107 protein-coding genes and 1 tRNA gene are annotated in these 111902 nt (G+C 43.7%); 63 read left to right on the top strand and 45 right to left on the bottom strand.

The annotated features are described in order from the left end of the window. Positions 1-131: 131 nt before the first annotated feature. Complete coding sequence (locus tag ACFPIK_RS14710; RefSeq protein ID WP_377916599.1) at positions 132-2363, bottom strand: TonB-dependent receptor family protein; 2232 nt, start codon at positions 2361-2363, stop codon at positions 132-134. 251 nt (positions 2364-2614) lie between these two features. Between ACFPIK_RS14710 and ACFPIK_RS14705 the strand changes: the two genes are divergently transcribed. The 4 genes from ACFPIK_RS14705 to ACFPIK_RS14690 all read left to right on the top strand — a co-directional run bounded on the left by ACFPIK_RS14705 (position 2615) and on the right by ACFPIK_RS14690 (position 7853). Beyond that, positions 2615-4666: an alpha-L-fucosidase gene (locus ACFPIK_RS14705; protein ID WP_377916597.1), complete on the top strand. Its 2052-nt coding sequence runs from the start codon at positions 2615-2617 to the stop codon at positions 4664-4666. Between the two features lie 91 nt (positions 4667-4757). Further along, a complete protein-coding gene (locus ACFPIK_RS14700; RefSeq protein WP_377916595.1) occupies positions 4758-5330 on the top strand; it encodes a gluconate 2-dehydrogenase subunit 3 family protein in 573 nt (190 codons plus the stop codon). After that, on the top strand, positions 5323-7032 hold the full coding sequence (locus tag ACFPIK_RS14695; protein WP_377916593.1) for a GMC oxidoreductase: 1710 nt from the start codon (positions 5323-5325) through the stop codon (positions 7030-7032). The genes ACFPIK_RS14700 and ACFPIK_RS14695 overlap by 8 nt, the downstream gene beginning before the upstream one ends. 101 nt (positions 7033-7133) lie before the next feature. After that, complete coding sequence (locus ACFPIK_RS14690) at positions 7134-7853, top strand: hypothetical protein (protein ID WP_377916591.1); 720 nt, start codon at positions 7134-7136, stop codon at positions 7851-7853. Positions 7854-7862: 9 nt separating this feature from the next. Here the strand turns inward: ACFPIK_RS14690 and ACFPIK_RS14685 are convergent, their stop codons facing one another. Together ACFPIK_RS14685 and ACFPIK_RS14680 are read right to left on the bottom strand one after the other, a co-directional pair. Further along, the gene (locus ACFPIK_RS14685; protein ID WP_377916589.1) at positions 7863-8807 is read right to left on the bottom strand and encodes a pyridoxal-phosphate dependent enzyme; all 945 of its coding nucleotides are present in this window, start codon (positions 8805-8807) and stop codon (positions 7863-7865) included. A 249-nt stretch (positions 8808-9056) separates the two neighbouring features. Continuing rightward, positions 9057-9542, bottom strand: coding sequence for a peptide deformylase (locus tag ACFPIK_RS14680; RefSeq protein WP_377916587.1), 486 nt, complete (start codon positions 9540-9542; stop codon positions 9057-9059). A gap of 183 nt (positions 9543-9725) precedes the next feature. Between ACFPIK_RS14680 and ACFPIK_RS14675 the strand changes: the two genes are divergently transcribed. After that, positions 9726-11657, top strand: a complete 1932-nt coding sequence (locus ACFPIK_RS14675) for an ABC-F family ATP-binding cassette domain-containing protein (protein ID WP_377916585.1) — start codon at positions 9726-9728, stop codon at positions 11655-11657. Positions 11658-11802: 145 nt separating this feature from the next. On the opposite strand, the gene ACFPIK_RS14670 is transcribed toward ACFPIK_RS14675, so the two are convergent. From ACFPIK_RS14670 to ACFPIK_RS14650, 5 genes are all read right to left on the bottom strand, one after another. Beyond that, positions 11803-12519 (bottom strand): DNA alkylation repair protein, encoded by a 717-nt coding sequence (locus ACFPIK_RS14670; RefSeq protein ID WP_377916583.1) that lies wholly within the window; start codon positions 12517-12519, stop codon positions 11803-11805. After that, entirely contained in the window at positions 12516-13379 is an 864-nt protein-coding gene (locus tag ACFPIK_RS14665; protein WP_377916581.1) for a nucleoside phosphorylase, read from the bottom strand. The genes ACFPIK_RS14670 and ACFPIK_RS14665 overlap by 4 nt, the downstream gene beginning before the upstream one ends. Continuing rightward, positions 13351-14361: an oxygen-dependent tRNA uridine(34) hydroxylase TrhO gene (gene trhO / locus ACFPIK_RS14660; RefSeq protein WP_377916579.1), complete on the bottom strand. Its 1011-nt coding sequence runs from the start codon at positions 14359-14361 to the stop codon at positions 13351-13353. Before trhO ends, ACFPIK_RS14665 begins: the two co-directional genes overlap by 29 nt. Before the next feature lie 137 nt (positions 14362-14498). After that, the gene (locus ACFPIK_RS14655; RefSeq protein WP_377916577.1) at positions 14499-15134 is read right to left on the bottom strand and encodes an acetyltransferase; all 636 of its coding nucleotides are present in this window, start codon (positions 15132-15134) and stop codon (positions 14499-14501) included. A gap of 57 nt (positions 15135-15191) precedes the next feature. Continuing rightward, positions 15192-16487, bottom strand: a complete 1296-nt coding sequence (locus ACFPIK_RS14650; protein WP_377916575.1) for a DUF2851 family protein — start codon at positions 16485-16487, stop codon at positions 15192-15194. A 67-nt stretch (positions 16488-16554) separates the two neighbouring features. On the opposite strand from ACFPIK_RS14650, the gene ACFPIK_RS14645 reads away from it, so the two are divergent. Continuing rightward, positions 16555-16866 carry a hypothetical protein gene (locus ACFPIK_RS14645; RefSeq protein ID WP_377916573.1) on the top strand — a complete coding sequence of 104 codons (312 nt, stop codon included), beginning with the start codon at positions 16555-16557 and terminating at the stop codon, positions 16864-16866. Here the strand turns inward: ACFPIK_RS14645 and pyrF are convergent. From pyrF to ACFPIK_RS14625, 4 genes are all read right to left on the bottom strand, one after another. Then, entirely contained in the window at positions 16863-17678 is an 816-nt protein-coding gene (gene pyrF, locus ACFPIK_RS14640; protein ID WP_377916571.1) for an orotidine-5'-phosphate decarboxylase, read from the bottom strand. The genes ACFPIK_RS14645 and pyrF overlap by 4 nt on opposite strands. Positions 17679-17716: 38 nt before the next feature. Then, positions 17717-18901: an ATP-binding protein gene (locus ACFPIK_RS14635; protein WP_377916569.1), complete on the bottom strand. Its 1185-nt coding sequence runs from the start codon at positions 18899-18901 to the stop codon at positions 17717-17719. 67 nt (positions 18902-18968) lie between these two features. After that, a complete protein-coding gene (locus ACFPIK_RS14630; RefSeq protein ID WP_377916567.1) occupies positions 18969-19844 on the bottom strand; it encodes a lysylphosphatidylglycerol synthase transmembrane domain-containing protein in 876 nt (291 codons plus the stop codon). A gap of 93 nt (positions 19845-19937) precedes the next feature. Then, a complete protein-coding gene (locus ACFPIK_RS14625; RefSeq protein WP_377916565.1) occupies positions 19938-20903 on the bottom strand; it encodes a glycosyltransferase family 2 protein in 966 nt (321 codons plus the stop codon). A gap of 118 nt (positions 20904-21021) precedes the next feature. Here ACFPIK_RS14625 and ACFPIK_RS14620 point away from each other — a divergent pair, with 118 nt between their 5' ends. After that, positions 21022-22680 (top strand): ArnT family glycosyltransferase, encoded by a 1659-nt coding sequence (locus ACFPIK_RS14620; RefSeq protein ID WP_377916563.1) that lies wholly within the window; start codon positions 21022-21024, stop codon positions 22678-22680. A 41-nt stretch (positions 22681-22721) separates the two neighbouring features. Here the strand turns inward: ACFPIK_RS14620 and hpf are convergent, their stop codons facing one another. The 3 genes from hpf to rpsU form a co-directional block, all read right to left on the bottom strand. Next, complete coding sequence (hpf, locus tag ACFPIK_RS14615) at positions 22722-23027, bottom strand: ribosome hibernation-promoting factor, HPF/YfiA family (RefSeq protein WP_377916561.1); 306 nt, start codon at positions 23025-23027, stop codon at positions 22722-22724. A 36-nt stretch (positions 23028-23063) separates the two neighbouring features. After that, positions 23064-23948 carry a tyrosine-type recombinase/integrase gene (locus ACFPIK_RS14610; protein WP_377916559.1) on the bottom strand — a complete coding sequence of 295 codons (885 nt, stop codon included), beginning with the start codon at positions 23946-23948 and terminating at the stop codon, positions 23064-23066. Between the two features lie 337 nt (positions 23949-24285). Further along, positions 24286-24480, bottom strand: a complete 195-nt coding sequence (gene rpsU, locus ACFPIK_RS14605; protein ID WP_377916557.1) for a 30S ribosomal protein S21 — start codon at positions 24478-24480, stop codon at positions 24286-24288. Between the two features lie 514 nt (positions 24481-24994). Between rpsU and ACFPIK_RS14600 the strand changes: the two genes are divergently transcribed. Further along, positions 24995-26080 (top strand): hypothetical protein, encoded by a 1086-nt coding sequence (locus tag ACFPIK_RS14600; protein ID WP_377916555.1) that lies wholly within the window; start codon positions 24995-24997, stop codon positions 26078-26080. A 108-nt stretch (positions 26081-26188) separates the two neighbouring features. Here the strand turns inward: ACFPIK_RS14600 and atpC are convergent, their stop codons facing one another. Both atpC and atpD read right to left on the bottom strand, forming a co-directional pair. Continuing rightward, positions 26189-26434 (bottom strand): ATP synthase F1 subunit epsilon, encoded by a 246-nt coding sequence (gene atpC / locus ACFPIK_RS14595; RefSeq protein ID WP_377916553.1) that lies wholly within the window; start codon positions 26432-26434, stop codon positions 26189-26191. 87 nt (positions 26435-26521) lie between these two features. Next, a complete protein-coding gene (gene atpD / locus ACFPIK_RS14590; RefSeq protein WP_377916551.1) occupies positions 26522-28021 on the bottom strand; it encodes a F0F1 ATP synthase subunit beta in 1500 nt (499 codons plus the stop codon). Positions 28022-28314: 293 nt separating this feature from the next. On the opposite strand from atpD, the gene ACFPIK_RS14585 reads away from it, so the two are divergent. Genes ACFPIK_RS14585 through ACFPIK_RS14560 form a run of 6 tightly spaced genes read left to right on the top strand, consistent with a single transcriptional unit; the run spans position 28315 to position 35029 of the window. After that, a complete protein-coding gene (locus ACFPIK_RS14585) occupies positions 28315-29148 on the top strand; it encodes a heme/hemin ABC transporter substrate-binding protein (protein ID WP_377916549.1) in 834 nt (277 codons plus the stop codon). Between the two features lie 5 nt (positions 29149-29153). Beyond that, positions 29154-30215, top strand: a complete 1062-nt coding sequence (locus tag ACFPIK_RS14580) for a FecCD family ABC transporter permease (RefSeq protein WP_377916547.1) — start codon at positions 29154-29156, stop codon at positions 30213-30215. Then, positions 30215-31015: a heme ABC transporter ATP-binding protein gene (locus ACFPIK_RS14575; RefSeq protein ID WP_377916545.1), complete on the top strand. Its 801-nt coding sequence runs from the start codon at positions 30215-30217 to the stop codon at positions 31013-31015. Before ACFPIK_RS14580 ends, ACFPIK_RS14575 begins: the two co-directional genes overlap by 1 nt. 1 nt (position 31016) lies before the next feature. Next, positions 31017-32066 (top strand): hemin-degrading factor, encoded by a 1050-nt coding sequence (locus ACFPIK_RS14570; protein WP_377916543.1) that lies wholly within the window; start codon positions 31017-31019, stop codon positions 32064-32066. 41 nt (positions 32067-32107) lie between these two features. After that, positions 32108-34399 (top strand): TonB-dependent receptor, encoded by a 2292-nt coding sequence (locus ACFPIK_RS14565; RefSeq protein ID WP_377916541.1) that lies wholly within the window; start codon positions 32108-32110, stop codon positions 34397-34399. Positions 34400-34420: 21 nt separating this feature from the next. Next, positions 34421-35029: an HmuY family protein gene (locus ACFPIK_RS14560; protein WP_377916539.1), complete on the top strand. Its 609-nt coding sequence runs from the start codon at positions 34421-34423 to the stop codon at positions 35027-35029. A gap of 49 nt (positions 35030-35078) precedes the next feature. Here ACFPIK_RS14560 and ACFPIK_RS14555 read toward each other — a convergent pair whose 3' ends face one another. Then, positions 35079-35567 carry a C40 family peptidase gene (locus ACFPIK_RS14555; RefSeq protein WP_377916537.1) on the bottom strand — a complete coding sequence of 163 codons (489 nt, stop codon included), beginning with the start codon at positions 35565-35567 and terminating at the stop codon, positions 35079-35081. A gap of 159 nt (positions 35568-35726) precedes the next feature. Here ACFPIK_RS14555 and ACFPIK_RS14550 point away from each other — a divergent pair, with 159 nt between their 5' ends. From ACFPIK_RS14550 to ACFPIK_RS14535, 4 genes are all read left to right on the top strand, one after another. Beyond that, complete coding sequence (locus tag ACFPIK_RS14550; protein WP_377916535.1) at positions 35727-37073, top strand: MBL fold metallo-hydrolase; 1347 nt, start codon at positions 35727-35729, stop codon at positions 37071-37073. 130 nt (positions 37074-37203) lie between these two features. Beyond that, positions 37204-37440, top strand: a complete 237-nt coding sequence (locus tag ACFPIK_RS14545) for a hypothetical protein (RefSeq protein ID WP_377916533.1) — start codon at positions 37204-37206, stop codon at positions 37438-37440. A gap of 8 nt (positions 37441-37448) precedes the next feature. Then, a complete protein-coding gene (locus ACFPIK_RS14540; protein WP_377916531.1) occupies positions 37449-37646 on the top strand; it encodes a hypothetical protein in 198 nt (65 codons plus the stop codon). Then, a complete protein-coding gene (locus tag ACFPIK_RS14535) occupies positions 37646-38032 on the top strand; it encodes a type II toxin-antitoxin system VapC family toxin (RefSeq protein ID WP_377916529.1) in 387 nt (128 codons plus the stop codon). Before ACFPIK_RS14540 ends, ACFPIK_RS14535 begins: the two co-directional genes overlap by 1 nt. A 90-nt stretch (positions 38033-38122) precedes the next feature. Here the strand turns inward: ACFPIK_RS14535 and ACFPIK_RS14530 are convergent, their stop codons facing one another. After that, positions 38123-40267 (bottom strand): S9 family peptidase, encoded by a 2145-nt coding sequence (locus ACFPIK_RS14530; RefSeq protein ID WP_377916607.1) that lies wholly within the window; start codon positions 40265-40267, stop codon positions 38123-38125. Positions 40268-40436: 169 nt separating this feature from the next. Between ACFPIK_RS14530 and ACFPIK_RS14525 the strand changes: the two genes are divergently transcribed. Together ACFPIK_RS14525 and ACFPIK_RS14520 are read left to right on the top strand one after the other, a co-directional pair. Next, positions 40437-41423: a D-alanine--D-alanine ligase gene (locus ACFPIK_RS14525; RefSeq protein ID WP_377916527.1), complete on the top strand. Its 987-nt coding sequence runs from the start codon at positions 40437-40439 to the stop codon at positions 41421-41423. Positions 41424-41561: 138 nt separating this feature from the next. Beyond that, positions 41562-42065, top strand: coding sequence for a hypothetical protein (locus ACFPIK_RS14520; protein ID WP_377916605.1), 504 nt, complete (start codon positions 41562-41564; stop codon positions 42063-42065). Positions 42066-42104: 39 nt separating this feature from the next. On the opposite strand, the gene ACFPIK_RS14515 is transcribed toward ACFPIK_RS14520, so the two are convergent. Then, complete coding sequence (locus tag ACFPIK_RS14515; RefSeq protein WP_377916526.1) at positions 42105-42833, bottom strand: LOG family protein; 729 nt, start codon at positions 42831-42833, stop codon at positions 42105-42107. 166 nt (positions 42834-42999) lie between these two features. Here ACFPIK_RS14515 and ACFPIK_RS14510 point away from each other — a divergent pair, with 166 nt between their 5' ends. The 4 genes from ACFPIK_RS14510 (at position 43000) to ACFPIK_RS14495 (ending at position 45146) form a co-directional block, all read left to right on the top strand. Further along, positions 43000-43590: a YkgJ family cysteine cluster protein gene (locus tag ACFPIK_RS14510; protein WP_377916524.1), complete on the top strand. Its 591-nt coding sequence runs from the start codon at positions 43000-43002 to the stop codon at positions 43588-43590. An 87-nt stretch (positions 43591-43677) separates the two neighbouring features. Beyond that, positions 43678-44034: a phage holin family protein gene (locus ACFPIK_RS14505; protein ID WP_377916522.1), complete on the top strand. Its 357-nt coding sequence runs from the start codon at positions 43678-43680 to the stop codon at positions 44032-44034. Beyond that, complete coding sequence (locus ACFPIK_RS14500) at positions 44027-44407, top strand: hypothetical protein (protein ID WP_377916520.1); 381 nt, start codon at positions 44027-44029, stop codon at positions 44405-44407. The genes ACFPIK_RS14505 and ACFPIK_RS14500 overlap by 8 nt, the downstream gene beginning before the upstream one ends. Further along, a complete protein-coding gene (locus ACFPIK_RS14495; protein WP_377916518.1) occupies positions 44391-45146 on the top strand; it encodes a phosphoglycerol geranylgeranyltransferase in 756 nt (251 codons plus the stop codon). Before ACFPIK_RS14500 ends, ACFPIK_RS14495 begins: the two co-directional genes overlap by 17 nt. Here ACFPIK_RS14495 and ACFPIK_RS14490 read toward each other — a convergent pair. The 6 genes from ACFPIK_RS14490 to panC all read right to left on the bottom strand — a co-directional run bounded on the left by ACFPIK_RS14490 (position 45129) and on the right by panC (position 50388). After that, positions 45129-46058: an AraC family transcriptional regulator gene (locus tag ACFPIK_RS14490; protein WP_377916516.1), complete on the bottom strand. Its 930-nt coding sequence runs from the start codon at positions 46056-46058 to the stop codon at positions 45129-45131. The two genes, ACFPIK_RS14495 and ACFPIK_RS14490, sit on opposite strands and share 18 nt — an antisense overlap. A gap of 138 nt (positions 46059-46196) precedes the next feature. Beyond that, positions 46197-47336: an acyl-CoA dehydrogenase gene (locus tag ACFPIK_RS14485; RefSeq protein ID WP_377916514.1), complete on the bottom strand. Its 1140-nt coding sequence runs from the start codon at positions 47334-47336 to the stop codon at positions 46197-46199. Between the two features lie 103 nt (positions 47337-47439). Continuing rightward, positions 47440-48126, bottom strand: coding sequence for a zinc metallopeptidase (locus tag ACFPIK_RS14480; protein WP_377916512.1), 687 nt, complete (start codon positions 48124-48126; stop codon positions 47440-47442). Positions 48127-48160: 34 nt separating this feature from the next. Further along, positions 48161-49168 (bottom strand): lysylphosphatidylglycerol synthase transmembrane domain-containing protein, encoded by a 1008-nt coding sequence (locus ACFPIK_RS14475; RefSeq protein ID WP_377916510.1) that lies wholly within the window; start codon positions 49166-49168, stop codon positions 48161-48163. Next, positions 49168-49515, bottom strand: coding sequence for an aspartate 1-decarboxylase (gene panD, locus ACFPIK_RS14470; protein ID WP_377916508.1), 348 nt, complete (start codon positions 49513-49515; stop codon positions 49168-49170). Before panD ends, ACFPIK_RS14475 begins: the two co-directional genes overlap by 1 nt. 24 nt (positions 49516-49539) lie before the next feature. Beyond that, a complete protein-coding gene (panC, locus tag ACFPIK_RS14465; protein ID WP_377916506.1) occupies positions 49540-50388 on the bottom strand; it encodes a pantoate--beta-alanine ligase in 849 nt (282 codons plus the stop codon). 125 nt (positions 50389-50513) lie between these two features. Between panC and ACFPIK_RS14460 the strand changes: the two genes are divergently transcribed. The 3 genes from ACFPIK_RS14460 to glmS all read left to right on the top strand — a co-directional run bounded on the left by ACFPIK_RS14460 (position 50514) and on the right by glmS (position 54620). Beyond that, positions 50514-51326: a glycogen/starch synthase gene (locus ACFPIK_RS14460; RefSeq protein WP_377916504.1), complete on the top strand. Its 813-nt coding sequence runs from the start codon at positions 50514-50516 to the stop codon at positions 51324-51326. Continuing rightward, positions 51298-52656 carry a DUF4270 family protein gene (locus tag ACFPIK_RS14455; RefSeq protein ID WP_377916502.1) on the top strand — a complete coding sequence of 453 codons (1359 nt, stop codon included), beginning with the start codon at positions 51298-51300 and terminating at the stop codon, positions 52654-52656. Before ACFPIK_RS14460 ends, ACFPIK_RS14455 begins: the two co-directional genes overlap by 29 nt. A gap of 122 nt (positions 52657-52778) precedes the next feature. Then, entirely contained in the window at positions 52779-54620 is a 1842-nt protein-coding gene (gene glmS, locus ACFPIK_RS14450) for a glutamine--fructose-6-phosphate transaminase (isomerizing) (protein WP_377916500.1), read from the top strand. Positions 54621-54731: 111 nt separating this feature from the next. Here glmS and ACFPIK_RS14445 read toward each other — a convergent pair whose 3' ends face one another. After that, positions 54732-54968 (bottom strand): Kazal-type serine protease inhibitor domain-containing protein, encoded by a 237-nt coding sequence (locus ACFPIK_RS14445; protein ID WP_377916499.1) that lies wholly within the window; start codon positions 54966-54968, stop codon positions 54732-54734. A gap of 105 nt (positions 54969-55073) precedes the next feature. On the opposite strand from ACFPIK_RS14445, the gene prfA reads away from it, so the two are divergent. Together prfA and ACFPIK_RS14435 are read left to right on the top strand one after the other, a co-directional pair. Further along, the gene (prfA, locus tag ACFPIK_RS14440) at positions 55074-56147 is read left to right on the top strand and encodes a peptide chain release factor 1 (protein ID WP_377916497.1); all 1074 of its coding nucleotides are present in this window, start codon (positions 55074-55076) and stop codon (positions 56145-56147) included. Positions 56148-56228: 81 nt separating this feature from the next. Continuing rightward, on the top strand, positions 56229-56753 hold the full coding sequence (locus ACFPIK_RS14435) for a GNAT family N-acetyltransferase (protein WP_377916495.1): 525 nt from the start codon (positions 56229-56231) through the stop codon (positions 56751-56753). An 18-nt stretch (positions 56754-56771) separates the two neighbouring features. Here ACFPIK_RS14435 and ACFPIK_RS14430 read toward each other — a convergent pair whose 3' ends face one another. Together ACFPIK_RS14430 and ACFPIK_RS14425 are read right to left on the bottom strand one after the other, a co-directional pair. Beyond that, on the bottom strand, positions 56772-58013 hold the full coding sequence (locus ACFPIK_RS14430) for a cystathionine gamma-synthase family protein (protein WP_377916493.1): 1242 nt from the start codon (positions 58011-58013) through the stop codon (positions 56772-56774). 214 nt (positions 58014-58227) lie between these two features. Further along, the gene (locus ACFPIK_RS14425; protein ID WP_377916491.1) at positions 58228-61038 is read right to left on the bottom strand and encodes a YCF48-related protein; all 2811 of its coding nucleotides are present in this window, start codon (positions 61036-61038) and stop codon (positions 58228-58230) included. 239 nt (positions 61039-61277) lie between these two features. On the opposite strand from ACFPIK_RS14425, the gene ACFPIK_RS14420 reads away from it, so the two are divergent. From ACFPIK_RS14420 to ACFPIK_RS14380, 9 genes are all read left to right on the top strand, one after another. After that, on the top strand, positions 61278-61829 hold the full coding sequence (locus ACFPIK_RS14420; RefSeq protein ID WP_377916489.1) for a Tll0287-like domain-containing protein: 552 nt from the start codon (positions 61278-61280) through the stop codon (positions 61827-61829). 393 nt (positions 61830-62222) lie between these two features. Next, the gene (locus ACFPIK_RS14415; RefSeq protein WP_377916487.1) at positions 62223-65393 is read left to right on the top strand and encodes a SusC/RagA family TonB-linked outer membrane protein; all 3171 of its coding nucleotides are present in this window, start codon (positions 62223-62225) and stop codon (positions 65391-65393) included. 11 nt (positions 65394-65404) lie between these two features. Next, on the top strand, positions 65405-67258 hold the full coding sequence (locus tag ACFPIK_RS14410) for a RagB/SusD family nutrient uptake outer membrane protein (protein WP_377916485.1): 1854 nt from the start codon (positions 65405-65407) through the stop codon (positions 67256-67258). A gap of 56 nt (positions 67259-67314) precedes the next feature. Further along, entirely contained in the window at positions 67315-70659 is a 3345-nt protein-coding gene (locus ACFPIK_RS14405; protein ID WP_377916483.1) for a VCBS repeat-containing protein, read from the top strand. 54 nt (positions 70660-70713) lie between these two features. Continuing rightward, positions 70714-71670: a formylglycine-generating enzyme family protein gene (locus tag ACFPIK_RS14400; protein ID WP_377916481.1), complete on the top strand. Its 957-nt coding sequence runs from the start codon at positions 70714-70716 to the stop codon at positions 71668-71670. A 19-nt stretch (positions 71671-71689) separates the two neighbouring features. Beyond that, entirely contained in the window at positions 71690-73003 is a 1314-nt protein-coding gene (locus tag ACFPIK_RS14395) for a Gfo/Idh/MocA family oxidoreductase (protein WP_377916479.1), read from the top strand. 3 nt (positions 73004-73006) lie between these two features. Then, entirely contained in the window at positions 73007-73921 is a 915-nt protein-coding gene (locus ACFPIK_RS14390) for a hydroxypyruvate isomerase family protein (protein WP_377916477.1), read from the top strand. Further along, positions 73918-74922, top strand: a complete 1005-nt coding sequence (locus ACFPIK_RS14385; protein WP_377916475.1) for a WD40/YVTN/BNR-like repeat-containing protein — start codon at positions 73918-73920, stop codon at positions 74920-74922. The genes ACFPIK_RS14390 and ACFPIK_RS14385 overlap by 4 nt, the downstream gene beginning before the upstream one ends. 144 nt (positions 74923-75066) lie before the next feature. Further along, positions 75067-75801 (top strand): 1-(5-phosphoribosyl)-5-[(5-phosphoribosylamino)methylideneamino]imidazole-4-carboxamide isomerase, encoded by a 735-nt coding sequence (locus ACFPIK_RS14380; protein WP_377916473.1) that lies wholly within the window; start codon positions 75067-75069, stop codon positions 75799-75801. A 57-nt stretch (positions 75802-75858) separates the two neighbouring features. Here ACFPIK_RS14380 and ACFPIK_RS14375 read toward each other — a convergent pair whose 3' ends face one another. Beyond that, positions 75859-76206, bottom strand: a complete 348-nt coding sequence (locus tag ACFPIK_RS14375; protein WP_377916471.1) for a hypothetical protein — start codon at positions 76204-76206, stop codon at positions 75859-75861. Positions 76207-76279: 73 nt separating this feature from the next. Between ACFPIK_RS14375 and ACFPIK_RS14370 the strand changes: the two genes are divergently transcribed. Beyond that, on the top strand, positions 76280-76618 hold the full coding sequence (locus tag ACFPIK_RS14370; RefSeq protein ID WP_377916469.1) for a tRNA-binding protein: 339 nt from the start codon (positions 76280-76282) through the stop codon (positions 76616-76618). On the opposite strand, the gene ACFPIK_RS14365 is transcribed toward ACFPIK_RS14370, so the two are convergent. Beyond that, entirely contained in the window at positions 76615-76893 is a 279-nt protein-coding gene (locus ACFPIK_RS14365; RefSeq protein ID WP_377916603.1) for a Rieske (2Fe-2S) protein, read from the bottom strand. The genes ACFPIK_RS14370 and ACFPIK_RS14365 overlap by 4 nt on opposite strands. A gap of 153 nt (positions 76894-77046) precedes the next feature. Between ACFPIK_RS14365 and ACFPIK_RS14360 the strand changes: the two genes are divergently transcribed. Next, a complete protein-coding gene (locus ACFPIK_RS14360) occupies positions 77047-77790 on the top strand; it encodes a hypothetical protein (protein ID WP_377916467.1) in 744 nt (247 codons plus the stop codon). A gap of 53 nt (positions 77791-77843) precedes the next feature. Here the strand turns inward: ACFPIK_RS14360 and ACFPIK_RS14355 are convergent, their stop codons facing one another. From ACFPIK_RS14355 to ACFPIK_RS14345, 3 genes are read right to left on the bottom strand one after another with little or no spacing between them, the layout of a single operon-like run. Further along, entirely contained in the window at positions 77844-78989 is a 1146-nt protein-coding gene (locus tag ACFPIK_RS14355; RefSeq protein ID WP_377916465.1) for a cysteine desulfurase family protein, read from the bottom strand. A gap of 28 nt (positions 78990-79017) precedes the next feature. After that, positions 79018-80412 (bottom strand): phosphoglucosamine mutase, encoded by a 1395-nt coding sequence (gene glmM / locus ACFPIK_RS14350; protein WP_377916463.1) that lies wholly within the window; start codon positions 80410-80412, stop codon positions 79018-79020. Between the two features lie 58 nt (positions 80413-80470). Next, positions 80471-80701, bottom strand: coding sequence for a hypothetical protein (locus ACFPIK_RS14345; RefSeq protein WP_377916461.1), 231 nt, complete (start codon positions 80699-80701; stop codon positions 80471-80473). A 72-nt stretch (positions 80702-80773) separates the two neighbouring features. Between ACFPIK_RS14345 and mazG the strand changes: the two genes are divergently transcribed. The 4 genes from mazG (at position 80774) to fumC (ending at position 84059) form a co-directional block, all read left to right on the top strand. Then, complete coding sequence (gene mazG, locus ACFPIK_RS14340; RefSeq protein ID WP_377916459.1) at positions 80774-81574, top strand: nucleoside triphosphate pyrophosphohydrolase; 801 nt, start codon at positions 80774-80776, stop codon at positions 81572-81574. 128 nt (positions 81575-81702) lie between these two features. Further along, positions 81703-82083, top strand: a complete 381-nt coding sequence (locus tag ACFPIK_RS14335; RefSeq protein WP_377916457.1) for a RidA family protein — start codon at positions 81703-81705, stop codon at positions 82081-82083. A 6-nt stretch (positions 82084-82089) separates the two neighbouring features. Further along, entirely contained in the window at positions 82090-82581 is a 492-nt protein-coding gene (locus ACFPIK_RS14330) for a hypothetical protein (RefSeq protein WP_377916455.1), read from the top strand. Positions 82582-82658: 77 nt separating this feature from the next. Further along, positions 82659-84059: a class II fumarate hydratase gene (gene fumC, locus ACFPIK_RS14325; RefSeq protein WP_377916453.1), complete on the top strand. Its 1401-nt coding sequence runs from the start codon at positions 82659-82661 to the stop codon at positions 84057-84059. Between the two features lie 74 nt (positions 84060-84133). On the opposite strand, the gene ACFPIK_RS14320 is transcribed toward fumC, so the two are convergent. Both ACFPIK_RS14320 and ACFPIK_RS14315 read right to left on the bottom strand, forming a co-directional pair. Beyond that, the gene (locus ACFPIK_RS14320; protein ID WP_377916451.1) at positions 84134-86044 is read right to left on the bottom strand and encodes a glycoside hydrolase family 127 protein; all 1911 of its coding nucleotides are present in this window, start codon (positions 86042-86044) and stop codon (positions 84134-84136) included. 116 nt (positions 86045-86160) lie between these two features. Then, positions 86161-87018 carry an AraC family transcriptional regulator gene (locus tag ACFPIK_RS14315; protein ID WP_377916449.1) on the bottom strand — a complete coding sequence of 286 codons (858 nt, stop codon included), beginning with the start codon at positions 87016-87018 and terminating at the stop codon, positions 86161-86163. A gap of 146 nt (positions 87019-87164) precedes the next feature. Here ACFPIK_RS14315 and ACFPIK_RS14310 point away from each other — a divergent pair, with 146 nt between their 5' ends. Then, entirely contained in the window at positions 87165-87968 is an 804-nt protein-coding gene (locus tag ACFPIK_RS14310) for a phytanoyl-CoA dioxygenase family protein (protein WP_377916447.1), read from the top strand. Positions 87969-88127: 159 nt separating this feature from the next. Continuing rightward, positions 88128-88967, top strand: coding sequence for an SGNH/GDSL hydrolase family protein (locus ACFPIK_RS14305; RefSeq protein ID WP_377916445.1), 840 nt, complete (start codon positions 88128-88130; stop codon positions 88965-88967). 75 nt (positions 88968-89042) lie between these two features. Here the strand turns inward: ACFPIK_RS14305 and ACFPIK_RS14300 are convergent. Then, a tRNA-Arg gene (locus ACFPIK_RS14300) sits at positions 89043-89114 on the bottom strand. 144 nt (positions 89115-89258) lie between these two features. On the opposite strand from ACFPIK_RS14300, the gene ACFPIK_RS14295 reads away from it, so the two are divergent. The 5 genes from ACFPIK_RS14295 to ACFPIK_RS14275 all read left to right on the top strand — a co-directional run bounded on the left by ACFPIK_RS14295 (position 89259) and on the right by ACFPIK_RS14275 (position 92049). Then, entirely contained in the window at positions 89259-89807 is a 549-nt protein-coding gene (locus ACFPIK_RS14295; RefSeq protein WP_377916443.1) for a 30S ribosomal protein S16, read from the top strand. Positions 89808-89821: 14 nt separating this feature from the next. After that, the gene (gene rimM, locus ACFPIK_RS14290) at positions 89822-90352 is read left to right on the top strand and encodes a ribosome maturation factor RimM (RefSeq protein WP_377916441.1); all 531 of its coding nucleotides are present in this window, start codon (positions 89822-89824) and stop codon (positions 90350-90352) included. A gap of 3 nt (positions 90353-90355) precedes the next feature. Next, entirely contained in the window at positions 90356-91045 is a 690-nt protein-coding gene (gene trmD, locus ACFPIK_RS14285; protein WP_377916439.1) for a tRNA (guanosine(37)-N1)-methyltransferase TrmD, read from the top strand. Between the two features lie 78 nt (positions 91046-91123). Further along, positions 91124-91489: a 50S ribosomal protein L19 gene (gene rplS, locus ACFPIK_RS14280; RefSeq protein ID WP_377916437.1), complete on the top strand. Its 366-nt coding sequence runs from the start codon at positions 91124-91126 to the stop codon at positions 91487-91489. 275 nt (positions 91490-91764) lie between these two features. Further along, positions 91765-92049 carry a hypothetical protein gene (locus ACFPIK_RS14275; protein WP_377916435.1) on the top strand — a complete coding sequence of 95 codons (285 nt, stop codon included), beginning with the start codon at positions 91765-91767 and terminating at the stop codon, positions 92047-92049. A gap of 108 nt (positions 92050-92157) precedes the next feature. Here the strand turns inward: ACFPIK_RS14275 and ACFPIK_RS14270 are convergent, their stop codons facing one another. Genes ACFPIK_RS14270 through ACFPIK_RS14260 form a run of 3 tightly spaced genes read right to left on the bottom strand, consistent with a single transcriptional unit; the run spans position 92158 to position 94783 of the window. Further along, a complete protein-coding gene (locus ACFPIK_RS14270; protein ID WP_377916433.1) occupies positions 92158-92697 on the bottom strand; it encodes a hypothetical protein in 540 nt (179 codons plus the stop codon). Positions 92698-92703: 6 nt separating this feature from the next. Further along, positions 92704-93252: a hypothetical protein gene (locus ACFPIK_RS14265; RefSeq protein WP_377916431.1), complete on the bottom strand. Its 549-nt coding sequence runs from the start codon at positions 93250-93252 to the stop codon at positions 92704-92706. Beyond that, on the bottom strand, positions 93227-94783 hold the full coding sequence (locus tag ACFPIK_RS14260; RefSeq protein WP_377916429.1) for a hypothetical protein: 1557 nt from the start codon (positions 94781-94783) through the stop codon (positions 93227-93229). The genes ACFPIK_RS14265 and ACFPIK_RS14260 overlap by 26 nt, the downstream gene beginning before the upstream one ends. Positions 94784-95099: 316 nt before the next feature. Here ACFPIK_RS14260 and gltX point away from each other — a divergent pair, with 316 nt between their 5' ends. The 6 genes from gltX to ACFPIK_RS14230 all read left to right on the top strand — a co-directional run bounded on the left by gltX (position 95100) and on the right by ACFPIK_RS14230 (position 101887). Next, positions 95100-96638: a glutamate--tRNA ligase gene (gene gltX, locus ACFPIK_RS14255; RefSeq protein WP_377916427.1), complete on the top strand. Its 1539-nt coding sequence runs from the start codon at positions 95100-95102 to the stop codon at positions 96636-96638. 1 nt (position 96639) lies between these two features. Continuing rightward, complete coding sequence (locus ACFPIK_RS14250) at positions 96640-96825, top strand: hypothetical protein (RefSeq protein ID WP_377916425.1); 186 nt, start codon at positions 96640-96642, stop codon at positions 96823-96825. A gap of 80 nt (positions 96826-96905) precedes the next feature. Further along, positions 96906-99656: a carboxypeptidase-like regulatory domain-containing protein gene (locus ACFPIK_RS14245; RefSeq protein ID WP_377916423.1), complete on the top strand. Its 2751-nt coding sequence runs from the start codon at positions 96906-96908 to the stop codon at positions 99654-99656. A gap of 33 nt (positions 99657-99689) precedes the next feature. Further along, positions 99690-100340, top strand: a complete 651-nt coding sequence (locus tag ACFPIK_RS14240) for an outer membrane beta-barrel protein (protein ID WP_377916422.1) — start codon at positions 99690-99692, stop codon at positions 100338-100340. A gap of 66 nt (positions 100341-100406) precedes the next feature. Beyond that, the gene (gene aroQ, locus ACFPIK_RS14235; RefSeq protein ID WP_377916421.1) at positions 100407-100835 is read left to right on the top strand and encodes a type II 3-dehydroquinate dehydratase; all 429 of its coding nucleotides are present in this window, start codon (positions 100407-100409) and stop codon (positions 100833-100835) included. Further along, positions 100832-101887, top strand: coding sequence for an aminotransferase class V-fold PLP-dependent enzyme (locus ACFPIK_RS14230; RefSeq protein WP_377916420.1), 1056 nt, complete (start codon positions 100832-100834; stop codon positions 101885-101887). The genes aroQ and ACFPIK_RS14230 overlap by 4 nt, the downstream gene beginning before the upstream one ends. A gap of 49 nt (positions 101888-101936) precedes the next feature. Here ACFPIK_RS14230 and ACFPIK_RS14225 read toward each other — a convergent pair whose 3' ends face one another. The 3 genes from ACFPIK_RS14225 to ACFPIK_RS14215 are packed head-to-tail and all read right to left on the bottom strand — an operon-like array spanning position 101937 to position 105805. After that, positions 101937-103265, bottom strand: a complete 1329-nt coding sequence (locus ACFPIK_RS14225) for a dicarboxylate/amino acid:cation symporter (protein WP_377916601.1) — start codon at positions 103263-103265, stop codon at positions 101937-101939. A 9-nt stretch (positions 103266-103274) separates the two neighbouring features. After that, entirely contained in the window at positions 103275-104360 is a 1086-nt protein-coding gene (aroC, locus tag ACFPIK_RS14220; RefSeq protein ID WP_377916419.1) for a chorismate synthase, read from the bottom strand. After that, the gene (locus ACFPIK_RS14215; protein ID WP_377916418.1) at positions 104360-105805 is read right to left on the bottom strand and encodes a BatD family protein; all 1446 of its coding nucleotides are present in this window, start codon (positions 105803-105805) and stop codon (positions 104360-104362) included. The genes aroC and ACFPIK_RS14215 overlap by 1 nt, the downstream gene beginning before the upstream one ends. Before the next feature lie 114 nt (positions 105806-105919). Here ACFPIK_RS14215 and ACFPIK_RS14210 point away from each other — a divergent pair, with 114 nt between their 5' ends. Then, entirely contained in the window at positions 105920-106111 is a 192-nt protein-coding gene (locus ACFPIK_RS14210; protein ID WP_377916417.1) for a hypothetical protein, read from the top strand. 77 nt (positions 106112-106188) lie between these two features. Here the strand turns inward: ACFPIK_RS14210 and ACFPIK_RS14205 are convergent, their stop codons facing one another. After that, entirely contained in the window at positions 106189-107430 is a 1242-nt protein-coding gene (locus ACFPIK_RS14205) for an ammonium transporter (protein WP_377916416.1), read from the bottom strand. Between the two features lie 37 nt (positions 107431-107467). Next, on the bottom strand, positions 107468-107806 hold the full coding sequence (locus ACFPIK_RS14200) for a P-II family nitrogen regulator (RefSeq protein ID WP_377916415.1): 339 nt from the start codon (positions 107804-107806) through the stop codon (positions 107468-107470). A 272-nt stretch (positions 107807-108078) separates the two neighbouring features. Here ACFPIK_RS14200 and ACFPIK_RS14195 point away from each other — a divergent pair, with 272 nt between their 5' ends. The 5 genes from ACFPIK_RS14195 (at position 108079) to ACFPIK_RS14175 (ending at position 111743) form a co-directional block, all read left to right on the top strand. Further along, positions 108079-108984, top strand: coding sequence for a nucleotidyltransferase family protein (locus tag ACFPIK_RS14195; RefSeq protein ID WP_377916414.1), 906 nt, complete (start codon positions 108079-108081; stop codon positions 108982-108984). A 57-nt stretch (positions 108985-109041) separates the two neighbouring features. Then, a complete protein-coding gene (locus ACFPIK_RS14190) occupies positions 109042-109173 on the top strand; it encodes a hypothetical protein (RefSeq protein WP_377916412.1) in 132 nt (43 codons plus the stop codon). A gap of 115 nt (positions 109174-109288) precedes the next feature. Continuing rightward, a complete protein-coding gene (locus tag ACFPIK_RS14185; RefSeq protein WP_377916410.1) occupies positions 109289-110005 on the top strand; it encodes a hypothetical protein in 717 nt (238 codons plus the stop codon). A gap of 345 nt (positions 110006-110350) precedes the next feature. Further along, positions 110351-110569, top strand: coding sequence for a helix-turn-helix domain-containing protein (locus ACFPIK_RS14180; RefSeq protein WP_377916408.1), 219 nt, complete (start codon positions 110351-110353; stop codon positions 110567-110569). 451 nt (positions 110570-111020) lie between these two features. After that, positions 111021-111743: a hypothetical protein gene (locus ACFPIK_RS14175; RefSeq protein WP_377916406.1), complete on the top strand. Its 723-nt coding sequence runs from the start codon at positions 111021-111023 to the stop codon at positions 111741-111743. Positions 111744-111902: the final 159 nt, after the last annotated feature.

Genomic DNA, 111902 nt, shown 5'->3' with positions numbered 1-111902 from the left:
ATAATGTTCATGGTCAAAACCGTCTATTTTGACCTAATTTAAAGCAAGTTGAAACCCAACTAAAGCAATTGTCACTAACTGTCAGTAAGAACTTATTTGGCTACTGGTATCATTGCGGATATACATATTGTTTAATAATTCAACCCCACTTTGATTCCCCCATACCAATTCCTCATCGGTGCAGGCTGATAAAATCTACCCGCAAAGGCATTCAGGTCATTGCCCAGACTGTAGCTTTCATCCAACAGATTATCCACTCCGGCAAAAAGCTCCAAGTCGAAATTCCCCAAGCTTTTCACCCAGCCTGCTCTTAGATTGACCAAGTCGTAGGACTCCTGAAATACCGTATTGGCATCATTCAGAGGAATTTTTTCGGTAAACTGATGGGTGAAATTCAGGTAGATTCCTGGTCTGGTTCGGATATCCAATCTGCTGACTACATTGTGTGGAGGCACTCCGGTCAGGCCATTTCCGGAAAAGTCATTGGTCTGTTTTTTATAGTCGACAAAGGTGAAAAACTGCCCGGTGTAGGCTGTTCCGACCAAGAAGTCTTTGATGAACCCAGTGGCATTTCTCAAAATCGCGTAATCCAAAGAAGCTTCAATTCCCTTTTGATCTGTCGAACCGGCATTTCGGAAGAGTACCACGCCATTGGCATTGGTAAAGGTGGTAATCGTTTCGTCCAATTTGAGGTAGTAAGCAATGAGTTCCAGGTTAAATTTCTCTTTTCCCAGACGATAACCGATCTCGTAATTCACTCCTTTTTCCGCTTCCAGATCTAAGTTCAAGCTTCCCTCGTTGGTGCGTACTTCATCGATGGTCGGAGGAGAAAAGCCACTGCTGATCGAGCCGTAAACCGAGCTGAAAGGATTCAATCGATAATTAAGTGCCACTCTTGGCACCACAATCGGATCAAAGGTTCGGGTTTGAACTCCTGTTTTTCCTCCAGAAGCGTCGATTTGCCGGTCGATCTCGTAGCCGGAGAAGTTTTCACTTAGGCCCAACGTAACCAGTAGCTTTTCTGTCAGATTCAATTCGGCCTGCTGGAAGAAGAAGCCTTGGTAAGTCCGGAGCTTGTCGGCAAAGCGAACCGTATCGGCCTTTCCGGCGCGGTTTCCAAAGTTTTGCGCATCGGTGATGGCATTTTGAAACTCAGCTCCTGCAATCAGGCGAAGGGCTTTTCCACCCAATTTGGTTTCATGGGTAAACTTGGTCCTAGCCCCGTAGCCAAAGCCCAATTCCTTTTTGTAATCCAAAATGAATGGATTTTCAAAGTTGTTGGTGTTGAGGTAGATCGTGGTATTGTTGCTGGTTTTCTCCGAAAAGCGATACAAATGCCCCAAGGACATTAAAATCGCCTGTTGGGAAATCGAGCTGTTTTGGTTGACCGAACCTGGCCTCGCCTGTTTTGGATTGGCGGTTACCTGGGCTTGATTGAGCGCTCCAGGAATCTGATAATTCAGGTCTGAGATCAGCAATTGAGTTCGGATTTCCTGTTTTTCAGAAACAGGGAAATATCCTCCTAATTGAAACACTTGTCGATCAACAGCCGAGTGTTCGCGGTAGCCATCTGACTTTTGGCTGACATAGGAGGCCTCGATCCCGCCATTTCCTACTTGTTGGGATAGTCCCAAGCGGAATCTGGAGAGCCCGAAATCTCCCGCTAGATAGTCGGTGGAGATCCTGTTTTCGCTCAAATTAGGTTGACTGAAAAGCGAAATTGCGCCACCGTTACCAGCTCCATAAATGCTTCCCGAAGGACCTTTTACAATTTCGGAAGTACGGATATTTGCCAAGTCGAGCAGATTCAAAGCCGTAGTTCCATCAGGAGAGGTAAAAGGCACCTCATTCCAATATACTTTCACATTTCGTACTCCGAAAGGCGACCGAAGTGAACTCCCACGGATCGACACCCGATAGCTGGCAGGTGCCCGTTCCTCGATTCGAACACCGGCTTTTTGATTGAAGGCATTGACGGGAGAAATCTCATTGAATCGATTAAAATCGCGTTCGCTGACGACACTTATAGCGGCTGATTGCTCCAAAAGGGGGCGTTCGGATTCAAAAGTAGTTACGGTGACAGCTGAAAGATTAAGTACAGTTGGGATCAGCTGCACCTCAAATTCACCACTGGAAAAGGTTTTTTCCAAGGTTTCATAGCCTTCGAGGGCAAAAGAGATTTTCAGATTTTCTCCAGGGAAAGCAACAATCCCCGAAGCGTTGGTTCGAAGAATACTTTTATCAGCTTTGACCCGAACATTTTCCAAGGGAAGTCCGGTGATCTGATCGGTGATTTTGAGTTGGATCTGGGCGAAGAGCTCCAGTGAAAAAAGCAAAAAGAAGAGCGTAAATGCGTGTTTCATGGCTTGAAATTACGAGGGGATCTACGTTGTCAAAGCATTAATTTGATTAATGGTTTCAGAATTGAAGATAGTTTTCTAAAGTTTTTGAAATACTTCCTTTTGAACAGGTTCGTCAAATCAGCAAAGGAAAAGTATGCTCTAATTTCTCAGGGTGCCGAAGGTTTCCACTCAGGGCATTGTTTTTTTATTATTTTTAAAAACTCGTATTTCTTTCTTAAAAAAATTCAAAAGTCTGTTTCCAGATTCTTCCGATGAAAAAGATTCTTTTCCCACTGTTGCTGCTTACACTCAGTTTTTGTCAGGAAAAAGCCGCGCCACCAGAGCCAGTATTGCCCGTGCCTGATGCCCGTCAGATTGCCTGGCAGGATCTTCAGTATTATGGTTTTGTCCATTTCAATATGAATACCTTCTCTGACCGGGAATGGGGATTTGGAGATGAAAAGCCGGAGCAGTTTAATCCCACTGCACTCGATGCCAGACAATGGGCAAGAATCGCCAAGGAAGCCGGCATGAAAGGCCTGATCATCACGGCCAAGCACCACGATGGATTTGTCCTTTGGCCGTCAAAGTACACCGAGCATTCGGTGAAAAACAGTCCTTGGCGTGACGGAAAGGGCGATTTGATCCAAGAATTTGTGGACGCCTGTCGGGAATATGGACTCAAAGTTGGGATTTATTACTCCCCTTGGGACCGAAATCATCCCGACTATGGCAAGCCCGAATACATCACCTACATGCGCAACCAGCTGACGGAGTTGCTGACCAATTACGGAGAAATCTACGAGGTCTGGTTTGATGGGGCCAATGGTGGAACAGGCTGGTATGGAGGAGCTAATGAGGAGCGTAAGGTGGACAAATTCAGCTATTACGACTGGCCAACGACCCATGAACTGGTTCGCAAGCTTCAGCCCGGCGCCATGATGTTCAGCGATGCCGGACCTGATGTGCGCTGGGTGGGCAACGAAGATGGCTACGCGTATGAGACCACTTGGTCCAATCTGATGCGGGATTCGGTCTATGCCGGCATGCCTGATTTTGATAAATGGGCCACAGGTCAGGAAAATGGGACCCATTGGGTTCCCGCCGAATCCGATGTGAGCATTCGTCCGGGATGGTACTACCACACCTATGAGGACCACAAAGTGAAAACACTGCCGGACCTGATGGAGATCTACTACAACAGCATCGGGAGGAATAGCTCCCTGTTGATCAACTTCCCCGTGGATACCCGAGGCTTGATCCATAAAAAAGACGAAGAAGCCATTTTGAAAATGGCGGCCAAGGTCAAAGAAGATTTTGCTCTCAATCTCTCTAAAGATGCTTCCTTCGAAGCAAGCGCAGATCGAGGCAAAGGATATACGGCAGATTTCCTAAATGACGGGGATTTCAATACGTACTGGACTACACCCGATGGACAGTTACAGGCTTCCGTGGAGGTGGATTTTGGGAAAACAGTTTCCTTCAACCGTCTCCTGATTCAGGAATTTGTCAATCTTGGGCAACGCGTGAAAGCTTTTTCCCTGGAAAAAGAAGTAAACGGTAGCTGGGAAAAAATCGCAGAAGGGACCACGATCGGGTACAAGCGGATTTTGAGATTTCCAGATACGGAAGCCAAGAAAATCCGAATCAACTTCCTGGATGGAAAAGGCATTCCGGTGATTTCTGAAATTGGCGTCTACTCCGCTCCTGCCTTGCTTTTTCCTCCTAAAATCACCCGAACCCCCAAAGGAAAAGTAACCATCCAAGCCGCAGAATCTGAGTTGGAAGTCTTCTTTACCACGGATGGATCTGCTCCAAAAGTTGGGCAAAACGCCTATTCCGATGCCTTTGACCTTCTTCAGCCCGCTACTGTTCAGGCTATCGCGGTAGATTCCAAAACCGGAAAAACTTCCGATCCTGCCCGAGTGGACTTTGACCTAGCCAAAGGCAGCTGGAAAGTGATTTCATCCGACACGCTTGCCATTCGCTCCATTGATGAGCGGGCTAATTCTTATTGGATCTCAAAAACCAATGACTTGACCATTGATCTTGGTCAGGAAGTCGAATTGAAAGGGTTTACCTATCTACCCATGCAAGCCAGATACCCGAGTGGGTACATCGCAGATTATTCGCTGGAGATTAGCGGAGATGGGAAAAGCTGGAAGAGAGTAACTCAAGGCGAATTTTCCAATATCCAAAACAGTCCGATCGAGCAAATCATCAAAATCGATCCAACCAAAGCCCGATTTGTTAGGCTAAAGGCCCTTCGAACCGTAGATGGGAATGCTGCTACGTTTGGGGAGTTTGGGGTGATTACCCGATAATCTCAGCCTTGTAAAATTCGGGTAGGGATTTTTCGATAAAATCCCTACTTTCTGGCTTCAATTGCTTTAACCCAATCTATCGCCTTTACTTATGAACAGACGACATGCTTTGCGGCATATTGCGCTGATATCCGGAGGACTTGCCCTGATTCCTTCCTGTGACTTCAGCAAAGACGACATCCTCGCCGCCTACAAAAATCTGAAAGTTACCACTTCCCAAAAAGCGCTTCTTGCTGCCATTTCAGATACCATCATTCCAGCCGGAGAAATCAAAGGAGCGCTTGATCTAGAGGTGCCTGACTTTATCCTCGTGATGGTCAATGACTGCTTTATCAAGGAAAATCAGGAGAAATTCACCGCAGGATTAATTGCCTTCCCCGATTATGTCCAAAAGACCGCAGGAAAGAAATTCGACGCCCTTTCCACCAAAGAGAAAGAAGAATTGATCCTCAACGGAACCAAGCTCGAAGGCGATGACACACCGGAGGGAAAAGAGCGAGGAAACATCGCATACTTCCTCAATTCCACCAAGCGGTTCACCATCCAAGGATACATGGCCTCCGAATACATCCAAACTGAAATCATTCCTTATTCCCTTATACCTGGCGAATACAATGGCGCCGTTTTGATCACTGACCTTCAAAAACCACGCATCAATGGCTAATCTGAATATCCGCAGCAAACAGGAACGAACCTATCAAGCCATCGTCATAGGTTCGGGCATCAGTGGGGCGTGGGCTGCCAAAGAGTTTTGCGATTTGGGTGTAAAAACACTTATGCTGGAGCGCGGCCGTAATGTGGAGCACATCAAAGACTATCCGACGACCAATATGCTTCCTTACGAGTTTCCCCATCGGAACCAGATTCCTCAGGAGATTCAAGAAGCCAATCCGGTGATCAGCCGATGCTATGCCTTCCGTGAAGATGCGATGCACTTTTTTGTGAAAGACACCGACCATTCTTATGTTCAGGAGAAGCCTTTTGACTGGATTCGAGGCTATCAGGTAGGCGGTAAATCGCTTCTTTGGGCCAGACAGGTGCAGCGTTGGTCTGACTTTGATTTTGACGGGCCGGCTCGGGATGGATTTGCGGTAGATTGGCCGATTCGATACAAAGACATCGAAAAATGGTACAGCCATGTGGAGAAATTTGCAGGAGTTTCCGGTTTCAAAGATGGAATCGCCCAGCTTCCCGATGGAGAGTTTTTGCCAGGGTATGAGTTGAATGTGGTGGAGAAATACTTTGCGGAGCAGCTTAAAAAGCACTACGGCAATGACCGACACATGATCTCGGCCCGCTGTGCGCACATCCATGGCAATGCCGAATACTACGCCCAGCAGGGTCGGGCCATGTGCCAAAACCGTAACCTCTGTCAGCGTGGATGTCCGTTTGGGGGCTACTTCAGTTCCAACTCATCGACCATTCCTTGGGCTTTGAAAACAGGCAACTTGACCCTCCGACCTGATGCGGTGGTTCACTCCATCATCTATGATGAGGAAAAAGGAAAAGCGACCGGGGTACGCATCATCGACCGCCTGACCAAGGAAACTGAGGAATTTTACGCTGATGTGATCTTTGTGAATGCCGCAGCGCTAAATACCAATGCGATTTTGCTCAACTCGACTTCAAACCGGTTCCCGAATGGACTGGGTAATGACAATGGACTGCTTGGCAAATACGTTGCTTTCCATAATTACCGCGCCCGAGTATCGGGTGAATACGAAGGTCATTCCGAATTTACCACTTCCGGAGGTAGACCGACGAGTGGCTATTTTCCAAGATTCCGAAACGTGTACAAGCAGGAGACAGACTTCCTCCGTGGCTATGCAGCGGGATTCTCTGCTAGCCGTGGCTCAGGCCCGGATACCAGCGGTATCGGCATGGACTTGAAAAACAGTCTGCTCAATCCGGATAAGTATGGTCCTTGGCGAGTGGGTTCCCACATGATGGGCGAGACGATCCCAAAGGAAACCAACTTTGTCGCCCTCGATCCGAATCAAAAAGACGAATGGGGCATGCCTCAGCTTCGAATCAGTGTAGACTACGACGATAACGATGAGAAAATGGTCAAGGACTACATCGAGCAGATGACGGAGATGTTTACCAAAGCTGGATTTACCAATATCCAATCTGCCGACAGCAAGCAGGCGCCGGGCTTGGACATTCACGAAATGGGAGGGGTACGCATGGGCAAAGATCCTAAAACCTCCCTTCTCAATGCCAACCATCAGTTGCATGCCGTGCCGAATGTCTATGTGACTGACGGCGCTTCGATGACTTCTACATCTACCCAAAATCCATCCCTGACTTATATGGCATTTGCGGCAAGAGCGGCACATCATGCAGTGGCGGAAAGCAAAAAGTAAAGTTTGAAAGCTTGCCTGCCGCAGGAAGGCAGAAGTCAGAAATCAGAAAGCTGAAAAAAGGCCCAAGTCGAGAGATTTGGGCTTTTTTGTTAATTTAAACTATGATTTATAAATACAGAACTGTGGAAGTTGGGCTGAAAATTCTCAAGAATCAATCTATAAGATTTTCTTCTCCTAGCGAATTTTCAGATATAATGGATGTTGCACCTTCATTGATAGATTTTCAGTTCAGGTTGAATGATAAAATTGGGGATGAACAAAAAAGGGATCTGGAGATTCTTTTTGAAAAACGGCCCGATTTGAAAATAAAAACCATTCAAAATGAAAGATTAATTAGTGAAGCCTATCAAGACATGCTCATTAAAAAGAATAAAATCTTAAAGATTTGTTCTTTTTCAACAAACGGAAATTCCAGTCAATTATGGGAAAATTATGGTGATTCTGAAAAAGGGATTGTTTTAGGTTTTGAGCCAGATTTGCAAAAAAAATTTCTTTCAGAGTCCCCTGAGTTCTTTTTTGGAGGACTAGTGGAATATGTCGATGCGTATCCAACAATAAAATATCAGGTATCTCCTAAGGAAGAAATTTATTCTTCTTGGGTGAGAACTAAACTCAAAAATGAGTTTCATTGGGAAGAGGAATATCGAATCGGATTCTTTAAAAATGATTTGTCACTGTTAAACGTAAAGGTCATTGAAGTGAAATTTGATCCTGCTTCTCTTTTGGAGATTAGATTTGGAAAATTGACAAGCAAAAGTGACAAAGACCAGATTTTTTATCTGTTAGGAGAAAAGGGATGGAGCCATGTTAAGTTGATTTGATGATTATTTTCAAAAAGGCAACTTCCCCAAATCCACATTTCCTCCGGACAGGATAATTCCAACTTTTTTACCTGAAAATCTTTCTTTATTCGCCAATAAAGCCGCCAATGGTACAGCACACGAGGGCTCGATGATGATTTTCATCCGCTCATAGACCAGTCGCATGGCTTCGATGATCTGTGGGTCGGTAGCAATCAGAATGTCATCTACGTACTTTTGAATCAATTCAAAATTCAACTTGCCCAACGATGTCAAGAGCCCGTCGGCGATGGTATTCGGACCGGTTTGCGGGATAATATGTCCTGCATGGAAAGATCGGAAAGCATCATCCGCACCGGCAGGTTCTCCGGCAATGACTTCGATTTCAGGATTGATGTAGTGGGTTGTCAAAGCTGTCCCCCCCAAAAGTCCTCCTCCTCCTACAGGAGCCATGACGATATCAAGATTCGGTTGATCTTCCAAAAGTTCGAGCGCGCAAGTGGCCTGACCTTCGATCACGTCCATGAAATCATAAGGAGGAATAAAGGTTGCTCCCGTACGCTCCACGACCGCTTCAAGGGTAGTTTCCCTTGCTTTAAGGTTAGGTTCGCACTCGATGATTTCTCCTCCGTAGCCTTTGACCGCTTTCTTTTTGATCTCGGGAGCATTGGAAGGCATCACGATATAGGAAGGAATTCCCGCTACACTTGCTGCACGGGCGAGGGCGGCAGCATGATTTCCGGAGGAGTGCGTCGCAACTCCCTTGGCTCTTTCCTCTGGGGACAGTTTCATCACGGCATTGGCCGCACCTCGGGCTTTGAAAGCACCGACTTTCTGGAAGTTTTCGCATTTAAAATAGATCTCGCAACCTGCGATTTCATTGATCGCGGTGGAGGTCATGATTGGGGTGCGGTGGATAAACGACTGGATGCGGGCATGTGCCGCTCGGATATCGGAAAGGGTCGGAAAATTCATGGGTTAAAGATAGGGGAAGGGAAACAAAGTGGAAATACTGTTGAAATACAATCGAAATACTCTACGCTTCGCTTCGTGAAAAATTGAAAACCTGAGATTCAATCGGCTCAAAAACTTCAAAAAAGCGGTTAAATACGGCTCAATTTTATTAGGATTTGAGCCGTATTCCTTGCGAATATGAGCCGATCAAAACTATTTCACCCCGATTTATCGGGGTTTATTTCCATCCTATTTCAACTGTATTTCCTTTTATTCCTTCCACTTAAAGCTTTTCTCATCAATCGCCCGCATGGTACAGAGCACTCCGTCGAGGTGATCATATTCGTGCTGGATCAATTCAGAAATCGCTCCCTCCACAGTCCAGCTTTGTTTTTCCCAGTTTTCGTCTAAATATTCCAATGTCAGACTTTGGTGACGTTTCACTTTCACCAGCAGATTGGGAAAGCTCATGCAGTCATCCCACAGCTCAAAAAGCTCTTCACTAAGCCCCTTCAGTTCCGGATTGAGAATGATGAAAGGCCGATCTAGATTGAGGTAAAACATCCGCTTCATAATCCCCAGCTGCGGGGCGGCTATTCCCCTTCCAAATCCATACACGCGACGGATATCTTCCATGGCCTCGTGCAGTTGCTGAGTCCACTCGGGAACCATGGGAAGGTCGGATTTCAGGACCGGTTCGCAGACTTCATAGAGTCGGGGATCGCCGAGTTTGAGAATGTCGTGGATGGATTTCATGGTGCTAAAATATATATGCTTTGCGAAATACAGTAGAAATAAACCTCCCTACGGTCGTTGAAATAAGTTAGAATAGTTTTTTCTCCTAAAAGGTGTATTGCAAAATATTTCGTCCGACGAAGGAGGACCTAATTCAATTGTATTTCTACCGTGTTTCAGCAGTAATTCCCTTACTTTTGCCCCATGAATTACCTTTCAGTTGAGAATCTCAGTAAGGCTTTCGGGGAACGTAAGCTTTTTTCAAATATATCCTTCGGCATTTCCCAAGGTCAAAAAATCGCCCTTGTCGGTATCAACGGTGCTGGCAAGTCTACCCTGATGAAAATCATTATGGGTCAAGAAATCGCCGACACCGGTCAAGTGGCTATCAATAACGCTGTGAAGATTGCCTACGTGCATCAGAACCCGGTGTTCGATTCCAACCTGACGATCTATCAGACCATCTTCGACCAAAGTAATTCGGAAGTCCTTCGGGTGATCGAAGACTACCACAAGGCTATGCTCGATGCCGAGCGGGGCATTGACAACTCCGATCAGATGTCCAAGCTGTTTGAGAAAATGGACGCGCTTCAGGCTTGGGATTTTGAATATCAAGTGAAAGAAGTACTTGGAAAATTGGGTCTTCACGACACCGAACTCCCCGTGGGAAATCTCTCCGGTGGTCAGCGGAAGCGGGTGGCTTTGGCCAAAGCTATTCTCGAAAAGCCAGATTTACTTCTACTCGACGAACCAACCAACCACTTGGACTTGGAGACGATCGAATGGCTGGAAGATTACCTGGCCAAAGCCAATTTGTCCATTTTCATGGTTACGCACGACCGTTACTTTTTGGATAAGGTGACCAACGAAATCCTCGAACTCGATCAGGGGAAAATCCATCGGTACCAAGGTAATTACGGCTACTTTTTGGACAAGAAAGCCGAGCGACTTCAGATCGAAGACATTGAGATCGAAAAGGCCAAAAGTCTCTACAAAAAGGAGTTGGACTGGATTCGTCGTCAGCCTAAAGCCCGTGGAACCAAAGCGAAATACCGCGTGGATGCTTTCGAAGAAACCAAAGAAAAAGCCTTCACCAAGCGGGAGGAACGGGATATTGAACTTTCAGTATCTACCCAACGCCTAGGGAATAAGATTCTTGAAATCGAGAAAATTAGCAAGTCCTTTGATGAAAAGACGCTTGTCAAGGACTTTTCCTACATATTCAAAAAGAAAGACCGGATCGGTATCGTGGGACCAAATGGTGCCGGAAAGACGACTTTTCTCAAAATGATCACCGGACTGCTTGATCCGGATTCAGGAAAAATTTCAGTCGGTCAAACCACTGCTTTCGGCTATTACCGTCAGGAGGAAGACCGATTTGACGAAGAAAAGCGACTGATCGATGTGGTGAAGGAAGTGGCCGAAGTGGTGGTGTTGGACAAAGGACAGACGATCACGGTGAGTCAGTTTTTGACCCAGTTTGGCTTTCCGCCCAAGCAACAATTCACACCGATCGGAAAGATGAGTGGAGGTGAGCGACGTCGACTTCAGCTCCTGATGGTGTTGATCAAGAATCCGAACTTCCTGATCCTCGACGAACCGACAAACGATCTGGACTTGATGACCTTGAATATCCTGGAGGAATTTTTGGATACTTTCCCCGGCTGCCTGATCATCGTGTCACACGACCGGTACTTTATGGACCGATTGGTCGAGCACTTGTTTGTGTTTGAAGGAGAAGGGAAAATCAAGGATTTCCCGGGGAATTATACTGATTTCAGGGAATGGGAGAAAGAAAACAGTAATCAGTATCAAGACACAAGTATCAAGACTTTAGAGCCAAGAAACGAGATCCAAGACACAAAAATCGAGGAAAAGCAGGTCAAAGTAGAAAAGCCCATTTCTGCAACGAAGGTTAAGGCGAGCTTTAAGCAAAAGCAGGAATTCAAAAAGATCAACGAGACGATTGCCAAGTTGGAGGGAGAAAAGTCGACGATCACCGATCAGATCGCTGCCGGAACCTCCGATGTCAATCAGCTGATGACCTGGACCAATCGCCTGCAAGCCATTGACAGGGAATTGGAAGAATTGGAGCTGGCTTGGCTGGAATTGAGTGAATTGGATGGGATAGAATAAATGTGAAATACAGAGGAAATATTGTTGAAATAAGCCTTCCTTCGTCAGGCGAAATATAGCATTACTAGAATATGTCAATATATTTCAAAGCTTCTATTTCAATAGTATTTCACAAAGCGAAGCGGAGTTTATTTCAACTGTATTTCTAAATATTTCCCTTCAAAAAATCCTGCCTCAAGTCTTCCGGAAATTTCTCAATGGCGTACCGCAAGGCTGTTCTGGGTAGGGTTTGGTAGTGCTTTTTCAGAAACTCCAATTCTACTTCAAAATTCCGATTTCCGATTTCCCGTAGCATCCAGCCGACAGCTTTGTGCATGAGGTCATGGGAATGGTTTTTGAGCCTTCCCGCCAATGCCAAAGCATCAGCAAACTCCCCTTTTTTGATCCAAAAATAGCTGCTGATCATGGCCACCCGCTGCCGCCAAAGGTGCTCGGAATCTGCTAATTCATAGAATAAGGTCTTTTCCTTTTTCCAGTAAAAATGCCCCAAAATTTGATAGCAAGAACTGTCTACCAGATCCCAGTTGTTCACAAAGTCCAGTTGAGAAAGGTAAAAATTGACCAGAGCCATCTTGTCCGGTTCAGACTTGGTCTTTTCATAGCGATAGACCAAAGCCAACAATCCTGTCAACCGAATTTCATGAATGGGATGTTGAATCAATCGAGTAAGTTCTTCTAAACTTATTTCTTTAAAAAATTGCTTGGCAATCTGTCTTTGATCGGGAACTGTAACCCCCAAAAAAAGATCTCCTTCTCCGTACTCTCCGGGTCCGGTTTTGAAAAATTTGGGCAAAAAAGAAGCCTTTTCAGGAATTGCTTTTTCCCTCAGGGCTTCGATAATTTGTTCGGTCAAACCACTCATTGAGTAAAGATATCTAGTGCTTTTTGGATAAGGTTATCGACTGTTTTCTCTGCATCTGAATCAAATTTTTTCAATGGACGATTGGCGACGATGGCATTTAGACTTAGCATTTCATGGCCAAGTAACTTCCCTAACGCATAATATCCCGCGGTTTCCATTTCAAAATTGGTCAGTCGCTTTTCTCCGATATTTAATCCGCCAAGTCGCTCGATCATCCGGTCAAATCGTGGTTTGAGACGGACCTCCCGTCCTTGAGGAGCATAAAATCCCGGACAAGTCAGGGTTACCCCTTGTTTTATTTCGCTTGGGAGTTTTCCCAAAAGTTTTCTAGAGGCCTTGGCTTGATAGGGGTAGAAAGGCAAGTTTAGCTCCATTTGGATCGCCCGAGCAATACTTTGATCTTCTTGCAATGCTGGGTAATAGGCCATCAACGTATCCATTCCGATTCCGATTTCAGATGCCAGCATCGTGCCTACAGGAAGATCTGCCTGCATACTGCCTGATGTGCCGATTCGAATGATCTGAAGGCTGTTTTTTTCAGGTTTGATCAGTCGTGTTTCAAGATCTACATTGACCAATGCATCGAGTTCGGTCATGAGTATCTCGATGTTGTCCGTGCCCATTCCGGTACTGATGACCGTCACCCGCTTCCCGTTTTTCCAACCGGTGTGGGTGATAAATTCCCGCTTTTGAAGCTTGAAATCGATCTGATCAAAGTACTGGGAAACCAACGGAACACGGTCTGGATCACCCACGGTAAAAACAGTTGAAGCCAGGTGTTCTGGCTTCAAATGCAAATGATAAATACTCCCGTCAGAATTGATAATCAGTTCAGACGCAGGAATGGGTTGATTCTCCATGGAGTTTTTGGATTAGTTCTTTGGATGGCTTACGGTGCAGTCCTTTGTAAGGATTGTATCCGTTGGTATTTTTTTGGTAGTAGCCGGTTCCGTCGTAAGGTCGCTTTTCGGGATGTTCTTTGCATTCTGGAGAACAAGCCCCATCGAGTTCCCATCCGCAGGCTTCACAGATTGCCAAGTGCTCATTACAGCTTGGATTGGCGCAGTTAACCATTCGGTCACTGGCAGTCCCGCACACGTGGCATTTGGACACGATGGTTGGATTCACTTTGTTGACTTCCACTGCGATTCGGTTGTCAAAGACATAGCATTTGCCTTCGAAATCTTCACCTCCAGCCTCCATGCCGTACTTAATGATGCCGCCATGCAGCTGGTAAACATCTTCAAAGCCCTGCTCCAAGAGGAATGCAGAAGCTTTTTCACATTTGATACCTCCAGTGCAATAGGTAAGTACCTTTTTGTTTTTGAGGTGCTCGAGTTCCTTTACTTTATCCGGAAAATCGCGGAAGTTGTCGATATCCAACGTGATCGCATTTTTGAATCGACCCAACTCATGCTCGTAGTTGGAGCGGACATCCAGAATGACCACATCCTCCTGATCTTTCATTTTCTTGAATTCTTCAGGTTCCAGATGTTTGCCTGTTTTCACATTGGGATCCAGGTGACGGAGTGAGGAGTGCACAATCTCCGGCTTGTATCGCACATGGATTTTGGCAAAAGTGTGGGTGTCGTGGTAGTCGATTTTAAACTCTGTCTTGGCAAATCGAGGATCGGCATGAATATAGGCCATGTACTTTTCACAGTCTTCGATCAGACCAGAAACAGTACCATTTAAGCCTTCGTCAGAGATGATGATTCTACCTCGGATGTTGTTTTCTACACAAAAGAGGTGATGTTCTTCCCGGTATTCCTCGGGATTTGAGATCTGCGCGTAGCAGTAGTACAGCAATACGCTGTAAGGTTTGTTTTGTGTGTTTTCCATAACTAGAGCCCTGTTTCGGCAGGGTGTTTTGGGTTGTTGTTTGATGTCCGAAGCTGGATGACCGATGTTTTTACTTCATCATTCGGCGTTAAGCATTCGATATTCGTTATTCCTTTTTTTAAATCTCAAATCTCTAATCATTTCACTTTCGCCGCCGGATTTCCGAAGACAGTTTCATTTTTTCCAACTGAGGAAATGACTACTGATCCTGCACCCACTCGAGCTCCTTTCCCTATGGTCACTCCTGCTACGATCGTCACTCCAGACCCAATGAACGCTCCTTCTTCGATGGTGACCTCGGCATTGATGATGGAACCAGCACCTACTTGCACAAAGTCCTGAATTTTCACTTTGTGGTCGACAATTGCACCGGTATGAAAGATACAGTGGCTTCCGACCTCAGCACCTGCTCCAATGAGCACATTGGCATTGATAAAGTTGCCATGTCCTAATGCCGCATCTGTCGACACATAGGCTCGCTGGTGGATGGCATTGACGGGCTGCACTTTTCGGTTTTCGAGTAGCATGTCTACCAAAAACTTTCGGTATTTGCTGTCATCCACTGCCACAAAAGCTTCAGTCTTTTTACCGATCAATTTCAAAAATCCCTCATCTTCGGTATGACCCAGCACCGGCACGTTGTTGATTTCGGTCTGATGTAGACTAGCATCTTCCTCTAGAAATCCATATACAATGACCTGATTGCTGTTGAAAATCTCAAGTGCAGGATGGGCGATGCCTTTTGCACCCAGAATGATCACTGGTTTATCCATGAATTTGTTGGGTTTTGGATTGCAAAAGTAGGGTAATTGTGGTGCTTGCGCAATGCTTCATTTGGATTGTCCCTTGAGTAGGCTTTGACCGATCTTGCAATTGAGGCATTTTTGAGGCTGACAGTAGCTTCTGTAAAGTCCGATCATCCCTTGTGAGTCGAAGGCATTCTCAGCCTTCCAAGCCTTTTCTTCATACTTTCTGATGATGAAGTTATTCTCCGCAGGAATGGTTTGCATAAGGTCAAAGCAGCGTTCTTGCCATTCGGATTGCTCGAAATATCTGCCATAGGCAAACCAAAGCGGAATCACGAAATTGATGATCAAGAGCTCCAAAGTTTGCCCTGAAATGCCTCTGGAGGCAGTTTTTTCGGCAGGTTTGCCAAAATTGTAGTGGTGTTGCCAGTAATCGGAAGGCTTGACTTGAAGGAGTTTTTTGAAGGCCGAAAACTCCCTGCGGTCTTCCATCACGGACTGAAGGAGGTTGGGAGCTTGGGATAAAATAGCAGCTAACTGCGCGATTCGGAGGGTGGGGAAATTGGTTGGTCTCGCTCCCATAAATGACCATTGCTGTCGGCTGAGCTTTTGTACCCAGCTGAATTTTTTCTGATAAAAATCATACTCCCGAATCAGGTGTTGCGCGTAAGGTTCGTCTGATTTTTCGGGCAATAGTCCTGCTTGACCCAACAGCATAGCCTCAAGAGCTGATACCTGGGTTCGGTGTTTTTGGAGGGTTTTATAAGGTACCAATGCAGCAAGCTCGCTCATTGGGGTAGAGTTGATTTTGAATCCAAAACAGGTAAATAGCCATCGGTAGGCAGTTTCTTCCCAATCGCCTTTGGTTTGATCTAGAATGGATAGGATCAGTTTGGATTTTTCCAGCAGTCGTTCCACTAATGCTTTTTCCAAAGCCGAAAATCGGATGATTTCAGGAACTGATTTCATGGCGTGTGCACAGGGAAGGTCAGATTTGAAGTCAAGGAGGTTTTCGTAGTTTCTCCAGATTTCTAGAAAAATTTTTCCCTTCAGTTCTAAGGTTGGCATTGGAGTACCATCGTTACGGTAGACTACTTTGTCATTTTCCCAAACCACATGGAGGATCACTGAATTGTAAGCTGGATCTCCACCATGGGCATGCTGCTTCCATTCAGAAGCTAATCGGTGAACTTCCACGTGGCCATGTAAAGTGACCCCGTCGAGAACCAACGAAGCATCCCGGAAGTCTGGCCCTTCTCCTTTGTTGTGAAATCCCACATTGAGAATCTGCAAGTGTTGTCCATCTACAGTTAACAGATTTTTGCGGTCGAAGTATTGGTACTTCCAGACCAGCTGTAAAAAGTCTTCCCTGAAATTCATAAAAATCTAGTGACTAAAAGTTTATGGAAAGTAATAACTTCCTATTTTAAAGTCAATTTTGTCCGGCATGAAAATTCCTCAAACCACCCCGCGGATTATTCAAACACTTAAAAAACTTGATTTACTTGACAAACAAATTAATGGGATCTTAATGTACTGGGATCCTATTGGCATTGGTAAAGTGGAAGGATTTGAACACAATCTTTGGGAAGAATATGTAAGATATATTCCAAAACTGAGAGATGCCCTCGATACAGAAAAGCCAATTAGACCAATCCTTGATTGGATTGAAGGGGAATCTATCGGTTGCTTTTATACCTCAGCGGAAAAAAGGCTTGAGGTTTCCAACCTGATAGAACAGTTGATTTCTAAAACTTAGCTATACTTTTCCAACAAATCTTTCATCTCCATCTGAAGCTTTTGAGCTTCATTTCTGGCTACTTTAGCAAAGTCCTTTTCGCCGGAGGCATAGATGATCCCCCGGCTGGAATTGACCAAGAGCCCACAGGTGGAGTTCATTCCATATTTCGCTACCTCAGCCAAGCTTCCTCCCTGTGCTCCAACTCCTGGAACGAGGAAAAAATGCTCCGGAGCTGATTTTCGCACTTCGCCGATCAGTTCGCCTCGTGTGGCGCCTACGACATACATGAGGTTTTCTGGGCTGCCCCATTCTTGGCTTTTTTCCAACACAGACTGATAAAGTGGCTTACCTGTTTTGTCTTCGATCAGTTGGAAATCCAAAGAGCCTATATTCGAAGTCAAGGCCAGAAGAATGACCCACTTGTTTTCAAACTCTAAAAATGGCGTCACTGAATCCTTGCCCATATAAGGTGCAACAGTCACGGAGTCAAAGTCCATCGATTCAAAAAAAGCCTTAGCATACAGTTTAGAGGTATTTCCGATATCTCCCCGCTTGGCATCCGCAATGGTGAAAACATCTTTCGGCATGATCTCAGCTACCTTGGCCAAGGTGTCCCAGCCTTTTGCTCCCAAAGCCTCGAAAAAGGCAATGTTTGGCTTGTATGCTACCGCAAAATCGGCTGTTTCCTCAATGATGGCTTTGCAAAAACTAAAAATCGGATCAGGTTCCGAGCGCAAGTTTGCAGGTATTTTCTCCAAATCGGGATCCAAGCCTACGCACAGAAAGGATGATTTTTGTTGGATTTGGGAGAAAAGCTCGGCTCTGTTCATGTTTTGCGGATTTTGGGCAAAGGTAGGGAAAATGGGATTTATCCATTTTCTCTCAGGGCAATTATCCTGTTCATAAGTTGGATCAGCCCGATTGCTGTGACTTTTTCCGAAAGAGGAAATTCTTCCTTTCCCGCATAGACAAAGAACCGATGTGTCGCTTCTACATCCTCTGAAGCAATAGAAAATCCCTTGGAAAGCTTCGGGCTGAGTGTCTGTTTGATTTCAATCGCCCATAGCTGACTGCCTAACTGAATAACCAAATCTAACTCTGCACCTGCGGACGTTCGATAGAATCCGTAATCGGCATTTTTGGGCAATACAGAAATGATATGCTCAATTACAAATCCTTCCCAGCTAAATCCAGCCACCGGATGCGCCAGTAGATTATCCAAGGTGCTGATTTGGAGAAGGGCATGTGTAATGCCTGAATCACGGATGTAGACTTTGGGACTTTTGACCAAGCGCTTCCCCACATTGCTCATCCAGGGTCTGATAGAGCGAATCAGCAGCAGATCTTCCAACAGCTCTACATAAGACTTCACAGTCGGCGAAGTAAGGTCAAGGCTTGCACCAAACTTGGATAGATTAATCTGCTGCCCCTGTTCATGTGCGAGCATGGTCCAGAGTCTCCGCAGGCGATTGGTCGGTATAAACTGTGCAATCTGGGGAATATCCCTTTCCAAGTAGGTGGTAATGAAGTTTTGCCTCCAAGTCATGCTGGACTTGTCCGAATTCGCCAGATATGCATCTGGAAATCCTCCACGAAGCCACAGCTTTTCCAGGTTTTTCCCTTCATCTCCCACTTCCAGCAGGGTGAATCCAGGCAGTTCCTCATAAGCAATTCGACCTGCAAGTGTTTCGGACGATTGGCGGATCAGCTCAAGAGAGGCTGAACCCAAAACCAGAAATTGACAAGATCTAAAACCTTTCTTTCTTCTTCTGTCGATGACTCCTCTCAAAACCTGAAACAGGTCCGGTATACGCTGTATTTCATCCAGAATGATGAGTTTGCCTTCATGAAGATCAAAATATTGCTCAGGTTCTGTCAATTTGGCCCGGTCAGTCGGGCTTTCCAAATCTAAATAAATGGACTGATGATCAAAATGCTCAGCCAAAGCCTGAGCAAGCGTAGTCTTCCCCACTTGCCTTGATCCTAAAATGGCAATGGCCGGAAAATCCGGCATCAATTCTTCAAGTCTATGGAAAAGTAATCGCTCAATCATCCTTGCAAATTTAAAATGATATTTTAAATCTGCAAGGATGAAATAAATTAAAAATATTGAAATACAGCTAGTTATAAATTTTTGATAAATCAGATTTGATAAAAGCTCCAGCTAAAGAAACTCCAGCTGAAATCAAGAAGAAGATCAAACTGAAAGCTACCGCTGCGGTTTCTTCGATTCCCGCATAGGCGTGGGCATAGACAAATACCAATTCGCGGGCACCCACTCCGCCGATAGTCAAAGGAAGTACTGCGACAATGGATGAAATCAAAAAAACCAATTGGTATGCGAGAATATTTTCTTCCATACCTAATGCCAACAAAACGAACCATGCACAAGCTAGCTGGGCAATCTGTCCTGTAAAAGACCAGGCATTCCCTGACCAAAAGGAGGGGAGAAAGTCTTTGAAGACTAACTTTTGAACCAGCCAAAAAGCCGGAACCGTCAACACCAAGCCAGCAATTATCAACCCGTTCCAAAAAGAACTTTCGAAAAACTCATGTTTGACTTCTACAATTAAAAACAGTCCAAACAGTAAGAAAACTATAGCAACCAGTCCTCCCAAGCGGTCTAAAAGTACGGCTTGAAGGAGGTTTTTAACCGGTGTTTTAAACTGTTTGTTAAGTAAATAAACTTTATAGCCATCCCCGCCTATGCCTCCGGGGAGAAAAAGATTATAAAACATCCCGAGCAGGTAAAGTCGCCAGTTTTCTGCCTCCGAAAGTTGGATTTCGATATTTTCAAAATAACGGTTGAGTCGAATGGCAGTGGCTACTTTGCTCAGGATAAACAAAATCACAGCAGGAATAAGCCAAGGCCAGTGGATGGAAGTAGCGAGTTGAAAAAGTTGCTCGGTGTCGATCTTGCGAAAAACCAAGTACAAAGCCACTCCTGTCAGCAAAAGCTTCAGTGCAGTTTTGAGTTGGTTTTTGAGTCGGGACAAGGGGAGGTTATTAGTTTTTGGTAAAATGGTTACAAGTGAGTAAAACTTACATTTACTGTTGATTTTTTACTTGCTGCGGTGGCTGACCACTTTTTACTTACCACTGCTGACTACTTCAGCTTTCCCCTGAAAGATGGCCTTGATCCGATAGGTCTTTTTGTCCTGTGATTCGAAGTACGTTCTCACAATGATCTCTGCGATGATCCCCGTCGTAATCAACTGAATTCCTCCTAAAATCAGGATGAATCCCAGAATCATGATTGGTCTGCCCCAAATATCCTCTCCCAACAGTTTCAATATCAGTAGGTAAAAACTGATCAATGAGCCTAACAGGAAAGAGAGTAAACCCAAGCCTCCAAAAAGGTGGATCGGTCTTTGAAAATACTTTTGGAAAAAGAGCATCAGGATCAAATCTGCCATCACTTTGAAGGTACGGCTGAGGCCGTATTTCGAAGTGCCGTGGATTCTTGGGTGATGCTTGACGTCCATCTCGGTCATCTTCGCCCCTTGCTGTTTGGCCAAAACGGGAATGAAGCGGTGGAGCTCTCCGTAAAGCCCCATATTCTGCGCGATTTCGGCTTTGTACACACGAAGCGTACAACCGTAATCGTTGAGATAGACTTTGGTGGTATTTCGGATGATCCAGTTGGCGATTTTGGAAGGGATTTTACGAAGCACAAATCCATCCTTTCTGTTTGCCCGACGGCCTGCGACGACGTCCCATTCTTCGTCGATGGCTTTGCGAAGCATCTGAGGAATGTCGGTAGGATCATTTTGCAAGTCACCATCCATGGTGGCGATGTATTCGCCGGTAGCTTGGTCGATTCCTGCAGCAAGTGCTGTAGTCTGACCATAGTTTCTGTTAAAAATCAGAAGCTTAGTTCGCTCATTTGCATGTTTTTTTACTTCCGCCACTGTCCGGTCTGTACTTCCGTCTTCGATCAGAATCACTTCATAATCTATCTCCGAAAGTGCCGAATAGGTTGCTTCGAGGAGAGGTCGGATGTTGTCCTCTTCGTTGTAAACAGTGATAACGACGGACAAAAGGGGCTTGCTCATGCGATAAAATTTGGTCAAAATTACTCCAAAAAGCCTGTGTAGGCAAAAAAGGTTCTTCATGATGCTTAATTCCAAAGATTGTTTCGGACTCGACCACGGCTAACTTTTATCTTTGCACATGCTTTTATCCCAATCTTCAGAGCTAAAAATCAATCCTTGGATTTTGATGCTGGCCTATTGTGTATTGGTAGGGCCTTTTGCCTTGCACTTTCACATGCACTATCCAGATGAGATTTACTATCGGGATGCTGCTGTCAAAATGCTCCAAAACGGGGACTTTCTGACCACTTACCTTGGCAGTGGTGAACTGAGATTCAAGAAACCCATTTTAACTTATTGGGCAGTTTTGGCTGGGTTTAAGTTTTTTGGTGTCAATGAATTCGGCTCTCGGATTTTCTTTTTGCTTTCAGGTGCAGCTACAGTGGGATTGACGTTTCTTTTAGCGAAGACGCTTTTCCTTAATGCAAAAATCGCAGGCCTTTCAGCTTTGATTATGGCAGCCAATCCAGTGCTGATTTTATCCTCAGGTCGCTCGATTCCGGATGTGTTATTGGTTTTGACAATGACCACCAGTGCTGTCGGCTTTGCAGGTTTGCTCCGAGATGGAGACAAGGCACACTCCAAATTCATCTGGTTTATGTATTTGGGCTTAGCTTTGGCCTTTGAGGTCAAAGGGCTGCCTGCCGTGGCTTTGGGTGGTTTGGGCGTTGGGGTATTGCTTTTTAACCCATGGAAAAGGGTCTCCTGGAAAAAGCTCTTACATATTCCTGCCTTAGCGCTGAGTTTGGCGATTGCTTTGTTTTGGTTTGTAGCCATGTGGAAAATCCATGGGCCCACCTATTTGAACAGTTTTTTAGAAGACCAAGTGGGGATTCGAGTGGCTTCCCGAGTTTTGTTAATCTTTCAGAATGGTCTCTTAGCCACCTTGCTTTTGGGCCTGATATTTATTCCTTGGATTTTACTGAATGGGGCAAAAGTCAAATCTACCCTTCATCAAGGCTGGAAAGAAAATCCTCAGTTTTTCGCCTTTGCTGTGGTTTGGGCGATAGCGATCATAGGGATGGGTGCACTCACGAGTAGGTTTTATGAGCGCTATTTACTGCCTGTTGCTCCGGTAATTGCGGTATGGATTGCATGGTTGCTTGTTCGTGGAGGGGTTTTTGATCGGGGGAAACCAGTCAAAATTGCTACTGTGATTTTTCTTTTTGTAGTCTTGATTCTTACCTGCTTTAGTCTTTGGATCAATTTGGGTGGAAAAGGCATGGCGTTGCTTTGGGCGCAATTTATAATTGGCTTCTTGTTTTTAATCTATTCAGGATTGATTTGGAGGAGATCTCCTCAAAAGCTTCCAAAGATTATCGCTTATTCCTTCCTGATGATCTTTTTTCTCCTTAGTTCCATTACTTACCATATTTCTTTGCCTCATCAGGGTCAGCAGGCTAGGGAAATGATTAATCTGGAGGAGATTGATTTACCGATTGGCTTCTATGGTAATCTGCATGTGGGTAGTAAAATCCGAATGAGTTTGGGTCCTGAATTAAATATGGTGGATCTTCCTAGAGAAAATTGGGTTGAAAAAAGTAAGGAGTTTGGGGTATTGATCCTAGAGGACAAATTCCTCTCTGAGTTGGATACTACGAAATTTAGGACAAAACTGGTCTCCAAAAACTGGGAGTCAAAGGCTATTCCGGAGTTGTTAATAGCTTACCATTCGGAAGAGTTTGACAGACTTTTGGAAGCCAACAGCAAAAAGTATTACCTATTGAGCAAAAAATAACCCCGGAGTTTTGGTCCAGGGCTTTGCTGTTTGTAATAGGCTTATTGGTGACCTAACACCACTTTTTCTTTATACTTTTTGATCTGGCGTCTGAGAGCTTCTACAGCCTCATCGGCAGCAGCTTCAAAGGAATCACTTTGCTCTTTGGCAAAGAATTGTTTGCCGGGAACATTCAGTTTGATTTCTACTATTTTGTTTTCGTTGTTGTCGTTTTTATCGAGTCTCATAAAAACCTCTCCGTCTATGATTCGGTCATAGAATGTGTCCAGTTTGTCAGCTTTCTTTTGGATAAAGTCGATCAGTTTTTGATCGGCGTCAAAGTGGATGGAGTGCATCTGCAGTTTCATAACGATTGCATTTAAATGGTTGAACAATTGATTTATTTACGCTTTCGGATGTGCCTGTTCAAACACAGCCTTCAGTTTTTCCATGGAGTTGTGAGTATACACCTGCGTGGCAGCTAGGTTGGCGTGGCCCAGGAGGTCCTTGACCGCATTGAGGTCGGCGCCCTTGTTTAATAAGTGAGTGGCAAAGGTGTGTCTCAAGAGGTGTGGACTTCGTTTGGTGTTTTGCGCGAAAAGATCCAAATAGTGTCTTACGATTCGATAAATCATCATAGAATAGGCCTTTTCGCCTTTGTTGCTCACAATAAAGTACTCATTCCCTTCAATCTTTGAAAACCTTTCCTCAAATACTTTTCGATAGGAAACTATATTTTGTTGGAGGCCTTTCGTAATTGGGATTATTCTTTCTTTTTGTCTTTTACCGAGCACCTTCACTTGCTCTTCCAATAAGTTAAGATCTTTCCACTTGATCGAGGTAAGTTCAGATAGTCGGACTCCTGTGAGGTAAAGAAACTCCATCACCATTCGATCTCGGAAGCCTTCGAAAGTCGGTTCGTAGACCTCTTCTTCCAATACGGTTTCAATGGTTGTTTCTTGTATGAATTCAGGAAGTTTTTTCGGGGTTTTAAGAGATTTTAACTTGTAAGTGGGGTCCTTTTGGATCACTTTGGATCGCATCAGAAACTTGTAATAGGAGCGCAGGGTGGCGAGTTTTCGGTTGACGGTGGTCTGACTGAGGCCTTGTTCGACCAAGTCGATGATCCAAGCACGCAATTCTGCATGGGTACAATTGGAGAGTTCTTCTATGGAGAAGGAAGTATTTACAAATTCTTCAGCTTGCTCCAAGTCTTTACGATAAGCTAAGACCGTATGGCTGCTGCTTCTCTTTTCGTACTCGAGGTAATTGATGAAAGAATCGATCATGGCGCTTTATTGAAAAATAAGTTAGACCAAAAATCGGAATTCCAACCTGACAAAGATCATTTCTGGGAGTGATTTGGATAGAAATGCCTGAAGGTGATTCGAAAAAATACGGCAGGATTAAAAAAAATATGGATATACGGAACTTTGCCAGTAGCTTTCTTATGAGGTCAAATGAAATACTAAAAGCCAATTCTTTGACTTCTTCGGTCTCCCGTCATCGGTCTTCCAGCCCAAAATCAGAGAAATATTCGTGTACTGCTAGAATAGCGTATATTCAGAAAAAAAAGAGCATTCCCAGTACTGAGAATGCTCTTATGTTTTATCTCTAAAACTGCTATTATTTCATTACTTCATTTTGAAGTTTCTGACGATAAGCTGCTTTAATGATCTCATCTCTTCTTTTTACGGAAGGTTTGGTGAAAGCCTGACGGGCTCTGAGTTCGCGAACTGCACCGGTCTTGTCAAACTTCTTTTTAAAACGCTTTAGCGCTTTGTCGATGGATTCGTTCTCTTTTACGTTTACAATGATCATAAGTATACACCCCCTTTCGTGGTTGCAAAGGTAAGGGAATAATTGAAAAATTGGAAGAATGTATAATTATTTTGAGTTAAGTGCTCTTTGGGTAGGGAATGTAAAGTAATGATTTTCGAGACTGGAAAGGCTAGCCGTTCAAACAAGAAATTTGCCTCCCCCCCCCCCATCAATTTTAACCGAAAATCAAATTGATAAAAAACTATTAGTGAACTGTTTGTTCTCAAGTTATTGATTTTATAGCTTTAGGTAAGCTAGCTTTTAAATCTATCTTTTCACTAAAACAAAAACAACATGAAAAAAAAGTTGATTTTAGCCTTTTCCTGTTTCTTTATGCTCGGCCTTTCTCTTACTGCCTCAGCAGAAGAATGTCCTTTTATTGGAACAGATCAATATCGGTGCGCTACCTATCTTTGTCCTAATGGATGCGTTATTGTAATTTGTCCGGGTGACCCAGCTATTCTGGATTGTTAACTAATATTTGTTAATGAGATCCATCAAAATTTTAATCTTGATGCAAATCCTTTGGTCTTGTGGAGAAAAGCCTACAGAAGGCACGTCTCCACAGACCTTTGATTTAGTGATGCTGGATTCAATCGAGGTCAAAGAGATTCACGGATTCTTTTCAAGGCCTTCATCGGTACATTTAATCAACGATACATTGATCGGTGTAGAAAGCTTTCAAAACAAAGGAATTTGGGTCATTGATAATAGAACCGGTCAAGAAGTATATTCTATTCTCCCGGAAGAAGAAAATGGCCTTTCCTTTCGACCCACAAAATGCTATTGGGCAGAATATCCTAGAATATCAGTTTTTGATGGAGCAACCAAACGAATTCATATTTTCGATTTTAATAATGAAAAAGGGAAGAGACATATTAATTCCTTGATTTTAAATACACCTGATGATCTATGGTTTAAACCAATACTTATGGGAATTTTCATAAAAAAAGGTGAACACTACTACATTGAACATTCCACAAACAAAGTTCCATTCACATCAAATAAATATTTTGAATTGACAAATCATCTGGTTGGTATCTACTCCAGCGAAGGCGAACATTTAAAAAATTATATTCCTTTTCCTGATCAACTTAGAAATCTTACAAAATTTATTGGGCCTGGAAAACTTTTTACATCTGGTCTAAGTGATGATGGAGATATTTATATTTCTTTCCCATTTACAAAAACTATATCAATATTTGATTCAAGTAATTTAGACAAGCCAGTTCAACTAATCAGATATCCCGACAGTCCAATTTTTCAATTCGATATTCCTTTTTTGGAAACGGAAGTGGATAACACCATTGGAACGTTAAAGTATTACTCGGAGGCTCACTATTTTAATGATTTCAAATTTGATCAGGACGGTTTTGTCTTGCAGTCTATCATGAAAGGTGAAGAAAATACATTGACTCATTTTTTAAAATATGATAGGATTGATGAAAAATGGTCTGAATCTTCCAGTACGTTCGACTTACTTAATCTGGGAGAATTGGCTGGAATAAAAAATGACACCTTGATTTTAGTTGACGCTTCAATGATGAATAAGGATAAAAAATTCATCAAACGGGCGGTACTGAGACCTATTGAGGAATAACCCGCTATAAAACTTTCCCAAAGTTTGAAACTTTGGGAAAGTTTCCCCTGATCCAACAAAAAAGTCCAACCTTGTGAGTTGGACTTTTCTATTATTTACCGTTTGCGATTAGCCTACTACTTTTTCGGCTAAAACTACAATCACGTTATTTTTCACTTCTACGACTCCTCCATCCACAATCATGGATTGTTTTCCTTCTTTGGTCGTAAAGGATACTGCACCTTTGGCCAAAGCCGATACAATCGGAGCGTGACTGTTCAACACCTGAAATGCACCTGAAGCACCAGGAAAAGTCGCTTCACTGACTTCGCCTTGGAATACTTTCTTATCCGGTGTGACGATTTCTAATTGCATGTTTTTCTAGTTATTGAGTTATTAGGTTGATAAGTTATTGATTTCAGAAAGAAACCAATAACTATTAACCAGTAACTTATTTTCTTACTACACTTCAGCAAGCATCTTTTCACCCTTAGCGATGGCATCTTCGATGCTACCTACCAAGTTGAATGCTGCTTCAGGCAGGTGATCCAACTCACCGTCCATGATCATGTTGAAGCCTTTGATGGTATCCTTGATGTCTACCAACACGCCTTTCAAACCGGTAAACTGTTCTGCTACGTGGAATGGCTGAGACAAGAATCGCTGTACTCTACGGGCTCTGTGTACGACCTGCTTATCTTCTTCAGAAAGTTCTTCCATACCGAGGATGGCAATGATGTCCTGAAGTTCTTTGTATCGCTGAAGGGTTTCTTTCACTCGCTGCGCACAGTTGTAGTGATCGTCACCCAAAATGTCTGGAGAAAGGATTCGGGAAGTAGAGTCCAAAGGATCCACCGCAGGGTAGATACCCAATTCGGCAATCTTACGGGACAATACGGTAGTAGCATCCAAGTGAGCGAAAGTCGTCGCAGGAGCCGGGTCAGTCAAGTCATCCGCAGGTACGTAAACAGCTTGTACGGAAGTGATAGAACCGTTTTTGGTAGAGGTGATTCGCTCTTGCATGGCACCCATTTCTGTTGCCAAAGTAGGCTGATAACCTACCGCAGATGGCATACGACCCAAAAGTGCAGATACTTCTGAACCCGCCTGTGTGAATCGGAAAATGTTGTCGATGAAGAAAAGGATGTCTTTTCCTTGTCCTGTACCGTCACCATCTCTATAGTATTCTGCCAAAGTCAAACCTGTCAAAGCTACTCGAGCACGTGCTCCAGGAGGTTCGTTCATCTGGCCAAACACGAAAGTTGCTTTAGAATCTTCCAGCTTCTTAAGATCTACTTTAGATAGATCCCATCCGCCTTCAGTTTCTAAGCTATGGATAAAGTCATCACCGTAGGTTACGATGCCGGATTCGATCATTTCTCTCAATAAGTCATTTCCTTCTCGAGTTCGTTCACCTACACCTGCAAATACAGATAGACCTGAATAGGCTTTCGCAATGTTGTTGATCAATTCCTGGATCAATACGGTTTTGCCTACACCGGCCCCACCGAAAAGACCAATTTTACCACCTTTGGCATAAGGCTCGATCAAGTCAATTACTTTGATACCTGTGAAAAGTACTTCAGTAGAAGTTGATAGATCCTCAAATCTTGGGGCAGATCTGTGAATAGGAAGTCTCTTGCCCGCAGGCACCTGAGGCAAACCATCAATTGCTTCACCTACTACATTGAAAAGACGGCCTTTGATAGCCTCGCCTGTAGGAACAGAAATGGGCTGGCCCAAGTCTCTTACTTCCATGCCTCTTACCATACCTTCGGAAGAGTCCATTGCGATGGTTCTTACCCGATCTTCACCCAAGTGCTGCTGTACTTCCAAAACGACTTTTTGTCCGTTTTCTTTGGTCAGTTCGAGCGCGTCAAGGATGTTAGGCAGTTTTCCGCCTTCAAAGGATACGTCCACCACCGGGCCGATTACCTGAGTTATCTTTCCAATATTTGCCATTTGATTGTGTGAAATGTAAAAAGGATCCACTTTTTTAATTCGAGCGCAAAATTAGTCAGAAAAGCCTATTCCCAAAGGATATTTGGAAAATTAATCCTCATTATCACCCTTTTTTAAAATTCGGCCTTAATTCTTGGCTGAGGGAGAAATTTTTATCCAATCCACATGATCCAATCCCTGTTTCAAAAAATTAATTGGAGTCATTAATTATTTTAATTTGTAATTAATCTAAATAAGAATACTTTTGTATCAGTTTATAATTAATCCAAATAATGATAAGGGCAATAGGTTTCATGTTCATCCTTCTGTTGGTAGCTTGTAAAGCACCACAGACTCAAGAATCCTCCGCTAAGGAAACGAGGAAAATCATCACCGCCGGTGGCACCGTCACAGAAATTGTGAATGCCTTAGGATACGGAGGCCAAATTATCGCAACCGATATCACTTCCACGTACCCTGCTTCCATGCAAGAGCTACCTTCTATTGGGTATCGTAATCAAATCAAGGCAGAAGGAATCCTCGCTTTGGGGCCGGATTTGATCTTGGCAGAAGAAGGATATCTGACCGATGATGTTGTCAATCAGCTCAAATCCGCTCAGATCGAAATTCACTTTTTCAAAAAGCCCATTCAAGTAGAGGAAACCAAAAAGCTCATTACCGATTTGGCGGCCTTCTTTGAAGCTCAGGTGGAGGGAAATCGAATTGTTGATGAATTGCAAGCAGACCTAGACAGCCTGCGGTCCTATTTAGTGTTGAACAACTCAAGTCCTAAAGCGGCTTTTATCATGGCGCGCGGCCCACAGACTGTTTTTATGTCAGGCGAGGGTACGTTTGCCCAATCTATTTTCGAGTTGGCGGGTTTGCAGCCTGCTGCTACAGGCTTCAAGGATTTTGTACCGGTGACGCCTGAGGCTTTGGTAACCATGAACCCTGAATTTCTGATCTTTTTTGACTCAGGAATCGAAAGTCTCGGTGGAATGGAAGGTCTGGCCCAAGTGAAAGGCCTGTCAGAAACTCCGGCTTTTAAAAACAGCCACATCCTCAGCTTTGACGGCCACTACTTATCAGGCTTTGGCCCAAGAGTGGGTAAGGCTGCCCTTGAATTGGCAAAAGCAGCAAGACCTTAATTGCCATGTGGACTACTCACAGCTATTCAAAGACACGGGCCCAAAACCTAATTATTGCCGGACTGCTGGCGATACTTGGTGTATTGGCTTTAGTCTCTCTCAGTTTGGGAGCCTATCAGATCCCGTTTGCCCGCCTTGTGGGGGTCATTTTGGATGGTTTGGGTGTTCAAGGAGTAGCTGCTGAAAGTCAGCAAGTCAATGTGCTGCTTCAGATTCGACTGCCGCGTATTGTTCTGGCTACCTTAATTGGTGGCGGATTGGGTGTGGCGGGTGCTTCTTTACAAGGCATGTTCAGAAACCCGCTCGTTGAGCCAGGGTTAATAGGTGTCAGCAGTGGTAGTGCACTTTTCGCAGTCATTTACCTAGTGCTGATCGCAGGATCTACAGGAATATGGAAGACGATGAGTGCATTCGGCTTGCCGTTGTTTGCCTTTGTAGGAGGACTGATTCATGTGGCTGCTGTGTACCGATTGAGCCGATCACAGGGGAAAACGGAAACTTCCACATTAATCCTCGCAGGCGTAGCTATCAATGCAATGGCAGGCGCACTGATTGGATTGACCCTTTTCTATGCGGATGACGCAGCATTAAGAAGTTTCACCTTTTGGAGCCTTGGGGATTTGGGAGGTGCTTCTTGGGCCAAGGTGCCTACCGCCTTACTACTCATCCTAATTCCTAGCCTTTTCTTATTCCGAGACTACCGTGCGTTGAATGCACTTTCACTTGGTGAGCACGAGGCTTTCCACATGGGAGTGAATGTAAAACAGATAAAAATCAAACTACTCATTACCACCGCTCTCATCGTGGGTGTGGGTGTGTCTTTGGCAGGGATGATCGGATTTATCGGTCTCATTGTGCCACACTTGATCCGAATCGGCTTTGGCGCCGATCATAGGCTCGTATTGCCAGGGGCATTTTTGCTAGGAGCCATTTTGATGAATTTGGCAGACCTAATTGCTCGGTTGATCGTGATTCCGGCAGAGATGCCCATCGGTGTGGTGACGGCCTTGATTGGTGCTCCCTTTTTCATTTGGCTCATTTTCAACCTAAACAAACCAAAACGCTAATGCTACAAGCAAGTCGTATTCACTTTTGTATTCAAAAAAGACCAGTGGTCGATCAGATCAGCCTGACCCTTCAGGCAGGGGAGATCTTGGCTGTCCTTGGTCCTAATGGAGCAGGAAAATCCACCCTGTTCAAGATCCTTTCAGGAGAAATATCCTGTAAGCATGGAGATGTAGATTACAATGGTTTGCCTGTTGGAAATCTCAACTCAAAGAAACTTGCCGAGGTAAGGGCGGTCATGCCTCAGCATTCAGCAGTCAACTTTCCATTTTCTGCCCAGGAAGTAGTCGAGCTCGGTCTTTTCAGCACCCAATCCAAAAATCCGGCTAAGCTGGTAGGGGAGGTAATGGAGGCTACCAATACACTCCATTTGAAAAATTCCAATTTCCAACACCTCTCCGGAGGTGAAAAGCAACGGGTACAGCTAGCCAGAGTATTGGTTCAGATTTGGGAGCAAAAACCTTTTCCCCGATACCTCCTTCTCGATGAGCCTACGTCTAGTCTGGACATAGCGCAGCAGCATGGAGTCCTGAGTATCCTACGCCAACTCACTCAGCGAAACATCGGCGTCTTGATCATTCTCCATGAGCTTAACCTCGCTGCTCAATATGCTGATCGGATCGCCCTGATCAAAAACGGCATGATCACCAGCTGTGGCACAGTCCAAGAGGTTCTTCAGGAAAAGACCCTTCACCAAGTATTTGATTACCCGATCCAGATCCTACAGCATCCGCACCATGGTGGATTGATCGTGTCCACCAGCCAACCCTCTTTTCAAAAACAACTTATTAAACAAGCTTGATATGGAAACTCTTTTTGAAACATCTTCTGCACTTAAGGCCGCATGGAATGAGCTGAAAGTGTCCCAACCTCAACTCCGAATCCGTGACGCTGCCAAAAAGTTGGGTGTCTCTGAGGCTGAATTGCTAGCAACCGGAATCGGCGAACAGGTTGTTCGTCTAAATTCTGAATTTGCCAATCAGGTTTTGGATTTTCCAAAACTTGGAAAAGTCATGGCCTTGACCCGAAATGAAGGCTGTGTGTTGGAGCATAAGGGGACTTTTCAAAAGATCGATTTGATGGGGACTTCTCCAAATCAGATTGCTACCGTAATCGGGCCAATTGAGCAGCGGATCTTCTTCAGCGCTTGGAAATTTGGTTTTGCAGTGTCCAATGAGACCGCGTCAGGACCACAGTCGAGCCTTCAGTATTTTGACAAGGAAGGAAATGCGGTACTGAAAGTGTTTTTACAAGAGTCATCTGACTATGAATCTGCGGAGCAGTTTCTCCAATCATTCAGAGATGAAAATCAAACCTCACAGATCGATCTTGGCAAATTTGAGGCAACTGTCTACTCCACCAGAGAAGAGCTGGATTTTTTAGCCTTTTCTCAGGATTGGGAAAACATGAAAGACACCCATGATTTCTTTGGAATGCTTAGGAAATACAAGCTCAATCGACTGGATGCTGTCAAATGGATCGATGACAAGTGGGCCTATGAGGTAGATCGGCTGTCTGCAAGAAAGGTCTTGGAGGTTGCTTCTTCTACCCAACTGCCGATCATGATTTTTGCGGGCAATAAAGGAAACATTCAAATCCATCAAGGAAAAGTAAAAACGATCCGACAACTAGGCGATTGGCTGAATGTGATGGATCCGGAATTTAACCTTCACTTGAATGAAGCAGAAGTGGCTTCTGCTTATGTAGTGCACAAAAACACCACCGAAGGTTTGGTGTCGGCATTGGAACTTTTTGATCATTCCGGGGAAATGGTCGCACAGTTCTTTGGACTTCGTAAGCCTGGAATCCCGCAAAAGCCGGAATGGAAATCCCTCCTGGATAGTTTGTCTTAATCCCACTTGAGGGGGGAAACCTCCGCAAAAATTTTAAACCAATGTTTAGAATTAGTCTAATTAAAATCATTTTCCTATTCTCCCTTCTTGCTAGTTGTTCGGCTTGGGCACAAGACGGCAGAAAAAGAATTCTCGACTCTACAGGAAATCCAATCCCTCACGCGGTGATTCAGGTGGATGGATTGAAGCCATTTCAAGTCAGTTCAACCGGTGAATTGGAGGCAGAATTACCATCCGGCAAGTCGGTAATGGTGTTTGCCTTGGGTTTTGATTCGCATCGGTTCACTTGGCAGGAGTGGGGTAGTTTGGAAGAAATTATTCTAAAAGAAAAAACCGGAGCCCTGCAAGAGGTAGTCGTTGCAGCTACCCGTACGGACCGAACGGTGGAGGACTTACCGCTCCCCGTGACCGTTTTGACCTCCGAACAAGTGCAGGAGACGGGAGGATTGAGACTTTCCGAAGTACTTCGTGAGCAGACTGGTTTGCACATCAGCTCAGATCATGGCGCAGGCTTGCAGATGCAAGGTTTGGATTCGGATTACATTTTGATCCTGCTGGATGGGGAGCCTCTCATTGGCAGGACAGCTGGCACCTTTGATCTGGACCGGATTTCGGTATCGAATATTGAGCGGATAGAAATCCTCCGAGGGCCTTCCAGTGCGATCTATGGAAGTGAAGCCATGGCAGGTGTGGTGAATATCATCACCAAGGCCAATAAGGAAACCAAAAAAGTCGATCTAGGTCTTCGTCATCGTTCCTTTAACACCTGGAATCCCTATGCAGAGCTTGGGTTTAATTCCGAAAAATGGCGGGTATCCGGAATGTATGATTACCTCCGAAGTGAGGGATTCGATCTCACACCGGAGACGGTAGGTCAAACCCAAAATCCATTTGCCGCTCAAACTGCCCAACTGAAAGTAACTCGGGTTTTCTCTCCAAAGTGGGAGCTCAGTCTCTTTTCCAGAGGCTATCTGGAGACATCTTCCGGTCAGATGCAATCGGGAGTCTCCGAAACTTTATTGGGTATGGAGAATTTCCGCAGGGATTTCAATCTCAACCCAACCCTTAGATTCAAGCCTTCTGAAAAATGGCTCTTTACCCTTCGCGGGATGAGTTCCCAATTTTCAACCCAGTCGGATACCCGATTTATGGCCGATGGGGCAAGCTTTGATTTTCAGGAATTTCGCCAGTTCTATCATCGGACTGAGCAGCAGACCGACTTCCAATTTGACAGTAAAAATCTATTCACCCTAGGAGTGGGCCACTTGCTCGAAACCGTGGAGGCCACTCGCTATGATGAGGTTAACCGATTTGATGCCGGATACTTTTTTGTCCAGCACCAATGGGACCCAAGTCCGAAAATTAATATCGTCACCGGGTTGAGAGGTGATTTGCACAGTCAGTTTGGAGGAAGACTCAGTCCAAAGGTTGCGGGGCAATTCAAGTTCTCGGACAAATTCAGCTGGCAAGCTTCCCTAGGGGCCGGATTTAAGGCTCCCGATTTCCGACAGATGCTGCTCAATTTCAACAATGCCGCTTCGGGTTATTATGTCTTCGGAGCCAATCTCGCCGAAGAAGGGATAGCTCGTCTCCAGCAGGAAGGCTTGGTAGCTAGAGTGTTGATTGAGCCAGAAACATTGGGCAACCTTCAGGCGGAAAGTTCTTGGGCGCTCAATACAGGTTTTCGCTGGAAACCTTCCTCCAAAGCGCTTCTGGTAGTCAATGCCTATCGAAACCAAATCGAAAACCTCATTGAGACAGCGCCAATTGCCCAGTTGGTGACCGGCCAAAATGCCTTCTCCTACTTCAATGTGCGAAGTGTCATCACGCAGGGCGTGGAGGCAGATTTTTCCATGACGCTTTCCAATACGCTGTGGGTCAGTGCCGGTTATGCTTTTCTAGATACCAGAGATACCCAAGTACTCGATCGCATCGATGCCGGAGAGCTATTTAAGCGAAATGCTCAGAACATCACCTCACGGTTTACCCGCTCGGATTACGGCGGATTGTTTAACAGAAGCCGACATAGCGGAAATGTGAAAATCAACTACTCTGAACCCATCACAGGGATTGATTGGTCACTTCGGGGAATTTACAGGGGAAAGTTTGGTTTCGCCGATCTCAATGGCAACCTGATTTTGGACGATCCTTCTGAATATGCTTCGGGCTGGCTGAGCGTCAATCTCACGGCTACCAAGACCTTTTCCAATGGGCTTTTCTTCGAGGCAGGTGCTACCAACCTTCTGAATACCCTCACTCCAGCCCAGCCCAACAATCCCGGAAGAGTGCTTTTCCTCGGGACCAGAATTCCATTTGCAAATCTTATCAACTAATCCAATAACTCTTAATTTACTATGAAAACTACCGTTTATTCAGTTCTATTCTTCCTCCTGTCGTTTACCCTGCTTTCCTGTGGCAATGATGACACTCCAGAGCCAGTTATTCCCCTGGAAGCGACCTTGATTCAAGACCTGGCAGCTCCAAATGATGTCATCGATCGTACCACAGGTCAAGTGACTCAGGCAAGACCTTTCATTTTCTTCAGCTTGGAGACGCAATCTATCGTGACAGAAGCTCAGGATTGGGACATTGCTTTCAAAGGCACCACCATCCGAGTCAACAGTGCAAAAAATGTGACGGCTGCTTTGGCTAACGGCATCTTTGAAGAATTGAAAGAAGTACCTGCTTCTGCCCAGTTTGCCACGGATACACCTACCACTTTTGCAATACCCACCGGCAGTGGCGCTGGTTGGTATAATTACAATTCTGCCACCTTCACCGTGACTCCTATTCCCGGAAGAATTCTTTTGTTCAAGACCTCAAAAGGAAACTATGTGAAAATGGAAATAATGAGCTATTACAAAGGTAATCCACCTGTAGCTCAGATCAATCCAATGACGACACCAAGTGCGCATTATACCTTCAGGTATATACTCCAGCCTAATGGTTCGCAAAAGTTTTAAAAGTTAATTTTTTTGCTGGGTAACGGGGAGCGCTTCGGTGCTCCCTTTTTTATTCCAAGATGCGCTTAGCAAAAAGAAAAGCCTTAGACCAATACTCCGAGCTAAGGAAATCCTCGGTCACCCCCAAAGAAGTGGAGGAGTGAATAAATCTCACGTCGCCCTTTTCCACTTCAGTGACTATTCCCGAGTGGGAGACTTCATTTCTTTTTCTGCCTGTGGCAAAAAACAGCACATCCCCCGGCTTGACTTGGGTTAAGGGTACTTTTTCACCCAATTTACTTTGATCCTCTGACCTCCTGGGAAGAGAAATCCCAATTGAGTAAAAAGAATGGTACACCAAAGCAGAACAGTCTATCCCAGCCTTGGTCGTGCCTCCATAGCGGTAAGGCGTGCCTCGGTAAGACTTGGCGGTCTGAATGACTGTGAATGCAGGTGACTCCTCAGCGAGTTTTTTCTTGGATTTGCAGCTTCCCAAAAAGGTGAGTAGAGTCAGCGTAACCCAAAAGAAAAACCGAGGGGAAAGAAATTTTTGATCCAAGGGAATTTGTTTTGAATGATTCAAGTTTACAAGCTCAATGATTCATTTTCAAATAAAAAGGATTTGATGAGACTTTTTCACGAAAGTGATCAACATCACCAAAACTGATTTTTGTCATGTTTTATCTTTGCCTCATCAAAATTGAAAAACAACACAATCATGGATATTCAACAGTTTTATGACGAAGGCTTGGCTCATGCGAGTTATGCAATATTATCTGAGGGAAAAGTAGCCCTGATAGATCCGGGACGCAATCCTCAGCAATACTACGATTTTGCGGAGGCAAACAGCGCACAAATCGTTGCTGTCATCGAGACTCACCCCCATGCAGATTTTGTGAGTTCACACTTGGAATTTCACAAAAATGAAGGAGCTACGATCTATGTATCCAAATTGGTAGGAGCTGAATATCCTCACAAGGGATTTGATGAGGGAGATTCTTTTTTCCTTGGTAATGTGACACTTCATTCCATTCAAACACCCGGCCACTCACCGGATTCGATCAGCATCTTGTTGAAGGATGAAAATGGAAAAGATCATGCCTTATTTTCCGGAGACACCTTGTTCATTGGAGATGTAGGCCGTCCTGACCTGAGAGAAAAGGCAGGAAACATGACTGCGCAGCGAGAAGAGCTTGCGAGAATGATGTACCATACGGTACAGAATAAATTGAAGCCTTTGTCCGATGATGTGCTGGTTTTTCCCGCACACGGAGCGGGTTCACTTTGTGGCAAAAACCTCAGCGACGCACGTCAATCTACTATCGGAGAGCAACGTGCTACCAACTGGGCTTTCTCAGATTTGGACGAAAAGACTTTCATGGACTCCTTGCTTCAGGGTCAGCCGTACATTCCAAAGTACTTTGGTTACGATGTGGATATGAACAAAAAAGGGGCTCCTTCTTATCAGAGGTCTATTTCTCAGGTGAGCATTTGGCCTGAGGGTGCTACACTTCCTGCGGGTGCTTTGGTCATCGACACCAGAAAGCAAAATCAGTTCGTCAAAGGACATATCCCCGGGGCCATCAATATCATGAATGGGGGCAAGTTTGAAACCTGGTTGGGATCAATTGTAGGTCCTGAGGAAAAATTCTTCCTCGTGGCTGACTCTACTCCTGAGCTTGAAGTCCTTATATACAAAGCAGCTAAAATCGGATACGAGCAACTTATTCATGGAGCAGTGGTCAATCCTGCCGGGATGACTGAAACAGGAACCTCATTCGATGTCGAAGCTTTCAAAGCCAATCCGGATGCCTATACCATCGTGGATATTCGTAGCCGTGACGAGCATGCAACTGCTCCAATTTTCGAAGAGGCATTGAATATTCCACTTCAGGAACTGAGAGAAAGAGCAAGTGAGATTCCTACAGGCAAGCCTGTTTTGGTTCATTGTGCCGGAGGATACCGTTCTGCAGCCGGTTCAAGCATTATAGCTGGAGTCTTGAGGGATACAGAAGTGCTGGACTTCAGCGAGGCGATCAAAGACGTTCAGACCGTAGCTCATTAAGGAAAAAGTTGAGCATCATCCCACGCCCTTCGAACTTCGGAGGGCTTTTTCTTTTTCATGGAGTGGATCTTCTCAAAAGAAAAAATAACCCTTTTGCTTACTTTTCGGTCTTGATAGAAAAATCAGAATCGTGAGTCGGGAAGAATTCAGCCAATTGCCTTTGTATCAAAAGATCAAAACCCTCTATTTGGAAGGGACTTTTGTCGTGGGCATTCGCTACTACCGCCACAAGGTCAATCTGTATTTGCTGGAAAATGAGTACGTAGAGGTTTTCTACAACCACAAAGAAGATCGAATAGACAAAATCGACTTTTTGGAACGAGATCACAGTCGAATGAAATTCTATTTGGATCAGATTAAATTGTAAATTGGAATATGGAAAAGCTGACAATAAAAATTTTGGATAAAAAAGCGATTAAGAAGCTCCAAGAACTAGTAAACAAAAAAATGATTGAGATCAATCAAGAAAGCCAATCTGGATCGGTGGATTGGGCTAGCTACATAGGATCTCTTCCAAAAATGAGCATTACCGAAATCGATAAGGAAATTGAGGGATTCAGAAATTGGGATTAATGGTTTGGGACACGAATTCAATCATTTTTTTTCTTCAAGACTTGCTGCCTAAACCATCTAAGGATTTTTTGTTAAATGAGTTGAGAAGAAATAAACCGAAGTTTTCCATAATCACTGAGATTGAACTCTTGTCTTGGAAAAAGCTTTCCGAATCAGAAGCTAAAATAATCTCAGGATTCTTATCTAATTTCCATCGAATTGAGCTATCAGAGGACATTAAGGAAGCAACGATTCAAATCAGGAGAACTCATGGCTTAAAAGTACCTGATGCTATCATCGCAGCATCAGCTTTGGTACTAAACAAGCCACTTTTAACTCATAATTTGAAAGACTTTAAGCTTGTGAAAGGCTTAGAAGTAGTTGATCCAATGGGTTTTGAGATATAATCCATTGAACTGTCTCGTTATATATAACTTCTTAACTAAAAAACCGCAGAACTTTCATCCTGCGGTTTTTTATTTGGAGCATGAGCGTTTTTAAAGCTTTCTCTTCAGGAAATCAGTCATCATCGTGTACAAATGCCAGGTGGTGTTGCCGCCGTAGATTCCGTGGTTTCTGTTGGGATAGTAGAAGGATTCAAACTGCTTATCTGCCGCTATCAGGGCGTTGGTGAGATCGACCGCATTTTGGAAGTGCACGTTGTCATCGCCGGTTCCATGGATCAAAAGCAAATTTCCTTTCAGCTTGTTCACATGGGTGATTGGGCTGTTATCATCATATCCAGAAGGATTGAGTTGGGGAGTCTGAAGGTAGCGCTCGGTGTAGATTGTGTCATAATATCTCCAAGTAGTCACTGGTGCCACGGCGATGGCAGTTTTGAAGACGTCATTTCCGATCATCAGGGAAAGCGAAGACATGTAGCCTCCATAAGACCATCCCCAGATTCCGATCCGGGAAGGATCGACAAATGGCATTTTCGCAAAATACTTGGCACCCTCGATCTGATCGATGGTTTCCAGTTTGCCCAAGTTGGCATAGGTAGAATGCTTGAAGTCACGGCCACGTGCGCCAGTACCACGATTGTCCACACAGGCCACGATGATCCCTTCCGCTGCCAATTGCTGATGCCAGAAGTCGCGGGTTCCTCCCCAAGAATTCAGCACATTCTGAGAACCCGGGCCGCCGTAGACATACATCAGCACCGGATATTTTTTGTTTGGATCAAAGTCAGCCGGCTTGATGATGTAGCCATTGAGCTGCGTACCATCCACGGTTGGGAAGGTGAAAAATTCCTTTTTCCCCAAGGCAAAACCTGCTAAACGCTCCTTCAAGGCCTGATTGTCCTCGAGTACTTTCAGCTCTTTTCCTGCTGCATCGTTCAGTGTCACCTTCACCGGCGTATCAGCCGTGGTGTAGTAATCGATGAAGAACTTGTAATCAGGGCTCATGTTGATCGTATGGGTTCCTTTGGCAGTAGTGAGGACTTTTTTACCCTTTCCGTCCAGGTTGATTACATAGAAATTTCGCTCAAGTGGAGAGGACTCTGTCGAGATGAAATAGAGTTTTTTGGCTTTTTCATCTACGCCTACCATGGAACTCACCTCCCAATTCCCGGATGTAATCTGACGAATCAAACTTCCATCCAAATTGTGATGGTAGATGTGCTTGTAGCCGTCCTGCTCGGAAGTACGGATAAAGGTCTTGCCGTCGCTGAGGTATTGGAGATCATCGTTGTAGTCAAGGTCCACGTAGGTTTTTGCATTCTCAGAGATGATCAACTTACTCTCGCCTGAAGTAGCATTGGCATGCAAAATATCCAGCTGATTCTGGAGTCTATTCATTCGGATAAATGCCAAGGTATTCGCATCTTTTGTCCAGTAGATTCTTGGCAGGTAGACATCGGTTTCGGTGCCTGCGTCCATCTTTTGTGTTTTTGCAGTCGCCAAATCATAGACATGGATACTAACGAGGGAGTTTTTCTCGCCTGCTTTTGGGTACTTGAACTTGTAATCCTGAGGATAAAGCGGTCCCCAAGTCTGCATGTTGAACTCAGGAACTTGGGTTTCGTCAAAGCGAATGAAGGCAATCTTTTTTCCATCAGGTGACCACTTGAAAGCTTGAGCCATGGAAAATTCCTCTTCATATACCCAGTCTGCAGCACCGTTGATGACCTTATTCCACTCGCCATCTCGTGTGATTTGCGTGAGCTTGTTTGTTGCCAACTCAATCACATAGAGGTTGTTGTCTTTGACAAAAGCTACCTTGTCATTGTCTGGGGATAAGGTAGCGTAGGAGATTTTTTCTCCGTTCATCAGCTGTTGCTTCTGGCCGGAGGCCATTTCTACCACGTAGAAAATTCCTTTGGAAGAGCGGCGGTAGATGGATTCTACGTCTGTGGCGATAAGGGCTTTAGATTCGTCCGCATTGAAAGAATAGCTTGAAAAGTTTACTCCGAGCTTGGCTCCATCCAGCAATACTCCTGCTTCTTCACCGGTGGCTAGGTTGATTTTGACCACAGCCGGTGCTCCACCACGCTGCACGAGCGAACTGTAAAACTGCCCGTCTTTCATCCAGTTGATGCCGTAGACGGATTTTTGGTTGAAGGTGCCTTTTTTGAAGACATCCTCCAGGGTTACTTTTTTCAGGCTTTGCGCCTGTACGCTGAGGGCCATTCCGATCATTGCGATCCAGGCTAGGCTCAGCACTTTCGAACTTTTAATCATATCCACTGATTTTGGGTAAAATTCTTGAATGAAACGAAGGCGAATATATAAAACCATCTAAGGGATTTGAAACCTTTGGAGGGTAAACGGAAAATTAGCTATTTCGTAAACCAGATTTTTCCCCACCATGAAGAAGAAAATTGCCTTGGTCACCGGAGGTTTTACCGGAGAGTCCGTCATCTCCCTCAAAAGTGCCGCTGTCGTCGAAAAGACCATTGATCGGGAGCGCTTCGATGTTTATAAAATTTTAGTGTATCCGGGCGATTGGCATTTTATCTGTTCTTCCGGAGAAAAAATTCCAGTTGACCTGAACGATTTTAGTATTTCCATTGGGGACGAAAAAATCAAATTTGACGGGGTTTTTAACATTCTTCACGGTTCCCCGGGAGAAGACGGAAAATTGGCCGGCTACTTTGACATGCTTGGGATTCCTTACACCACTTGTGATCAGCTGACTTCAGCGATTACCATGAACAAGGGTTATACCAAGGCCATTGTCCAGGATATTCCCGAACTGAACGTGGCGAGATCAATCCAGCTTTTCGAAAATTCCCCCGAAAACGCATCCAAGATTCAAGTTCAACTCACGCTGCCCCTATTTATCAAACCCAATAATGGGGGAAGCTCCATCGGGATGAGTAAGGTGAAAACATGGGAGGAATTGGCCGAAGCTTTGGAAAAGGCCTTTGCGGAAGACAAGCAAGTACTCGTGGAAGAGTTTGTGTCAGGCAGGGAGTTTTCGATAGGTATTTTCAAAGGGAAAGGAAGAATCACCGTGCTTCCTGCTACCGAGATTGTGAGCAGCAAAGAGTTTTTCGACTACGAGGCCAAGTATGTTCCGGGAGTCTGTGAGGAAATCACTCCCGGAAGAATGTCCGAGGAAGAAGTCGAGCGAGTCGGTAGAATTGTGACCAAGGTGTATGAAAAACTCAACTGCAAAGGCGCGGTGAGAATCGATTATTTTCTCCAACATGAAACGGGGAAATTTTACTTTATTGAGATCAACACCGTACCCGGACAGACTGAGACGAGCTTGATTTCGCAGCAAGTCAAAGCAACCGGTAAATCTATCAAGGAGTTTTACACCGAGTTGATTGAGGAGATGTTTGTTTAAGTAGTAGGATCGATTGATGTAAAACTTCTAACGATTTGTTAAAAAATTGAAAAAACGGTGAAAGCCTGAAAAGGTCTTTTCCCGTTTGTATGTTTTTCCTCCAGATAAATTTTATTTTTGTCACACATACAGGCACTAATGATCGAAAAGCTATTTCCACTGGACAAAAATTATATCCTCAGACAGGCACAATCAGCCTTGGAAGAGGAATTGGTGGATCGGATGGTTTTTGAACTGAAGCGCTCTTACACTTTTTTGTACAATCCGCTTCGCTTGATGGATCAGACTTATGCCTTGATTTTGGATACCGTCGATTTTCCGAGAGAGCGAGTGCGAATGATCTATCGACAGCTTTGTGGTATCTACCGATACAAGCACCGTGACAATCAGCTTGAGCTTCTTTTTGACGGACGCACACATTTCGAAAAATTTCAGGAGGACTGGTCTCAGGCGCTCATTACCTATGTGCAGCAATTGGGGCAGCATGAGCAATATGTGAAAACCCTACTTCGAATGACACTCTTATATGATTCAGAGACTCGCGCCGAGTGGGCAGAAAATCACTGTAAGGCTTTCATCAATCAGCATTTTGAACTCAAAGTGGTCAAGCGACATGGAGAGCTTAGACTCAAGGTTTCCTAAAAAATTAAAAAACCCGCTGATGAAGCGGGTTTTGTGTTTTTAGAAGTTGGGACTCAAGAGGTATTTGCTGTAAAACTCATCGATGACTTTTAGTGCCTCGGTGGCGTCATCCACGATGCAAAACAGATCCAAATCAGATTCGCTGATGTAGTTCGGATCCCCTCTCAGTAGGGTTGACTTGATCCAGTCCACCAGGCCGGTCCAGTAATCTCTGCCCACGAGCACAATCGGGAATCTTCCGATTTTGTTGGTTTGGATGAGGGTCAAGGCTTCAAAGAATTCATCCAAGGTGCCAAAGCCGCCGGGTAATACCACGAAGCCCTGCGAGTATCGGATAAACATGACCTTTCTGACGAAAAAGTAGTCAAAGGTCAACAGCTTGTCGCGGTCTATATAAATGTTATTGAATTGCTCAAAAGGCAAATGGATATTCAGGCCCACAGATTTTCCCCCCTGAGAATAAGCGCCTTTGTTACCAGCTTCCATGATACCCGGTCCACCACCAGTAATGACACCATAGCCATGCTGTACAAGTTTTGCAGCTATTTCTTCTGCAGTCTTATAATAGTGGTGGTCTCTCGGAGTCCGAGCCGATCCAAAGATGGTCACGCAAGGACCTATTTTGGCCAGTTTTTCGAAGCCCTCCACAAATTCTGACATTACTTTAAAAATTGCCCAAGAATCAGCGCTCTTGATTTCACTCCAGTCACGCTCCTTAAAAGCTCTTCGGATTCTTTCTTCCGATTTTTTCTCATCGATGTGGCTCATATTCTCTGAAATTGATCTTGTAAGAAAACGAATCTTTCGAAGGAATGGCGAAAAACCAAGCTTTTTTCCCTGTAAAATATTGGGAATCAACAATAAAAAATCATTTTCTGATCTGGCCAGATTCCAGTTTGGCTAAGCTATTTTTGTATTGGAAAAAACCAGATCGATGAATCTTTTAGAAAAGTCCAAAGCGGTGGAGGCAATCTTCCAAGAGCTTGAGCAAGAATCCAAGCAATTTCATGAGGAGGCTGGAATGGGCTGCCTTTCAGGTTGTGGATTTTGCTGTGCCAATCCGGAGGTTCCTGCTTCTCCTCTGGAATTTTTGCCTTTGGCTTTTGATCTGTATGAAAAGGGCATCGCAGATGATCTTGCAAACAAACTAGCCAATCAGGAAAGCCCAGGTATCTGTGTAGTCTATCGATCCAATTCAGCGGACGACACTAAGGGCTTTTGTGGGAATTATGCAAAAAGAGGATTGATTTGTCGATTCTTTGGAGCCTCTGCGAGGAAAAATAACAAGACTGGGCTAAAGGAACTGATCACCTGTAAGATTTTGAAAACTGAAAAAGAAGCGGCATTTCAATCCGTGACTGAGCGGATCAATTCAGATATGCAGATTCCACTTGCACCAGCCTACTATACTCGGATCAAGGATATAGACGAAGCTCTGACCAACCAATATCCCGTCAATCAGGCAATTTTGATGGCTTTGGAGCTAGTGCTTCGCTATAAATTTTATCAGGAGGAGCAAGAGTAATAACCCAAGCGATTTTTTTGATCCTTGGTTTTAGCCTATATTCGATTATCATTTTAAGAAGATTAAATCCCGTAAAAAGCCAAACGCATGCTGAATCTTGGGGAAATTGTACAGACGATCAAGAGTATTGTAGAAACCAGAATCCAACTGATCAAAAGTGAGATCCAGGATGAATTTGTCGGGATTCTTTCCAGATTAATTCTATTGATGATTATGGGAGCGCTGACTTTGTTGGTGTTTTTGTTTCTATCGCTTTCGTTAGCATTTTTCATCAGTCAAGTTACTCAGAGTCCATATTTGGGATTTTTGATCGTGGCTTTGATGTATTTGTTGATCGTGCTTATTCTTTATTTAACCAGAGATTCTCACGGCATTCAAGATCAAATCAATTCTTCTTTGAAGAATTTTATTTTCAGCGCAAAACGGGATAAAGAAGATGAGTAAGGAATTAGAAAAAAAGTCGGAAGAACTCGAACAAACGCTTACCAAGCAGCTCGATTTGCTTAAAAAAGATTCTCAAGACTGGCTAAAAGTCGGTGCTGCAGTGGCAGTCGGTGCTGTGATCGCTTATGGGATCGTAAAAGCGACCCGTAAAAAGAAAGTAAAGAATACAGAGAAGGCACTGGAAGTATTAGAAAAGGAAGGTTTGCTCAATGATGAGCTGAAAAACCGCTTAACCAAACCAAAATCTTCTTCTTTTTGGCCAACCGTGACGCAACGCTTACTTATCCTTGGTCTTGCTTTGGCAAAAGATAAAATCTACAACGAGCTTTTTTCAGGAAATACTGAGCAACAAGCAGTTGAAAAGGATAAATAAACTCCTGAAAGGACTTTCTAAATCAGGTCAAAAAGGCTTGGCTTGGCTCGTAGATCCTGAGAAATACCAAGAATCCCCACAGTTGGAATGGATTGAAAATTCTGGATTGGATTTGATTTTGGTAGGTGGAAGCAGCGGAAATGCTGAAGCTCTTGACTTTACCATCCGATCACTGAAAGCCCTCTCGGGAAAAATTCCCATCTGTATATTTCCAGGCTCCAAGGATCAGGTATCTGAACATGCCGACGGGATATTGTTCCTTTCCCTTATTTCAGGGACCAATCCAGAGTATCTCATTACCCAGCAGGTAGAAGGAGCTAGGGCCATTGAGCATCTTGGACTTGAAATACTTCCCACGGGCTACCTTCTTGTCAATGAAGGAGAGATACTCAGTGTGCACAAAGCCAGCAACACACTCCCACTTTTGAATTCGGAAGTAGATCGAATCAGATTGATCGCATTGGCTGGGAAATACCTTGGCCTGAAGTATTTCTATCTCGAAGCCGGAAGTGGTGCAAAAGCACCTGTTTCGAATTCAGTGATACAAACTGTAAAAAAGACTGTCAAAAGCCCCTTGATTGTGGGTGGAGGTTTGGATTCGCTTGAAAAAGTGAAAAAAGCTTTTGATGCAGGAGCTGATTTAGTGGTGTTGGGTAATGCGATAGAAAAAGACCCCGGTTTTTTGGCCGAGGTCTTGAAAGCTAAGCGATGGTATAATCAGTTACTGAACATTAATTAGAGATTCCCTTCGACGCATTTTACCTGCAGGTACCCCGTACATCATTTTGAAACGGCGGCAAAAGTAAGCAGTGTCTTTGTAGCCCACCTCTTTCCCGATATCACGGATGGATTTTTTGGTCGTTCTCAAAAGCTCAACTGCTGCTTCCATCCGCTGATATTCAATGTAATCTTGAGGATTGATGCCGGTGAGCATTTTGAAATATTGTCCCACATAGTCCTCCGAAACATTTGCCACCTTGGCTAGAATCTTGTTTGAAAGATCGCCCCCGATATTGGTTTTGATAAAGTTGAACAAGTCGATCAACCTTGGATCTTTGAAATAGGTGGAGTTAGTAGAAAGCTCCTCGGTGAAAAGTCTATTTTTTAGAATATGCCGCAACAATTCTATGATAAGTACCTCTGTGAGCGCTTTCAAGGCTCTCTCTTTTCCAATGTTGGAGAGTTCCAGTTCTTTCATCAAATCCTCCATTAAGGTGGCTATTCGATCATTGAAGCGGATGATGAAAGGCGGGATATCCAAAGAGTTAAAGAAATTGACCACATCAAAAACCTTGGATTCAAAGTGTATCATGGAAATACAATCCTCCTCTGAGGCATTGATTTCCTTGTAACTGATACTTTGAAGATATTTTCTTTTGGATTCAATGAATTTTTCCAAGGTCAATTCCTGTCTCTTGCTGCCTGAACCAAACGTGAGCGATGTTTTGCGACCCTTTGGTAAAAAAAGTACTTCGCCTTCATTAATCAACTCCTGGTCTTCGCCAAACTTTAGCGTACCATGGTGAAGTAGAACCAAGGCGTTTTCATTTTCTTCGTAATTAGAAATTGAAACAGGCTTATCAATCTTAAAATTGTTGCCTCTCAAAAATCTTACGTGAACAGACTCGATGACTTTATTGTAGTAATCCATGAAATATCTATAAAAATGAACTTCAAAAATATAACTTAAACCTAGTTAGTACATAAACTATTCTAGAAAATAAGTCTAAAAAGAAGAAAAAGGGTATAAAAATTTGCATCTATACCCTTTATTTAGGTTTTAATGGTACTACTTCAATATTCCTCTGGAGATTACGATCCGTTGGATTTCAGAAGTGCCTTCGTAAATCTGAGTAATTTTAGCGTCTCTCATGAGGCGTTCTACATGGTATTCTTTCACATACCCATAGCCCCCATGTACCTGTACCGCCTCTACTGTCACATTCATCGCTACTTCAGAGGCATATAGTTTAGCCATAGCAGATGCGTGGGCATAATCTTCCCCCTGATCTTTGAGCCAGGCTGCTTTGTAGACCAAAAGTCTGGCAGCTTCGATTTGAGTAGCCATATCTGCCAATTTGAACTGAATGGCCTGATGTTGACTGATAGGTTTGCCAAAAGCCTTTCTTTCTTTTGAATAGGCTAAAGCCAATTCATAGGCACCTGATGCGATCCCGAGCGCTTGTGCTGCGATTCCTATTCGCCCACCGTTGAGCGTCTCCATCGCGAAGGTAAATCCAAACCCTTCCTCTCCAATTCGGTTTTCCACAGGTACTTTCACATCGGTAAACATCAAGGAGTGCGTATCAGAACCCCTGATTCCCAGTTTGTCCTCTTTTTTACCAATTACAAAGCCATCCCAACCTTTTTCTACAATAAAGACAGAGATACCTTTATGGCCTTTGCTGGCATCGGTCTGCGCAATTACTAGGTAAATACTTGCGGAAGAACCATTGGTAATCCAGTTTTTGGTGCCGTTGAGCAGGTAATGATCTCCTTTCCATTCCGCATTGGTCCGCTGTGAAGTAGCATCCGAACCAGCTTCTGGTTCAGATAGGCAAAATGCGCCTAGCACTTCACCGGTGGCAAGCTTGGTCAGGTATTTCTGCTTTTGGGCTTCGGTTCCATACTTCTCCAATCCCCAGCAGACCAAGGAATTGTTGACAGACATAGACACAGAGGCAGATGCGTCGATTTTGGAAAGCTCTTCCATGGCAATCACGTAAGATATTGTATCCATTCCGCCTCCATTATACCTAGGGTCAACCATCATTCCCATGAAGCCGAGTTCGCCCATTTTTTTGATTTGTTCGTAAGGGAATTTTGCTTCGGTATCGCGGTCTATGACACCTGGAAGTAATTCTGCTTTGGCAAATTCCCTTGCTGCCTCTTGCACAGCCAAGTGCTCTTCAGTCAATTGAAAGTTCATAAGAGTAGTAAAATTTTGGGTTTAGATTCAAGTTGGAAAATATAGCCGAAAAAAAGAAAAGGGACAAAAACTTGTCCCTTTCCGAATTTTATTTTGATTTTGATCAATCTCTATTTCCAAAGAAAACAAAGATGTAGTAAGCTAGCGTAACCAAAGATGCTAATGCAGCGACCACATAGGTCATCGCAGCCCACTTCAAGGCATCCTTTGACATGTCATATTCTTGTCTGGTCACCACATTTCTACTTTGTACCCAAGCCAAAGCTCTATTAGAAGCATCAAATTCTACAGGCAGCGTAACTAATGTAAACAGCGTCATTACTGAATAAGAACCTACTACAATGTATCCAATCCAATGGTAAGGCAAGCCCAACGCAAATCCACCGAAAAGAGAGGCTATTAAGACTATGTTTAGGATTTTACCTGAGATGTTTTGAACCGGAACCATCGCTGATCGAAAGTTTAGCCAAACGTAGGAGGTGGCATGCTGCACTGCGTGTCCACATTCGTGAGCTGCCACGGCGGTAGCTGCAGCATTTCTGCCATAGTATACATCCGGAGAAAGGTTAACCGTTCTGTCCATAGGGTTGTAATGGTCGGTCAGTTGACCTTCGACACAAATGACCTGTACATCGTGAATATTGTGATCAGCAAGCATCAACTTTGCAATTTCTGCGCCGGATAAATTTGCCTGAAGAGCAGTTTGAGAATATTGTTTGAATTTGCTTTTCAATCTATTGCTTACCACAAATCCAAGAATTGCAAATACGACTACAATTAGAATAATCATTTTATTAGGTGTTTAACTGGGTGTGAATACGAAGTTAGGACTTGTCAGGTTTAATCCAAACCGGGATTTTTACCATCACTATCCAACTAACCAAGCCCACAAGCATCACAAGAATGACTTGGGTTCCATGGATGATGGCAGCAAAGATTTTTCCGTCTGTTTCTGACACTCCAAACTGGATCAAAATGTAGGCCACCAAGGCATGAAAGGTTCCGATTCCCCCTTGAACAGGTGCCACCATGCCAATACTTCCCATTACCATCACAAGAAGGACTTGGCTAGCCGACAAAGTGGCAGTAGTTTGGATCCCTTGGGAAACAGTATACATAGTCAAAAAGTAGATAATCCAGATTACTAGAGAGCTGACCCAAAATCCAATCGGATTTTGAAGCTTCCCTACAGTCTGAATTCCTGAAATAAGCTGTCTGAAAAACTGCTGAAGTTTATTGACTAGGCCATTTCCTCGGAATTTTCGAAAGAGCACGTATAGAAAAAGCACAAAAACCAAAATACCACCCAGAAAGAGCGGTAGTAAAGAGATGATTTTTTCCCCTAAAGAAGAAACGTCGATCAGCTCCCCAGCAAGAGAAAGGAAAAGACTACTTTCAAGTACAAATGCCAAAAAAATCGTTCCGGCTAAAAAGATCAAATCAATGGTCCGTTCCAAAATGACGGTACCCAACAGATGGCCGATAGAAATTCCGTTCGTTCTTGCCAATACGCCGCATCGGGCAACTTCACCTGCTCTTGGAATGAGGAGGTTTACCAAATAGCCGACCATCACCGCATGGTATGCTCTATTGCCGCTTATTTGTTGTTCCCCTTCCTGTTTTTGGATCAAAAGCGCCCATCTCCAGCCTCTGATCCAATATCCGATCCAAGCGATAGTCAGTGATCCAAAGATCCAAAACCAGTTGCTGGATGCTAATTGGGTTTGGAGCTCCACAAGTTCAATATCCTTATATAAAAACCAAAAAATCCAGAAAGCCACTCCTAAAGAAATGACTACCTGGATACTTTGTTTGATCTTTGGATTGGGCATCAGATGAGTTTATTTCTTTCGTCCGGAAAAATCAAGACAGGCTTATGCTGTTTTGCTTCTTCAGGGGTCATTCCTGCATAGGAGATGATGATCACGATGTCACCTACCGCAGCTTTTCTCGCAGCAGGGCCATTGAGGCACACTTGACCGCTTCCTCTTGCTCCTTTGATGACGTAAGTTTCAAGTCGCTCTCCATTATTGATATTGACGATCTGTACTTTTTCATTTTCGAGGAGCTGTGCGGCATCCATCAGGTCTTCATCTATGGTGATGGAGCCCACATAGTGAAGTTCTGCCTGAGTGATTTTTACCCGGTGGATTTTGGATTTGAGGATTTGCAGTTGCATTGGTTTAGTTTTTCGGCCGCGAAATTAGGGAATAATCGGCAAGTTGTCGATCAATCTCACCTCACCGATATAGGCAGCAACACAAATCGAGGATTTTTGATTCGGATCAAAATCATTCTTGATTTCAAATGTATCCGGATGAATCAATTCAAAATACTCCAATCGAGCTAGCTCCACTTGATCAAATTCCTTTTCTATTTCAGATTTAATTGATAACCAAGGTCGGCCTTCCATCAGCTGGTTTTTTGCTTTGATCAAACTGGTGAAAAGAAGTAAAGCCTTTTGTCGCTCCTCGTTATTCAAGCGCATATTCCTTGAAGACATCGCTAGGCCGTCAGTTTCTCTCCGGGTTAGGACAGTTTCTAATTGGATATCGAATGAAAGGTCTTTCACTAGTCTTTTGATAACGGCAACCTGCTGCAAGTCCTTTTGGCCAAAAAAAGCAATGTGCGGCTTGATCATATGAAACAGTTTGGAGACGATGATACCGACTCCATTAAAATGCCCTGGTCTAAACCTTCCTTCCAAAACTCGCTCTAAGTCCCCAAAATCTAACGTCAGGCAAGACGGGGAAGGATACATAGTTTCTATTGATGGTAGAAAAACATAATCTACCCCAATGGATTCCAATTTTTCCAAATCTGCATCGAGTGTGATGGGATACTTTTCGAAATCCTTGGGATTATTAAACTGAGTAGGGTTGACAAAAATCGAAACCACCGTTACATCCATTTTCGATTTGCTGGTCTGGACAAGATCCAAATGACCTTGATGCAATGCTCCCATGGTTGGGACAAAACCGATTTGGCGATTACTTTGGAGGTGGCTGAGCCAGTGGGGATTCCATTCGGCCCCTGTGTGGATTAGCTTCACGGCAAGGCAGTATTACGGCTAAATTGGGGCAAAACTAGATTAATATCCAGAAATACAATGCTGATAGGCTTTTTTTATTTACCTTTGTGCCCGTTGTTTATCACGATCATTAAAATCCCTATAGCATGTCCAAACTACGTATCCTCTACGTTGCTAGTGAAATCAACCCATTCTTACAAACTTCCGAAGTCGCCAATTTTCTCAGAAATCTCCCTCAAGCTATGCAGGAGCGTGGGATGGAAATCCGGATTTTGGTGCCTCGTTTTGGATTGATCAACGAGCGAAAAAACAGACTTCACGAGGTGGTCAGGCTTTCAGGGATCAACATTTCCGTAGGTGAAGAAGAAAAGCCCTTGATCATCAAAGTGGCGTCTATCCCAAATGCCAAGCTTCAGGTATATTTTATTGATAATGAAGATTATTTTCAGCGAAAGCATGTGTTTCACGACAAGCAACAGCGATTCTATGAGGATAATGACGAGCGTGCTATCTTTTTCTGTAAAGGTGTCATTGAAACCGTTAAAAAGTTAGGCTGGGCACCGGATATCGTGCATTGCAATGATTGGATGACCTCCTTGATCCCAATGTATCTAAAGACGACCTACAAAAACGAACCGCTCTTTAAGGATACCAAAACAGTATTTGGCATTTATAACAATGGATTTTCCCATACCTTTGGCGACGATTTGTTAAACAAGGTTAAGATGGTGGACATCGATGACACTATTTTAGCACCTTTGAAAAGCAAAGACTTCGAAGGCTTTATCAAGATGGGTATCGAATATGCCGATCGGGTGGTGAAAGGGAATGAAGTCTCTGCCGAACTAAACCAACTAATTGAGGATTTCTCTAAAGACAAAAATCTTGAAATCAGTTTTGAAGAAGAGCAGCAAGCTCATGAAGAGCTTTATGGAGTATACACCAGCCTTGCAGGCTAAGCTTTCCATTTACGCGTTAATTTCCGTCTTATTTCTTGGTGCATGTAGCGACCCTGCCACGGTAGGACTTGAGCTTGCACCTCAGAATAACCAAATCGGTGTTTTTTATAAAGAATTTACCCTTGACGCACAGGTGGTACTCCTGGATTCATTTAATACTACCAACTCAGGGGTTCTCTTAGTAGGTAACGAAGTGGATGACTACTTTGGAAAGACTACTTCCACAGCCTACACGAGATTATATATCGATCAAACTGCAGAACGACCTAAATCAGACGCTGTTTTGGATTCTGTGTTTTTTAACTTTTCGACTGTAAGTGTAAATGGATCTAATTTGGACAAACCGAAGAGTTATAGAGTCCACCTCCTCAACGAACCCATCCTCGATACACTCTATTACAACTTCAGTACCTTATCCTACAAGCCGACCCCAATCTTGGATGCTGAGATTCTTTTTGGAGATAAAAAGGATACTTTGGTAAAAGTCCCGATTACTAATGAAGCATTTATCAATGACCTTTTTACCAAGATGAAAAGAGGTCAAGAATTTGATAATTTATTTAGCTTTAGAAGGTACCTTCCTGGATTGGCGATTACATCCAGAGATGGAGATAATGCAACTGCAGGGTTTTCTTTGGGTACAAATACAGGAATCACTGTTTATTACCATGCACTTGGTGACACCACTGCATTGAAGTATTCGATTACTACTTTATCCTCTAGAAGTTTCAATAGTATTGCATCTGATCGAGCAGGTACTCCTACAAGTGTAATTACTGAATACGGAAAGTCTTACAATACCAGCCCGATTGTTGGAATGAAGGCAGGACTTGGTCTAGCGATGAGAGTGAATACAGGTCCTATTGATGCCTTCTTGGATACTTTGCAAGGAGTGATTTTCAATCAAGTTAACCTTACTATCGGTGCGCTTGAAAATCAAGATGCAGGAAACGTCCCTATTTCTTCGATGGTTTTGAAATTTGTAGATTCTCAAAATCGTGTGCTTTTAAGTTCCTTTAACAAAGCAGAACTTCATGTCCAAGGCGATGGGCAAGCTCAAGTTATAGATGATGGAAAAGGCAACCTAATTCCCAATTATTTATTTGCCTCTTCAGCAGTTGTAGAATACAATAGTGTAGATAAACTTTACAGAGCAGGCATTTCTTCCCACCTAAATGCTATCTATCGAGGTCAAATTAAGCGTCAAGATTGGCTTCTTTACCCTTCTACTCCCAGAGATCTAAGTGATGATTTCAAACGATCATTGAGACAGTTTAAAGTGAATAAAGATAAAATTAAGGTAACTGTTATTTACTCTAAGATTAGGTAAACAATCGATTTCGAAAAAGTATTACTAATCCACTTTTAGTTTTTATAAAAGTGGATTATTTTTTTTGCTGTTAATGCTGTTTCTTTGCGCAAGTACTAACCAACTTTTAAGAATTTTTACTTATGTGTGGAATCGTCGCGTATGTAGGGCAGCAGGAGGCGCTGCCCATTATCATTAAAGGGCTAAAAAGATTGGAATACCGCGGCTATGATTCGGCTGGTGTAGCTTTGATCGACCAAAAGGGCCTTAGTATTTACAAGAAAAAAGGAAAGGTCTCCGAACTTGAAAATCACCTCGCAGAAAATGGAATTCTAAATTCAAAAATTGGCATCGGCCACACTCGATGGGCCACTCATGGAGAGCCTAATGATGTCAATGCTCACCCTCATTATTCTTCTTCTGAAAGGTTTGCCATGATCCATAACGGAATCATTGAAAACTATGAGGTGCTTAAGAAAGACCTGCTTCAAAAAGGTTATAAGTTCCAAAGTGAGACGGATACTGAAGTTTTTGTCAAGTTTATAGAGGATATTTTCACAAATAGCAACTGTACCCTTGAGGAAGCCTTACGGCTTGCTTTGCAAAAAGTGGTCGGGGCCTATGCTATTGTATTGATCAATCTTGAGGAGCCCGATACGCTTATCGCTGCCCGAAAGGGATCCCCTTTGGTGATTGGTGTCGGCGAAGACGAATACTTTTTGGCATCGGATGCCACTCCGATTATCGAATACACTAATAAGGTGATCTATCTGGATGATTATGAGATTGCGGTGATACGTGAAGGAAAACTTCAAGTGAAGACTATCGAAAATATCGAAACTAGTCCTTACATCAATCAGCTGGAGCTTGAACTGGAGGCTATCGAAAAAGGAGGCTATGAGCATTTTATGCTCAAAGAAATTTTTGAGCAACCCAAGTCTATCGCCGATTGTCTTCGTGGACGACTTGATCCCAAAACAGGCCGATTGGTTTTGGGAGGCTTGAGGGATTACATGAACAAGTTCCAAAACGCAGAGCGTATCATCATCACTGCCTGCGGAACTTCATGGCATGCAGGGTTGGTAGCCGAATACCTTTTTGAAGAATTTGCGCGTGTGCCAGTGGAGGTAGAATATGCATCTGAATTTAGATACCGCAATCCTGTCATCAGTGACAAAGATTTTATTATTGCGATTTCCCAATCAGGTGAGACAGCAGATACGCTCGCTGCGATCGAATTGGCAAAATCCAAGGGGGCAACCATTTTTGGAGTTTGTAATGTGGTTGGTTCTTCGATTCCAAGAACAACCCATGCTGGATGCTATACACATGCAGGTCCTGAGATCGGCGTGGCTTCTACCAAAGCATTCACGGCTCAGATCTCCGTACTCACCATGATGGCGCTAAAGCTTGGCTACCAAAGAGGGACTTTGCCTGAAAGTAAATACATCTTGATGCTTCATGAACTGGCAGATATACCCGCTAAGGTGGAGAAGGCACTACAAACCAATGAGGCAATCAAAAAAATCGCAGAACAATACAAGGATGCTCGAAATATGCTGTATTTGGGAAGGGGGTATAATTTCCCTGTGGCTTTGGAAGGTGCTTTAAAGCTTAAGGAGATTTCATATATCCATGCCGAAGGCTATCCAGCTGCGGAGATGAAGCATGGACCGATCGCTCTAATCGATGAGGAAATGCCGGTGATTTTCATCGCTACGCTGGATAGTTCTTATGAAAAAGTGGTGAGCAACATCCAAGAGGTAAAAGCCAGAAAAGGAAAAGTGATTGCCGTGGTGACCGAAGGTGACAAGCAAGTCAAGGCACTTGCAGACCACGTGATCGAGATTCCACCGACTAATGAGGCCTTCACTCCTTTGCTTTCTGTGATTCCACTCCAACTGCTTTCCTATCATATCGCAGTGATGAGAGGCTGTAACGTGGATCAGCCAAGGAATTTGGCAAAATCAGTGACGGTGGAGTAATCTATAAGTCCAACTTTCAATAATAACGACCCTGAAGATGGAGATTTTCAGGGTTGTTGTTTTTTAAGGAAAATTTTCTTGCGCTATTGGCTATTTTGGGAGTTTTCTGACTCAGTTGCATGCACCTATTGCGAAATATTTGTTTCCTGCAGCTCTTGCAAGGCATTCATTGGAATAGGTTTTAGCATCACACCCACATACAGGCTGAAAAACAGTAGAGCAAGTTGTAGGTCGACTTTCAATATCAGCATTCAGACATTGATTGACATTTTCTTCCTCTTGGACGCATCCCATTAACATAAAAAATAAAATCAAGCTGAAATGAAAAAACAGTTTTTGAATATTCATTTGATTTTGGGGTTACATGTTAAAAACCCTAAGTTATCCATATCTGAGGAGCATTCCCGTCCCTAAGCAGAAAATCCTTACTTTTGCGCAGCCAAGGAAAAACCCATGCTGGATAAATTACAAGCCCTGAAGGAACGTTTCGAAGAAGTAGGTCAACTGATTATTTTGCCGGACTCTATGTCTGACATGAGCAAATATGCTAAGCTCACCAAAGAGTACAAAGACCTCGAAAAGCTCGTTTCGGTGTATGATGAATATGCTTTGGTCCTGAAAAATATTGACAGCTCCAAGGAGATGCTAGAAAAGGAGAAAGATCCTGAGTTTAGGGAAATGGCTAAAGCAGAGTTGGATGATCTGAGAGAGCGAAAGGAAGTTCTCGAGCAGGAACTCAAGCAACAGCTGACACCCAAAGATCCCAACGATTCCAAGGATTGTATTTTGGAAATCAGAGGCGGCACAGGAGGAGATGAAGCCGCCATTTTTGCCGGAGATCTTTTCAGAATGTATGAGCGGTTCTGCGAAATGAAAGGATGGAAGCTTACCGTGCTGGATTTGACCTTTGGCTCAGCAGGCGGATACAAAGAAATAATTGCTACCGTATCCGGAGCGGATGTTTATGGAATGCTCAAATATGAATCAGGTGTGCATCGGGTTCAACGGGTTCCTGCCACCGAATCTCAGGGAAGAGTTCATACCTCAGCAGCTTCTGTTGCTGTGCTGCCTGAAATGGATGAAGTAGAAGTCCACTTGGACATGAATGACATCCGAAAAGACACCTATTGCTCCTCTGGCCCGGGTGGCCAGTCTGTCAATACCACGTATTCAGCAGTCCGATTGACCCACAATCCGACGGGTTTGGTGGTGACGTGTCAGGATGAAAAATCCCAGATCAAAAACTTTGAAAAGGCTTTGAAGGTGCTTCGATCCAGGTTGTATGAGATCGAACTTGCTAAGCACAACGAGGCAGTCGGTGCCCAGCGAAAGTCCATGGTGGGAAGTGGTGATCGTTCGGATAAGATTCGAACTTACAATTATCCTCAATCCAGGGTCACAGATCACCGGATTAACAAAACCGTCTATAATTTACCTGATGTGATGGATGGCAATATAGAGGAATTCATTTCTGCCCTTCGATTGGCCGAGAATTTGGAAAAAATGCAAGCAGGAGGGATTGAGTAATTGGTCTAGACTTTGCAAGCTAAATTTAAGCCAGTATATTGAAATAATTAACAAAGCAACTTAAGTAAACCCAGCGCTATTATGATTATTGAAGGAGAAAGAGAAATCAATCTGGTGACATGGAATGAATCTCATTTTCATCAGCTCTATCCTTTGGCCAACAATCCAAAAATAGCCATGAATCTGAGGGATAGCTATCCTCAGCCTTACACCATACATGATGCCCGACATTGGATTGAGCATAACCAGAAATTTAATCCTGCTCAAAATTTTGCGATCGAATTTGAAGGTAGACTAGCAGGCGCGATAGGGGCAGAGCGTGGAAAAGATGAACTACGAACTAATATGGAGCTTGGGTTTTGGGTTGGGGAAGCTTTTTGGGGAAAAGGGATTGCCACTGAAGCGGTGAAATTATACACCAAGTACATCTTTGAAAAATTTGATATTCACCGGATTTTCGCACAGGTCTATGACTTCAATGGGGAGTCCATGAATGTCTTGGAAAAGGCAGGTTACATCCCTGAGGCCATTCTAAAGAATGGCTTTATAAAGCGAGGAAGGATGGGAGACATCTTCCAATATGTTAAAATCAGGGATGAAGAATAGCTCTTCATCCCTTTTTCTTTATCCTACTTTTTCAAGTGCCTGCTGTATGTCCCAAATGAGATCCTCGTAATGCTCAACTCCAATGGAAAGCCTAATCAGTTTTTCCGAAATTCCCAATTTAGCCCTGTCTAGATCGCTTACATCGCTATGGGTCATGGTAGCAGGGTGCTCGGCGAGAGATTCAGTGCTTCCGAGTGATACGGCCAGATGGAAGAGTTTGAGATGATCTAAAAACTGGAATGCTTCTTTTTCTCCGCCCTGAATATCAAAGGATACCATAGCTCCAGCACAGGATAATTGCTTTTTGAAAATTTGGTATTGTTCTGAATTTTCAGGCAGATGTCCTAAATAATAGACCTTCTCAACTTTGGGATGTGCTGCGAGGAAATCAGCTACTTTAGCTGCATTTTCAGCTTGCTGAGTCATTCGGACTTTGAGAGTTTCCAGACTTCTCATCAGTAACCATCCAGTCCATGGGCCGGCCATGTTTCCCAAAAAAGTGCGAAGGGTTCGGACCCGCTTCATCAGGTCTTTTTTGCCAAGCACTGCACCTGCGATAAGGTCTGAATGCCCTCCAATGTACTTAGTGGCTGAGTACATAACCAAATCTGCTCCATGCTTTAACGGATGCTGCCAGAGCGGCCCCATGTAGGTGTTGTCTACGACTACATATACGGAGTTTTCTGCATTGCTGAGCTGATCCGCTACTTTTCGACAAAGCTCCAGATCGAAAAGTGCGTTGGTCGGATTGGCAGGGGTTTCGACGTAGACTAGTTTTACTTTGGCTTTTTCTGCTTTAAGGAGGATTTGCTCCAGCGTATCATCGGGAGTAAAGCCAATTCCTGTGATGCCATATTGAGGTAGGACTTTGTTGATAAAGTGATCCGTCCCACCATAAACGGGCATGCTGTATAGGAGGGCATCGCCAGGTCGAAGAAATTCCAGCAGAACAGTAGAGATTGCCGACATTCCGCTTTCAAAGACTGCGCATTCATCCGCACCGTCCCAAAGGCAGAGCCTTTCTTCGAGAATTTGTAGATCCGGATTATTCAATCTGGAATAGATCAACCCCGGTTCTTCACCGGGGGATTTTTCGCGTTTTCCGTAAGCAAGTTCAAAAAATTCTTTGCCTTCCTGTGCTGTCTTAAAGACGAATGTGGAGGTTTGGAATATGGGGCATTTGACGGCGCCTTCTGAAAGTTCTGGCTTGTAGCCATAGGACATCATCAGGCTCTCAGGGTGGAAATATCTGGAGTTCATTTGGGTTTATTTTTACCCAAAAGAGTGAAAAAACTCTATAATTTACAATGAGACCTTCCTAATGATGTTTTGTTGTTTTATGAATATATTGAAATTATTACTGCGAAATCTGTAAAAATAGTACATTATTTTTCAAACACGGAATAATATTCTGTATTGATTCAATTTTTCGTCCTAGTGGAAAAGTTAATTTTTTTAAGAAGTTCTGTGCATTTTACTTCACCAAGACCTTTTGGGTGATTACTCCATTTTTCCCTGATAGTCGGATATAAAGCAAGCCTCTTGGGAGAGCATCGATGGCGTGTTGTTTGTCTCCTTGGTTAATACTTGAATGATAAACTACCTGTCCAAAAGAATTAATTACTTGGATGGATTCAAACAAGTCTAAAGAGGTTGATTCTACAGTGGCTTGACCTTGGCTTGGGTTAGGAAATACCTTGAGCTTACCTAAAGATGGCTTTGGCTCTAGAGCTGTAATGATGTTTACATTCACATTCAATGCCCTTTTTGGTCCAAAATTGCATTCATTTTGAGCTTCTACGGAAACTTCAAATTGTCCCTCTTGCTCCCAATTCACAGTGATGCTTGCCGAACCTTGGCCTGAAATGATTTTCCCTCCACCTGAAATACTCCATTTGTAATTCAATCCTGGTAATGCAGTCGTTTGGTAAGTAACTTGGCCAAGCGGTGTGATGGTCTCTCCGGCAATCGCAGCAGGTTGATCGGGTGCTTTATTGGCCTTGATGGATTTAAAGGTTGGCTCGGATTTTCCACAAGGACTTGAGGCAGTTACCTGGATTTTTTGGTCGCCTGAGGCAATCCAGCGGACTGAGATATTTGAAGTACCTTGACCTGATTGAATTTCACCTCCGGTGACTTCCCATGTATAGCTACTTCCCGCTTGTGCAGGAACAGAATAGGTGTGTGTTGAATTGATACAAACCGTTCCTTCTCCTGAAATAAGAGTCGAAATAGCAGGTATTGGGTTGACAAATACCTCCAAAGATGATGTTTCTCCGTTTCCGCAAAAATTGGATCTGCTCACCAATACAGCGTTTCTTCCAGGAATAGTCCATTCAACTTCTATGGTGGGTGATCCTTGTCCTGACAATATAATTCCACCGTCTACTCTCCACACGATATCAGAACTCAGCTCTGGCTGGCTGGAAATGCTGTAAGTGCTTGCACCTAGACAAGAAGTCGAATTGCCCGAAATTGGGCTGACTGAACCTGGCGGTGTACAGGAATAGCTCAGGATTGTACCGTCGTTACCTACTGCAAAGGCTGAATTGGGGTCCCCGTAGTTGACAGAATTTAGATCCCTAATGGTTCCACTGTTGATCTTAACCCAAGTTAACCCTCCGTCTTTTGTTTGGTATGTAATGCCACCTTCCCCCACTACAAAACCCAAAAAAAGATCCCAAAAATCCACTGAGGTCAAATTTACTTTTTCGGGAAATGGTAAAATTTCCCAAGTGACTGCTTTGTCTTTTGTCTTTAAGACTACGCCATTATTTCCCACTACAATGGCTGTTGTGGTATCTAGTTTGGCTAGAGCATTTAGATTTTCACTGGTAAGTTTGGGTTTCAATTCCCAATTGGTGCCGCCGGCAGTTCGAATGATTTGACCATTTTTTCCAATTGCAAAGCCGAACACGAAATCAAAGTATGTCAGGTCAGCCAAATCCTCTGTAATTCCTGTGTTAATGGTTTGATCCCAAGTAACGCCTGAGTCAAACGATCTTGAAACATACCCTTTCGTGCCAGAAACATATAAAACAGAGGTAGCAAATAAGTAGAATCCAGTGATTTTATTTGGTGAATTAGATGGTACGGGGACCCATGATGAACCGGAATTTGCTGTTCGGTACATTTTTCCTGATTCTGACGAAGCATATCCAAAAGAAGTATTCCAAAAATCGATCGTATGAATGTCTACTTTTTCAGGTAGAGGTCTGCTGATCAAAGAAGTTCCGCCGTTGGTGGTCACGTAGAATTCTCCGTTTTTACCGGAAATGAAACCTATTGTATTGCTCTTAAAATCCGTGGAAGAAAAGTCATTCCTAACTCCAGCCTGTCTTGTAGTCCAGCTTGTTCCTGCATTGGTGGAGGAAATGATAAATCCATTTTGACCAAAAGTAAACAGCGTATTGGAAGCAGGAATAAATCTGAGATCATTTAGATTTCTGGTATTACCTGCCCCCAAGTTAATTGTGCTGAAGGTTGTCCCTGAATTGGCTGATCTGATGAGAGTCGCCTGTTCACCAATTGCCACCAAGATTCTGTTGTCCACTGGGCTGGCGGCAACTTTTTTTAATTTGGTAGACACATTGCTGACTAGGGGGAGCCACGTCGTTCCGCCGTCCGCAGTTCTGAAAAAGGAGCCTTGATCTCCGACCGCATAGCCAATCAGAGTACTGGTAAAAACCAATCCATTTAAGTTTCTCACGGTAGGAAGCTGGATTTTTTCCCATGACACGCCCTTATTGGAAGACTTAAATACATTTCCACCCTCAGCTGCTATGAATCCCAGGTTTTCATTTACAAAAAAGATTTCCTGAAAATCAAGCGTCGTGTTGATGGTTATCAAGGACCAAGAACCGCCGGAATTCATGGAACTGAGAAGAGTTCCATCTTCACCTGAAGCAAACAGTTGGTTTTCTCCAATAGAAACTACACTCTTCAGATTTTTCTGGGTTCCTGAACTGATTTTTGTCCAGGTTTTTCCCCCGTCCGCACTTCTATAAATTGTACCCAATTCACCCACCGCGATCCCATTGGATTCGTTGGTAAAAGTGACGTCACTAAATCTAACCCCAAATTCTTGGCCCACTTCTGCCCAAGTGCTTCCCGCGTTTTCAGAGTAAATGATGAGATTTTCTCCTACCGCGACCACTTTTTGATTGGTAACCCAGTGATTTGCTTCAAGGTCTAGCCCCCAGCCTTGCATTCTTGTCCAAGTTTGACCATGAGAAAGGCTTATGACAATCAGGGAAAAAAGTAAAGCGGCTAGAAGTTTTTTCATCCTTTTGAAATAAGGCTAAATATAATTCCTATGAGATTTGAATTATTTAGGAAGTAAATTAAGAACAAGAATTGGGTAATTAACAGAACTTTGCTCTCTAAATTAGATTTGACTCCTTAGAACTATTCCCTTTAGCCATGAAAATCTTCGCTCCGGTCTTTGTTAGTATGGTTTTGATAGTTTCTTGCGGACCACAAGAGAGGGTTTCGAAAGAGACTTTTGAAGAGGTAAACCGGAACATGGAAATCAAACGTGTCACCGAAGCTGAAATCATTCAGGAAGCTATGATATGGGGAGATTCACTGACTCAAGAGGCTCAAAATCAATTAATATCAAATTTGCAAAAGGCAATTTCCGAACAGGGGATCCCAGGTGCTATTGAATTTTGTAATGTCAACGCCCTACCTATATTAACTGAATTAGGCAAAGTCTATTCGGTTCAGCTCAAAAGAGCCTCAAATCGAGCGAGGAATTCAGCAGATTTACCAACCGATGAAGAACGGCCTATTTTGGAAGCCTATGAGTATAATGCTGAAAATGGGATAAAAAGTGATCCGAACATTCAGAAATTTGAAAACGGTGAGGTACTTCTTTATACCAAACCCATCACGATTCCAAGCGGCATGTGCTTAAATTGCCATGGAGAACCTGAGAAAGAAATTTCCAAAGAAACTTTGGTGAAGCTTGACCAACTTTATCCAAGTGATCGGGCAAGAGGTCATAAAGTAGGTGACCTAAGGGGAATGTGGTCTGTACGGATACCAAAAAAGGAAGTGGTAAAAAGGTTGTAGGTAACCGTAAGTCTCGGTTTTTTGGATCGGTTTCTTAAATCGAAAGAAAATTGTCTTCCGTATGGGCGACTATAGCTTTGTACCTGAAAAGGGATTTTTTAAGATTTAGAAAAATCAATTTCAGATTCTTTTTAAATAGAAAATTTCAACCTTAGTAAATACTCCCGAATAATAATTATTCGGAATAATTAACTAGCAAAAGTTTGTTTCAAAAATTTAATTTTTTGTTGAATAAAAGAGGGTTGATTCTTAAACATTCTTTGTTTTACCTATAAATTTTACTTTCCATTTATATAAACGCTGTAAAACAGTCAGTTTTGGACAAAAAACAGTTGGGCTAAAATCTTGGTAAGATTCGAAATTGGGATTAGTTAAAATTAACCCAAACTGCCTATGAAGTTTAGTACCGCAGTCAGGCTATTTGCCCTGACTCTTTTTACGTACCTATTGTGTTTAGGTGCGGTGATGGCCCAGTCCCGACAGGTATCTGGTGTAGTGCTATCGGGGGAAGATAACTTCCCTCTCCCTGGTGTGTCCATTTTAGTAAAAGGCACAACCACGGGTACAGTTACCGATGTAGATGGTAACTTCAGAATTTCAGTTCCTTCAGATGCTGCTGTTCTGGTATTCTCCTTCATTGGATTTGTTTCCCAAGAAGTACCGGTGGGATCGCAAAGCAATCTTTCCATCACCTTAAAACCAGATACCAAGTCCCTTCAGGAGGTGATCGTGGTAGGTTATGGTGAGCAAAAGAAGGAAACAATTACGGGTTCGGTAGCCTCTGTAAAGGGGGGTGAGCTTGCCAAGTCCCCAGCAATGAACCTTTCCAACTCCATTGCAGGTCGTATGCCTGGTGTAGTTGCAGTAAACAGAAGCGGTGAACCAGGATACGATGGCTCAAGTATTCGAATCCGTGGCTCCAATACCTTAGGTAACAACGATGCCTTGATCGTAATCGATGGTATTCCTGCACGAGCGGGTGGTATTGACCGATTGAATCCAAATGACATCGAAAGTATCTCCGTATTGAAAGATGCATCCGCAGCCATCTACGGTTCACGAGCTGCCAACGGGGTTATCCTTGTCACCACCAAAAGAGGAAAAAGCGGTAAGCCAGAATTTACTTTCCAAGTCAATCAAGGTGCTGCTCAGCCTACGGTTATTCCTGACCTAGCAAATGCTGCCCAGTATGCAGAGATGTTAAATGATCTCGACATTTATGCACTTCCTGTAGGAGAGTGGGCTGCTGCAAATCAAGCTTACAAAACAGCAGGAACTTTCACAAGACCAAATGGTGTGGTTCGTAAGGCTCCTTATTTGCCTAATGAATTGGAGCTTTACAGAAACGGTTCAGATCCATGGAACTATCCTAACACCGATTGGTATAAGTCAACTTTGAAGACATGGTCTCCACAGACCAGAGTCAATGCACAGTTGGTTGGTGGTAATGACAATGTGAAATACATGACGTCAATTGGCTATCAGGATCAGGATGGTTACTACAAGCAGTCTGCAACAGGATTTAAGCAGTATGACATCCGTATGAACCTTGACGCAACTGTTAACAAGTACGTGAAAGTTGGTTTGGGTATTTTAGGTCGTGAAGAATCTCGATTCTTCCCCACAAGAGGTGCAGGTGCCATCTTCAGAATGCAAATGAGAGGTAAACCAAATCAGCCGGCTTTCTGGCCTAATGGTCTACCAGGACCTGATATCGAAAACGGTGAGAACCCGGTAGTAATCACGACAAATGCTACTGGCTATGACCGTGATACAAGAGATTACTTCCAGACCAACGGAACAATCGAAATCAAAGTACCAGGTATCGAAGGCCTAAAAATCACAGGTACAGGTGCTATTGATAAGACTATGCAGTTTAATAAGCGTTGGGAAACTCCATGGGTTCTTTATCAGAAAGGCTCAGGCTTTGAAGCGGATGGCGTGACTCCAAAGTTGGTAGCAACTGTGAGAGGTCCAGCCGATCCAAGATTGACAGAGGCTAATAGCAACACGCTGAATATCCTTTTGGGTACCGTGGCCTCTTATGACAAGGTGATCGACAATAAGCACACGATCAATGTTTTGGCTGGTTTTAACAAGGAAACTGTGTCAGGCAACAACTTCAATGCATTCAGAAGATACTTTATCTCCACAGCCATTGATCAAATGTTTGCCGGTGGTGACTTGGAGAAAAACAACGGCGGTGGTGCCTTTGAAAGAGCTCGTCTCAATTACTTCGGTCGTGCCTCTTACAACTACAAGGAGAAATATCTAGCGGAATTCCTTTGGAGATATGATGGTTCATACATCTTCCCAGAGGCTACTCGTTACGGCTTCTTCCCTGGCGTCATGTTGGGCTGGGTAGTCTCTGACGAAGGTTTCTGGAAAAATTCAATTGGAAAAACCATGGACTTCTTCAAAATCAGAGGTTCTTGGGGACAGTTGGGTAACGACCAGATCTTCTTCGGAGGTGCTCTTCAGGAATACCAATTCCTATCCACTTACGGCTTCAGCTCTTACATCGCTAACAATACGGAGGTAAAAACCCTATTGGAAAACAGAGTTCCAAATACTCGAATCACTTGGGAAGTGGCTAACAACTCCAACTTGGGTTTTGAGGGTCAATTCATGGATGGCAAAATTTTCTTCGAGTTTGACGTTTTCTACAACAAGCGTACAAATATCCTTTGGCAGAAAAATGCCTCTGTACCTCAAAGTACAGGTTTGATCCTTCCAGCCGAAAACATTGGTGAAGTAGAGAACAAAGGGTATGATTTCAGTGTAGGCTACAGAGGAAATGTAGGCGACTTTACGTATTCAGTAGGTGTTAATGGCGGTTATGCAAAGAACAAAATCCTCTTCTGGGACGAAGCTCCGGGAGCTCCGGAATGGCAGCGTTCTACTGGCAAGCCAATGAACACGTTCTTGGTCTATCAGTATGATGGTGTATTTGCTACCCAGGAAGAAATCAATTCCAATCCGTTGGACTACAAGTCAATCACTAACAACCTTCGTCCTGGTGACATGAAGTATAAGGATGTGAACGGTGATGGAAAAATTAATCCTGATGACCGAATCCGTATGGATGACAACGATATTCCAAGATTCCAAGGTGGGGTGACCTTAAATGCTTCTTTCAAAAACTTTGATCTGTCTGTCCTTTTCCAAGGTGCGGCAGGTGCAAGACAATATGTGAGTGCAGGTGAATCCGGTAACATTGGTAACTTCCTGTTGGACATCTATGAAAACAGATGGACGATCGACAATCCAAGCAGCGTTCATCCAAGGATTGCCAACAGAAATGATCAATATTTCTCCAGCGGTAACACCTATTGGTTTAGAAGCACCGATTATGTCCGTCTGAAGAACCTGGAGTTGGGTTACAATCTGCCTTCATTTATCGCCGAAAAAGCAGGTGTGAGAAACCTACGTGTCTATGTAAACGGACTCAATCTGTTTACTTGGGATAAATTGGGGGTTTATGACCCTGAGACAGCTAGCTCTACAGGGCAGTACTATCCTCAAGCTAGAATTATCAGCACTGGTCTAAATGTCACTTTCTAACCTAGACAATCATGAAAAGATTAAATAAGATCGTCGCTTTACTTCTTGCTACAAGCTTTGCGTTTACAGCTTGTAATGATGATTTCCTAAATACACGCCCACTGGGCCAAGTATCTGAAAATGCCGTTTGGGCGGATCCTGCTTTAGCGGAAGCTTTCGTAGTGGGTATTTACCAAGGTTTCGGCAATGGTGGTTTTGATGAGCAAATGCTTGCTTCCTTGACGGATGAAGCTATTTTCACTCACCCGGGTCGTGGTATAACTACCATTACTGAGGCTAGATCCAACTCAGCTGATATCGGATGGGTAAATGGTACATTAGCTTGGAACCAAATGTATTCTCGTATCCGTGCGGCTAACGTAGCTATCGCAAAAATGAGCGATACTAACTTTCCAAAGGGAGCCAATACAGATAGATTGATCGGAGAGGCTAAATTCCTAAGAGCGTACTATTCGCATCAGTTATTGAGATACTATGGTGGCTTCCCGATTATTGACAAGCCTTATACCCTAGATTCTGAGACTTTCAAAGCTCCAAGAAATACCTTTGAAGAATGCGTGAATTTTATCGTAAAGGATTTGGATGAAGCAGCCACACTCCTCACCGGTAAGTCTAGAATTAATGGAAGAGCTACTCAAATTGCATCTTTGGCCCTTAAGTCACGAGTATTGCTCTATGCTGCCAGTGACCTTCATGATGGACCGACTGCTAAAGCTAAGTCAGCAGATCTAGCTGGTTATGCCAAAATCGAGTACTTGGCGTATCCTTCTGGAAGCCGCGCAGAAAGATGGCAAAAAGCACAAGCCGCTGCTAAGGCAGTTTTGGATGCGACGACAGGTAACAAAATGGGTCTTTCTGCTCCTGTTTCCCATGCAGAAGGTATCCAGAATTACATCAACAACTCCATGGCTAGAAGCGGTGGCGAAGCTGAAATCATTTTGGGTAGATATTTCATCAACCTCAAAAATGAGAACGGTGGTCGTCAGGGCTTGTTCAATGGTCCTAACGGATACAATAACTGGGCGGGAAATACTCCTGTTCAGCTTTTGATCGATGACTACGAAATGATGGATGGTACCAAGTTTTCTTGGAGCAATCCTGACCAAGCTGCAGCACCTTACAAAAACCGTGATGCTAGATTCTATGCTTCAGTACTTTATGATGGTGCTCAGTGGAAGCCAAGATCTTCTGCTAACCAAGTAAGAGATCCACTAGGACAAATCCAGACAGGTACTTACGAAGTGACTAATGCAGCAGGTGCAAAAGTGACTCACTTCGGTTTGGATACTCGTAACAGCCCTATCGAAGACTGGAATGGTAGCTATACTGGTTATTACTTCCGTAAATTCGTGGATGCCAATCCAGCAATCGTAGACCAAAATACTTGGCAGCAAGTTCCTTGGCCAGTACTCAGATACACAGAAGCTGTACTTAATTACGTTGAAGCTAGTATCGAATTGGGTCAGGAAGAAGAAGCCAGAAAGTGGTTGAATCAAATCCGATTCCGAGTAGGCCAACCGGCTGTAACAGAAACCGGTGATGCTTTGAGACAGCGTTACAGAAATGAGCGAAGAATCGAGATGGCTTACGAAGAGCAGCGTTACCACGACGTTAGAAGATGGATGATTGCTCCTCAAGCCTTTAGCAGACAAGCAAACGGTATCAGTATCAGAGGCACACTCAAACCTGGTAAGACGCTTGGAGTTTACAAATACGATCCTGAAATTTTCGATTACGTCTACAAAGTTATCGATATGGATCCGGGTAAGGAAAACAGAAAGTGGTTGGACAAAATGTACTATTTGCCAATCCATCGTGATGAAATGAACCGAAATAGCGAGTTGGTTCAGAACCCTGGATTCTAAATTCCTGATTATCTTGTCTGGGCTATTCCATTTGGGATAGCCCAGACTTATTTCCTATGAAGCAGTTACGATTACCTCTTTTTTTACTCAGTTCGATTGCGCTATTTTTTTCCTGTAACCAATCAGTAGAAACAGATTCGACTTCTCAAGCAGCACCTTCCAATCCTTTGTTTAAGCTCCTTCCCTCGGAGCAGACAGGGATCAATTTTGTCAATCCACTTGAGGAAAATCTCAACCTCAACGTCCTCATGTATGAGTACCTATACAATGGTGGTGGTGTCGCAGTTGGCGACATAAATGGAGATGGGCTTGATGACCTTTATTTTTCTTCCAATGTGGGGCAAAATCAACTTTACCTCAACCAAGGAAACCTAAAATTCAAAGACATTACTTCCGAATCCGGTACAGAAGGTAGGCCGGGCCCATGGAAAACAGGTGTCGTCATGGTTGATATCAACGGGGATGGCTTGTTGGATATTTACCAGTGTCATTCAGGTGCGTTGATGCCTGAAAAGCGTAAAAATGAGCTTTTTGTCAATCAGGGAGTCAATGCCCAAGGCATCCCACAATTCAAAGAAATGGCTGAGGAATATGGGATAGCTTCGGAAAACACGTCCACTTCAGCTGCATTTTTTGACTATGACTTAGATGGAGATTTGGATTTATTTCTCCTCAATCACAACATCAAATCCATCCAAAATATGGATGTGAGGTTGACCAAAAATCTCCTGAAGGAAAAGCACGAAGCCGGTTCTCAGCTTTTTGAAAACCGAAATGGAAAGTTTACAGAAGTGACTGAAAAGGCTGGGATTTCCTCATCTAGTCTTTCCTATGGATTGGGAGTCAATGTCTCCGATATCAATCAGGACGGCTGGCCGGATATCTATATCGGCAACGATTACACCATGCCGGATTACCTGTATATCAATCAGAAAAACGGCACATTCAAAGATGAAATCCAGAATATGCTGGATCAGGTTTCCCATTTTTCCATGGGAAATGACATCGCGGATATCAATAATGACGGTCTCGTGGACATCTTTACGCTGGACATGCTGCCAGAGGATAATCAACGTCAAAAGCTTCTGCTTTCTCCGGATAATTTTGAAGCGTTTCAATTCAATGTCGATCGGGGATTTTATTACCAATACATGCGGAATATGCTCCATCTCAATGCGGGAGATGGCACCTTTCATGAGATTGGACAGCTTTCGGGTATTTCCAATACAGATTGGAGCTGGTCAGCACTCTTTACAGACTTGGACTTGGACGGATGGAAGGACCTTTTCATCACCAATGGCTACCTGAGGGATTACAACAATCAGGATTTTTTGAAATACATGGATAACTATGTGCAGACCAAAGGGGGACAACTCAGACGCGAGGATCTTTTGACTCTAGTCAAATCCATGACTTCTTCTAATCTAAAGAATTACACCTTCCGAAACCGTCAGGACCTCACGTTCGAGAATGTCTCCGACTCTTGGGGCCTTCCTCAACATGCAAACACCAATGGGGCTGCCTATGCCGATTTGGACAATGACGGAGACATGGATCTCATCCTCAACAATCTGAATGCTCCCGCAATAGTCTATGAAAACTTGTCCATTCAGCAGCAAAAGGGAAATTATTTGAAAATCAAACTCAAGGGAGAAGATCAGAATTCACTTGGACTTGGAGCAAAAGTTACCCTCTTTACGCCTCAGGGAATTCAATACCAAGAACTGAGTCCGTTTAGAGGATATCAATCATCCGTGGCGCCTTACTTGACTTTTGGAATGGGTACCCTGACTACTGTTGACTCCATCCAGGTTAGCTGGCCTGGAGGTAAGATCACCAAGTTGGCTAAAGTCGAGGCGAATCAAACCCTAGAACTAACTCAAAGTGAAGCCAAAAATGAAAAAGTCAACAATCTCTCGCCTGAGAAGGGATTGTTTGCTTCTGTTTCAAAAGTGCCTCTTTCCAAAGGCCAAGAAGTGAATGATTTCAAAAGGCAGCCCTTGATGAGCTTTGGGATCTCAGGAAATGGCAAGGCCATGGTTCTAGAGGATTTCAATGGCGATGGAGAGACAGATATGTTTGTGGGTGGAGATGCCGGTTTGAGTGGGAAAATGATTTTTGGCTTGGGAAATGGAAAGCTTGGCAGGGTAGATTCGACTGGTTTCATGGGAGAAAGAGCTTCCGAGGATGTGGTTGCCATCGCTTTTGATGCCAATGGGGATGGATTCAAAGACTTATATGTAGCAAGTGGGGGAGTTTACCAATTTAGCCTTGGTGATGATGCATTAAGCGACCGACTATACCTCAATGACGGGAAAGGTAAATTCAGTAAATCGCCTGATGCGCTTCCTAAAGAAAATTTCCCCACAGGTGCGGCTTTAGCCGAAGATCTGAATGGTGATGGAATTCTGGATTTGCTTGTGGGAGCTCGGGTCAATCCCGGTCAATACCCGACATCGCCTGGAGCTCGGATTTGGATTGGGGATGGAAAAGGGAAATTCACCGACCAAACGCAGTCTGTTGCACCGACCTTGGCTAAGCTGGGAATGATCACCGGTGCGGCTATGGCAGATTTCAATTCGGATGGGGTGAATGAATTGGTATTCGTCGGGGATGCCATGCCGATAACTGTATTTTCCAAAAAGAATAAAACTTGGGAAAATTCCACGTCCGACTTTTTCGCTTTGCCACAGGTGGGACTTTGGTCTGATCTGCTCCTGGGTGATTGGGATCAGGATGGCAAGCTGGAACTTTTGGTAGGTAATCATGGGAAAAACTCCCAACTTTTTGCCAGCGACACCCAGCCGATGGAATTACTCTACAAAGATTTTGATGCCAATGGCTCCACAGATGCCATTTTGGGATATTACATCAAAGGAGAAAAATACCCTTCTCCAAGTAGAGATGAGATTTTGGGTCAGGTGAATTTTCTCAAGAAAAGATACCTCGACTTCAAGAGTTTTTCCGAAGTGAAAATGGATAATCTGTTAACGGTTGAGGAACGAAAGGATGCTTCCTCCATTTTCATCAATCGATTGGAAACCTCCTATTTTGTCCTGAATGCGGATGGTAAATTCATTTCAAAGCCGCTTCCCATTCAAGCACAGTTTGCCCCTGTGTTTGCTGCGGAGAAAGGCGACTTCAATGCAGATGGTCACCTGGATATGATCCTGGGAGGTAATTTGCTCGATGCCAAATTGAAATTTGGCAGGTATACAGCTAACCATCTTCAAGTGTTTTTGGGAGATGGAAAAGGAAATTTCACTCCGATTACAGCACAGCAATCAGGAGTCTCACTTCGTGGCGAGGTTCGAGCCATTGAATTTTCTCAGGGTTTTCTTTTGGTAAAGCAAAACGGGCAGGCGGTTCATCTATTTCGCAACCTTTCATCAAAAGACTAATTTAAAAAAAACAGAAAAGGCTTATTTTCAATCATTCATGCCCCCCAGCAACCTATGAAAAAATTATTCATTGCCTCAGGCTTGATCTTGATGAGCTTCCAGCTCAACGAGTCGGCTGTTTTTGAGGCCTATACCCAGAAAATTCCCGGAACTCCAGTGTTCTTTGACATGACTCCGATTCCTGCAGGGACTTTTAAGATGGGCTCCAGTGATCCCCAATTTCCAGATCAAAATCCTGCCCACGAAGTCAAAGTGGATGCCTTTTGGATGGGAACACATGAGGTAACATGGGATGCATTTGAGCTGTTTTTGGATAAGCATTACGAGCAGACCATGACAGAGGGTGGAGTAGAGGAACGAGTGGATGGGTTGACACGCCCGAGTTTGCCCTACCTCGACATGACCTTTGGGATGGGTAAAGAAGGTAAGCCTGCCGTGGGAATGACCCAATATGGGGCGATTCAGTATTGCTATTGGTTGTATTTGAAAACAGGAATTTTCTACCGATTGCCGACGGAAGCTGAATGGGAACATGCTGCTCGGGCTGGATCTACGGATCGCTTTTTCTTCGGAAAAGAAGAATCCAAACTCGTCGAATATGCTTGGACAGCTACAAATAGTGGCGGAGCAACTCATGAGGTAGGTAAAAAGAAGCCGAATCCTTGGGGGCTTTATGATATCTATGGCAATGTGCAGGAATGGACGATCGATTTGTATGAAAAGGATTTCTACAGCAGGTCAGGCAAGGACAATCCTTATAATCCTGCTGGTAAACTTTATCCTCATGTTGTAAGAGGCGGTAGTTTCAAAACTTCTGATTCAGAGATCGGATCAGCTTTCCGGGGAGTTTCTGACCCCTCTTGGAAGCGGATTGACCCACAGATTCCTAAGAGTCAGTGGTGGTTTCCTGAGGCGCCATTTATCGGCCTTCGTCTGGTAAGACCACTGAATCCCCCCTCTCCTGAGCAGATTATGGCTTATTACACTCAGGAACCTATTGCAGATTATTAAAAACCAAAATAACCATACTATGAACAATCAAAATTCACGCAGAGACTTTCTCAAGACCTCTGCATTGGTGACCGGTGGCATGCTGGCACCTTCATTTTTGGTTCCGGGAGCTCATGCGGCACCGGACAATCAGATCAAACTAGCGGTCATTGGCTGCGGTGGTCGAGGTACAGGAGCAGTGTTCCAAGCCTTTGAGACAGGCCATCCGATCAAGTTAGTCGCGATGGCAGATGCATTTCAGGATAGACTCGACTCCAGTTACAAAGCCATTTTTGACAAGTATGGAAAAGACAAAGTTGATGTTCCTGTGGAAAAACGCTTTGTAGGGTTTGACGGATACAAGAAAGCAATGGCTGAGGCAGATGTAGTTATCTTGGCAGCACCTCCGGGTTTCCGTCCTTCCCATTTTGAAGAAGCGGTCAATCAAGGCAAGCAGATTTTCGCAGAAAAGCCCATGGCTACAGATGCCGCCGGTATTCGAAAAGTGTTGGCCGCTGCCGAGGTAGCCAAAGCTAAAAAACTAAACGTCGTAGTCGGCCTACAGCGACACTATCAGCATAACTACCGAGAAGTTATGAAGCGAATTCACGATGGAGCTTTAGGAGATATCGTGGGTGGTCAGGTGTACTGGAATGACGGGGGTGTTTGGGTGCGCGAGCGAAAGCCCGGACAGACCGAGATGGAGTACCAAATGAGAAACTGGTATTACTTCAACTGGCTGTGTGGAGACCATATCGTGGAGCAGCACGTCCATAATATTGACATTGCCAACTGGGCCAAAAATGGCTACCCGGTAAAAGCAGAAGGGACAGGTGGACGTCAGATCCGTACAGGAAAAGACCATGGGGAGATTTTTGATCACCATGTGTTGACACTGACTTACGCCGATGGATCCGTGATTCACTCCGAGTGCCGTCACTTCCCTGGTGCAGCCAACCGTGTGGATGAGACTTTCCAAGGAACAAAAGGAAAGGTATTCCTAAGCGCAGGAAATCACGGAGTGATGACTGACTGGAAAGGAAATGCTATCTACACGCACAATCGAGATAACAATCCAAACCCCTATCAAGTCGAGCATGACGAGCTTTGGGCCGCTATCGTCAAAGGTGAATACAAATTTGCAGATGCTGAAAATGCAGCTAAGTCCACGCTAACCGCGATCATGGGACGTTATGCTACGTATTCCGGTAAGGTTGTCACTTGGGATGAAGCACTCAACGGGACTGTAGATTTGTTCCCTGAAAAACTCGCTTGGGATGCTATGCCAAAGCTACTCCCAAATGCTGACGGCTTCTATCCACATGCAGTTCCTGGTAAAACCAAAGTAATCTAATCCATGGAGAGAAGAGGTTTTATCAAAAGAATTGGTCTTGGAGGCGCTCTGGTGAGCGCGACAGGAGCGATGAGTTTGCCGGCATTTTCCAAGGAAAACGCCCCTGCGCCAACTTTCAAAATGGACTTTGCGCCTCATTTTGGAATGTTTAAAAATCATGCTCCGGGTGGATTGGTCGATGAGCTGAAATATATGGCGGATCAGGGTTTCCGGTCTCTGGAAGACAATGGTATGCTGAAGCGTTCTGTTGCAGATCAGGAATTGATTGGAAAGACGCTGAACGATCTCGGAATGCGAATGGGAGTCTTTGTGATCGATGGAGGAGACAACTGGAAAGTATCGCTGACCACTGGAAAACAAGAATTTCTGGATGTATTTCTCAAAACCTGTCGAGAATCCGTGGAAGTTGCCAAGCGTGTGGGAGCAAAATGGATGACCGTGGTTCCGGGATACTTTGAGCGCAATCTCCCAATGGGAGTGCAGACGGGAAATGTAATCGAAGCATTAAAGCGTGGAGCAGAGATATTTGAGCCCCATGGTTTGACCATGGTACTTGAGCCGCTTAGTGACAATCCGGATCTTTTCCTCCGTCATGCAGATCAGACGTACATGATCTGCAAAGCTGTAGGCAGCCCTTCCTGCAAGATTCTCTATGACATTTACCACATGCAGCGAAATGAAGGTAATCTGATCGCAACCATGGAGAAAACTTGGAGTGAAATTGCCTACATCCAAATTGGTGATAATCCCGGCAGAAAAGAACCCGGAACAGGCGAGATCAATTATTCCAATGTCTTCAAATACATCCACAACAAAGGATTTACCGGAGTGATGGGGATGGAGCATGGCAATGCGTTGCCGGGCAAGGAAGGCGAACTGGCATTGATCCAAGCCTACCGTAAAGTGGATATCGTATGATCAAATGGATTTTCTTGATTGGTTTTTGGGCTGGTATCAATTCAGCCTCTGCTCAAAACTATTCCTGGCAAGAAATTCAAACACCGGTGAAAGCCTCCTTAAGGGGGCTTTCACCCGTTTCAGACCTAGTGGTTTGGGCCAGTGGATCGGGTGGAACTTGGTTGAGAACTCTTGATGGTGGAAATACTTGGGATCATGGGGTGATTGCTGGATTGGATACCGTGGATTTTAGATCCATTCATGCATTTGATGGCAACACCGCCGTGGCCGCTTCGGCTGGGCAGCCGGCGGTGATTTATCGGACTGAGGATGGGGGTCGATCTTGGGTCAAAGTGCATGAGGAAGGGAAAGAGGCATTTTTTGATGCCATCGCGTTTAGTGATAAGAGAAAAGGCTACGCGCTTGGAGATCCGGTAGGAGGCAATTGGATGATTCTTGAAACTGTGGATGGAGGGAAGTCCTGGCAATCCTTGACCAACTTACCTAAATCCGAAGCAGGTGAGGCTGCATTTGCGGCGAGTTCATCTTCCATGATTGCAAAAAAGGATCAACTGATGTTTGCGACTGGGGGCAGTATTTCCAATTTGCATTTCTATTCTTTTTCCAAGGCTCAATGGACCAAGGAACCTATTTCACAGATCGCTCAAGGAGAGTCTTCTCAGGGTGTTTTTGCCATAACGGAGCAAGGTGAACATCTCATATTGGTAGGGGGAGATTACCTTAAACCAAAAGTCGTCCAAGGAAATTTAGTCCTTCGATCACATGGTGTTTTTTCCATTCCTTCACAGTCTACCAGTGGTTACCGCTCTGGAATCGCATCTTTAAGAAAGCCTAACCTGCTAGTGGCAGTAGGACCGGATGGTTGGGATTATTCTTTAGAAGAAGGAATAAGGTGGGTTAATTTTTCTAATGTGGGTTTCCATGCGGTTAAGTCAAGTCCTGACAAAAAACACCTTTGGGCATCCGGTTCGCAAGGAAGGATAGGCAAATTCATCAAGTGAATACTTCCTCTTTTCGAGTGGTTTTTTAAGTGAGTTGGTTAAAAAATTGAAATCATTCGGGCAAAACTTCTTTTAAAAAAGGCCTGCAGTCGTATATTTAAGGATATAACCTGCTCTTTAACCTTTAAACTAACTCAAGTCGCTATGTTTGAAATCGTTCCTTCAATTTGGGTGATCAACGGGAAATGTGTTCGGCTCAAGCGTGGAGATTTTGCAACAGAAGAAGTCATTTCTTCCAATCCATTGGAAATAGCTCAAGCATTTGAGGGAATTGGGATCCAGAGACTTCATTTGGTAGACCTTGATGGTGCACGCAGAGGTGAGCCAAAAAATTATCATATCCTGGAGGCAATCGCTGGCTATACTGACTTAAAGTTGGACTTTACAGGTGGCATCTCCACAGACGGTGATGTAATCAAATGTTTTGAATTTGGGGCCAAAACAGTCACAGTGGCTTCCGCAGCCGCCAATTTCCCTGAGCGATTCGCTCAGTTTATTTTGTCTTACGGACGAGAAAAAATCAACCTAGCAGCAGACACCAATCCCTCCGATCACAAGATCAAAATCCGTGGCTGGTTGAAAAAAACTGAAATTGACTTATTTGATCATATCGAATTTTTCTACGATAGAGGTTTGAAATACCTCAAATGCTCGGATGTGACACGGGATGGGGTGATGGAAGGCCCTAATTTTGAATTGTACAAGGAAGTGCTTGAAAGATTTCCCAATATCCATGTTGCTGCCTCAGGAGGAGTGCGTGGTATAGATGATTTCCGAAAGCTCCGCGATATGGGTTTACATGCAGTGGTTTTTGGCAGGGCGTTTTATGAGGGCAAAATCAGCCTGAATGACCTTGAAAAATTCATTGCAAATGGATAAAAACAGAAAGGAGGCCTAAAGCCTCCTTTCTGTTTTTATGGTTAGGTTGTTTTGGGGTTAATCTTCTTTGAATTTGTCTACGATGTAGAGAAAAATATTGAAAGAAAGAGTCGAGGGAGAATCATTTTTCTTGGATTCCTTTTCCTGAAAGATTCCACCCGCCGGAAGATCTCTTTTTGGCCCAATAACACTAGTTGACGAAGGTTTTTGGGTTGATTTAAACAGAGGGAAAACTGGTGAAGTGACGTCTTGGTTAGTAGTATTTTCTTCCACCAATGGTTTTTCGATCGCCCTTGGACTATTCTCTTCCTGTGCTTTTACTTCTGAAGAGAAAAGCACAAATCCCCCTATAGCTGCGCACAGCACGGTGACTTGGTTCAATGGAAATCTTGAAAATTTCAACATGACTTGTTGGAAGTTGAGTTAATTTAACCTCGGTTTTCACAAAATGTTCCTAAAAATAGGAAAAAAACTGGCTATGCAAACGATTGACCTAGAAGATTTCAACAAAATTGAACTACGAATTGGTACCATTCAGAGGGCTGAACTTTTTGAAAAAGCAAAGAAGCCGGCCTATAAAATTTGGGTGGATCTTGGCCCTGATTTGGGGGTCAAAAAATCTTCTGCCCAAGTGACTGTCCATTATTCGCTCTCCGATCTTCCGGGCAAGCAAGTACTTTGCGTATGTAATCTTCAGCCGAGGCAAATCGCCGATTTTATGTCAGAAGTATTGATTACGGGTTTTTCAAGCAGTGAAGGAGGGATTTTTTTGGCCACTTCGGATCTGCCTGCTCCCAATGGTGCCAGGCTTCACTAAGGGAGGCAAACAAAAAGGCCATTTTCGGATAATTTGACTTGAAAAACAGGCAATTCTCCGCAAAATCCTGAACGGACCTGACCACTTTTCAAATCGAACCTATACTGATGCAAAGGACAGATGATTTCACCTGCCCCATTGATATTGGCCTGGAGAAGATCCGCTCCTCTGTGGGGACATTGAGAGTCAAATGCAAAAAACTCATCTCCTATTCTCAATATGCCTATCGATTTTTTGCCAAGAATTACTTTTTTGATTCTCCTGTCGGGGACCATTTGGTATACTTCCTGCATGTTCGTTCCTAGCTGATATTCTTTCATGGGAGGATTCCACTTATTGAATCAAAATGCCAACAAAATACCCAAGGGTTGGTTTTTTGTCGAATGTTTCTCAATTTCAGCTATTCCCATCAATTTAACCTCAATATCATGAAGAAATACCTTTTGTTATCCTTACTGCTGATAGCTTCGTTGGCAAAGGGGCAAAGTTTGGAAGGAGCATGGAAAATGATCAGTCAAAATGGTAAAGCAGTAACTGAACAGGAATATATCAAAATCTACCAGGATGATTATTTTGCTTTTGGGATCAAAAATGTAGCTGATAATGCATTTATCGGAGCAGGTGGTGGTCCCTATAAATTTGAAGCAGGAAAATGCACCGAAACATTGGATTTTTTTACACTTGATCCTCTGCAAGTAGGTACTTCCACCCCGTTTAAAGTAGAGTTAAAAGGAAATAAGCTTACGCTCTCTGCTGATACTAATCGAGGAATGCTGGTAGAAACTTGGGAGAAAATATCTGAAACTAAGGATGAGCTTTCAGGAAATTGGGTAATTACTGGCCGAAAGCGTGATGATCAGATTTCCAGATCCACTCCCGGTGCCAGGAGAACCATCAAAATCCTAAGCGGTGGAAGATTCCAATGGGTAGCTTTCAATTCCGAAACCAAAGAATTTTCAGGAACTGGAGGGGGTACCTATTCAGCAAAAAATGGAAAGTACCTAGAAACCATCACCTTTTTCTCAAGAGATAATTCCAGGGTTGGGGCAAGCTTGGGATTTGATTTTAAAGTGATTGAAGGAGAATGGCACCACAGTGGATTGAGTTCCCAAGGTCAGCCGATCTATGAAATTTGGACTCCTTATTCAATAGGTTACAAGCCTGCTAAATGATCTTATACATAGGTTAAAATCAAAAAAGGAGTCAAATCGACTCCTTTTTTGATTTAGGCTTCTACAGCATAAAGTTCCTTAAGCTTGGTTACCGTGTAATCCACCTCGTCCAATGTATTGAATCGGCTGAAGGAAAACCGGACAGAATCCCGCTCTGGATTATGATTTAAAGCTCTGAGTACATGCGAACCTACAGTAGCTCCGGAGCTACAGGCTGATCCTCCTGAAGCAGAAATACCCTCCAAGTCGAGATTGAAAAGCAACATTCCTCTATTGGATTCCGAAGGAGGAAGGCTCACATTTAGCACCGTATAAAGGCTTTTGCTTAACTCTTGAGAACGTCCATTAAACGCTACTCCCGGAAATTCGGCCACTAGCTTTTCGATGAAATGCTTTTTGATTTTCTCAACATGTGCCCGATGTCCCGACATATCTTCGTAGGCGAGTTCAAGCGCTTTTGCGATTCCGATAATGCCGATTACATTTTCTGTACCTCCGCGCATATTGCGCTCCTGGGCACCGCCATGAATGAAGGGATGGATTTTTTTCTCTTTTCTTACAAAAAGAAATCCTGATCCCTTTGGTCCATGAAACTTATGACCTCCAGCTACTAAGGCATCTACAGGTAGGGTTTTTAGGTCATGGATGTAGTGGCCCATCGTTTGAACGGTATCGGAATGAAAAAAAGCGCCATATTCTTTGGCCATTCCACCAATTCGCTCAAGGTCATTTAGATTTCCTATTTCATTGTTGGCATGCATTAAAGAGACCAAGCTGCCTGGATTGGCTTTTAATAAGGATTCTAACTGATCCAGATCTACATCACCCTGTGCATTTACATCCAAGAGGCTAAGTTTTACTGTCCCTTTTTTTGCCAAAACTTCCAGGGTATGAAGGACGGCGTGATGTTCGATAGGGGATGAAATAGCATGTGTAATTCCGTGAGTCTCTACTCCGCAGACCAAAGCGGTATTGTCCGCTTCCGTTCCTCCTGAAGTGAAAAAAATCTCAGAAGGACTGGCATTGAGCAATTCTGCCACTTTTTTTCGTGATTTCTCGATGGCTGTCCGCACTTCACGCCCATGGCTGTGGACAGATGATGGATTGCCAAAATGAGACTTCATAAAAGGCAGCATGGCCTCGATCACTCGATCGTCCATAGCAGTGGTGGCGGCATTGTCAAAGTAAACTTTAATCATATTTGGGCTGGGCGGGGTCGGTTCAACGTCAGATCAAAGAAGCACTGACGACTTCTTTGATGTCTTGGATGATTTTCTTTGCCAAATGCTCCGCCGTAGCTTCTGAATCTGACTCAGAATAAATTCGAATAATGGGTTCGGTGTTTGATTTTCTCAAGTGAACCCATTCTTTTTCAAACTCTATTTTCACTCCGTCGATGTCATTGATCGGGTGCTTTTTATACTTGTTTTTAATCTCCAGTAGGATTTTGTCCACATCGATTTCCGGTGTGAGTTCGATCTTGTTTTTGGAAATATAGTAATTTGGATAAGTAGCTCTGAGCATGGATATGGACTTGCCAAACTTAGCCAAATGGGTCAAAAACAAACCTATTCCCACTAAAGCATCGCGACCATAATGAGAAGCAGGATAGATAATTCCTCCATTTCCTTCTCCTCCGATGACAGCTTCTGTAGCTTTCATTTGATTGACTACATTGACTTCACCTACTGCAGCCGCATTATATTTTCCACCTCTCTTTTCGGTCACATCCCGCAACGCTCGGGTGGAGGAAAGATTGGAAACGGTGTTGCCCGGAGTTTTAGACAGGACATAATCTGCAACAGCCACCAAGGTGTATTCCTCACCAAACATGGATCCGTCTTCATTGACAAAGGCCAATCGGTCCACATCTGGATCCACTACGATGCCAAGGTCAAAATTCCCTTTTTCCAGCTTTTTCGAAATATCTCTGAGATTTTCAGGGAGGGGTTCGGGGTTGTGTGGAAAATGGCCATCCGGGGTGCAATACATTTCTTCGATGGTCTCTACGCCCAAAGCTCGCAGTAACTTAGGAATCACGATACCTCCTGTGGAATTGACCGCATCCACCACTACTTTGAAGTTTCTCGCTTTGATGGCTTCTGCATCGACCAACTCCAAGTCCAGTACATGCTGGATGTGTCGGTCCATGTAATCTTCGATCAAGGTGTATTTCCCTAGCTTTTTCACTTCCGCAAAAGTGAAATCTTCCCTTTCTGCTTTTTCTAAAATGGCTTTTCCTTCCTCATCAGAAATAAATTCTCCGACAGAATTCAGAAGTTTGAGTGCATTCCATTGGATGGGGTTATGGCTTGCGGTGAGGATAATGCCGCCTCCTGCTTGTTCTCTCGGCACGGCAAATTCTACAGTTGGAGTAGTGCTGAGTCCCAAGTCAATGACATGAATTCCCAACCCTTGTAGCGTGGCGGACACCAATCTGGAAATCATGTCTCCTGATAACCTTGCATCTCTGCCGATGACTACTTTGGGATTTCCCGTCTTTTCAAGAACCCAAGCCCCGTAGGCTGAAGCAAATTTTACAACATCGATAGGAGTCAATCCATCGCCGGCTTTTCCTCCGATGGTTCCCCTGATTCCGGAAATTGATTTGATTAATGACACTTAAAGTTGGTTTTAAGAAGAATTAAAGAAAAAATGAAAGCAAAAGTAAGAAGGATCCTTATTTGAATTTGGCCATCACTTTATCCACTTCGCTTTCGGGTTTTCCGCAGTTACTGCTTGAATCTACTGTTTTCCCACAATAACTGCAGGTGACTCCTTCTTGATTAAGAAATGGACTTTGTGAGGCACAAGTGCCCTTGAATTCACCGTTTTTGAGGAAAATTAGCCTAACGGACATCAAGACAAAGAACAATGCTACGAAGCCGAGTGTGATCAATACAGTTGCCATAACGGATAAATTTGCGCAAATTTAAAGCTTTCCTCCGAAAACGCTTACTATTCCAGCTTAGTTTCCCAAGACATGTCAAATTTGAGTTCCAGGGCCGAGCAATTAGCCGCTTTTGATCGACTTTTAACCATCATGGACGAGCTTCGGGCGCAGTGTCCTTGGGATAAAAAGCAAACCACTGAGAGCCTCAGGCATTTAACTATTGAAGAAACGTTTGAACTCTCAGATGCCATCTTGGAAGGGAATCCTGAGGAAATCAAAAAGGAACTCGGAGACATTCTCCTACACATTGTCTTCTATGCTAAGATCGGTTCGGAAGAAGGCAATTTTGATATGGCCTCTTTGATCCATTCACTATGTGAAAAGTTGATCAGGAGACATCCTCACATCTATGGGGACACCATCGCCCAAGATGAGGAGACTGTGAAGCAAAATTGGGAAAAAATCAAGCTCCAGGAAAAAGGAAATGTCTCCGTACTTGGGGGAGTTCCAAAGTCTCTCCCCGCCGTAATCAAGGCCATGCGGATTCAGGAAAAAGCCCGAGGAGTGGGATTTGATTGGGAAGAAAAGCATCAGGTCTGGGAAAAAGTGGAGGAAGAAATGCAGGAATTCAAAGAAGAATTCAATGCTGCAGAAGACAAGGAAATCGACAAGGAAAAGGCCACAGGAGAGTTTGGAGATTTACTGTTCTCCTTGATCAACTACGCCCGATTTATTGAGATCAATCCCGAAGAAGCCTTGGAGCGTACGAATCTGAAGTTTATCAAGCGATTTCAATACCTGGAAAATGCTGCACGCCAAGCAGGCAAAAATCTGAGTGAGATGACCCTTGCGGAAATGGATGTGTACTGGAATGAAGCAAAGAAGAAGTAGGCAGTAAGTAGTGTTCAGTCACAGTGATCCGACTAGGAAAGTTGAAACTTTGGATCTCAGATCTCAGATTTCGGACTGCTAACCAAGTAACTCAATAAACTAATTACCCATTAACTCAATTACCCATTATGTCCAAACAACTCATTTTCACTGCTGAAGCCCCTGCGCCCATTGGTCCTTATTCTCAAGCTGTGTTGGCTGGAAATACACTTTATGTATCTGGTCAGATTGCTTTAGACCCAGAGACTGGGGAGCTGATCAATGAAAACATCACCGAAGAAACTCACGCGGTCATGAAAAACATGGAGGCAATCTTGCGTGCAGCCGGATTTGGCTTTTCTGATGTGGCCAAATGCACCATTTTCATCCGGGACATGGGGCAGTTTGCCACGATCAATGAAGCGTATGGACAATACTTCAAATCAAACCCTCCGGCCCGTGAAACAGTTGAGGTAAGCAAGCTTCCAAAAAATGTGAATGTAGAGATCTCCTGCATCGCAGTAAAATAAACACATTTGAATCTGATCCCCTACCATACCGAAACCTTGGTGAGCCCTCTTTCCAAAGAAGAGGTCTTGGGTCATTTGATGCGGGTGACTCGGGAAGTGAATTTCCTGGACTCCCGTACCTATCAAAATGATCAAATCAAATTTAACGGCATGGTAGGGCGTGAGGGATTTCGGATTTCCCGATCCATCAAAAAAGGAGATACTTTTCTTCCTTTGCTTATTGGAAAGCTGGAAGACACACCTAGAGGAAGTATTATTTTTCTAGAATTCCGACTATTCCCTTCTGCGGTGTTTTTTTTGGCATTTTGGAGTATTGTTTTGATGGCCTTTTCTGCCTTTTACCTTTTTTTCTTACCCAATCTCAGCTATAGCTTGATTTGTTTTTTGTTGGCTATCGGGAATTATGCCTTGGGATTGATGTTTTTCAATCGTCAATACAAAATCTCCAGAGAAGTCTTTCATCGATTGATCAATTTTCAACTGAAGGACAAGGATTAAAAGGCTATTGCTTAGGCAGAAAAAAACACAGCCCTTAACTTTGCGACCGAAAAATTAAACTCCTATTCCCAAATACCATGTCAATCCGAATCGAAAAAGACACGATGGGCCCTGTTGAGGTGCCTGCAGACAAATACTGGGGCGCCCAAACCCAACGCTCTATCAATAACTTCAAAATCGGCGGAGAGAAAAACCGCATGCCGATCGAGATCATTAAGGCTTTCGCTATTTTGAAAAAAGCTGCTGCATTGACCAATGCGGAATTGGGCGTTTTGGCTCAGGACAAGGCTGAAATCATCGGGAAAGTATGTGATGAGATTCTAGCAGGTCAGCACGATGATCAGTTTCCATTGGTGATTTGGCAAACGGGTTCTGGGACTCAGTCCAACATGAACGCCAATGAGGTGATCGCCTACCGCGCGCATGTACTTTTGGGAGGATCTTTGGAAGATGCCAAAAAGAAAATCCACCCCAATGATGACGTCAACAAGTCTCAGTCCTCGAATGATACCTATCCAACTGCTATGCACGTAGCTGCTTACCAAATGGTGGTGGAGACAACCATTCCGGGTGTTCAAAAATTGAGAGATACGCTCGCTGAAAAGGCAGAAGCATTCAAAAATGTGGTGAAAATCGGACGTACCCACTTCATGGATGCGACTCCGCTTACCTTGGGTCAGGAGTTTAGCGGCTATGTGGCTCAGCTAGACCATGGCTTGAGAGCTCTAAAAAATACCTTAGCTCACCTTTCCGAACTTGCCTTGGGCGGTACAGCAGTAGGTACAGGGCTAAATACTCCTCAAGGGTATTCTGAACTGGTGGCTCAAAAGATCGCCCAACTTTCCGGTCATCCTTTTGTCACTGCTCCAAACAAATTCGAAGCCTTAGCAGCACACGACGGAATGGTTGAGGCGCACGGTGCTTTGAAGCAATTGGCTGTTTCTTTGATGAAAATCGCCAACGATATCCGAATGCTTTCCTCAGGACCGCGTTCTGGTATCGGTGAAATCCTGATTCCTGAAAACGAACCGGGATCCTCCATCATGCCCGGAAAGGTAAATCCAACCCAAGTTGAAGCGATGACCATGGTCGCTGCTCAAGTGATGGGCAATGATGTGGCCATCACCATCGGTGGTTCCAATGGTCACTTTGAACTGAACGTGTTCAAGCCACTGATCGCAGCCAACTTCTTACAGTCTGCCCGATTGATCGGTGATGCCTGTGTGTCTTTCAATGACAACTGTGCCATCGGTATCGAGCCAAACACGCCGATGATTCAGCGTCACCTAGAAAATTCCCTGATGCTCGTGACGGCTCTGAATCCCTACATCGGCTATGAAAATGCCGCTGCTATCGCCAAGAAAGCGCATAAAGAAGGAACCAGCCTGAGAGAAGCTGCCATTGCTTTGGGTCTATTAACCTCTGAGCAGTTTGACGAGTGGGTGAGACCGGAAGATATGATCGGAAGCTTGAAATAAATCTTTTGGAATCTTGATAAAAGAGAAAAGCTGGCCATTTTGGTCAGCTTTTTTTTTGAGGCGATCTAGTTGGATTACTTTTTAGGGATCCAGACCATCATTTCATTTTGGCCGCGATTGGCCCAGGTGTAGTAAGGAATGGCGGTAACAGTTTTGGGAGATTGTCCATCCCAAGCTTGGAATTGGATGGCTTGGACTTTTTCATCCAAAATCTGATACTCCTTCGTCGTGAAATTTGGACTGGAACTGAGCGCAAGCTGAAGGACTTTTCCCTGATTATCTGCCCCTTCTACGCAGTATACCAATGGCCCACGTTGAATGGCGATTCTATCTGTATTGGCCAGTACTTCAGGTCGGGACTGAAGTTGGCGGATTTCCAGCGGCAACTCATAGGTGATTCGATCTCCTTTTTTCCACTCCCTCTCCAACACAGCGTAGCCGTTTTCCTGTCGGAAAGTGGCTTTTTCTCCATTGACCAGCAGGGTAAAGTTGGTCTTTTCCTCTTGGAGGAAGCTGTAGAGTTTTCCCGGAACAGGGTTTTCTTGAATCCAGCCCGGGATTCTCAGACTCACTGAAAAGCGTTGGGTCGTGGTCGGATTGACTTCTAGTTCCACTTTTCCTTCCCAAGGGAAATTGGTTTTCATTTCTACCCCCACTTTTTCACCCGAAAGATCAAACTCGGTCTGATTGGCAATGAAAAGATTGACCCAAATTCCGTTCTCATTTTTTGCATAAATATAGTCTCCGACAGAGGCCACCAGTCTGGCAATATTGGAAGGACAGCAGGCAGTGCCAAACCATTCCTTTCTGAAATGCTGCCCGCTGGAGGCTAGAGGATTTCCGTAGAAAAATCGGTCCCCAGTCAAGCTCAAGCCGTCTAAAGCTGCATTGTATAAACTCCGCTCTAGGACATCGATGTACTGGGATTGTCCCTCGAGAAGGTTCATCCGCTGATTCCAAAATACCATTCCCACCGAGGCACAAGTCTCACTGTAAGCATTTTCATTGGGTAAATCGTAATCGACAGAAAATCCCTCATTGCTTCCAGAGGAACCGATTCCCCCGGTCACGTACATATTTCGATAGACCACATCTTCCCAGACGGTCTTCATGGCCTTCATGTAGCCGGGATCATTTTTGGCCGCAGCCACATCCGCCGCACCGGTGTAGAGGTACATGGCGCGCACGGCATGTCCGGTGATTTCCTTTTGGTCTTTGACGGGGACGTCGTCCTGAGCGTACTTTGGTCCCCAATGCGGATTGTCCCAGATGCCTCCGACTCCGTGTCCTCGGCCTCGCTGATCCAAAAACCAATCAGCCAATTGGAGGTAACGATCTTCTCCGGTGACTTTATAAAGCTTGACCAAAGCCAACTCGATTTCTTCGTGGCCGCTTACCCAAGGTTTGTTTGCTTGACGAAACTGTGTGTCGATATGATTCGCCATTTTGATTGCTACATCCAGGAGTTGGCGCTTGCCGGTAGCTTGGAAGTAAGCCACTCCGGCTTCCATCAAGTGTCCGGCACAATAGTCTTCGTGCTTTTCCATGTCCTTCCAGCGCTTATCTAGGCCAGTCAAAGAATAGAAGGTGTTGATATAGCCGTCAGGTTCCTGAGCTGAGGCGATCTTGGCGATCCACTCGTCCGCTTTTTGCTCCAAGGCAGCATCGGGGATATTTTGGAGGGAATAGGCGATGGCTTCCAGTGCTTTGTACACATCACTGTCGTCGTAGTAGATGCCTTCGTGAGCTTCCCCTTGCTTTCTGCTGGCCTTTTCAAAATTCCGGATTCTTCCCGTTTTCACTTCCGTCTGGTAGACAGAAGCAGGGAGAGCCGATTTGGCCACTTTTTCCAATTTGGGTTTCCAAAAGGAATCAGTGATTTTGATTTGGGAAAAGGAATGAGCTTCCAAGGCAATTTGCTTTTCCTGAGCCACTGCCAAATAGAGCGGGCTTAGGAAAGCAAAGAATAAAAGCGATTTCTTCATGGGTTTTGGGTTTGCCTGAAGTTAGGGATTTCGCTCTTTTAGTATCAATTCATCCTTGAGAAATTGGCTATGGGAACTCAAAAAATTGCAGTGTCCCACTTACTCTGAACCTGTAATCAGTGCTCGGAATCAGTGGAGACTCTTCTATAGGTAGAAGGATTGCAACCCATCATTTTTTTGAATCTGCGGTTGAAATAAGGCAAATCCCCAAAACCGCTTTCCATAGCCACTTGGCTGATTCCAAGGTCAGTATGTGTCAGTAGATGGCAGGCGTGTTTGATTCTAAACTCCATCACTACCTCTATCAGTGTTTTTTTCATGACTCCTTTGAAAAATCTGCAAAAAGAAGAGGGAGTCATGTGAACCAATTCTGCCATTTGATCTAATTGGATCTCCTGTTTATAGTTTTGAATCAGATAGGAAATGACTTTTTTGAATCGTTCCGTATGCGGCAGATCCTGATTGAGCCTGACCATAGACTCATCCAAAAGCGTCAAATCAACAGAAGAAGCCAGTACATCCAATATTTCCAAAAGGCAAAAGATCCTTTTCACAGAAGGGCTGGTACTGAGCTGCTGGATTTTTTCCTGAATGATTCTACTGGTAGGATTGGAGATGACAAATCCTGATTTTGACTGTTCTATGAGCAGCTTGATACGTTCCATTTCGGGTAAGTTGAAAAAATCCCTTCCCAAAAAATCCTCCTTGAATTGGATCACATGCGCAGCGACTCCATCCTCAGTTTTTTGATTGATCCAGCAATGGGGAAGGTTTGGTCCCAAAAAAACCAGATCTCCTTCTTTGAATTCTTGAACACTCCTGCCCACGTAGCGCATCCCCACGCCTTTGACTATCCATGTGAGTTCCAATTGCGGGTGAAAATGAAAAGGTGTGTCAAAATTAGGTGCCTCAGAGTATTTATGAAGAAATGAAGCTTTAGGACTGGCGGTTACTTGTTCAAAAATTGCTTTCATTGCCTGTAATTGTCATTTAATGGTAAATTAAATTCAATATGAGGTAAAAAAGGACAATAATCTGAAAATTTTGGCCAAGTAGAAATGGGGTGAGCATGGGTTATTTGTAGTATCAATTTAAATCAACCTTCAAAATTTTAAGACTCATGAAAGATCTCTTGGACCAGCCTTATTATTTATCACCTCAGGCTATCGAGTTTTATCAGAAAAATCGCTTTATCAAATTGAAAGATGTCCTGGATAGCGAGACCTTGGCTTTCTATGAGCAGCGGATCACCAAAAAAGTAGCTGAACTCAATCGTCAGTCTAAACCAATGGACAGTCGTGATACCTATGGCAAGGCTTTTCTCCAGATTTTTAATTTATGGAGAGAAGATCCAGCGATCAAAAAATTAGTATTCAGCAAGCGCCTGGCGGGTATCGCTTCAGCTTTGATGCAGGTGGAAGGGGTAAGGATCTATCATGATCAGGCTTTGTACAAAGAGGCCGGAGGAGGGATCACTCCTTGGCATGCTGACCAATACTATTGGCCATTAAGTTCAGACAAAACAATCACCGCTTGGATCCCGCTGCAAGAGGTCAAATTGGAAATGGGACCACTCGAATTCAGTGCGGGTAGTCATCAAATCACTGAAGGAAGAGAGCTCTCGATCAGTGATGAGAGTGAAGAAAAAATACGACAAAAGCTTCGAGTCACTGATTTTCCTCACATCGTAGAGCCGTTTGCCTTGGGGGAGGTTAGCTTTCATTCGGGGTGGGTATTTCACCGGGCAGGTGCCAATCAAACCGATAAAGTCCGCAAAGTGATGACTGTAATCTATATGGACAAAGACATGATGCTCAAAGAGCCGGAAAATGACAACCAGCGGAATGACTGGGAAACCTGGTGTCCGGGAGCTAGTATTGGTCAGGAAATAGATACCCCTTTAAATCCGGTACTTTTCCCCTAAATCTACCCCGACTACTTGGCATTTCTGAATTGATGTTTGCAAGATTAGGCAGGAATTAAATTTTCCAGCCTTTCTTTTGGGAAACAGCAAGAGGCAAGTTTGTAAAGGATAGCATTCTTCTGCGCTTATGTTATTTTGCAAGACTAATCCTCCCTCCCTATGCGGCTGTTTAAAAAGAGTTTGATCCTGCTGTTTGGCGTAATTTTCTTGGTTTCAGGATCTCCTAACCCCATCACTTGGGTCGCTATCGGAGACTCTATCACTTACCTCAATGATCATCCCAACGAAGCCGGCAATCGAATCACTAAGGGGTATTTGAGTTTGGTAAAGGAGAAATTCCCCAGCCTCGAAGTAGTCAATAAAGGCTACAATGGTTGGACAGCAATTCGAATCGCAGAGGAATTTGCCAAGCTCGAGATTCCAAAGGCAGAGGTGTATAGCATTTTCCTAGGCACCAATGATTGGTGGAGGGGCAATCCCCTCGGGACGATCGAGGATTACAAGAATGCCTCAGGTACAGCCACGGTAGCAGGCTCATTTCGCCAGATCGTCAACCAAATCCGAAACCTTAATCCTCAGGCAAAAATCATTCTGATCACTCCGATGAAGCGGGTGGATTTTGTGTATATCAACAATTACAAAAACAATGCATTAGGCTCCTATCGGGATAAAAACGGGCAACGTTTGGAGTCCTTCTCAGCTCTTTTGAAGGCAATTGCACAATGGGGAGGAATGGAACTGGTAGACCTATACCATCAAAAAGGAATGGATCATGCCGATCTGGTGAAGTTTAAGCGATTGAAAGATCCGTTGAACGGGGAGTATAAAAATTACCCATATCCTGATTTTATCGACATCCCCTTTGATCCGGAGAAAGACGACTATCCCTATCCGATAGAATCGATCGATGTGACCTACGACGGACTTCATCCTTCTGATAAAGGGTATCGAATAATTGCCAAAGAGTTGGTTCCTATTTTTAGAAAAATGTTGAAATAAGAGGGGAAAATGACCGGAGAAAGCCTTCCTGTAAAAATGGAAAAGCCCTATACTGAACGCATAAGGCTTTAATTGTAGTCCCGACGGGAATCGAACCCATATCTAAAGTTTAGGAAACTTCTATTCTATCCATTGAACTACGGGACCAAAGAAAGTGCGCAAGATAAAGCAAAACCTAACTTTCTGGCAAATATTCTTGAGCCAACTTGTGGCTTTCCAATCATTTACCCTATCTTTGCACTCCAAATTTAGGATGGACGGGTTCCATCCACTCACTTAATCTAAACAATTATGTCCGTAAAAATCAGATTAGCACGTCGTGGTCGCAAGAAACAAGCCATCTATGACGTAGTTGTAGCTGATGCAAGAGCTCCACGTGATGGACGCTTCATCGAGAAACTCGGAACTTACAATCCGAACACCAACCCTGCTTCAATCAACATCAACAATGAGCGCGCTCTTACTTGGTTGTTGAACGGAGCTCAGCCTACCGATACCGTGAAAGCCATGCTTTCTTATAGAGGTATCCTGCTGAAGAAACACCTTCAAATTGGTGTGTTGAAAGGTGCAATCACTCAAGAACAAGCTGACGCAAAATATACTGCGTGGTTGTCAGAGAAAGATGCCAAAATCGAAGGCAAAAAAGATCAGTTGGCTACTGCTAAGGCAGATGCTCGTAAGGCGGCTCTTGCTGCTGAAGCGGCTAAAAACCAAGCTCGTATGGATGCCATCAAAGCAAGAGAAGAAGAAGCTAAGGCTGCTGCAGCTGCTGCTGAGGCTCCTGCTGCTGAAGAAGCTGCTACTGAAGCTCCTGCAGAAGGCGGAGAAGCTGAAGCTTAATATCATTTCTATCCATGAACAAGGATCAGTGCTTTCAAATAGGCCGTATAGCCAAAGTTCATGGACTTCGTGGTGAAGTAAATGTGGTGCTGGATGTAGACTATCCGGAGGATTACGACGGATTGGAGCACCTCTTTCTCGAGCAAAAAGGCAGATTGATTCCCTTCTTTTTGGAGCATTTTGTGCTTCAGCCTGGGGGAAAAGCATTGGCCAAGTTTGAGGATCTCAACAGCATCGAACAGGTAGAAGCCTTGGTAGGCGCGGAGGTTTACCTTCCACTTACTGAGCTACCCGAACTGGATGAGGATCAATACTACTACCACGAGCTGATCGGATTTGAAGTCATCGATGAGGTGCTCGGTCTGATTGGCCCTGTGCAGATCATCTACGATCTGGAGACACAGGACCTCCTCGGGGTGACCCATCAAGGTAAAGAAGTGCTGATTCCGATTCAGGATGGCATTATTTCCAAGGTGGACAAGGCAGCTAAAAAAGTTTACTGTCAGCTACCCGAAGGCTTACTTGACATTTATCTGGAAGACTAAGCCATGCATATCGATATCATCACGGTGGTGCCGGGATTGCTGGAAGGACCCTTTTCCCATTCGATTCTCAAAAGAGCCGAAGAAAAAGGTCTCGCCACAGTTCGCGTGCACAACTTGAGGGATTATGCTACCGGCAAACAAAAGCAGGTGGACGATTATGCGTTTGGTGGTGGTGCCGGGATGGTCATGATGATCGAGCCAATTGCCCGATGCATCGAGGCCCTTCAGCAGGAGCGAACGTACGATGAAATCATCTACATGACGCCCGATGGAGAGACTTTTGATCAGCCCATGGCCAACTCGCTTTCTCTGAAACAAAACCTCCTGATCCTATGTGGTCACTACAAAGGAGTGGATCAACGGGTCAGAGATAAGTTCATCACCAAGGAAATCAGCATCGGAGACTTTGTGCTCTCCGGTGGGGAATTGGCAGCCGCTGTCGTAGCAGATGCCCTCATTCGACTGATTCCGGGAGTGCTCAATGACGAGACTTCGGCCTTGACAGACTCCTTCCAGGATAATTTGCTTGCCCCGCCAGTCTACACTAGACCGGCAGAGTACGAGGGGATGACAGTTCCAGAGGTGTTACTCTCCGGGCACGAAGCCAAGATAAGCGAGTGGAGATTTGAAGCGTCGGTTCGCCGAACCAAAGAAAAACGGCCTGATCTGCTTAAGGGCACAGGTTGGGAATAGGCGAGACAAGATTTTAACAGAAGTAATTCATTTATACCGCTGCGGCGGTGCACTGCGAAAGCATAAAAACATAAAGCTATGAGCGATCTAATGAAAATTGTAGAAGCGGAATACAGCGAGGCGAGAGCCAAGTTCCCTTCTTTCAAAGCCGGTGATACCATCAACGTACACGTACGTATCAAAGAAGGTAACAAGGAGCGTATCCAGCAGTTTCAGGGAACTGTGATCCAGCGCAAAAACCCTAACTCCAACGGGGAGACCTTTACCGTGCGTAAAGTATCCAACGGTGTGGGTGTAGAGCGTATCTTCCCTATCATCTCTCCAGCGATCGAGCAGATCGACTTGGTAAGAGAAGGTAAAGTAAGAAGAGCTCGTCTGTTTTACCTCAGAGGACGTCAGGGTAAGGCTGCACGTATCAAAGAAAAAATCAGAGCAAAAAGCTAAGATTTGCCTGTTTGATAAAGAAAGGAATCTCGAAAGGGGTTCCTTTTTTTATTAGGTTTCCCACTGATTTTCGCAGATAAGGACGCAGATTAACACAGATTTTTTATTTTTGATGATGGCACAAAATTGAATTTCTAGCCGTTTTTTTGATAATCACTTCGGGTGGCCAATAAAATAGATTTTTGCGGGGGCATCAGAATTCTAGATGAATGATAAGGTTTTAAGAGATAACTAGGCGGAAAAACAATTGCTAACTTGGAGAAAATCTGATCACTATGAATACATCCATGACTTACACCGATCCCGGGGCGATCTTGGGACGTGCTTTTCTCCGCATCGGGCAGGTGGTTTTGGTGCTCTTTGCCTTGGCTAGCGGGTATATGGTCTACTTGGGATCTGAGGGATTGTTTTCAGACTGGGAGATCGAAATAGAAGAAGATTTACTCTGGTTTTTTCCTTCCCTAAGTCCTCAGGATTGGATCAGTTATTTTTTTGTAGGCCTTGGGTTGAAGTGTCTGCTTTGGTTTGGGATATTGGCATGGTTGGAGAGGAGGATCTAAAATTAGGTTACTTGAGAATAAAATAGCCCAAATCGATCGATTTGGGCTAATCAAATTAATGATTCAAAGATTTTAGAAAAGAAATTTGAATTCAATCAATTGATTGTCTTAAGAAAAACCAATTATCTGCATACCTCTAATTTTCCACTTTCCGTCATTTTTTTGCAAGAAGAAATATTTTGTCGTTCCTTCTGACTCAAAGGTTTGGCTTACCAAAATAAAGGCATACTTAGTCCCAACTTTTCCTTCCTGAAAAATAGGTTGGGAAAAACTAAAAACTGTTCTTCTTAATTGTCCATAGTCTTTAGTAACTAGGGTTGCGTTTGCAGGAAGATCTTTTTTCTGAATTTTAATAGGCTTGTCGGATTGGACTTTTTGGTCTAGTTCCTCCTTTTGCTTTTCATCAAACAAAAGATCTAACTCAAATTCTTTCCGATCAAAATTGACGATGTTTTCATGATTCAATTTTTGATAATTCGTGAATCCATAGTCGCTCCATTTTATAGGAGTATCAGATACATACTCGATTTTTTCCAAGTCAGAGAGAAGTTCAAAAATTCTCTTTTCATCATTTTCATGACTTTGAAAACTTTCCAACACCAATAAAGTGAATAAGGAAAAAAGAAATTGACAAAGCTTCATCATCATAGGGGTTTAGCTTATTCCAATATCAGTTCTGTAGATTTCTCTCCATTCATCCCCTTCCTTTCTCAGAATCAGATACCATTCGGACCAATAATCTTGGGCAAATCCTTTTGAAACCAAGACAATGGCATAGGTAAAGTTATCTTTTCCGTCCTGTACCAAAATACGAGAAAACCCAAATACTTCTCCTTTCTTAAAATCCCTATCGTATTCCATCAGTTTTACCTTTTTTGGGGGCTCGCTATTTCTTATCCGCCTAACCGTAGTATGAGTTAAATTTTCTTCAAGGGCTTTTCTTTGGTCTATTGTAAAGATAGAATCCAGGTCAAATTGTCCAAATGGGGCAAAATCTAAGCCTGTAGTTTTAAGATCAGAATAGCTGTTAAAACCTGCTCCTCGAAAATCTTTTAAGTCTTTATGTAAATACTCTACTTGATACTGTTTACATAAGAAATTAATTATTGATGTTTCATCTTTTAGGTTGGTTTGGCCAAAGGCCAAACCAACAAAACAAATAATAAAAAGTAAAACTTTAACAAGGTTTGCCTTTAGAGTCATAATAGCCTTTATTTTCATTTTCAATTTTCTGATGTACTTCGGTTCTTTTATATTGATCAGGGAATTTTGATTCAAATGCTTCAAACCAAACGAGTTGTCCATTTTGAAATGCTCTTGCACTTAATCCTCCCCAAGCAATTTCATCATAATAATTTCTGTCATTTATTATGGAATTTCCAAACCTCCTATTCCACTCTGCTAATGAATACCCAATGGCATCAATATATTTAGCCATCCAATTGTGATGAAAAAAATCTAAGTCGTTTCCTCCATTTAATGAATATTGTTGTAAAGAACTATTAAAAGTTCCATCAATACCAGTTTTAAATGAATATACTAAATATGCATGAACCATTTCATGAAGCATTGTTCTAGCTATTGAAAGTTTTGTTGCGCTATTTAAATAATCATTATTTATTTCAATCGTGACTTCATACTTGCCTGTAGTTTCGTTAAATACTGGTCTTGCCCTTGTTATAGCATTAGCTGAAGGGTTGTATTGAGGAGAGGTGAAGTCTACATTTTTTATAAAGAATTCAAAATTATTTGCACTATCTAAAAGTTGTATAATATTATTCATACTGTTTAAATTCCCTATAGATGATTTTAACAGAGAATTCTTTTTAAGCTGTTTGAAAATATCTGAGGCACAAGGATTTGTAAGTAAGTTTAAGATTATTGATGATGGTCTGGAAACTACAGGAACAATATATTCACAATATCCTCCACAATTGATTCCAGGGTCAGTGGCTCCAAATGAATAATATGGTTCTCCATTGATAACTTGAGTGCCGCCAGTTGGGGTATAGCTTCCTGATCCAGAACAGGTTGTTTGAGCTATTAATATTGAATGATAGGTTACAACATAACCGTAAGGATCGTCCTCCTCTGAACCCGGCTCGTTTGTAGCCCATACTACCTCTTTAATAACTGTTTGGCAATCACCAGATATTCTTCCGTTTGCTTCAGCTTGTTTCCCATAGCTGAGGGTATTTATTATTTCTCCATCTTCTATAAGGAATCCAATGAAATGGTGTTCATCGTATGTGAAAATATCGAGTCTACCTGACCAATATTGATCAATTTGCTTGTATGCTATATTTTTTTGATGATTTTTGGAATATTCGTCGCTTGGATAATACCTAGCAATTAATGGATCAAATCTATTTTCTGTAGGGTGTTTTACGAACATTATATTTTGAACCATGTAATCTTCAGGATTTTCATTTGGGAAATTTTCAATAATACTTGCTGGAAAATATTTTGTCGCATTTGAAAGACTTACCTCAAATACCTCTCTTCCATCCGGAAAGTAATAATGGTGAAACTTATCCCAGTCAGGCTCCTTTTCAAAAAATGGGAGAATTAGTTCTTGAGAATCTGTTCTAAGGTTATTGCCTTTCTTTGGTAGTCGAAGTTTGCTTTTATTGGTTTCAAACCAGGATTTGACCTGTTGGATTTGGCCAGATTCTTCCAGGTTGACTTTGGGGGCCTCGGGTTCATCCACGCAGGAGGTAAGGAGGAGATTCATGGTCATGAAAAAGGCTAGAAAGGCTAAAAAACCGAATCTACTCAGGTTTTTGTAATAGGGGGGGCAAATTTGTTTTTCATAAAAAGGATATGTTTTGTTTAGTTTAAAACTCCAAAAAAGATCAAACCTATTTCTTTAAAAGTCAAGTATGACCACCTAGAATTTTAAAAAACTCAAAATATAAAGCCATTCAACTGATAACCTTACTTTTTGACGTATTAATCCCCTTTCCCCAACTATTCCCTATCTTTGCGCCCTGATTTGGACTAAACCAAGACCTGTTTTTCAGGGTTTCAAGCTCAGATACTGACCTCCCATGAATAGAGAAGTTCGCGTACGATTTGCTCCATCCCCTACTGGCGCCCTGCATATTGGCGGTGTCCGCACTGCCCTATACAATTACCTTTTTGCCCGCAAAATGGGCGGGAAATTTCTCCTTCGCATCGAAGACACCGACCAAACCCGCTTTGTGCCCGGTGCGGAAGATTACATCCGTGAGTCACTCGATTGGTTGGGAATCACTCCGGACGAGAGCCCTTGGAAACCCGGCAGCGTAGCTCCTTACCGCCAATCGGAGCGCAAGGAAATGTACATGCAGTATGCCTTGGACTTGGTGAATAAAGGTCATGCCTACTATGCCTTTGACACCGCGGAGGAGCTGGAAGCCATGCGTGAGCGACTCACCGCTGCCCGTGTGGTGCAGCCGCAGTACAACAGCATCACACGTACCCAAATGAAAAACTCCCTCACCCTCTCCAAGGATGAGGTAGCGACCCGACTCGCTTCGGGTGATCCCTACGTGATCCGCATCAAAATTCCACTGAAGGAAGATGTACGTTTGAATGACCTAATCCGTGGTTGGGTGATGGTGCACTCGAGCACCTTGGACGATAAAGTCCTGATGAAGTCAGACGGTATGCCGACCTACCACCTAGCCAATATCGTGGACGATCACTTGATGGGTATCACCCACGTCATTCGTGGGGAAGAATGGCTTCCCTCGGCGCCGCTTCACGTGTTGCTGTATAAGTTTTTCGGATGGGAGGATACCATGCCGCAGTTTGCCCACTTACCGCTTTTGCTCAAGCCGGATGGCAATGGCAAGCTTTCCAAGCGTGATGGAGATAAGCTCGGTTTTCCGGTATTCCCTTTGAATTGGACCGATCCTTTTACTCAGGAGAAGGCCTCAGGCTTCCGCGAGCAGGGCTATTTGCCGGATGCGTTTTTGAATTTTCTAGCCTTCTTGGGTTGGAATCCCGGCGACGAGCGGGAGATTTTCTCTCTGGAAGAACTTGTGGAGGCTTTCAGCATCGAGCGGATTGGCAAGGCCGGAACCAAGTTTGACATTGCCAAAGCCAAGTGGTTCAATGAGCAGTACATCCGGACCAAATCCAATTCCGAATTGGCTCAATTCCTGATTGCTGACGCAAAAGGCGACGACATCACAATCCCTGAGGAAAAAGCCCAAGCCATTATCAGTCTGCTCAAGGATCGGGTGACTTTCCCTTCTGATTTCTGGAGAGACAGTCAATTCATCATGACGGCACCGAAGGAATTTGACCTAGAGGTAGCCTCCAAAAAATGGAATGCCGATGCCGCCAATCTCCTGACTGCGTATGCAGCTGCTTTGGATACATTTGATGGGCTTTTTGAAGGGGATAATGCCAAAATGCTGCTTGAAAAAACAGCCGAAGCCGAAGGAATCAAGCTCGGCAAGGTGATGCAGGCTGTACGATTGGCTGTCACCGGAATGGGCGCAGGACCGGATTTGATGCAAGTTTTTGCGATTTTAGGTCCTGCTGAAGTGGCCAAAAGAATCCGATATGCGTTGAACACCCTAACTGTCGTAGGCTAAAATGACCAAGAAAAAGAAAAAAGAAGAGGAGCCTCGGGTTCATGAAGAGCTCAAAGGCTTCAAGATGGAGATCAACTCTTTCGGAGAGATTTCATCTTCCTTTTCCATCGATAAAATCAACGAGTTTCTCAATAAAAATGTGGAGGACAAAAAGCTCAAGGATCGGGACGATTCAAAGTCGGAATAATTTAACTAATCTTATCAGCCCCTTTTGGGGCTTTTTTTTTACTTTGCTCCATCAATTTCTTACTAAACCAACTCCCTGATATGAAGCAGTTTCTTTTGTCTTTTTTGGTCTTTTTTATAACCGTTTTTTACAGCTTTTCGCAGACAGGGACCATCACAGGACAAATCAAAGATGCCGAGACAGGCGAGACGCTACCCTTTTGCAGTGTCTTTGTCAACAACACAACTATTGCTACGGTCACGGACATGGATGGGAAGTACACGCTTTCAGGCTTGGAAGCAGGACCCTTGGAGTTGGGATTTTCATTTATGGGTTATGTGGCAGAAACCCGAAAAGTCACGCTTAATCCTGGGGGTACACTCACCATCAGTTTGAGTATGAAACCTTTTGCTCAGGAGCTTTCTGATGTAGAAATCAAAGCCTCTCGAGACAAAAATTGGGAACGTGATCTACGCAAGTTTCAAAATCTCTTTATCGGAATCGACGAGGCAGCTGCCAAAACAACTATTCTGAATCCTTGGGTGATCGACTTCCCTGTAGCGGCTGAAAAGGGCGCCTTTGTCGCTAAAGCTGATCAGCCTATCGAGATCGAAAATGCCTTTTTGGGCTATAAGATCACCTTCAACCTCAAGGATTTCTTTGACTCTCCGACCAATTACCGAATAGCTGGTGCGGCGCGTTTTGAGGAAATGAAGCCTGAGTCTGATATTCAAAAATCTACATGGGAGAAAAACCGAGCCGATGTGTACCGCAAATCTCCCATGAATATGTTTCGGGCGATTCTAAAAGGTTCCTCAGAACGGGAAGGTTTTTACCTCTATGGTGACAAAGCGGGCGGTTCGGCCAGTATGAATATGCGCTCGGATATTTTTGCCAATGAACTCGGCAAATCCGTAGTGCCTTACAAGGCCGATCCTCTGGTTACTCCCACAAGTCCTCCCGGCACCTATTTGCTGAATCTGAAAGGTAGAATCGAGATCCATTACCAAAAAGGCTTTGCACAAGCCAATACTTACAAAGATGCCCCTTATCCAATTTCTTGGCTCGAGGTGAACAAAGGTCAAGTCAAAGTGAAAGATAACGGCATGGTGCTCAATCCCGAAGATGTCGTTTTTTCAGGGGATATGGACCGCAAGCGAATTTCTAATTTGCTTCCTTTGGACTACAATGCAGAAAAAGCAATCCTGCTTCAGGATTTGGCCAAAACTGCCCGGAACTACCAGGAGAAAGTTTACCTTCATACGGACAAGCCCTATTACTATGCGGGAGATCAGCTCTTTTTCAAAGGTTACTTTGCTTATGGCAACCCCTACGTCAGGGATGAATTGAGCAAAGTGCTTCATGTGGAAGTGATCAACAGCGACAGGGATTTGCTGATCGAGAAGAAGTTTCCGATCCGAGATGGAATTGCCGTCGGAGACTTTTACTTGCCTGACACACTCAATGGGGAGAAGTATTTCCTGAGAGCCTACACCAACTGGATGCGTAACTATGGCCCCAACCACTATTTCCTACAGCCTCTATCCATCCTGAATCCCTACAAGCGCATCATCAATGAAGAGGCGACTTCGACTTGGACTAACCAAGGCATAAGCCTACAGACAGATAAGCCAGTTTTTGGTTCCAGAGAAAAGGTCACCCTTACCTTAAAACTTACCGATTCAAAAGGAAGACCCGCGGCCACCACCTTATCGGTAGGAGCTTGGGATGCAGAGCAGTTGGTTCCTATCCTACGCTATCCGGAGATGAATCAAAGCCTGGATCTGGCAGAAGTCCCTGAAAATTTGGGACTGGATCGATTTTCGTATCCGGTGGAAAAAGATCTGAAGTTTTCAGGGAAAGTCGCAGACGAAAAAGGAAAAGGAGTTGCCACTGATGTGACCGCCTTTGTCAATGACTTTCAAGGGATGATTGATCTTCAATCAAATGGTGACGGAAATTTTGCTTTAGAGGAAATGGAGTTTTACGGTCCGATGCGTCTCGGTTTTTCTGCTTCAGATAAGAAGGGAAAGCCGCTTCGTGTTTCCTTGGAAATGCCTTTGAAAGCTCCTGTTTCCTTGCCTGCAGAGCCTTATTTTCCGAAAGTAACCACCTTAGCCAAGCCGATTAAAATCATCGATCAACAAGAAGAAGTTACTACTTCTGCTGAAAAACCTAAAGAGTCCAATGCCTCCAAAGCAATCTATGGAAGTCCAGATTTCATTATTGAAGGTGAAAAACTGACCAAAACGGGAAGTTCAATGGATTTGGTCAACAGTATCGTGGGCAATGTACCGGGTGCTCAAGTATATCTCGTGGGTGGTACAGGGCAGCAGTCCATTCGCCTTCGAGGTGGTGCAGTATCCGCCAGAGGATCCATGGAGCCGGTAGTCATGTTGGACGGGGTTGTGTTGGTTTCGGGCGGGTTGAGTACCGCTGCAGACAATATTAGATCGATCAATCCATTCGACATTGATCGGGTAGAAGTAGTATCCCGAATGGTTCCCATGTTGGGAGATCAGGGAAGAAACGGAGTGATTGCTATTTACCTGAAGGACAACATGGAAAAAGTGGGGGATCTCACAGGAATAGGAATGGTCGAGACGGTCATTGAAGGTTATCAGCCTCCGGGGAGATTTTTCGAGATCAACTACTCAACATTGACTACTCCAATTGAGAAAGACGATCGGCAGACGCTCTATTGGAATCCCTATTTGGTGACTGATGAAAAGGGAGAATTAACCTTTTCCTTTTACTCCAATGACAGCTCAGGACCGGTGATCATCGAGGTAAGAGGGCTTACTGTAGACGGTGAGGTTATTAAAGGAACCTTTGTTTTGAATAAAAAATGACCTTTTCGGTGGCTAATTCCCTTAATTTTGGCCATGAATAAATCAGGGCTCCTTCTATTTCTTTGTCTTTTCCCAGCATCTGTTTGGGCACAGCTTAGTGTGGGCATCCGGGGTGGCTATGCCACTTCCTCCTACAGTTATCAGGCTACTGGCGGGACAAGAAGCCGGTCGGTCGAAGGAATTGCTGCTCCGACATTTGCTTTGGTTGTGGAGTATTTCAACTCAAAGAATGCCGGAGTAGAATTAAACCTTCAACAGATCACGCTGGGATTCCGGCAATTTAGTGTTACCGAACAACTGAATCAAACTGAGTTTACTTACCTCAAAATTCCCTTCATGGCGAGTGTTTTCGCCGGTAGATCGGGAAGATTTCAAATCAAAGCTGGCCCACATCTCGGCATGCTCACCGCAGTCAGGGATGTTGTCAGAAGTTATTCAGGTGCTACACCTCGGGAGTTGCCTACTTTTGGTCAAGCGACTGATAGTCCCAATAAATTGATGTACGGCATCACCGCCGGGGCAGGGATTTCTAAGCTTTTCGGGAAAAGTACGCTCTCAGCGGAAGCACGATTCGCCTATGATTTCACCAATCCGGAATCACAGGATCGGATTTTTGATATGAATTCTACCAATCTGGAATTTACGATTGCCTACCTCTTCCGGGTAAAAGAACGAAAGGAATAAAGTCCTGACCGTTGGAAGCTTGGATGGACTCTGTAACTTTGACCCTACTGATAAACCTATTACACCTTGAACATTCAAATCATCAACGGCCCCAATCTCAATCTCCTGGGAAAAAGAGAGCCCGAAATCTACGGGAGTGAATCCTTCGAAGAGTATTTCGAAAATTTAAAAAAGCGATTCCCTCAGGTCAATCTTCACTACTTTCAAAGTAATGTAGAAGGTGAACTCATCAACAAAATCCACGAAGTCGGATTTCAGTTTGATGCTATTCTTCTCAATGCCGGTGGCTACACCCATACTTCTGTGGCTATTTCTGACGCCATCGCAGGCGTGACTACGCCAACCTTGGAAGTTCACATTTCCAATATTTACAAACGGGAGGAGTTTCGTCATAAAAGCATCATTTCCAAGTCTTGCGTGGGTATGATCTCAGGTCTAGGGCTTAAGGGTTATGAACTGGGTATCCTCTATTTTCTAAATTCCCCCCAGCTATGATCACATTTGCTCCAGGTCCATCCAAGGTATACGACGCCTTGCCTCACTACATGCAGGATGCTTACCATCAGGGTATTTTAAGCGCCAATCACCGCAGCAGTGTGTTTATGAATCTCTACCAAGAGACGGAACAGCTGTTGCGAGAAAAGCTCCACATGCCTGATGACTATAAATTGCTTTTCACTTCTTCGGCCACAGAAAACTGGGAAATCATCTCCCAATCGATTGTTGAAAAAGCCAGTTTCCATATTTATTCAGGTTCTTTTGGGAAAAAATGGTTTAAATATGCCAAGCACATCATTCCCGCTTCGGTAGGATTGAAAATTGAGGCAAATCAGGAAATAGACGTTGCCGGTTTGGAAATCGGAGAAGCGGTAGATCTTATAGCCATCACTCAAAACGAAACAGCGAATGCTTCTCAAGTACCCATGACGGTTTTGAAGGAATTGGCTGAGAAGTATCCTGAGAAAATGATAGCCGTGGATACAACTTCCTCTATGGGAGGTATCGAACTGGATTTTTCTCTGGCGGATATTTGGTACGCTTCAGTACAAAAATGTTTTGGGCTTCCAGCAGGATTGGGCCTCTTGATCATTTCACCCAAAGCCATCGAAAAGGCTCAGCGAAAAGGTGAAAAAGGCAGATACAACAGTCTTTCCTTTATGCTGGAAAATGCGGCAGGATATCAAACTCACTACACTCCAAATGTCTTTGGGATATATCTGCTCAATCGGGTTTTGAAGGATCTGCAAGAAATTCAGCAGGTAGATGCCAGATTGAGAAAGCGCATGCTCAAGTTGGAGACAGCCATTGCACAATCGACGAAGTTTCGACTTTTAGTAGATAATGGAGCGACTAGGAGCACCACAGTTTTGGCAGTTTCCGGGTCGGAAGAATTGATTTCGGCTGTGAAAAAAGCAGCCGAAAAAGAAGGAATGCAATTGGGTAGTGGATATGGTCCTTTAAAGCCAACGAGTTTTCGTATCGCCAACTTCCCGGCTATCACCGATGAAGAATTTGATCGATTGGTCAACTTTCTAATTGCTTATTAAGCAAAAAGCCCGGTATCAACCGGGCTTTTTCATTAGATCTATTGCTCTTTTATTCGTTTGGAGTCATCGGATTGCTTTTTCGGATCATCCCATCCGGCAATTCACCCTCGGTGCTGGCTACCACCGCAGTCACTACTACATCACCGGTGACATTAACAACCGTACGGAACATATCCAAAATCCGATCAGGAGCCATGATAAGCGCAATGCCCGCAGCAGGGACTCCGATAGCCTCCAAGACAACGATCAACATGATCAATCCAGCACCTGGAACTCCCGCTGATCCAATAGCCGCCAGAGTGGAGGTCAATACGATCATCACCTGCTGAGAAAATGACAAGTCCATCCCAAGAGCTTGGGCGATAAATACAGCGGCAACACTTTGATACAAACTCGTTCCGTTCATATTGACGGTGGCACCAAGAGGTAGCACAAAGCTGGAAATGTTTTCAGACACCCCGAGTTCTTCTTCGGTGAGTTTCATGGTCACAGGAAGGGTTGCATTACTGGAACTGGTCGAAAAAGCTAGCAATTGAGCAGGCCTTATTGCTTTGAAAAAATCAGCATACTTAATCTTGGTAAAAGACTTCAACATGAGCGGATAGATCACCAACATCATAAAGAACAATCCACCCAGTACGATCAGGCTGTATTTGAGCAAGGCTAAAAGCAACGTCACGGCAGATTCAGGATTGTCACCCGCAATCTCCACGATCAGAGATGCCATCAGTGCAAAAACCCCATAGGGAGCAATGACCATGATGTAATTCACAATCTGAATAATGACGTCATTAAGACCATCAAAGAATGCAACTACAGGTTCTGCCTTGGATTTTGGGATTTGAAGCAAGGCTATGCCTGCCAGAATAGCAAAGAATACCACCTGAAGCATGGCTGCATTGTCAGTTGTGGCCAAAAAGAGATTTTGGGGTACCATATCCACTAATGGCTGTAGAGGACTTTGATCTTGAAGCTGTGCTGCCGCTTCGGCACGTTTTCCTGCGTCACCTTCATACATTGCCATGAGGCTTTCTCTGGTCGAGTCAGGCAAACCTTCTCCAGGCTTAAAAAGATTGACCAATCCTAAACCTGTACAAATCGCAATTATCGTGGTAATCAGAAATGCCGTCAGCGTTTTACCTCCGATTCTGCTAAGTTTGGAGATATCGCCAAGGTTGGAAACACCAATAATCAAGGAAGCCAAAACCAAAGGCATGGCGATCATTTTCAACCCATTGATAAATACGGTACCAACCGGCTTGATGTAGTCAAGGGTGATCCATTTTGGGATACCTACTTGGATGGAGACAAGCCCAAAGGCCAAGCCTAATACCAATCCGATGATGATTTGAGTATGTAGAGGTAATTTTTTCAAGATGATGGGGGGTTATATTTCTGCTAGTTTATTGGTTTTGGAAATAAGCAGGAAGTCAGCTAGTACCAACGCCGCCATAGCCTCCACGATCGGTACAGCTCTTGGGACTACGCAGGGGTCGTGTCTCCCTTTTCCGCTTACCGTCACCGTTTCTCCGGCTTCATTGACAGACTCCTGGTCTTGCATGATAGTGGCCACGGGCTTGAATGCCACACGGAAATAAATGTCTTCCCCGTTGCTGATTCCACCCTGGATCCCTCCTGAGTGGTTGCTGGTGGTATGTATCTTTCCGGCTTCGTTGACGATGGCATCATTGTGTTGGGAGCCGCGCATTTTCACTCCTTCAAAACCACTTCCATATTCAAAACCTTTTACCGCATTGATGCTCAGCATGGCTTTGCCTAGCTCGGCATGCAATCTGTCAAAAACCGGCTCACCCAGTCCGGGAGGACAGTTTTTGATCACACAGGAGACCACTCCGCCGATAGTGTCTCTCTCTAGGCGTACGGAATCAATCAAAGCAATCATTTGATCGGCTATTTCAGGATCAGGGCAGCGTACGATATTGTCTTCTGCAAGGTCAAGATTGAGTGATGTATAGGGCTTTTGAAGGGCCAAATCTCCAACCTGAGAGACATAAGCCTGAATTTGAATGCCTTTGGTAGCCAAAAATTGCTTGGCAATCGCCCCGCCTGCTACTCTGGCAGCTGTTTCTCTGGCGCTCGAGCGGCCTCCGCCTCTATAATCTCGGATGCCGTACTTTTCAAAATAGGTGTAATCGGCATGTGAAGGGCGAAACTTATCCGCGATGTGGGAATAGTCTTTACTTTTTTGATCCCCATTTTTGATGACAATCCCTATAGGAGTTCCTGTCGATTTTCCTACAAATACTCCTGAGAGGATTTCTATTTCGTCCTCTTCTTTTCGCTGGGTGGTGATTTTGGATTGTCCGGGTTTACGGCGTTGCATTTCGAGGCGGATTTGTTCCTCGTTGATTTCAAGGCCTGCAGGACATCCTTCTACGATAGCGCCTAAAGCTTTTCCGTGGGATTCACCAAATGTGGTGATTCTGAAAAGCCTTCCAAATGAATTCCCCATTATTTCTTTTTGATTATCAGTACTGCAAGGAGTACCACTGCTCCTAGAAGTAGCAGGTTGATTGCAGCGGTAAAATAGTATTTATATTCCTCGTTTGAAAACTGATTGCTTTCTGTTGCGATTCTGTCATAGATGCCTCCGAGGCGTTGCCCCGAAAGAGCCTGGTTGATTTTGGAATCGCCGCTCACGATGATTTTTGCCTGAGGCTGGAGAGTATCATAGACGGCTCTAATCGGGTCAAAATAGATCCAACTGAAGTAGTCTTTCAAGTTGTATTCTCCCGCTTCATTGAGTGTGATGAAGTAGTTAAACTCTTTGATCCCTGATACTCGTCCATAGCCTCGATTGATCTGCTGGCGAACATTCGGATCAAAGGTATTTAGATTGGCACCAGAGAGTCGTTTTGGTGCGGCTATGGAATTGATATTACCCACTCCAGATATTCCAAAATTATAATTGAAGCCTTCCCCAGTAGTCGCTTCAAGTGTGCTGATATTTTCCCTTAACTGGTAAAGGCCCACCGCCACTTCATTTTTCAAAGGATGTGGAGGCAAAGGCTTGACTTTGATGGTTTTTGGAGCAGAGTAAAAGGTCTTGAAATCTTCCTGACGATTAGCCCCAAAGAAAGAAGGGTTCTTTGCTACTTTGTATTTGATCATTTCCCAAGGAACTCTTGGAATTTCGATGGTGCCTTCCGAAAAAGGAAAGAAGGTAGCCTCGTATACTTTAAAGCGATTCCATCTTTTTCCATTAATCTCCACAATTTCATCGTCGATGGTGGTGATATTGAAGTTTTCCTCCCAAGCACCATTAGGTTTAATCTTCTTTAGAATTGCATCGAGCTGCTTGCCTGCTTCATAAAATTGAAATGGTGCTTGGTTTTGCTCCGACATGAAAAATGCAAGAGTAACCGTAAAGCCCTCTCCTGCAAAAACCTCATCCTTATCAACCGAAACCGAAAAGAATGCATCATCCGCCAATTCGATAAATTCAGGCTCTTCGGCTGATCTACCAAAAAATTCCGCAAAAGGATCATAGACATTTCCTCCCAAACCTTGAGCGCTGGAAGCATCAGTTACTGTTATTTTCTTTCCAGGAGAAGAATAGGATTCCCCGTTGATCAAGACAGAAAAATTACCAAGGGTAAACTGCCCCTTTCGAGTTGGCTTATAATACTGGATGATACTATTGGAGCTACTCATCTGTCCATTGATGATGTTCATCGAGGAAGATTGGGAGATGCCTTGCTTTTGGAAACCCTGAATCTCAGGGAACTGATCGTATGACTTAATCTTGTCATTAGACAAGGTGACTTTGATTGTGAAGGTTTCGTTCAGTCCGATTTCGTCGGGACCCAATTCGATCTGTACTTCCTGTCCGTAAGAAAAACTTACCAGAAGTAGGGCAAAGCATACGAAAGCCAGACGAAGTGTCGTTTTGATCATGGATGCGAAAATAGGGTAAATCCAGCGTTTTAGCTTCCAAAATAACGTAACATCTTCGGAATTGACCCCGTTGGAACACTTAAAATCAGTTAATAAACCCAAATCAGTACCGCTATGCTAGAATACGTAAAGACCATTTTGCAAAAAGTCAGTTTCAACAGATTCCTGTTTGAACGCGAGTTGAGAAAAGGCCTTCGTTACCTGGTTCCAGCTGAGCTCGAAGAGTTTAAAATTTGGTGCTATGATATGTTCGGAAGCATGTACCAGTCCATTCTAAATCGCCATTTCCAACCAACCTATTCTTAATCCCACAATCTAATTGAATCAAAAAAGCCCCGAAGAAGTAATTCCTCGGGGCTTTTTGAATATAGGCTGGTTTAGTTTCAATCTTTTGTGGCAAAATCGGGATAAGCTCTCATGCTGTGCTCGTTGATGTCGAGCCCTTCGATTTCCTCCTTCTCAGGAACGCGAATTCCCACAGTTTTCTTTAAGGTGAAGAAAATCAGCCAAGAAGTAGCAAAACAGAACAGGCCTACTGCTGCAACACCCAAAAATTGAGAATACAACTGACCCATTCCTGCCAAATCACCAAAGATTCCTACGGCTAGAGTTCCCCAGATTCCACCCACCAAGTGAACTGAAATCGCTCCCACAGGATCATCAATTTTGATTTTATCAAAAAGGACTACAGCCAATACAACCAAAATTCCTCCAACGAATCCAATGATGATCGAATCCGTCACACCCATTTGATCAGCTCCTGCAGTGATACCTACTAATCCTGCCAAGATGCCATTAAGTACCATGGTGATATCGTAAGTTTTGAATTTCCAATAGGAAGCAATCAAGGCTCCAAATGCCCCGGCTGCAGCTGCCAATGAAGTGGTCACAAAAACTTTGGATACTAACCCTGGTGCCGCACTCAATACCGAGCCCCCATTGAACCCGAACCAGCCAAACCAAAGCAAAAACACTCCCATGGTAGCCATGGGAATATTATGACCAGGTATCGCCTTCATCCCAGTCGGTGTGTATTTGCCGATTCTAGGTCCTAGCAAAAAGGCACCAACTAAAGCGGCCCATCCACCCACTGAATGGACAATGGTCGATCCTGCAAAGTCGTAAAACGGAGTATCAAGTGTATTCAAAAATCCTCCTCCCCACTTCCACATTCCTACAATCGGGTAGCAAATGCCCACATAGATCAGAGAAAATGCGATGAATGGACCGAGTTTGACACGCTCAGCTACTGCTCCTGATACAATGGTGGCAGCAGTCGCAGCAAACATGGCTTGGAAAATGAAGTCAGTGAAAAAGGTATATCCAGCATTGTAATTGCTTGTGTCCCAACCCTCAGGAAGAGTGAGTCCAAATCCGGCAAAGCCAAACATGGAACCGGCAAAATCAGCCCCTGGATACATCAGATTGAATCCTACAAATGCATAAGTCAACAAGCCAATGGCAGGAATGATGGTATTTTTAAAGAGAATGTTGACTGTGTTTTTGGCTCGAGTAAGGCCCGCCTCGAGGGTAGCAAAGCCAAGGTGCATGATGAATACCAAGATGGTGGCGATCATCATCCAAAGATTATTGACCGTAAATAGGTCTTGAACAGGTTCTTGCATAAGTCTAAATAGGTTCGGTGATTTTTTTAAATGAGGATTAAAGTGCCGCCTCGCCGGTGTCGTTGTTTCGGATTCGGTAGGCTTCTAGCACGTCATAAACGAAGATTTTGCCGTCTCCCACTTCTCCGGTTTTGCCTTCACTGAGGATGCAATTGATGACCCCTTCTGCCAAGTCATCGGGTACTACGATTTCCAACTTTGTTCTCGGAATGTAGGCGGGTTCATAAGCTACACCCCGGTACATCTCCAGTCGGGCATGCTCAAAGCCCATCCCTTTGATTTCATAAAAGGAGAGGAATTTTACCCCAAGCTTGGATACACAGGTATGTATCTGATCAAACCTTGAGGTTCGGATGATGGCCTCTATTTTTTTCATTTTTTCAACAGGTTTAATGGTTTTTTGAGATTATGACATGAAAGTAAGGGAAAAACTGAGTGAAAATCAAAAAATTGGTTCTTTTTTAATCCAAAATAATTTCAAAAAGCACATATAAATGATTTTATGATAGTTTTTTAACCCATATTCTGTTAAAAACAATAAATTTTTTAAACTATTTGGTTCAAAATTCAACCTAGTTTTCAAAAAAGCCCGGTTTGGTTCAAAAGGAATTAGGACTAATTTTGCCAGCGTTTTTTAACCAACTGGAAATGACTAACAAACCAACACTCCTCGTATTGGCAGCCGGCATGGGTAGCCGCTATGGAGGCAATAAGCAGATTGATGGATTCGGCCCAAACGGGGAAACTATCCTGGAATACTCCATTTTTGACGCCATCCGTGCCGGATTTGGCAAGGTGGTCTTTATCGTCCGACAGGAAATATTGGAAGTAGCCAAAGAAAAATTCCTACCCAAGCTGGAAGGCAAAATCGAAGTGGATTGGGTGATTCAGTCCTTGGACAGCTTTGTGCCGGCGGAGTTAAAGCAGGCAGACCGGGTGAAGCCCTTTGGCACAGCCCATGCCGTACTTTGCGCCAAGGATGCGATCCAAGAACCTTTTGCGGTGATCAATGCAGATGACTTTTATGGCAAAGAGGCATTTGAAGTATTGGGCAAGTTTCTTTCTACGGAAGTTCGTCCGGACCTGCATGCCATGGTAGGCTATGCAATCCAAAACGTACTTTCTGAAAACGGAACTGTAAGCCGTGGCGTATGCGAGACCAACGAGAAAGGACAGCTAATCGGAATGACCGAGCGCACCTCCATCGCCCGGGAAGGAAGTCAAATCCTCAGTCGTGGAGAAGGAGAAGTCTTGGAGATTGCCGAGAATACACCTGTCAGCATGAACTTTTGGGGATTTCATCCAGACGTGTTCGGAGATATAGAGCAGATGTGGAAGGAATTTTTACCCGCTAATCAGCATAATCTGAAATCGGAATTTTACATCCCTACTGTAGCCAATAACCTGATCAAGGCTGGCAAGGCTGCCTTTGAGATTCTACCGGGAGGTAAAACTTGGTTTGGAGTAACGTACACGGAAGATCGCCCCGTGGTCATAGATGCACTGCAAAAGCTGCATCAAGAAGGAGAATATCCGGCAGATTTGTGGAAATAAGGAAAGAGGCTTCGGCCTCTTTTTTTTGATTTTGTTCACGCAGATCTATGCAGAAAAATGCACAGATGCACACAGATTTTCAATGAGGTTGGGTTTGAATCGTGTGGAGTGATAGACAAAGTCATTATGATCCAAAAACTCAACGAGAAGCTGAAAATTCCTGCAGAGGTATTGATCAGAGAATACTAGTTGGAGAAGAGGCTTAGGCCTCTTTTTTCATAACAACATGCGAAATATACCCTATATAGGGTATTTCGTGGCGATTTTTTGAGACCTATCTTTATCAGAATAACATTAAAATTTTATGAAAACACAAAAAACAAAACACAAAACACAAAAATTTAATTTTTGGTTAATTATTGGACTGTTCTCCTTTTTATTTTCATGTGTAGATCAGGAACCATTTATTGACTCATTAGATCTTCAAAAGAGAGTAGAGGCGCATGGATTAGAGTTCATAAGTCTTAATAAAAATGAAGCAAAGGGTTTAAAAGTAAAATCATTAAAGGAATTTGAAATTTATCTCATGCACATTTCCGGAAAATCTGCACCTTCGAAAGAAGTGTTAGATTTATATAAGAAAAATGGATATGATCTTTCTTTGGGAAATTTAACTAAAAAAGTAGATTTACAAGAAGATAACTCTTCGAGCTTCAATCCAACTGATCGTATTTTTTGCCTTCATAACCCTGGTAGCGTATATGCAAAGTTAAATACTGGTAATCCATTGGTCAAAATGGAGGTAACATTTCAATATGGTTCAGGAAGTGGGAAAATTGAAAATTATGACGGCTCATTGTCTGGTATAACAGCAGGAGTTTCCTTAGGGAAAAACACATTAAATCAAGATACTTATCCAACATCTTCAGGTGGATCATATAGTGGAATACTAACATTTCAAATTCAATACAGCATTTTCTTTGAAGGTATTGGAACTATATACACTTCCGAATCAGTGAGATATAGGGTACGGGTTGAGGCTTGTAATGGTATTGTGACTTGGGCACAAATTGTAGAATAATATAGACCTTATAAATTATGGACTTTATCGGACTTACAATTCAACTGCTCAATCTGGTATTAATCATTGCACTGGGAATAGGAATATATAAAATATGGAAAAAAATAGCTGGAAATAAAAAATAGAGGTTACTAGATTCAGGTAATTAATGAAATAAAAAAGGCTTTAGAAGAGATTGTCTAGGCAACCTCTTCTTCTTATTGAAAAAAATAGAACCAAAAATCACCTGATTCAAGGCAAGGTATAACCCTACATAAGCAGTAAACTTCAGTTTGAAGTTTAATATTATCGTTTGGTTTGGAACTCATCAGGAATACGACAAAATAGACTCAAAAATTATCAGCTATGCTAAAGCCAATAAAAAATAACAACGAATACGAGGCTGCTTTGGAGCGTGCTTATGACTTGATACAAGTGGATTTAGTATCGGAATCGAAAGAATCCGATGAATTGAAGGTTCTTTCAATTCTGATCAAAGAATATGAAAATGAGCATTTCCCAATACCAAAACCTCACCCTATTGAAGCGATAAAATTCCGATTGGATCAGATGGGAATCTCGTAGTCTGAGCTTTCTGAAATTTTGGGTGCCCGATCCAGAAAATCGGAAATTCTATCCGGAAAGTGCAAACTCAGTCTTAGTATGATCCGAAAACTCAACGAAAAACTGAAAATCCCGGCTGAGGTATTGATCAGGGAATACTGAAAAATTAATTTATTTCTACTTTTTTTCAAAATCCACTAAAAAATACCCAGTACTGGGTATTTTTTAGTGGATTTTCGGCGTTAGGTTTGAGGGAACTTAAATCTCTTTAACTATGAAGAAAAATTCAAACCTTTTGAAAGCGGTCCTTTTTGTCAGTTTAACCTGGGGGGGCTTAGTTGTACAACTAACCTGAGAGATAAAGCATTAGCAAGAAGTCAATTTTACGCTGAACCTGGAGGAAATCATGGGTATTCCCCAAACGGAGCATTTTGGCAGTTTAATTTGAAACAAATTGATAAAGGTTATTAAGATGAGAAAGGTAATAAACTATTGTTTATGGCTTATTTTTATAAGCCTAAGTCTGCCTGTGGCTGCACAATCCAATCTTTCAATTGAATTTAGAACTGGTGCAAACTTTACCAATTTTAGTTATCAGGGTAATTTTCCTGATTTAAAAATTGAAACCGTTGATAACAGATTTTATGGGATTTCTTTGATGAAAAATTTACCTAGCAAATTATCGTTTGGTTTAGACTTGAGTTTTCACAGGTTTGACATCAATACAAGATATCTTCCATTAGACACTGAAAGTAACTCCGGAGGGGTAAGATCCAACTATTGGAGTTTAGGCCCTAAAATGTCATATGACGTATTCTTTCTCCCCAATTTTGGCTTGAATCTAGGGACCTCATTATTAGTTAGTATAACTAATAATGAGGAATATACCTATCAAGGAGGAGAGCTTCAAATTGTCAGGATTGGAAATGGTGGACCAAGAGTTCCAGTAAAGTTGGGTGGAACGAGAGAAATTGAGGAGTCTACTTTTGTCTTGAGACCCGAGCTAAGTTTTTTCTATCAAATATCTGATAAATCTCGAATCAGTATAACCTCACAGTGGGGTTTGGATTTTCGAGAACCCTCCATAGTAATCGATTTAAATCGGATAGAATTTGATGGAGAAACCTACCAAAACAAGTATTTCTATAGCGGAAATTATTTTTCTACTCTGCTGGGATATCGATACTCGTTTTGATCTCAATTTATCGGCTGGACACTTGTCCAGCCGCTGATGTTTGGCTCTTTACTAGTCGATGAAAAAAAGTAGGTCATAATTTGGAGTTATGGCCTTTTTTTATGGATATTGTATCTAGTTATTAGACTAGATATGGGTTATCCGACTAAAGTACAGCTC

Source organism: Algoriphagus aquatilis, from assembly GCF_042657405.1.
GTDB classification, from domain to species: Bacteria; Bacteroidota; Bacteroidia; order Cytophagales; family Cyclobacteriaceae; genus Algoriphagus; species Algoriphagus aquatilis.
Note: the sequence above shows the minus strand (reverse complement) of the source record. Positions and strands in the feature narration are given on the sequence as shown.

What these genes read in the sequence shown, in the direction of transcription:
- ACFPIK_RS14510 (WP_377916524.1), top strand. Translation starts at nt 43,000, where the DNA reads ATGAATCTTTTAGAAAAGTCCAAAGCGGTGGAGGCAATCTTCCAAGAG.
- ACFPIK_RS14505 (WP_377916522.1), top strand. Translation starts at nt 43,678, where the DNA reads ATGCTGAATCTTGGGGAAATTGTACAGACGATCAAGAGTATTGTAGAA.
- ACFPIK_RS14430 (WP_377916493.1), bottom strand. Translation starts at nt 58,013, where the DNA reads ATGAACTCCAGATATTTCCACCCTGAGAGCCTGATGATGTCCTATGGC.
- ACFPIK_RS14245 (WP_377916423.1), top strand. Translation starts at nt 96,906, where the DNA reads ATGAAGCAGTTTCTTTTGTCTTTTTTGGTCTTTTTTATAACCGTTTTT.
- ACFPIK_RS14570 (WP_377916543.1), top strand. Translation starts at nt 31,017, where the DNA reads ATGGAAACTCTTTTTGAAACATCTTCTGCACTTAAGGCCGCATGGAAT.
- ACFPIK_RS14690 (WP_377916591.1), top strand. Translation starts at nt 7,134, where the DNA reads ATGATTTATAAATACAGAACTGTGGAAGTTGGGCTGAAAATTCTCAAG.
- ACFPIK_RS14210 (WP_377916417.1), top strand. Translation starts at nt 105,920, where the DNA reads ATGCTAGAATACGTAAAGACCATTTTGCAAAAAGTCAGTTTCAACAGA.
- ACFPIK_RS14335 (WP_377916457.1), top strand. Translation starts at nt 81,703, where the DNA reads ATGTCCAAACAACTCATTTTCACTGCTGAAGCCCCTGCGCCCATTGGT.
- ACFPIK_RS14200 (WP_377916415.1), bottom strand. Translation starts at nt 107,806, where the DNA reads ATGAAAAAAATAGAGGCCATCATCCGAACCTCAAGGTTTGATCAGATA.
- ACFPIK_RS14175 (WP_377916406.1), top strand. Translation starts at nt 111,021, where the DNA reads ATGAGAAAGGTAATAAACTATTGTTTATGGCTTATTTTTATAAGCCTA.
- fumC (WP_377916453.1), top strand. Translation starts at nt 82,659, where the DNA reads ATGTCAATCCGAATCGAAAAAGACACGATGGGCCCTGTTGAGGTGCCT.
- ACFPIK_RS14205 (WP_377916416.1), bottom strand. Translation starts at nt 107,430, where the DNA reads ATGCAAGAACCTGTTCAAGACCTATTTACGGTCAATAATCTTTGGATG.
- ACFPIK_RS14345 (WP_377916461.1), bottom strand. Translation starts at nt 80,701, where the DNA reads ATGGCAACTGTATTGATCACACTCGGCTTCGTAGCATTGTTCTTTGTC.
- ACFPIK_RS14475 (WP_377916510.1), bottom strand. Translation starts at nt 49,168, where the DNA reads ATGCCCAATCCAAAGATCAAACAAAGTATCCAGGTAGTCATTTCTTTA.
- ACFPIK_RS14635 (WP_377916569.1), bottom strand. Translation starts at nt 18,901, where the DNA reads ATGATTGAGCGATTACTTTTCCATAGACTTGAAGAATTGATGCCGGAT.
- ACFPIK_RS14445 (WP_377916499.1), bottom strand. Translation starts at nt 54,968, where the DNA reads ATGAATATTCAAAAACTGTTTTTTCATTTCAGCTTGATTTTATTTTTT.
- ACFPIK_RS14270 (WP_377916433.1), bottom strand. Translation starts at nt 92,697, where the DNA reads ATGATGATGAAGCTTTGTCAATTTCTTTTTTCCTTATTCACTTTATTG.
- ACFPIK_RS14625 (WP_377916565.1), bottom strand. Translation starts at nt 20,903, where the DNA reads ATGAGCAAGCCCCTTTTGTCCGTCGTTATCACTGTTTACAACGAAGAG.
- rplS (WP_377916437.1), top strand. Translation starts at nt 91,124, where the DNA reads ATGAGCGATCTAATGAAAATTGTAGAAGCGGAATACAGCGAGGCGAGA.
- ACFPIK_RS14685 (WP_377916589.1), bottom strand. Translation starts at nt 8,807, where the DNA reads ATGAATTTTCCGACCCTTTCCGATATCCGAGCGGCACATGCCCGCATC.
- ACFPIK_RS14565 (WP_377916541.1), top strand. Translation starts at nt 32,108, where the DNA reads ATGTTTAGAATTAGTCTAATTAAAATCATTTTCCTATTCTCCCTTCTT.
- ACFPIK_RS14490 (WP_377916516.1), bottom strand. Translation starts at nt 46,058, where the DNA reads ATGGATTACTACAATAAAGTCATCGAGTCTGTTCACGTAAGATTTTTG.
- ACFPIK_RS14180 (WP_377916408.1), top strand. Translation starts at nt 110,351, where the DNA reads ATGCTAAAGCCAATAAAAAATAACAACGAATACGAGGCTGCTTTGGAG.
- ACFPIK_RS14560 (WP_377916539.1), top strand. Translation starts at nt 34,421, where the DNA reads ATGAAAACTACCGTTTATTCAGTTCTATTCTTCCTCCTGTCGTTTACC.
- ACFPIK_RS14670 (WP_377916583.1), bottom strand. Translation starts at nt 12,519, where the DNA reads ATGAGTGGTTTGACCGAACAAATTATCGAAGCCCTGAGGGAAAAAGCA.
- aroC (WP_377916419.1), bottom strand. Translation starts at nt 104,360, where the DNA reads ATGGGGAATTCATTTGGAAGGCTTTTCAGAATCACCACATTTGGTGAA.
- ACFPIK_RS14385 (WP_377916475.1), top strand. Translation starts at nt 73,918, where the DNA reads ATGATCAAATGGATTTTCTTGATTGGTTTTTGGGCTGGTATCAATTCA.
- ACFPIK_RS14250 (WP_377916425.1), top strand. Translation starts at nt 96,640, where the DNA reads ATGACCAAGAAAAAGAAAAAAGAAGAGGAGCCTCGGGTTCATGAAGAG.
- hpf (WP_377916561.1), bottom strand. Translation starts at nt 23,027, where the DNA reads ATGAAACTGCAGATGCACTCCATCCACTTTGACGCCGATCAAAAACTG.
- ACFPIK_RS14535 (WP_377916529.1), top strand. Translation starts at nt 37,646, where the DNA reads ATGGTTTGGGACACGAATTCAATCATTTTTTTTCTTCAAGACTTGCTG.
- ACFPIK_RS14610 (WP_377916559.1), bottom strand. Translation starts at nt 23,948, where the DNA reads ATGATCGATTCTTTCATCAATTACCTCGAGTACGAAAAGAGAAGCAGC.
- ACFPIK_RS14215 (WP_377916418.1), bottom strand. Translation starts at nt 105,805, where the DNA reads ATGATCAAAACGACACTTCGTCTGGCTTTCGTATGCTTTGCCCTACTT.
- ACFPIK_RS14410 (WP_377916485.1), top strand. Translation starts at nt 65,405, where the DNA reads ATGAAAAGATTAAATAAGATCGTCGCTTTACTTCTTGCTACAAGCTTT.
- ACFPIK_RS14295 (WP_377916443.1), top strand. Translation starts at nt 89,259, where the DNA reads ATGTCCGTAAAAATCAGATTAGCACGTCGTGGTCGCAAGAAACAAGCC.
- ACFPIK_RS14365 (WP_377916603.1), bottom strand. Translation starts at nt 76,893, where the DNA reads ATGGTCCCCGACAGGAGAATCAAAAAAGTAATTCTTGGCAAAAAATCG.
- ACFPIK_RS14655 (WP_377916577.1), bottom strand. Translation starts at nt 15,134, where the DNA reads ATGGATAAACCAGTGATCATTCTGGGTGCAAAAGGCATCGCCCATCCT.
- ACFPIK_RS14480 (WP_377916512.1), bottom strand. Translation starts at nt 48,126, where the DNA reads ATGATTATTCTAATTGTAGTCGTATTTGCAATTCTTGGATTTGTGGTA.
- ACFPIK_RS14265 (WP_377916431.1), bottom strand. Translation starts at nt 93,252, where the DNA reads ATGACTCTAAAGGCAAACCTTGTTAAAGTTTTACTTTTTATTATTTGT.
- ACFPIK_RS14240 (WP_377916422.1), top strand. Translation starts at nt 99,690, where the DNA reads ATGAATAAATCAGGGCTCCTTCTATTTCTTTGTCTTTTCCCAGCATCT.
- ACFPIK_RS14275 (WP_377916435.1), top strand. Translation starts at nt 91,765, where the DNA reads ATGAATACATCCATGACTTACACCGATCCCGGGGCGATCTTGGGACGT.
- trhO (WP_377916579.1), bottom strand. Translation starts at nt 14,361, where the DNA reads ATGGAAAACACACAAAACAAACCTTACAGCGTATTGCTGTACTACTGC.
- ACFPIK_RS14315 (WP_377916449.1), bottom strand. Translation starts at nt 87,018, where the DNA reads ATGAAAGCAATTTTTGAACAAGTAACCGCCAGTCCTAAAGCTTCATTT.
- ACFPIK_RS14400 (WP_377916481.1), top strand. Translation starts at nt 70,714, where the DNA reads ATGAAAAAATTATTCATTGCCTCAGGCTTGATCTTGATGAGCTTCCAG.
- ACFPIK_RS14500 (WP_377916520.1), top strand. Translation starts at nt 44,027, where the DNA reads ATGAGTAAGGAATTAGAAAAAAAGTCGGAAGAACTCGAACAAACGCTT.
- ACFPIK_RS14305 (WP_377916445.1), top strand. Translation starts at nt 88,128, where the DNA reads ATGCGGCTGTTTAAAAAGAGTTTGATCCTGCTGTTTGGCGTAATTTTC.
- ACFPIK_RS14395 (WP_377916479.1), top strand. Translation starts at nt 71,690, where the DNA reads ATGAACAATCAAAATTCACGCAGAGACTTTCTCAAGACCTCTGCATTG.
- ACFPIK_RS14380 (WP_377916473.1), top strand. Translation starts at nt 75,067, where the DNA reads ATGTTTGAAATCGTTCCTTCAATTTGGGTGATCAACGGGAAATGTGTT.
- ACFPIK_RS14415 (WP_377916487.1), top strand. Translation starts at nt 62,223, where the DNA reads ATGAAGTTTAGTACCGCAGTCAGGCTATTTGCCCTGACTCTTTTTACG.
- ACFPIK_RS14460 (WP_377916504.1), top strand. Translation starts at nt 50,514, where the DNA reads ATGTCCAAACTACGTATCCTCTACGTTGCTAGTGAAATCAACCCATTC.
- ACFPIK_RS14580 (WP_377916547.1), top strand. Translation starts at nt 29,154, where the DNA reads ATGTGGACTACTCACAGCTATTCAAAGACACGGGCCCAAAACCTAATT.
- ACFPIK_RS14390 (WP_377916477.1), top strand. Translation starts at nt 73,007, where the DNA reads ATGGAGAGAAGAGGTTTTATCAAAAGAATTGGTCTTGGAGGCGCTCTG.
- ACFPIK_RS14530 (WP_377916607.1), bottom strand. Translation starts at nt 40,267, where the DNA reads ATGATCGGAATGGCCCTCAGCGTACAGGCGCAAAGCCTGAAAAAAGTA.
- ACFPIK_RS14550 (WP_377916535.1), top strand. Translation starts at nt 35,727, where the DNA reads ATGGATATTCAACAGTTTTATGACGAAGGCTTGGCTCATGCGAGTTAT.
- prfA (WP_377916497.1), top strand. Translation starts at nt 55,074, where the DNA reads ATGCTGGATAAATTACAAGCCCTGAAGGAACGTTTCGAAGAAGTAGGT.
- ACFPIK_RS14455 (WP_377916502.1), top strand. Translation starts at nt 51,298, where the DNA reads ATGGAGTATACACCAGCCTTGCAGGCTAAGCTTTCCATTTACGCGTTA.
- ACFPIK_RS14230 (WP_377916420.1), top strand. Translation starts at nt 100,832, where the DNA reads ATGATCACATTTGCTCCAGGTCCATCCAAGGTATACGACGCCTTGCCT.
- ACFPIK_RS14355 (WP_377916465.1), bottom strand. Translation starts at nt 78,989, where the DNA reads ATGATTAAAGTTTACTTTGACAATGCCGCCACCACTGCTATGGACGAT.
- gltX (WP_377916427.1), top strand. Translation starts at nt 95,100, where the DNA reads ATGAATAGAGAAGTTCGCGTACGATTTGCTCCATCCCCTACTGGCGCC.
- mazG (WP_377916459.1), top strand. Translation starts at nt 80,774, where the DNA reads ATGTCAAATTTGAGTTCCAGGGCCGAGCAATTAGCCGCTTTTGATCGA.
- atpD (WP_377916551.1), bottom strand. Translation starts at nt 28,021, where the DNA reads ATGGCAAATATTGGAAAGATAACTCAGGTAATCGGCCCGGTGGTGGAC.
- ACFPIK_RS14375 (WP_377916471.1), bottom strand. Translation starts at nt 76,206, where the DNA reads ATGTTGAAATTTTCAAGATTTCCATTGAACCAAGTCACCGTGCTGTGC.
- panD (WP_377916508.1), bottom strand. Translation starts at nt 49,515, where the DNA reads ATGCAACTGCAAATCCTCAAATCCAAAATCCACCGGGTAAAAATCACT.
- pyrF (WP_377916571.1), bottom strand. Translation starts at nt 17,678, where the DNA reads ATGAACAGAGCCGAGCTTTTCTCCCAAATCCAACAAAAATCATCCTTT.
- ACFPIK_RS14195 (WP_377916414.1), top strand. Translation starts at nt 108,079, where the DNA reads ATGACTAACAAACCAACACTCCTCGTATTGGCAGCCGGCATGGGTAGC.
- ACFPIK_RS14575 (WP_377916545.1), top strand. Translation starts at nt 30,215, where the DNA reads ATGCTACAAGCAAGTCGTATTCACTTTTGTATTCAAAAAAGACCAGTG.
- ACFPIK_RS14405 (WP_377916483.1), top strand. Translation starts at nt 67,315, where the DNA reads ATGAAGCAGTTACGATTACCTCTTTTTTTACTCAGTTCGATTGCGCTA.
- ACFPIK_RS14520 (WP_377916605.1), top strand. Translation starts at nt 41,562, where the DNA reads ATGATCGAAAAGCTATTTCCACTGGACAAAAATTATATCCTCAGACAG.
- ACFPIK_RS14485 (WP_377916514.1), bottom strand. Translation starts at nt 47,336, where the DNA reads ATGAACTTTCAATTGACTGAAGAGCACTTGGCTGTGCAAGAGGCAGCA.
- ACFPIK_RS14185 (WP_377916410.1), top strand. Translation starts at nt 109,289, where the DNA reads ATGAAAACACAAAAAACAAAACACAAAACACAAAAATTTAATTTTTGG.
- ACFPIK_RS14705 (WP_377916597.1), top strand. Translation starts at nt 2,615, where the DNA reads ATGAAAAAGATTCTTTTCCCACTGTTGCTGCTTACACTCAGTTTTTGT.
- ACFPIK_RS14650 (WP_377916575.1), bottom strand. Translation starts at nt 16,487, where the DNA reads ATGAATTTCAGGGAAGACTTTTTACAGCTGGTCTGGAAGTACCAATAC.
- ACFPIK_RS14710 (WP_377916599.1), bottom strand. Translation starts at nt 2,363, where the DNA reads ATGAAACACGCATTTACGCTCTTCTTTTTGCTTTTTTCACTGGAGCTC.
- ACFPIK_RS14190 (WP_377916412.1), top strand. Translation starts at nt 109,042, where the DNA reads ATGCACAGATGCACACAGATTTTCAATGAGGTTGGGTTTGAATCGTGT.
- ACFPIK_RS14425 (WP_377916491.1), bottom strand. Translation starts at nt 61,038, where the DNA reads ATGAAAAAACTTCTAGCCGCTTTACTTTTTTCCCTGATTGTCATAAGC.
- ACFPIK_RS14310 (WP_377916447.1), top strand. Translation starts at nt 87,165, where the DNA reads ATGAAAGATCTCTTGGACCAGCCTTATTATTTATCACCTCAGGCTATC.
- ACFPIK_RS14585 (WP_377916549.1), top strand. Translation starts at nt 28,315, where the DNA reads ATGTTCATCCTTCTGTTGGTAGCTTGTAAAGCACCACAGACTCAAGAA.
- ACFPIK_RS14645 (WP_377916573.1), top strand. Translation starts at nt 16,555, where the DNA reads ATGAAAATTCCTCAAACCACCCCGCGGATTATTCAAACACTTAAAAAA.
- ACFPIK_RS14600 (WP_377916555.1), top strand. Translation starts at nt 24,995, where the DNA reads ATGCAAATCCTTTGGTCTTGTGGAGAAAAGCCTACAGAAGGCACGTCT.
- ACFPIK_RS14620 (WP_377916563.1), top strand. Translation starts at nt 21,022, where the DNA reads ATGCTTTTATCCCAATCTTCAGAGCTAAAAATCAATCCTTGGATTTTG.
- ACFPIK_RS14420 (WP_377916489.1), top strand. Translation starts at nt 61,278, where the DNA reads ATGGAAATCAAACGTGTCACCGAAGCTGAAATCATTCAGGAAGCTATG.
- ACFPIK_RS14515 (WP_377916526.1), bottom strand. Translation starts at nt 42,833, where the DNA reads ATGAGCCACATCGATGAGAAAAAATCGGAAGAAAGAATCCGAAGAGCT.
- ACFPIK_RS14320 (WP_377916451.1), bottom strand. Translation starts at nt 86,044, where the DNA reads ATGAAGAAATCGCTTTTATTCTTTGCTTTCCTAAGCCCGCTCTATTTG.
- rpsU (WP_377916557.1), bottom strand. Translation starts at nt 24,480, where the DNA reads ATGATCATTGTAAACGTAAAAGAGAACGAATCCATCGACAAAGCGCTA.
- ACFPIK_RS14435 (WP_377916495.1), top strand. Translation starts at nt 56,229, where the DNA reads ATGATTATTGAAGGAGAAAGAGAAATCAATCTGGTGACATGGAATGAA.
- atpC (WP_377916553.1), bottom strand. Translation starts at nt 26,434, where the DNA reads ATGCAATTAGAAATCGTCACACCGGATAAGAAAGTATTCCAAGGCGAA.
- ACFPIK_RS14360 (WP_377916467.1), top strand. Translation starts at nt 77,047, where the DNA reads ATGAAGAAATACCTTTTGTTATCCTTACTGCTGATAGCTTCGTTGGCA.
- ACFPIK_RS14540 (WP_377916531.1), top strand. Translation starts at nt 37,449, where the DNA reads ATGGAAAAGCTGACAATAAAAATTTTGGATAAAAAAGCGATTAAGAAG.
- ACFPIK_RS14675 (WP_377916585.1), top strand. Translation starts at nt 9,726, where the DNA reads ATGAATTACCTTTCAGTTGAGAATCTCAGTAAGGCTTTCGGGGAACGT.
- glmS (WP_377916500.1), top strand. Translation starts at nt 52,779, where the DNA reads ATGTGTGGAATCGTCGCGTATGTAGGGCAGCAGGAGGCGCTGCCCATT.
- ACFPIK_RS14260 (WP_377916429.1), bottom strand. Translation starts at nt 94,783, where the DNA reads ATGAATCTCCTCCTTACCTCCTGCGTGGATGAACCCGAGGCCCCCAAA.
- ACFPIK_RS14695 (WP_377916593.1), top strand. Translation starts at nt 5,323, where the DNA reads ATGGCTAATCTGAATATCCGCAGCAAACAGGAACGAACCTATCAAGCC.
- ACFPIK_RS14665 (WP_377916581.1), bottom strand. Translation starts at nt 13,379, where the DNA reads ATGGAGAATCAACCCATTCCTGCGTCTGAACTGATTATCAATTCTGAC.
- ACFPIK_RS14370 (WP_377916469.1), top strand. Translation starts at nt 76,280, where the DNA reads ATGCAAACGATTGACCTAGAAGATTTCAACAAAATTGAACTACGAATT.
- ACFPIK_RS14680 (WP_377916587.1), bottom strand. Translation starts at nt 9,542, where the DNA reads ATGAAATCCATCCACGACATTCTCAAACTCGGCGATCCCCGACTCTAT.
- ACFPIK_RS14700 (WP_377916595.1), top strand. Translation starts at nt 4,758, where the DNA reads ATGAACAGACGACATGCTTTGCGGCATATTGCGCTGATATCCGGAGGA.
- ACFPIK_RS14525 (WP_377916527.1), top strand. Translation starts at nt 40,437, where the DNA reads ATGAAGAAGAAAATTGCCTTGGTCACCGGAGGTTTTACCGGAGAGTCC.
- rimM (WP_377916441.1), top strand. Translation starts at nt 89,822, where the DNA reads ATGAACAAGGATCAGTGCTTTCAAATAGGCCGTATAGCCAAAGTTCAT.
- trmD (WP_377916439.1), top strand. Translation starts at nt 90,356, where the DNA reads ATGCATATCGATATCATCACGGTGGTGCCGGGATTGCTGGAAGGACCC.